Below are 112,807 nucleotides of genomic sequence, written 5' to 3'. Positions count from 1 at the left end.
CACCACCGCCGAGCAGATCGCAGGCAAGACAGACATCCACGCCCGTCGCTTCGCCGCCGCCGCCGAAGCGACCTCGGACCTCGCGGCCGCGGCCGCGACCCGCGCGCTCGACCAGGCCGGCCTCTCGGTCGACCGGATCGACTACCTCATCGTGTCGACGTCGACCGGTGACCACCCGCAACCACCGACGTCCTGCCTCGTGCAGGACCGGATCGGCGCGTACGGCGCCGGGTGCTTCGACGTCAACGCCGTCTGCGCGGGGTTCGTGCACGGGCTGGTGCTGGCGCAGACCCTGGTCGCGGCAAGGCCGGGCGCGCACGCGCTCGTCGTCGCCGCCGACCTGTACTCGCGCATCCTCGACTTCGACGACCGGCGCACCGCGGTGCTGTTCGGTGACGGCGCGGGCGCTGCGGTCGTCGGGGCGGTCGCGGCCGGGCGCGGGCTCGCCGAGTTCGACCTCGCGAGCCGGGGCGACCGGCACGACCTCATCTGGGTCGACGCGGGCGGCAGCAGACGCCCCGCGTCGGTCAAGACGCTCGCCGACGGCGGCCACTTCTTCCGGATGAAGGGCAGGGACGTCACCGAGATCGTCCTGCACGAGGTGCCGCCGTTCGTGGACAAACTGCTGGCCCGCGCCGGGGTGACCGCGGCCGACGTCGATCACGTCGTGCCCCACCAGGCCAACGGGAAACTGCTCGGGCAACTCGTCGAGCGGTGCGGGCTGACCGGTGCGACCACCCACCGCACCGTCGAGAAGTACGGCAACGTCGGCAGCGCGTCGGTACCGGTGACGCTCGACGAGGCCAACCGCGCCGGCCTGCTGGCCGACGGCGAACTCGTCCTGCTGCTGGGTTTCGGCGGCGGGATGTCCATGGGCGCGAGCCTGCTCCGCTGGGCCGCCCCCGCGAGGAAGTGATCTCACCATGAACAGGATTCGACGCGTCGGCGTCGTGGGATGCGGCGTGATGGGCGCCGGTCTCGCCGAGGTGTGCGCCCGTGCCGGGCTCGACGTGCTGGTCGCCGTGTCGCGACCGGGCCGGGAGGCCGACGGCAGGCGCAAGGTGACCGGCTCGCTCGACAACGCCCTGCGCAAGGGGAAGATCAGCGAGGCCGACCGGGACGCCGCGCTCGCGCGGATCTCGTTCACCGCCGACCTCGCCGACTTCGCCGACCGGCAGTTCGTCATCGAGGCCGGGCCCGAGCAGGAGTCGGTCAAGCTGGACGTGTTCGCCACGCTGGACAAGGTCGTCACCGACGAGGACGCCATCCTCGGCTCCAACACCTCGTCGTTCCCGATCATCCAGCTGGGACGCGTGACCGACCGGCCGGGCAAGGTGGTCGGCACGCACTTCTTCAACCCGGTCACCGTGCTGCCGCTCGTGGAGCTGGTCGGTTCGGTGCTCACCGAGGAGCACACGGTCGAGGTCGCGGAGGCGTTCGTGACCGATGTGCTCGGCAAGCAGGTGGTGCGCACCAAGGACCGGTCCGGCTTCGTGGTGAACGCGCTGCTGATCCCGTACCTGCTGTCGGCGATGCGGGTCTACGAGTCGGGCGTGGCGTCCATGGCGGACATCGACAAGGCGATGAAGCTGGGCTGCGCGCACCCGATGGGCCCGTTCGGGCTGAGTGACCTCATCGGACTGGACATCGTCCAGGCGATCAGCGAGTCGCTCTACAACGAGTACCGCGAGCCGCACTACTCACCGCCGCCGCTGCTGGCGCGCATGGTGTCGGCCGGGTTGCTGGGCAAGAAGACGGGACGCGGGTTCTACGACTACACCGCGCCCAAGGAAGTGAGGGCGGCGGCGTGAGCGGAGCTTGCGGAGCGAACCGACAAACACAGGGCGACCGCGAGCGGCGCCCCGGAGCCTGCGAGGGGGCGTCGTGAGTGTTATGGATTTCGCCGACTACCGGTTGCGGATGCGGGCCGGGGGACCACGGCTCGCACAGCGTTCGTACTACATCGTCGGCCTGACACAAGGTGTCCGGCGTGGCGTGCGAGCGGCCGCGGCCGATCCACGCAAGCGCTTGGCAGGCGCCATCCGTGCGCGCGACCCGCGTGCGGTGGTGCACGACCCGGTGGACTCGTGGCTGCGCACCGAATCGCAGGTGCCTGCCGAGTTCCACCGCCTGATCGGGCTGGCGGCCACGAGTGACGTGTGCGTCGCCTTCCTCCCGGACCGGGAGAGCGCCGCGGACGCGGTGGCCGAGATCCAGGCCGCGCACCGGGGTGGCGCCACCGTCGTCGCGATCACCGGTGAGACCGACGACTTCGTGGTGCGTGCGTTCGCGACGATCGTGGTCCCCGACCTCGACGCGTTCACGGATTGGTTGTCCGCACAGGCGGCGTGAGTGGCATAGTCAAGGTCATTTCATGGCCGGGATGAAAACCTCATAGTGCGCCACATGGATTCGTACCAAAGGGGTCACATGAACATCCGTCGGCACACGAGTGTCCATGAACTGTTCGTCGCGCGCGCGTCTGAACGCCCGGACGGCATCGCGGTCGTGTCCGGCGACCAGCGGATCACCTACGCGGAGCTGGCCGAGCGCGCCGGTCAGCTCGCACACTACCTGCGCCACAACGGAACCGGACCCGGTTCGGTCGTGATGGTCCACATGGACCGGTCGATCGACACGATTGTCGCACTGCTCGGGATCCTCGCCGCGGGCGGGGTCTACTTACCGGTCGAGCCCGGGGTGCCGGAGAGCAGGCTCCGCGGGTTCGCCGAGCAGACCGGGTGCACCACGGTCATCACGCGGGCGAAGGACGCGCCGCGCGTCGCCGCGTTCGCCGACCTCGCCGTCACCGCGGAAGCGGGCGCCGCGGGCGGGTTCCCGCCCTTCGCGCCCGACGTCGCGGTGTCCGGTTCGGACCCCGCGTACGTCATCTACACCTCCGGCTCGACCGGCACGCCCAAGGGCGTCGTGGTACACCACGACGCGCTCGCCCACGTCATCGGCGAACTCGTGACGTGGTACGGGATCACGCCGGACGACAACGTGCTGCAGTTCGGCGCGCTGTCGTTCGACACCTCGATCGAGCAGATCATGGTGACCCTGACGGCGGGCGCGACGCTCGTGCTGCCGGACATGGCGTGGGCGCCGAGCGAGCTGCCGGACCGGCTGCGCCGCCACGGCGTCACGGTCATGGACCTCACGCCGGCGTACTGGCGGCGGTTCCTCACCGAGTTCGCCGCCCGGCCCGTCGACCTCCCGCTCCGGCTGTCCATCGTGGGCGGTGAGGCGGTGCGCGCGGAGGACTGCCGCACCGCCCTGGAGCTGATGCCGGGGGTGCGGCTCGTCAACGCCTACGGCCTCACCGAGACCACGATCACCTCGTGCGTCGTGGACCTGACCGCCGACATCCTCCCCGCGCGCGGCGCGGCGCCGGTCGGCCCGCCGCTGCCCGGCACCACCGTGCACGTCCTCGACGAGGAGCTGCGGCCGGTGCCGCCGGGGGAGCGCGGCGAGATCTGCATCGGCGGCCGGGGTGTCGCGCGGTACCTGCACGCCGACGAGCGCGCCCACGCGCGGTACGTGGACGACCCGTTCACGGCCGGGGGCCGCCTGTACCGCACCGGTGACCTCGGTGCCTGGACGCCCGAGGGGAACCTTGAGGTGGTCGGCCGCATCGACCGCCAGCTGAAGATCCGCGGCTTCCGCGTCGAACCCGGCGAGGTCGAGGCGACGCTCGCCGCGCACGAACTGGTCGACGGCGTCGCGGTGACCGACTACGAGCAGAACGGCCAGCGCAGGCTCGCCGCGTACTACACGGTCCCGTCCGGCACCACGCTCGACGCGGCGGACCTGAAGGAGTTCGCGGGCCGCTTCCTGCCGGACTACATGGTGCCGTCGGCGTTCGTCGCGCTGCCCGAGCTGCCGCTGAAGTCCAACGGCAAGGTCGACCTCACCGCGCTGCCCGCGCCGGAGACGGCGGTGGCGTCCGAGGAGGACGACTCCACGGTCGTCAGCCTCTTCGAACGCGGCGTCGCGCGGCTGTGGTGCCAGGTGCTGGAACGCGACAAGGTCGGGCCGAACGACAACTTCTTCGCGCTCGGCGGCAACTCCATCCTCGCCGCGGAGCTGCTCGCGAAGGTGCGCGGCACGTTCGGCGTGATGATCACCCAGGTGCGGCCGCTCATCCGGCTGCTGCTGGAGGACGCGTCGCTGCGGTCGTTCGCCTTCGCCGTGCAGGCCGCGCGAGCGGGCACCCTGCCCGGCGACGACACCCGCAAGCGGGTCGACTTTGCCGCGGAGTCCGAACTGGACGTCCCCATCAGCGCCGAGGCGCAGGAGACCCCGGACTGGCAGGAGCCGAAGCACGTCTTCCTCACCGGCGCCACCGGCTTCCTCGGCACCTACCTGCTCCGCGAGCTGCTGACCACCACGGACGCGGTGGTGCACTGCCTGGTGCGTGCCGACGACGCGGACACCGCCATGGCCCGCCTGCAGTCCGCGGCGACGCACTACTACCACGACGACCTCGCCGCGTACCGGCTGGCGGGCCGGGTCGTCGCCGTGCCCGGTGACCTCGCCAAGCCCGGCCTCGGGCTGTCCGACGAGGACTTCGACCGGTTCGCGCGCACGGTCGACGTGATCCACCACCCCGGCGGGCTCGTCAACTTCATCTACCCGTACTCGCACATGCGCCCGGCGAACGTCGAGGGCACCCGCGAGATCATCCGGATGGCCGCGCGGTACCGCAACATCCCCGTCCACTACACGTCCACGATGGCCGTGCTCGCCGGCTTCGGCACCGGCGGTGTGCGGCACGTCGACGAGGACACCCCGCTCGCCTTCGCCGACCACCTGTCGGTCGGCTACGTGGAGAGCAAGTGGGTGGCGGAGGCGCTGCTGCTCAAGGCCGCCGAGCAGGGGCTGCCGGTGGCGATCTACCGCGCCGCCGACATCTCCGGTGACCGGGTGACCGGCGCGTGGAACACCGCGACCGAGATGTGCGCGATGAAGAAGTTCGTCGTGGACAGCGGCACCGCGCCGGTCGCGGAGCTGCCGCTGGACTACACCCCGGTGGACGTGTTCGCCGCCGCGGTCGCGCACATCGCCGCGACGAAGCTGCCGCGCGGCGACGTCTACCACCTCACCAACCCCGGCAAGGTCAACATCCGCGAGCTGGTGGCGCGGATGCGGGCGCGGGGCCACGAGATCCGCGAGGTGTCGTGGCAGGAGTGGCTCGACGAGCTGGTGAAGCTCGCGGTCGAGCACCCCGAGCACCCGATGACCCCGTTCGCGCCGCTGTTCATCGACCGCTGCGCGACCGGCGAGATGAGCGTCGCCGAGATGTACCTGGAGGACACGTTCCCGGTGTTCAGCCGCACGAACGTGGAGAACGCGCTGCGCGGCAGCGGGATCGAGATCCCGCCGGTCGACGCGGCGATGCTCGACAGCTACCTCGACTACCTGACCGACATCGACTTCCTGCGAGCCGCGTGATGGACACGAACCTCCGCACCGCGACCCCGTGGCAGGCGCTCGACCTCACCGGTGCGCCCGACGACGGGCCGGTCGCCTTCCACGACGACCTCAGCCCCGGGACCCTGCTCGAGGCGTACCGGCACGGGCTCTACCCGTTCCCCGCCGACACCGAAGAGCAGAAGATCATCAGCGAGATCAGCTACGAGGGCAAGGTGCCCGTGCTGGGGGAGAGCGCCGACCCGTACGCGGTCGCGTGGTGCTCGCCCGATCCCCGTCCGGTGATCTTCGTCGACGAGCTCCGCATGCAGCGCAGCCTGCGCAAGCAGCTGCGCAACAAGGTGGAGTGGACCACCACGCTCGACGCCTGCTTCGGCCGGGTGGTGCGGCAGTGCCGCGTCGGCCGCGAACCGAGGTGGCTCACCGACCGGCTGGTCGAGAGCCTGGAGAAGCTGCACGAGGCCGGGCACGCGCACAGCGTCGAGGTGTGGGACGGCGACGAGCTCGTCGGCGGCACGTTCGGTGTGCGCGTCGGCGGCGTGTTCTCCGCCGACTCGCAGTTCACGCTCGCGAGCGGCGCGTCGAAGGTGGCGATCGCGGCCCTGGTGCGCCGGGTCGCCGAGAGCGGCGGCGTCGCGGTCGACGTGCAACGCGACGGCGACCACGCCCGCCTGCTCGGCGCGGTGCCCGTGCCCAGGGCCGAGTACCTGGCGCTGCTGGCCGAGCACCGCAACGCGGCGACCGCCATGCCGTCGGACGCGATGGCCGCGCGGGAGCTGGCGGCATGACCACCGTCGAGACGCTGCGCGTCGTCACCCTCGCCGAACGGCCGGACCTCACCGACGCCATGCTCGGCATGGAGTCGACGTGGCCCGCGTACATCCAGCCCGACCCGATGGTGATCGGCTGGGCGTTCGACCGGCACGCCGCGCACCAGCTGGTGGTGCTGGACGGCGACGAGGTGGTCGCGCGGGCCGCGACCGTGCCGTTCCACTGGGACGGCGACCCGGCGTCGCTGCCCGACACCGGGTGGGACGAGGCGCTGCGGATGTCCATGATGGACACCTACGACGGCCGCGAGCTCAACACGTCGTGCGCGCTGGAGGTCGCGGTCGTGCCGGGGCAGCGGTCCCGGCACCTGTCCGGCCGCACGCTCGCCGCGGTGGCCGAGAACGCGCGGCGCCACGGGTTCGGTGACGTGGTGGTGCCGGTGCGGCCGAGCAGGAAACACCTGGAGCCGCACGTATCCATGGCTTCGTACGTGGCGCGCACGCGGGACGACGGGTTGCCGGAGGACCCGTGGCTGCGCGTGCACGTGCGGGAGGGTGGGCAGATCCTCGGGATCTGCCCGGTCTCGATGACGATCTCCGGCAGCCTCGCCCAGTGGCGCGGCTGGACCGGTCTTCCGTTCGACACCAGCGGCCCGGTGGCAGTGCCGGGCGCGCTGAACCCGGTCGAGGTCAGCGTGGAGCACGACCGCGCTGTCTACGTCGAGCCCAACGTGTGGGTTCGGCACCGGTTGGTTCCCTGACGATTTCCTAGTGGAAGGTGCTCCGCCATGACCAGCACGGTCCCCGTCAACTCCGCAGAGAAGATGCGCCTGCGCGCCGCGCTGATCGAGAAGATCGGCGGCTACATGCACGCGCACGCACTCGGCCTCGCCGCGGAACTCAAGCTCGCCGACCTCATCCACTCCGGGGTGAACACCAGCTCGGCGCTCGCCGAGGCGACCGGCACGCACGAGCCGTCGCTGCGCAGGCTGCTGCGCCTGCTCGCCGCGGTCGGCCTCACCACCGAGCCGGCCCCCGGCACGTTCGGCCTGACCGAGGTCGGTGACCTCCTGCGGTCCGACTCGCCGGACTCGCTGTACGCGTTCACGAGGATGTTCACCCACGAGTCGCACTTCAGCGCGTGGCAGGGTCTCGCCCACTCCGTGCGGACCGGGGAGTCCGCGTGGGACCACGTGTTCGGCAAGAACATCTACGCCTACCTCGCCGACCTGCCCGAGCTGTCGGAGCTGTTCAACGTGGCGATGAGCCAGGAGTCGCGCATCGCGGCGGGCCACATCGCGGCGGCGTACGACTTCACCGGTGTGCGCAAGGTCGTCGACATCGGCGGCGGCGACGGGACGCTCGTGTCGGCGATCCTGCGGGCCAACCCCGGCCTCGAGGGTGTCGTGTTCGACAGCCCGGCCGGTGTCGCGCAGGCGTCCGACGTGCTCGCCGCCGCGGGCCTGTCCGACCGCACCACCGTGGTGGCGGGCGACTTCTTCGAGTCCGTGCCGGACGGCGGGGACCTGTACATCATCAAGAGCGTGTTCCAGGACTGGGACGACGGGCCCGCGAAGGCGATCCTGCGCACCGTCCGGGCCCACATCCCGGCGGACGCCACGCTGCTCATCGTCGGCTCGGTGCTGCCGGAGACCGCCGCACCCGGCGAGCCGATCCCGTTCTACACGGACATGAACATGCTGGTGAACTCCGGCGGCCGGGAGCGCACGGAGAGCCACTTCCGGGCACTGCTTGCGGAGACCGGGTTCACGGTCGAGTCGGTGGCGCTCAAGGCCGCCGGCCCGCTGTCGATCATCAAGGCCAACCCGGTGTAGACCTCGGTGAAAGGCCGGCCGGTCGGGGACGTGTCCCGGCCGGCCGGTCGCCGTTGGACGGGCCTGGTCCGTTTGGTGGGGCGGGGCGGGCAGCGCGGCTGTCTCGTGTCCTGACGCGCGTTTCAGGACAAGGCCGGGACTGGCCCGTTTCGTGGGCGGGCGTGCGGCGTGCGGCTGTTTCAGGACGAGGCCGGGCCTGGCCCGCTTCGCGGGCGGGGTGCGCAGTGTGCGGCTGTTTGTGTCCTGGAAGGCGCGTTGAGGGCGGTTGGCGTGTCCTGAACGGCGAGTTCAGGTCACGGTGGGCATGCCCGCGCCGTTCAGGGCGGCAGCGGTGTCCTGAAACCGCCCGCCTTCCTGTCCTGAACGCCGTTCAGGACACCGCGTCACGCCACCCGGCGGTGCAGGTTCTCGTGCTGTGACGGGCCCGGGGCCGGGTCCGCGATCCACGGCCCCTCGATCGACGGGTCCAGGATGCCCGACTCCAGCCACGTGTACCGATCGGCGAGCACGCCCGTGCTCAGTGCCCGGTCGTGGTCGTCGGTGTTGGCCCACAGCCGGCCGAACAGCTCGGCGATGCGCTGCCGGGACTGGTGGCAGAACGCGTCCGCCAGGTCCACCGCCGTCTCCGCGCGGTGCCGTGCGTACACGCAGCTCACCGCCATCGCGTACAGCTCCGCCGTGATGTCCACCAGCCTGCCGAGGAACAGCTGCCGCTGCGGGAGGTCCTCGCCCCAGCGGGAGCGGCCGTGGGCGAAGTGCTGGGCCACGTCGCGGCACGTCCGTTCCACGAAGCGCAGGTGTCCCGACAGGACGCCGTAGTCGTCGAGCGCCGCCGGGTCGATCGTCGACGCCGGGGTGACCTCCAGTGCTTCCGCCGCGATGAAGCCACGCAGTGCCTCGGTCGAGCCGTCGAAGATGCGGCCGACACGCAGGTCGCGGAGCAGCTGTTCGACCGGGACACCGCGTTCGCCGCGGGCCGCCGCCGACGCCGCCGTCTCGAAGCCGCGGCCGCCGCGGATCTGCAGCAGCTCGTCGGCCACCTGCCACGCCTTCTCCGACGCGAACAGCTTCGCCAGCTCCGCCTCCATGTGGGTGTCGGCGCCCCGGTCGGCGTGCCTGCCCGTCACCTCGACGATCGCCTCCAGGGCGAACGCGGTCGCGGCGATGAACGAGATCTTCGCGGCCACCGCCTCGTGTTCGCCGATCGGGCGGTCCCACTGCACCCGTACCCGCGACCACTCGCGCGCGATCTTCAGGCTCCACTTGGCCGCCGCCGCGCACACCGACGGCAGGGACAGCCTGCCGGTGTCCTGCGCCGCCAGCGCCACCTCGAGGCCCTTGCCCTCCTCGCCGATCCGGTGGGTCGCGGGCACCACCACGTCGTGCAGCCGCACCACCCCGTTCTCCAGCCCGCGCAGGCCGAGGAACTCACCGCGGTGCTCGACCGTCACGCCGGGGGAGCGGGCCTCCACCACGAACGCGGTCATGCCCGCGTCCGGCACCATCGCCATGACCACGATCAGGTCGGCGAGGACACCGTTGGTGACCCACGACTTCACGCCGTTCAGCGTGTACGACCCGTCCGGACCGGGCACCGCGGTGGTGCGCATGCGGAACGGGTCGTTGCCGATGTCCGGCTCGGTCAGCGTGAACGCGGAGATCTCCCGCACGCACCTGGGCAGGAACTCCCGCTTCTGCTCGTCGGTCCCGAACAGCAGGATCGGCTGCGGCAGGCCGATCGCCTGGTGCGCGGCCAGCAGCTCGCCCAGCGCGGAGTGCGTGGTGTTCACGATCTGCAGCGCACGCAGGTAGCAGAGGCCGGACAGGCCGAGCCCGCCGTACTCCTTCGGGATCTTGATGCAGAACGCGCCGATGTCCTTCAGCCCGGCGATCACCTCGTCGGGGATCCGGCCGTCGCGTTCGATCAGCGTGCTGTCGACCTTGTCGGTGCAGAAGTCACGCAGCCGGGCGAGGAACGCCTCGCTGTCCGCGTCGAGTCCGGGGAACGGGCCGGGTACCGGGTCGAGCAGGTCCGGGCGGAACCGGCCGCCGAACAGTTCCTTGCCGAAACTCTCCACAGTAGACCTCCGCATGACGCCCGGCCGGGTGGCCCCAACGCTGGGACCACCCGGCCGGATTTCCTTACGCCGTCTCGACTTCCTTCTCGTCCGCCGGCTTCTCCTCGGCCGCCTTCTCGTCGGCCGCGGCCTGTGCGCCGGTGGGCGGCACCTGCCGCAGCCGGGCGAACGCGAGCGCCGCGCCAACGGCGGCGATGGTCGCGGCGACCAACGCGCCGAGGTTGAGCCCGCTCGTGAACGCCGCCCGCGCCGGCTCCAGCACCGTCGCGGCCACGTCCGGGGACAGCCCGCTCGCCGCGTGCACGGCGCCGTCGAGGCTGTCGCGCGCCGCCCCGGCCGCCTCCGCGGGCAGGTCGCCCGGCAGCGTGTCGGCGATCTCGCCGCGGTACACGGCGACGCCGATGCTGCCGATCAGCGCGATGCCCAGCGAGATGCCCAGGTCGTTCGCCGTCGTCGACAGGCCGGACGCCGCACCCGCCTTCTCCGGCGGCACCGCGCCGACGATCAGGTCGGTCGTGAGCGCCATCGCCGGGTTCACCGCCGGGTACAGCACGATGAAGCCCGCGATCAGCAGCGGCAGCCCGGCCGTGCTCTCGACCTGCGTCAGCATCAGGTAGCCGACCACCTGGATGGCGAGGCCGGCGCCGATGATGATGCCCGGGCTGACCCGGCGGGCGAGGATCGGCGACACCAGCGACACACCGACCAGCAGCACCGCGGCGGGCAGGATGGCCATCGCGGTCTGCAGCGGGGTCAGGGCCGCGACCAGCTGGAGGTACTGGGTGAACATCAGGTACACGCCACCCATGCCCGCCGCGGCGAGGATGAACACGCCGAGCGCGCCGGCGACCGTGCGGTTCGCGAACAGGCGCACGTCGAGCAGTGGCGCGTCGATCCGCAGCTGGCGCAGCACGAACCAGACCCCGAACGCGATGCCCGCGGCGATCGTGCCGAGCGCGATGCCGAGCGAGTCGTCCTTGGCCAGGGTCTTCACGCCGTAGATGAACGGCAGCAGCGTGGCCAGCAGCAGGCCGACCGACAGCACGTCGAGCTTCGCGCCCCAGGAGTCGGTGTGCGCGGGCAGGACCAGCGGCGCACCGATCACCACGACCGCCATGATCGGCACGGCGACCAGGAACGTCGCCCGCCAGGAGAACGCCTCGAGCAGGACGGCGGACAGGATCGGGCCGAGCGTGACACCCGCGGAGATGCTCGCGGCCCACACGCCGATCGCGACACCGCGCTGCTTGGCGTTGTGGAACATGGAGAAGATCAGGCCGAGGGTGGACGGCATCTGCGTCGCCGCCGCGACGCCGAGGATCGCGCGCCACAGGATCATCAGCGCCGGGTCGTCGGTGAACGCGGCCAGGACCGAGACGATCCCGAACACCGCGGCGCCGATGATCAGCAGGCGCCTGCGGCCGATCTTGTCGGCCAGCGTGCCCATGGCGACGAGGAAGCCGGCCATGGTGAAGCCGTAGATGTCGAGGATCCACAGCAGTTCGGTGCTGCTCGGGTTGAGGTCCCTGGCGATGTGCGGGATGGCCAGGAACAGGATCGTCAGCATCATGAACAGGAGCAGGGAGGGAAGTACCAGCAGGCCCAGTCCCAGCCATTCCCTGCGACCGGCTCGTGGCCCGGACGACGTGTTCGCAGAGGACATCGGTGTTCCCTTTCGTGGCTGATTCACGTTGGGCTGATAGTACCCCACCGGGGTATGGGTATGAAACCGGTGGCCCGGGATTCCCCCTTGACTCTGACAAGAACTCCTTGTCCTGCGCTGGTAACGCACTCGCACGCGACTTGCGTGCCTGGACGGCGCCTGATACCCGGTGCTGGTATACCCGTATGGGTGACATCGTGACGCGCGCGAAGACCGAGATCGCCAAGCAGGCGACCGGGAACCGGTTCGTCGACCTCCTCGAGGCGGGCGCGGTGCCGGAGGAGCGGCTGCGGTGGCTGGCCGCGGAGCTGACCCGGCTCGTCGCCAGCGACCAGCGCAGCCAGGCCCTGCTCGCGTCGCGGTTCCCGGCCCCGCCGGCAGGCGACCTGTTCCTGACGCTCGCCCAGGGCGAGGCGGAGGCACTGCGCCTGCTGGGCGACTTCACGTCGGCCGTCGGCATGGGACCGGCGGAGCTGGCGTCGTACGAGCCGCTGCCCCTCGCGGCGGCCTATCCCGCGTACCTGACACAGGTGGCCGTGCAGGGGTCCAGCAGCGCGATGGCGTTGGCACTCCTGGCCAATGTGGACGAGTCCGGTGGCACGTACGCCCGGGTCGCGGCCGCGTTGCGTGCGCGGTACGGCCTGTCGGAGAAGGCGGTCGGGCACTTCCTGTTCTTCGCCGAGACCCCGCGGGAGCTGCTGGACCAGGCGGGCGAAGTGCTGGCCGCGGGCCTCGCGAACGGTGACGACGCGGACGAGGCCGTGCGCACCGCCCGGATCGTCGCCGGGCTGGAGACCGCTTTTTGGGATGCTCTCGCGGAGGGGCTCGCATAGCATCGGCGGCATGTCCGTCGTCCTGTCCGTGAACATCGGTGTGCCGCGCGAGAACCCGTGGAAGACCTCGGGCGTCACCGGCATCGACAAACGCCCGGTACCGGGCCCGGTCGCGGTGCGCGCCCCCGGCCCGAAAGGCACCGGCGCCGTCGGCCTGGCGGGCGACCGCGTCTTCGACGTCGCCCACCACGGCGGTGACGACCAGGCCGTGTACGCCTACGCCCGCGAGGCACTCGACCGCTGGGCCACCCGCCTCGGGAAGCCGTTGCCGGACGGCGTCTTCGGCGAGAACCTGACCACGAAGGGCATCGACGTCGACGCGGCCCTGGTCGGCGAGCGGTGGCGCGTCGGGCGGGACCTCCTGCTGGAGGTGTCGTGCCCGCGCATCCCGTGCGGCACGTTCCAGGGCTGGATGGACGAACGGGGGTGGATGAAGACCTTCACGGCGGCGGCCGAGCCGGGCGCGTACCTGCGCGTGCTCGAGCCCGGTGAGATCAGCCCGGGGGACGCGATCGTGGTGGAGTCCCAGCCCGAGCACGACGTGTCGATCGCGCTCGCGTTCCGGGCGCTGACCACGGAGGCGGAGCTGCTGCCGCGCTTGCTGGTGGCCGACGCCTTGCCGGAGGAGGACCTGGCACGCATCCGCAAGCGAGTGGGCACGCCAACGCACTGAAGGGTTCTTCATCGACGCGGAGGCCATTGCGTTACAAGGGCGGCGAAGCCGTTCGGCGCCGAAAGGTGCTAAAGCCCGGCCGAGCGGAGGGCGGCGATGCCGTCCGGCGCCGAAGGCGCCAAAGCCCGGGCGAGCGAGAGGGGCGGCGAGGCCGTCCGGGGCCGGAGGCGCCAAGCCCCGCCCGGTGGCGAGGGCGGCGAAGCCGTCCGGGGCCGGAGGCGCCACCCCCGTCGCGAAGCTGAACCTGTGGGATACCCCGGTATTGGTTCGGTGGTGGCGGCGGGCAGAGAGGCGGGCAGGCGCCAGCCTGCCCGTTAGGGCCTGTCTTAGGGTGGCGGAGGCTCGCGGGTCAAGGGTTGCGCAGCAATCCGGCGAAGCCGGACGCCGAAGGCGCCCTTGACGCGTGAGTGCGCCGCCCGCACAATCCGCCGCCACCACCGAACACCCCGGAACGCAAACCCCGGGACCTGCCCAAGCCGCACCGCACACGCACCCCGAACCCAGGGCCCGAACCCCAAGCAGCGCCCGAACCCCAGCAGCGCAAACGCCCGCAAAACCACAGCCAGCAAGATCAACCCCGGCCTCCGGCCCCCCGAACTCCAGCCTAGAGCAGACCACCGACAACGAGGACCGCCAAGACCCGAGTTGTCCACAGGCAACGGCCTCCGGCCCCCCGAATCCCAGCGTACCGGCGACCACCGACAAAACCGGCGGAAACGACCACCGTTGTCCACACGCTAAAGACCGGCCAGCTCCGCAAGCGGCACCTCAACCCGGCGATCGATCCGGTCCTCCACCCATGTACTCGTGTCGACCAGCCACCACTGCTCCACCTCGACGACGTACAACCGGTGCGCGGCAGGGGGCACGAGCGCGGACACCGGCATGGTCCACTCAGCACGGTCCCGGGCATCCGGCAGCACAGCGTCGTAGAACGTCGCGTGGTGTTCCTCCACCTCCGGGGGTGACAGCTCCCGGCACGTGCCGGCGAACTGTGCCCCGTCGACGGCGAGCAACTCCCCGCCCGCCACGAACAGCGAGCCCGCGACCTGGGGCCGGGTCGACACGTCGGTGCTGTGCCGGGACTGGATCGCCGACCCGAACAGGAAGCGCAGCGGGTCGGCGAGCCAGGCGTACTGCAGCACCGCCGACCACGGCTGTTCCTCGGTCGACACCGTTGCCAGCGAGAGGTACTTCGCCTCCGCCAGCAACCGGCGGGTGCGTGCCAGCAGGTCCACCGGTCACGCGGCCTTCGCGGCGCGGTGGCGCAGCAGCACCGGCAGCGCGGCCACGTCGTTGGCGATGAACGAGTGCAGCGGCTGCACGTCCTCCGGCGCGACCGCGAGCGCCAGGTTCGGGAACCGGTCGAACAGCGCGGGCACGGCCACGTGGGCGGCGAGCCGCGCGAGGCGGGCGCCGGGGCAGAAGTGGGGGCCCGCGCCGAACGCGATGTGTTCCTTGTTCTCGCGGTCGATGTCGAAGACCTCGGGGTTCTCGTGCACGCGGGGGTCGCGGCCGTGGCCGAGGTAGTTGATCAGGATGGCGTCACCGCGGCGGATCACGACGCCCTCGCCGAGGTCGATGTCCTCCTTCGCCCAGCGCATGGGCAGCGACGACACCGGGCAGTGGACGCGCAGCGCCTCCTCGATCGCGTCCGTCCAGCGGGACGGGTCGGCCAGCACGGTGGCGAGCTGGTCGGGGTTGGCGAGGAGCTCACGCACGGTGTGGTCGATCAACGACACCGTGGTCTGGCTGCCGCCGCCGATCAGCAGGAGCAGCATGTCCACCAGCTCCTGCTCGGACAGCGGCGCCTCACCGTCCAGCCGTGCCTCGAGCAGGAAGCTCGTCAGGTCGTCGGCGGGCTCGCGGCGCTTCAGGTCGATGAGCGTGCGCATCGCGACGTTCATGTCGGTGAAGACCCGCGCCGACTCCTCCTCCGGCACGTTGTCGGTGTTGAGCACGACGCGCAGGATCCGCAGCACCTCCGGGCGCAGGTCGTCCGGCACGCCGTACAGGTCGCACTGCAGGCGCGTCGGCAGCTGCTGGGAGTAGGAGAGGTGCAGGTCCAGCGGCTCGTCGGCGGGCCGGGTCTCGAGGTCGTCGAGCAGGTCCTTGGCGATCGCCTCCAGGTGCGGGCGCATCGCGTCGATCCGCTTCGGCGTCAGTGCGGGCGCCACCAGCTTGCGCAGCCGCTGGTGCTCGCGGCCCTCCGCCGTGGACATCGACTCCACGTCCACCCACGGCGACAGCCACTTCACCTCACCGGGCTCGTAGCCGGGCACGTTCTTCTTCAGGTTGCGCGACACACCGGGGTGCAGCAGCAGGTGCTTCACCACCTCGCCCCGGGTGACGACCCAGGCGCGGAAGCCCTCCGGGAACTCGACGGCGACGGCCGGGCCCTGCGCCCGCAGCTCGTCGATCTGCGAGTACATGCACTGGCCGCCCCTGCTGTCGATCTGCGTGCTGGGGGTGGCGCTGAACCCGATCATGTTGCCCCTCCTGGGAAGTGAGCGCGACCACCGGCCGCCGGGATTGGGCCGAGGCGACAGGCCGAAATTAACCGCGCTCATCGCGGGGCGAAATGCTGGAATCGGGCTCGTGGCGCGGTGGTGACCGGAAACGCGCTGGCCGTGGCCGGTGCACCAGCCGCATTCATGCGTGATTCATGGGGAAATGACGGCCCGCCGAGAGTGCCGCGCGAGCGGACGGCAACCGTCACGGGTGGCGCAACAGCACCCCGACACCGTCGGTGAGCGGTAGGTCGGCGGGTGCGACCAGCACGTCGGCGCCGACCGCCAGCGCCGCCATCGGCAGTGCCTCGTCCGCGCGCTGGTGGTCCACCGGCATGCCCAGGGCACGCAGTTCGGCCTCGTCCTCGGCGACCTGGTCACGATGGGTGCCGCCCACCCACACCGCGCGATCGCTCAGCGCGCCCTCGGCCACCACGAGCGCGTCGGCGTTGCCCGCCCGCAACGCGGCGGCGCACGGCCCGACCCCCTGCACGACGGGGCCCTCCGGCCGCGCCGACTCGAACATGAACTGGTCGAACACGGTCCGGTCCCCGGGCCCGCTCACCACGTCCTCCCGCGCCCGGCCCGCGGCGACGAGCGACGCCTCCGGTGCGCGAACCTCGTGCCGGGGCACCAACGGGAGCACGTAGGGCAGATCGGACACCCGCGCCACCGCCGCGTGCGGCGTCCACGCGGGCGGGCCGTCGACGAGGACCCCCTCGCGGGTGGCGATGAGCGCGCGACCGGCGGACGTCCCGCGGTCCAGGGCCTCGTCGAGCGCCGCCAGCATCGCGGGATCCGCCTCCTGCACGGCGAGGCAGTGCCGCAGCACCGGCCACTCCACGACGTCGGACGGGAGGTACACCGACACGAACGGGCCGTGGACGGAGGCCAGCTCACGGATCGACTCACTGTTCACAGCGCCCTCCAGGACAGACGTGGTAACGCCGGTCTACCCCCCGGTCCGCGGTCCAATCCTCAGCCACCCCAACAGTTCTCCGAGGGGGCGGCGGTCACGCTGAGTAGTAGTTGTCACAGCCTGGTTTACCTCCACCCCGCACGGCAAGCCCTTCGACGTGAACCCATCAGCCGAGGTCGTGGCCGTGCTGTTCGACAGGGACGGCACGCTCGTCGAGGACGTGCCCTACAACGGGGACCCCGCCCTCGTGCGCCCTCGGCCCGGTGCGCACACCGCCGTGAAACTGTTGCGGGAAAAGGGAATCCGGCTCGGCATCGTGACGAACCAGTCCGGTGTGGCCCGCGGGTTGCTGACAGAAGACCAGGTCAGGAGGGTGCACGACCGGGTCGCCGAGCTGCTGGGCCCCTTCGACGACATCCAGTACTGCCCGCACGGCCCGGCCGACGGCTGCGACTGCCGCAAGCCCGCCCCCGGCATGGTCCACGCCGCGTGCGCGGCGCTGGGCACCCACCCCGGGGCGGCGGTGCTGATCGGCGACATCGGCGCCGACGTCGCCGCCGCCGTCGCGGCGGGCGCCACCCCCATCCTCGTGCCGACCCCCGTGACGCGGCAGGAAGAGATCGACAACGCCCCGCTGGTGGCCCCGGACCTGGTCACGGCGGCGAGCTTGGCCACCGACCTGTTGCTGGGGGTGCGGGCGTGAGCAAGGTCCTCGTGGCCCGGCTGGACAGCGATGGCGACGTCCTGTTGGCAGGCCCGGCGATCCGCGCGGTGGCCGCACGGGCGACCGAGGTGACGCTCCTGTGCGGACCGGCGGGCGCGCAGGCCGCCGCACTGCTCCCCGGCGTGGATCACACCATCGTGTGGTCGTGCCCGTGGATCGCGGCGCACCCCGACCCCGTCCGGCCGGACGAGGTCCGCGACCTCGCCGACCGCATCGCCGCCGACCGCTACGACCAGGCGCTGATCCTCACCTCGGCGCACCAGTCCGCGCTCCCGCTGGCACTGGTGCTGCGGATGGCAGGAGTCCCGCACATCGCCGCCATCTCCGCCGACTACCCGGGCACCCTGCTCGACGTCCGCCTGCGCCCGGACCAGGACTTCACCGACGACGCCCCCGAACCGGAACGCGCGCTCGCCGTCGCGAACGCGGCGGGCCACCACCTGCCCGTCGGCGACGACGGCGCGCTGCGCGTCCGCACGCCCCCGGACGTCACCCACGTGACCGGCACCGGCCCGTACCTCGTGCTGCACCCCGGCGCCACCGTGCCCGCCCGCCGCTGGCCCGCGCACCGGTGCGCCGAGGCCGTCGAAGCGCTCACCGCACGCGGCCACCGCGTGCTCGTCACCGGCGGCCCCGGCGAGAAGGACCTCACCGCCGAGGTCGCCGGGGACACCGGCGTCGACCTGGGCGGCGCGACCGGCTTCGCCGAGCTGTCCGGCGTCCTCGCGGGCGCCGAGGTCGTGATCGTCGGCAACACCGGGCCCGCACACCTCGCCGCCGCCGTAGGCACCCCCGTCGTGTCCCTGTTCGCACCGGTCGTCCCCGCCGTGCGCTGGGCGCCCTACCGGGTGCCGTCCGTGCTGCTCGGCGACCAGACCGCCGCCTGCCGGGGGACCAGGGCCCGCGAGTGCCCGTTACCCGGCCACCCCTGCCTGACCACCGTGACGGCCGAGGACGTGGTCCACGCCGTCGACGAACTACGCAAGTCAGCCCACTTGAGCAAACAGGTGCCGCGCTGAGCCATCCGTTCGATCCCGAGGGGACAGCCAGATGCGCATAGCAATGATCTCCGAACACGCCAACCCACTCGCCGCACTCGGCGAGGTCGACGCAGGTGGGCAGAACCTGCACGTCGCCGAGCTGTCCGGCGCGCTCGCCGCCGCCGGGCACCAGGTCACCGTCTACACGAGGCGGGACGACCCCGCCCAGTCCGCCGACCGGGTCACCCCGCAGGGCTACCGGGTGGTGCACGTGCCCGCCGGGCCCGCCCGCCCGCTGCCCAAGGACGAGCTGCTGCCGCACATGGGCGAGTTCACCCGGTTCGTGGAGAACGCGTGGCGCACCGACCGGCCGGACGTGGTGCACTCGCACTTCTGGATGTCCGGCCTCGTCGCGGTCGTCGCCGCACGCGCGCACGGCATCCCCGTCCTGCACACCTACCACGCACTGGGCACCGTGAAGCGCCGCCACCAGGGCAAGGCCGACACCAGCCCGGCGCAGCGGATCGGCATCGAACGGATGATCGGCCGCACCGCCGCCGGCATCATCGCGACCTGCCGTGACGAGGTGCAGGAGCTGGCCCGCATGGGCGTGCCGAGGAACAACGTCTCGATCGTGCCCTGCGGTGTGGACTGCACGCAGTTCACCGCGGAGGGCCCGGCCGAGCAGAAGCGGCTGCCGTTCCGCGTGGTCAGCGTCGGCCGGCTGGTGCCGCGCAAGGGGTTCGCCGACCTGATCGCGGCGCTGCCGGGCGTCCCGGACACCGAGCTGGTGATCGTCGGCGGCCCCGTGCACGACCGGCTCGCCGACGACCCCGAGGTGGCGCGGCTGCGTGCGCTGGCCGAGAAGGTGCGGGTGGCCGACCGGGTCCGGTTCGCCGGGCAGGTGCCGAGGGACCGGATGCCGGTGCTGCTGCGCTCCGCGGACGTGGTGGCGTGCGTGCCCTGGTACGAGCCGTTCGGCATCGTGCCGCTCGAGGCGATGGCGTGCGGCGTGCCGGTGGTCGCGAGCAGGGTCGGCGGGCTGATGGACACCGTCGTCGAGCACGTGACCGGCGAGCTGGTGCCTGCCCGCAAGCCCGCCGTGCTGGCGACCACGCTGCGGACGGTGCTGGCCGACCCGGTCCGCCGGTCGTTCCTCGGCGGCGCCGGCCGGGACCGCGCCGAGTCGCGGTACCCGTGGCGGCGGATCGCCGAGGAGTGCGCGCGGGAGTACCAGCGGTGCGCCGACCTCGCGCAGACCGGCGCGATCACCGTGGTGGGGAGTGCCGCGCGATGAGGTCCGGGACGTTCGCCGACCGCCTGGACGAGGTCGAGCGCGTCGTGGGGGTGCTGCGTGCGGAGACCTCCCGCGTCACCCGCTGGGGTGAGCTGCTCGCGGAGCGGCTGGGCGCGGGCTGCCGCCTGCTCGCCGCGGGCAACGGCGGGTCCGCCGCCGAGGCCCAGCACCTGACCGCGGAACTCGTCGGCCGGTTCGACGCGGACCGGCCGCCGTACTCGGCGATCGCGCTGCACGCGGACACCTCCAGCCTGACCGCGATCGGCAACGACTACGGGTACGCGGACGTGTTCGCCAGGCAGGTGCACGCCCACGCCCGGCCCGGCGACGTGCTCGTGCTGCTGTCCACCAGTGGCCGCAGCGAGAACCTGCTGCGTGCCGCCGAGGCCGGCCGCGAACGCGGCGCGACCGTGCTCGCGCTGACCGGGCCCGCGCCCAACCCGCTGGCCGAGCGCGCCGACGACGTGCTGGCCGTGCCCGGCTGCACCGCGACCGTGCAGGAGGCGCACCTGATGTCCGTGCACCTCGTGTGCGCCGCGTTCGAGGCCGCCGTGAGCGCAACCGTGAGGAGGGCTTCATGAGCCTCGTGATCGTCGGCGACTGCCTCCTGGACGTCGACCTGGTCGGCTCCGTGGACCGGGTCTGCCCGGACGCACCGGCGTTGGTGGTCGACGAGGACACGCGCAGACCGCGTCCCGGCGGCGCCGGGCTCGCCGCGCTGCTCGCCGCACGCGCCGGTGAGCCGGTCACGCTCGTCACCGCGCTCGCGGACGACGACGAGGCCGAGGTCCTGCGCACCCAGCTCGGCCGGGTGCCGGTGGTCGCGGGGCCCGCGAACACGCCCACGCCGGTGAAGACCCGGGTGCGTGCCGACGGGCACACGCTCGCGCGCATCGACCGCACCCGGGCGGGCAAGCCCACGGTGACCGCCGAGATGCTGGCCGCGCTGCGGTCCGCCGACGCGATCCTCGTCTCCGACTACGGCCGCGGCCTCACCGGGGACACGGCGCTGCGGGACGTGCTCACCGAGCTGGCCGGCCGCGTGCCCGTCGTGTGGGACCCGCACCCGAAGGGCGCGCCGCCGGTGCGGGGCGTCACCCTCGTCACCCCGAACCTGGACGAGGCGCGGCGCATGTCCGGCCAGTCCGGCACCGGTGTGACCGCGGCCGAGTCCGCCGCGACGGTGCTGCGTGCCCGGTGGCGGGCCGACGCGGTCGTGGTGACGCTGGGCGGGCGCGGCGCGCTCGTGGCGGGCGCGGAACGGACCAGGCTGGTCCCCGCCCCGTCCGTGGCGGTCGCGGACCCGTGCGGCGCCGGTGACCGGTTCGCCGTCGCGGTGACGGCCGCGCTGATGCGGCACGAGACCGTGCCCTCGGCGGTGGAGCAGGCCGTCGCCGCGGCGGCCAGGTTCGTCGCCGATGGCGGCGCCGCCGAGATCACCGGCGGGGCGTTCCCGGCCGAGACACCCGCGGCCGAGAACGACCTGGCCGCCGCGCAGGAGCTGGCCGAGCAGGTCCGCGCCCGCGGCGGCACGGTCGTCGCCACCGGCGGCTGCTTCGACCTGTTGCACGCCGGGCACATCCGCACGCTGTCCGCGGCCCGCGCGCTGGGCGACTGCCTGGTGGTGTGCATGAACTCCGACGACTCCGTCCGGGCGCTCAAGGGCCCCGGCAGGCCGCTCAACGGCGAGGCCGACCGGGCCGAGGTGCTGCGCGCGCTCGGCTGCGTCGACCAGGTCGTCGTGTTCACCGAGACCAGCCCCGAGCGCGTGCTCGCCGAACTGCGCCCCGACGTGTGGGTGAAGGGCGGCGACTACACCCCGGAGACCCTGCCGGAGACCGAGCTGGTGCGCGGCTGGGGTGGCGAGGTCGTCGTGGTGCCCTACCACGACGGCCGCTCGACCACCCGCCTCGCGCGCATGCTGAGCGAAACCGGCTGACCCCCAAGGAGAACACAGTGTCTACTCAGGACAAACCACCCGTGCTCGTCTCGGGCGGCGCGAGCGGCCTCGGCGCCGCCGTCGTCGCCGCGCTGCACGAGGCGGGCGCCCCCGCGCTCGTGCTGGACAAGCAGTCCCCGTCCGGGCCCGCGCTGGACTTCCGGCTCACCGACGTGTCCGACAGCGCCGCCACCGAGGAGGCCGTGCGGTCGCTCGCCGACGAGCACGGGCTGTCCGGCGTCGTCACCGCGGCGGGCATCGACAGCTGCGGGCCCATCACCGACGTGTCCACATCGGACTGGGAACGCGTGGTGCGGGTGAACCTCATGGGCACCGCCGCCGTCGTGCGTGCCGCCGTGCCGTACCTGGAACGCGCCAGGGGCCGGGTCGTGACCGTCGCGTCGACGCTCGGCCTGCGGCCCGCCGGGGACGCGACCGCCTACTGCGCCGCCAAGTTCGGCGTCGTCGGGTTCACCAGGGCGCTCGCCATGGAACTGGCCGGGCGCGTCGGCGTGACGCTGCTCGTGCCGGGCGGCATGCGCACCTCGTTCTTCGACGGCCGCGACGAGCAGTACCTGCCGCCGGACCGGGAGAAGCTCAACCCGCCGGAGCACGTGGCCGCGAACATCGTGCACGTGCTGAACCAGCCGGCCGGCTGCGAGGTGCGGGAACTGGTCGTCTGCCACGAGTCCGAACCGTCCTGGCCGTGAGGGAGGGAGCAGACGTGCTCACCGCACAGAACGACATCTCGATCACCGACCCGGCGACGGGGCGTCCCGTCGGCACCCTCCCGTCGGCGACGGAGGCCGAGATCTCCGACGCCATGGGGGTCGCCCGGCGGACCTTCCCCGTCTGGCGCCACACCCAGGCCGCGGCACGGGGCGCCGCCGTGCGCGCCGCGGCCGCCGCACTGCGGGACGGCGCCGCGGAACTCGCCGAGATCCTCGAACGCGAGACCGGCAAGCCCCGCGACGACGCGATGGGCTCCATCGAGGCCGGGGTGTCCACCTTGGAGCAGTACGCCGAGCTGGGCCCGCTGCACCGCGGGAAGACCCTGCACGGGTCGTGGTCGGCGACCGACCTGATGGTGCCCGAGCCGCGCGGGGTCGTGGTCGCGCTGACCCCGTGGAACGACCCGGTCGCGGTGGCCTGCGGGCTGATCGGCGCCGCGCTCGTGACCGGCAACTGCGTGGTGCACAAGCCGAGCGAACGCTGCCCGCACACCGGTGAGCGCCTCGGCGCGCTCCTGGGCACCGCGTTCCCCGACGGCGTGCTGCAGACGCTCACCGGCGGCGGCGCGGTCGGCGAGCTCCTCGCCGGGCGCCAGGACGTCGACGTGGTCGCGCACGTCGGCGGCGCCGCCACCGGCAGGCGCGTCGCGATGGCCTGCGCACGCACCGGCGCGAAGGCGTTGCTGGAGAACGGCGGCAACGACCCGCTGCTCGTCGACGGCGACGTCGACCCGGTGTGGGCCGCGGAGCAGGCGGCGCTCGGGTCGTTCGCGAACGCGGGCCAGATCTGCGTGTCCGTCGAACGGATCTACGTCCACCGGCGCGTCGCCGAGGACTTCCTCGACGCGCTGGCCGACCAGGCGCGCCGGTTCGACGTCCAGCCGCTCGTCGACACCGAGCACCGCGACAAGGTGCACGAGCACGTGCGCCAGGCACTCGCCAAGGGCGCGGAGGCCCTGACCGGCGGCACCATCCCGGACGGGCCCGGCGCGCACTACCCGGCGACCGTGCTCGCCCGGTGCACCCCGGACATGGCCGTGATGGCCGAGGAGACGTTCGGCCCGGTCGCGCCGGTGATGGTGGTGCCCGACTTCGCCACCGGGCTCGCCGAGGCGGCGCACGGGCGGTACGGCCTCGCCGCCACCGTCCTCACCGCCGACATGGCACACGCGCACGAGGCCTACCGCACGCTGCCCGCGGGCACCGTGAAGGTCAACGCGGTGTTCGGTGGCGCACCGGGCGGCGCGGCGGAACCCCGCGGCGTGAGCGGCACCGGGTTCGGCTACGGCCCGGAACTGCTCGACGAGATGACCGCGACCAAGCTCGTGCACATGACCGCGCCGGGCGGTACCGCGTGAAGCACCCCGCCGCCGACCTCGGCCGCCCGCCGGACTGGCAGGCGGTCGAGCGGGTGCTCGTGGTCCGCGCCGACAACCTCGGTGACGTCGTGATGACCACACCCGCCCTGCGCGCGCTGCGCCGGGCGGCGCCGCACGCGCGGATCGACCTGCTCGCGTCCCCGGCCGGTGCGCAGGCGGCGCCGCTGATCCCGGCGATCACCGACGTGCTGACCGTGTCGGCGAGCTGGCAGCAGGCGGGCGACCCGCGCGACGCGGCCGTGCTCGCGGCGGCGGAGGCGGAGCTGGTCGACCGCATCCGCGCCGGGAACTACGACGCGATGCTGGTGTTCACGTCGCACAGCCAGTCGCCGTGGCCCGCGGCGCACGTCGGCATGCTCGCCGGGATCGGCCTGCGTGCCGTGCACTCCACGGAGTTCGGCGGCGCGGTCGCGACCCACTGGGTCACCCCGCCACCGGTCGGCACGCACCAGGTCGACCGCTGCCTGCACCTGCTCGCCGCGCTCGGCGTGCCGCCGGCCGGACCCGAGCTGGAGCTGGCGATCCCGCCGACGGACCGGCAAGGCCCGTACGCGGTGCTCGCGCCGGGCGGGTCCTGCCCGAGCAAGCGGTACCCGGCCGACCGGTTCGCGGTCGTGGCGCGCCTGCTCGCCGACGCGGGCCTCGCGGTGCTCGTCACCGGCGCGCCGAAGGAGGCGCCGCTCGTCGCCTCGGTCGTCACGGGCGCGGCACACCCGCGCGTGACGCCGCTCGGCGAGGTCACCGTGCCGGAGCTGGCCGCGGTGATCGGCGGCGCGGATGTCGTGGTGTGCAACAACTCCGGCTGCCTGCACCTCGCCGACGCGGCACGGGTGCCGGTGGTCGTCACCTACGCGGGCACCGAGGCCCGCACCGAGATGCCGCCGAGGACGACACCGGTCGCCGAGGTGCTCGGCAACCCGGTGCCGTGCGCGCCGTGCAGGCAGTTCGAGTGCCCGTACCAGCAGGAATGTCTCGACCTCGACCCCGAGCACGTCGCCGCGGCCGCGTTGCGGACGACCAAGGAGGTGGCCCTGCCATGACCGATCTGACCACAGTGGACACCACGGCCGCGGACGACCACGAGCTGCCGGAACTGACCCCGGAGGTGCCCGCCCGGCTCGCGGCGCTGCGCCCGAGGGTGCTCGTCGTCGGCGACGTCATCCTCGACGAGTGGCTGACCGGCAACGCCGAACGCCTGTGCCGCGAGGCACCCGCCCCGGTCGTCGCCGTCGACACGCGGACCGCCGCGCCCGGCGGTGCCGCGAACACGGCGGTGAACCTCGCCGCTTTGGGCGCCGACGTGCGGATGGTGTCCGCGGTCGGCGCCGACGACAGCGGCACGGAGTTGCTCGCCGCGCTGGACAAGGCGGGTGTCGACACGTCGTCGATCGCGGTGGAGCACGACCGGCGCACCCCGTCGAAGCGGCGGGTGGTGGCGGGGGAGCAGGTGCTGGTGCGCCTCGACGACGGGGACCGCGAACAGGCGCCGCTGACCGACGTGCCGGGCCTGGACGAGGAGTGGGACGCGGTCGTCATCTGCGACTACGGCACCGGCCTGCTGGGCGGGCACGTGCTCGACGCCGTGCGCAGGACGCGGCCCCCGCTCGTGGTGGTCGACGCGCACGACCCGGCCCGCTGGGCGCGGCTGCGCCCCGACCTCGTCACCCCGAACGCGGAGGAGACGGCGGCGGTGCTGGGCAGGCCGGTCCCGCCGGGCGAGGCCGTCCGGTTCCTGGACGAGCACCGGGGCACGCTGTTCACCCGCACGGGCGCGCACGCGGCGGTCGTGACCTTGGACCGGGACGGCGCCGTGCTGCTGGACGGTGCGCGGCCCGTGCACCGCACGTGGGCACGCCCCGTGCCGGACAACCACACCGCGGGCGCGGGCGACACGTTCTGCGCGGCACTCACCGTGGCACGGTGCGGCGGCCTGCCGTCGGTGGTGGCGGTCGAACTGGCCCAGGCGGCCGCGGACGTGGTGGTGCACCGCCCGGAGACGGCGGTGTGCACGGTCGCCGACCTGTCCGAGCGGCTCGGCGGGCACAGCATGGTCGTGGACCACGACCGCCTGGCCGAACTCGTGGCCGAACACCGCGCCGCGGGCAGGCGGATCGTGTTCGCGAACGGCTGTTTCGACGTGCTCCACAGAGGACACGTCAACCACCTGAACGAAGCGAAACGCCTGGGCGACGTGCTCATCGTGGCGATCAACTCGGACGAGAGCGCCCGGCGGCTGAAAGGGCCGGGCCGCCCGGTGAACGGCGTGGCCGACCGCGCGGCCGTGCTCGCCGGCCTGTCCTGCGTGGACCACCTCACGGTGTTCGACGAGGACACCCCGGCGGCCCTGCTGTCCCGGCTGCGGCCCGACATCTACGCCAAGGGCGGTGACCACCGGCCGGAACTGCTGTCGGAAACGCCGACGGTGGAGGAGTACGGCGGGGAGGTGCGCATCCTGAGCTACCTCCCGGACCGTTCGACGTCGGCTGTCATCGACCGGATCCGGGGGACCCGCTGAGTCATGAAGGGGTCCTTCCTCGCGTTGGGTGTGAGGAAGGACCCCTTCACCATCGTCGGTGTATCGGGTCGGGGGCCGGGATTGCCTGCTGCTGGTGGGTCCACCTTTCGAAGGCACAGACCCGTTCCTGGGCGTTGCCGGTCCGGCGCGCGAAGCGCGCGGCCGGAATGTGCCTGCTGGCGGGGCCGCTTTCGAGCGCCCGATCCGATCCCGGGGGCCGCTACCCGGACACGCTGCGCCCGGGGGCGGCAGCGATGCCTGGTTGCCGGTGGGCAGCGCCCGCGGGCACTGCGCGCCCGGCGCACACACGCCACCGGCAGACCCACCGTCAAAACCGCAACCCCGCACTCATACCGGCGCGAGCACCCGCCGAACAGCGGCCAGCACCTCGTCAGCCGACACCTCCGAGGCCCGCAACACCACATGTTGCGACCGGTCGGCAGGCGGTCCCCACCGCTCGGGCGGGGTCGGCCCGAACAACACGACGGACCGAACCCCGTAGGCGGTAGCGAGGTGCCCGACCCCGGTGTCGTTGCACACCACCACCGCCGCGTCCGCCACCACGGCCGCCAGATCCGCCAGGTCCAGCTCCCCGGCCAGCACGGCCGCCTCCGGCAACCCCGCCTCGCCGGCCACCGCCATCGCGAGGTCTCGCTCGGGGGCACTCCCGGTGACCACCACCCGGTGATCGGCAGCCAGCGCGCGGGCCACGGCGGCGAACCCCGGCACGTCCCACCGCCGCGTCGCGACGCTGGCTCCCGGGTGCACCACGACGGCCCCCGGCGCCACGCTCGCGACATGCGGCCGCAGCAGGGAAAGGTCGCCGGGATCGGCCGGGATGCCGTACCAGTCAAGCAAACGGCACCACCGCGCCACCTCGTGCTGCTCCTCCACCCACGGCGGGCCGGGCAGGTCGGGAAACGCGGGATGGCGATGTGTCAACACCCGACCGGGTGAGGTGGCGACCAGGTCGGCGATGCTTTCGGGTCCGGCGCCGTGCAGGTTCACCGCCACGTCCGGTGCGGGCGCCCGCAGTGATCCCAAGCCGGGTGTGGGGAGCAACTCGTCGACGCAGCCGGTCAGCTCGACCAGTGGCGACAGCCACGACGGTGCGGCGAGCACGACCCGATCGGTGACCGCACGCAGACCGCGCAACGCGGGGACCGCCACCAGCAGGTCCCCGATCCCGAGTGCACGCAACACGAGCATGCCCGGCAGGTACCCGTTTTCACCGCCCGTACGCGGGAACCCGGGAAACATGAACGTCCTGCTCTGGCACGTCCACGGTTCGTGGACCGACGCCTTCGTCCGCGGTGACCACCGCTACCTCCTCCCCACGCTGCCCGAGGGCGGCCCCTGGGGTGGCGGCCGCTGCGGCCGGGACTGGCCCGCCACCGAGGAGATCGCGCCCGAGCGGCTCGCCGAGACCGACGTCGACGTGGTGGTGCTGCAGCGCACCGAGGAACTCGAGCTCGCCGAGCGGTGGCTCGGGCGCACACCCGGCAGGGACGTCCCCGCGGTCTTCGTCGAGCACAACACGCCCAAGGGGACCCCGCACCCGCTGTCCGAACGGGACGACATCCTCGTCGCCCACGTCACCCACTTCAACGAGTGGATGTGGGACAACGGCAAGGCCCCCACGACGGTGATCGAGCACGGCATCGTCGAACCCGCCGCCCGGTACTCCGGCGACCTGCCCAGGGCGGGTGTGGTGACCAACGAACCCGTGCGGCGGTGGCGGATCACCGGCACCGACCTGCTGCCGCACTTCGCGGCGGCCGCGCCGCTCGACGTGTTCGGCATGGGGCTCGACGGGCTCGGCGACGCGGTCGGGGTCGGCGCGGACCGGCTCACCTGCCACGGCGACCTGCCGCACGACCGCCTGCACCCCGAGCTGGCCCGGCGCCGCGTCTACCTGCACCTGCCGCGCTGGACGTCCCTCGGCCTGTCGCTGATCGAGGCCATGCAGATCGGCATGCCGGTGGTGTGCCTGGCCGCCACCGAGGCCGTCGAGGCCGTGCCCCGCGAGGCCGGCGTCCTGTCCACCCGGCTCGACGTGCTCGCCGCCGCCGTGCGGGAGTTCGTCGCGGAACCCGAGCTCGCCGCGCGGACCGGCAAGAACGCCCGCGAGTACGCACTGCAGCGGTTCGGGCTCGACCGGTTCCTGGCCGACTGGGACCGCGTCCTCGAACGGGTCCGTTCAGGCAAGCCTTGACCACGGCCGTGACCTGTTCGTACGTTGCTCACGGGTGATCATCCACGACGCCGTGAGCGAGGGAACCCGTGCCGCTGACCAAAGCCGTCCTTGCCCGGCTCGTGGTCGCCGTGCTCGTCCTGGTGCTGGTGCCGCCCGTCGCGGCCGCCGCGCCGGGCACGCGACCGGCCATCACCGTGCTGTCCGGCCGCCCGGACACCGTCACCGGCGGTGACGCGCTGCTGCGGGTGTCCGCGCCCGCCGCGACCCGCGTCACCCGCAACGGCGCCGACGTGACCAGCGCGTTCCGGTGGGATCCCGCCACAGGCACCCTCACCGGCCTCGTCGGCGGTCTCCGCATCGGCGGCAACACGGTCACCGCGTACGCGCCGGGCAGCACGCCCGTCACCGTGCGGCTCGTCAACCACCCGATCGAGGGACCGGTGTTCTCCGGTCCGCACCAGCACCCGTTCGTGTGCGAGACCGGCACGTTCCGGCTCCCGGTGCTCGGCGACACCCTCGGCCCGCCGCTCGACGACGACTGCTCCACCACCACCAGGGCCGACCACTTCTACCGCACCACCGCGGGCCAGTACCGCCCGTGGCCCGCCGGTGCCACCGGCTACCCCGGCGACCTCGCGACCACCACCACGGCACGCGGCGCGACCGTGCCGTTCATCGTGCGCATGGAGACCGGCACGGTGAACCGCGGCATCTACCAGACCGCGGTCCTGCACGACCCGCTCACCGAGCCCGAGCCGACGCCGTTCGACCGGCCGGCGGGCTGGAACGGCAGCGCGATCTACACCCTCGGCGGCGGCTGCACCGGCGGCTGGTACCGGCAGGGCAACGCGACAGGCGGCGTCGACGACGCGTTCATGCTGGGCCAGGGCTTCGCGGTCGTGTCGTCGTCGCTGAACGTGTTCGGCATGAACTGCTCGGACCTGACCGCCGCCGAGACGGCGATGATGGTCAAGGAGCGGCTCGTCGAACGGTTCGGCCCGCCGCGCCACACGATCGGGTACGGCTGCTCGGGCGGCTCGTACCAGGCGCACCAGATCGCCGACAACTACCCGGGGATCTTCGACGGCATCATCCCGTCGTGCTCGTTCCCCGAGGTCGGGTTCGGCACCGTCTACATGATCACCGACGCGTGGCTGCTCGACACGTGGCTCACCGGCGCCGCCGGGTGGACCGCCGAGCAGAAGCGCGCCGTCACGGGCTTCGTCACCTACGCGACCGCGCCCAACGTCGCGCAGGGCGCCCGCCGCATCGACCCGCGCGTGTTCTGCGGCGTCCTGCCCGAGGACCTGCGCTACGACCCGGCCACCAACCCGGGCGGCGCGCGCTGCGACGTCTACGACCACGCCGTGAACGTCTACGGCGCCGACCCGGCCACCGGGTTCGCGCGCAGGCCGCTGGACAACGTCGGCGTGCAGTACGGGCTGGCCGCGCTGCACGACGGGACCATCACGGCCGACCAGTTCCTCGACCTCAACGAGGGCGTCGGCGGCTTCGACGCGGACGCTAACATCGTGCCCGCCCGCACGCGGGCCGACCTGCCGGCGGTCCGCGCCGCGTACCGGACGGGCAGGCTGACCAACGGCGGCGGCGGGCTCGCGGACATCCCGATCATCGACTACCGCGCCTACGTCGACGACGCGCCCAACGGCGACATCCACGTCCGCTACCACAGCTTCTCCATGCAGGCGCGGCTCGAGAAGGCCAACGGCACGGCGGCGAACCGCGTGAGCCTCCTCGAGGACGGCCGCTACGGCTACCTCAGCACGGCGAGCCCGCTGGTGCGGCACGCGATCACGCAGATGGACCGCTGGCTGACCGCGCTCGAGCGGGACACGTCCCACGCGCCGAGGATCGACAAGATCGTGCGCGCGAAGCCCGCTTCGCTCCGGGAAGGCTGCAACACCCGCACCGCGGCCCCCGAGTTCGTGGCCCAACCGCTGGACCGCGACCCGGCGAGCACGTGCGAGCGGCTGTACCCGTCGGGGTCGTTCCCGCGCGAGGTGGCGGGCGCGGACGTCGCCGCCGACGTGATCAAGTGCAGGCTGACCGCGCCGGACCGCGCGGACTACGACCTCACCGACGCGCAATGGGCGCGGCTGCTGGCCGTGTTCCCGTCCGGCGTGTGCGACTACACCAGGCCCGGCGTCGAGCAGCAGGACCTCGCGGGGACCTGGCTGCGCTTCTGAGCCCTGGGCGGGGGAACACCGCGCCGCTCGGCGAAGTAGGGCAGCCGAACGCGGTGAGCGAGGAGTTCAGCAAGACGTGACCCGTTTGCGCAGTGGCGCAGGTGAGCCACCCGCAATCCGCTGACTCTCCGGGTTCCTCTTGGCACCATCGGTGACGCTCACGTCACCACCAGGAGGAACCCGAATGACGAGAAGGCTCGCGGCTCTGGCCACCGCGGTGGTCGCGGTGGCCGCCGCACTCACCACGTCGCAGGTCACCGCCACCGCGGCGGCCTGCCCCGGCACGGCCGTGTTCGAGACCGACGGGTACGGGGCGGGCGAGTCGCTCGTCAACTGGAACCGCTCGGGGTTCAACGCCAACCCGCCCGCGGGCTGGCAGATCGTGCAGGTCCCGTACTACGCGGGCGTCTTCCCGGTCGTCGACCGGCTGGCGCTGGACGCGTCGGTCGCCGAGGGGACCGCCAAGCTCGACCGCGCGGTGCGCGACTTCCACGCCGCGTGCCCCGGCACCCGCCTGGTGCTCGCCGGCTACTCGGAGGGCGCCGTGGTGGCCGGCGACGTGCTCGAACGGCTGGCCCGCGACACGGCCATCCCGCACGGGCTGCTCAACGGCGTCCTGTACGGCAACCCGCGCAGGCCCTTCGGCGACGGCGGCCTCGGCGGTGTCGCGGGCGGCATCGAGACCAACGTGCCGACGATCCTGCCCGGCGTCACCATGAAGGGCGGCCAGAACTACGGCGACCTCGCCGTCCGCAACGTGTGCAACGAGAACGACGGCATCTGCAACTCGACCAACATGATCACGAACTTGGCGGCGTTCGCCAACGGGCTGGTCGGGTACGCCAGCGGCGACCACGGGTACGACCTCAACCCCGCGCGTGACCTCGGGTCGGGGTTGGTGCTGCACCGGCAGCCGCAGCGCGTGGCGTACGGTCCGCCGTTGCCGATCCCGGTGGGTACGCCGTGGCAGATCCAGCAGCTGCTGGGCGGGAACGCCGGGCGGGCCGAGTTGGTGGCGGCCCGGAACGGGCTGGGCGCGTTCATCGGGCAGCCCGTTCTCGATCGGCTCGCTGCCACGTCGCCGTGGTTCAAGCTCATCCAGGCGGCTTGAGGTTTCTTTCGGACGGCGGTGGCTGGGTTCGCGCCTGGTCGCCGCCGTTCGTCGTGCCCGGGGTGCCCGGTCCGCGGAGCGGGCCGGGCGGAGAGCCCGGCGCGCAGCGCTCAACCCCGGGTAGCGGGCGGTCGATGGACGTGGTGGGGAAGCTTGGCGGCTTTGGTGCCGCGTCGTTCACGAGTTTGGAGGGCCGGACGCTGTGCGCCGCCACGGGATGTGGTGGGGAGGCTTGGCGGGTTCGTGCCCGGGGTGGTGTTGTCGGTGTCTTGAAAGGCGCGTTCAGGACAGTGGAGAGCCGGGCGCTGCGCGCCCGGCCCGCGCAGCGGGCCGCCACCGGATGCGGTGGGAAGCTCGCCGGGTTCTCGCGCCCGGGGCGTGCCCTGAAAGGCGCTTCAGGACACCGGCAAGCCAGGCCCCGCAGCACCCCACCGCGCAACAGACCAACCCCGCATCCGAACAACACCACCCGCAAGCGGCGAGTGAACGGCGACCGAACTCGGCGTAATACCCGCCACGCATCGCCGAGCGGACGCCGTCCGCCTCGATAAGGTCGGGTTCCCCGACCCGAGAGGCGTGATGTGGCCAGCCAGTTCGGCGCGTTGTTGCGGCAGCTGCGGTTGCGGGCGGGCATGACGCAGGAGGGCCTTGCCGAACGCTCCGACCTGGGCGTCCGCACCATCCGCGGCCTCGAGACCGGCGAGCGGGCCGACCCCCGCGTCGGTACGGTGCGCAGGCTTGCCGAGGCGCTCGACCTGGACGCCACGGAACGCGGGGAGCTGTTCGCCGCCGCCGGGCACGGGGAGCGGGCGCCCGAACCGAAGCCGGTGTCCACGGTGGACATCCGGCTCGCCGAGGCCGCCGGGCAGCTCGCCCACGCCGTCCGTGCGCGCTGGCAGCGGGAGGAAGAACAGCGGCAGATCCACGACCCGTTCCCGCTGCCGGTGCGGTGGCGCACGGTGGACGGGGACCTGATCGACTCCTGGGCCAACATCCGGCGCGCCCGGGCCGGCGGGCGGGCCGCGCCGCTGGACCTCTCCGGGCAGCTGGGCGACATCGTGGACGTCTACCGCAAGGTCGAGTCCGGGCGGCTCGTGGTGCTCGGGCGGGCCGGGTCGGGCAAGACGATCCTCACGTTGCGGTTCGTGCTGGCATTGCTGAAAGACCGGGCCGCCGCCGACCCGGTGCCGGTCATCTTCAGCCTCGGGTCGTGGCAGCCGACCACGACCCCGCTGCGCGACTGGCTCACCGAACAGCTCCTGCGCGACCACCCCGGGCTGAGCGCGCCCGGCCCCGACGGGTCGACGCTCGCCGCCGCGCTCGTCGCCACCGACCGGATCCTGCCCGTGCTCGACGGGTTCGACGAGATCGCGGGCGGGCTGCACCGCGCCGCCCTGGAGGCGCTCAACGGCACCACCCTGCCGCTGCTGCTGACGAGCCGCCCCGAGGAGTACGCCGCCGCCGTCGCCGGGACCGACGTGCTCACCGCCGCCGCCGGGGTCCGGCTGACCGACCTGACCGTCACCGACCTCGTCGACTACCTGCCCCGCACCACCCGCAAGCACGACGGCACGGCGTGGGCGCCGGTGCTCGCCGAGCTGCGCGACCACCCGCACAGCACCGCCAGCACGAACCTCACGCAGGTGCTGACGACACCGCTGATGGTCGGCCTCGCCCGCACCATCTACAGCGACACCCCCGACCACGACCCCGCCGTCCTGCTGGACACCACCACGTTCCCCACGCCGGAGTCGGTCGAGGAGCACCTGCTCGGCAACTTCGTCCCGACCGTCTACCGGCACCAGCCCGACGACCGGCGGTTCGACCCCGAACGCGTCGAGCACTGGTTCGGCCACCTCGCCCACCACCTGACCCGGCTCGGCACGCACGACCTCGCCTGGTGGCACTTCGGGGTGTCCCTCCACCGTCCCGTCCGCGTGCTCGTGGTCAGCCTCCTCGTCGCGCTCGGGGTCGCGGCGGCGGACATCGTCGTCGAGGCCGCGATCCTCCACGGGATCACCGGGCCGCAGGTCGTGTTCGGGGTGCTGCTCGGCGTCGTCGCCGGGCTGGCGTTCGGGCTGGCCCACGGGCTCGCGTCCCGGTACCTGCCGGTGGTGCTCCGGCCCTCCCGGGTGCGCCTGGGGTTCCGCCGCGGCGGGCACCGGCGCGGGCACTTCGGCGCCCGGTTCCGCATCGGTGCGGTGGGCGGGGCGATCCTGGGGTTCTTGCTGGGGCTCATGCGCGAGTCGGTGCGTGCCCTGTTGATGGGCACCGGGCGCGGGGTCGTCGTGGGCGTCGCCGACGCGCTGGTGTTCGCCGTCGTGTTCGCGGTCGCCGCCGGGCTCGTGTTCGGGCTCATGGCACTCGGTGAGACGCCGCTCGACATCACCTCCGCGGGCAGCCCGGCCGAGCTGCTGCGCGTCAACCGCACGACCGTGGTCGTGCAGGTGCTCCTGTTCGGGCCCGGCTTCGCGGTCGCCGTCACGGCCACCAGCTGGCTCGCGGTGACGCTGCTGAACACCCTGCCACCCGGCTACCTGTTCGGTCTGACCTTCGAGTGGAACCCGTTGTTCGGCCTCGCGTTCGGGTTGGTCGGCGGGATCGGCGGCGCGGTCGGGTTCGCGCTCGCCCTCACCGCGTGGGGGCAGTGGGTGGTGTTCGCGCGCGTGTGGCTGCCGCTGACCGGGCGGCTGCCGTTCGCCGTCCACGCGTTCCTCGACGACGCCTACCGGCGGGGTGTGCTGCGCCGCGCCGGTGCGGTCTACCAGTTCCGCCACGCCCGCCTCCAGGACCACCTCGCGAACCGGTACACGACCGGCCGCTGAGCCGTTTCCGCTGGTCCGCCGGTACCGGCCAGATATGGCCGGTGACCTGGCCTGGCTCGGCGGCGCCCCCGGCGCCGAGCATCGGCGGACCGAGCGAAGGGGGCGACGAGGTGGAATCCGCGCGGTGGCTGGCGGACTACGAGGACCTGCTGGCACGCACGGCCGCGAACGCGGCGGCGGCCGGTGCGGCACTGCGTGCGGCGGCCGGGCACGCCACGTCGCCCGGCGGCGAGGTCACCGTCACCGTCCGCGCGGGCGGCGCCTTCGACGCCGTCACCCTGACCCCGGCCGCCACCGCACTGCGCCCCGAACAGCTCGCGCGGCTCATCGTCGACACCGCGTGGCAGGCGCAGCAGGCCGCCGGCGCCCGGGTCGCCGCGATCATGGCGGACTACCTCGGCCACGGCCCCGCGCTCGACCACGTGACCCGGCACCTCCCGGCGGGCACGCCGAGGTGACCGGGCAACCGGGGGAGGCGCACGCCTGCCGCCTCGACGTCGTCGCCGACCAGCTCGTCGTCGTCGCCGGGCAGCTGCCGGACGCGCTCGGCGACCGGCCGCTCGGCGCGTTCACGCAGTTCGTCGTCGCCGGGCTGCTCGACGCCATGGCCGAGACGACCGCGGCCGTCACCGCCGCGGTGTCCGCGGCGGACGCGCTGAGCGCGGCGCTGCGCCGGGGCGACGCCGACCTCGGCGGGCGGTTCGCCGTCGTACCGCCGCGGGCCGGGCTCATCGACACCGTGCGGGTGGCGGGCACCGGTGACGGCCACCCGCCGGGCCTGCCGTTGTCCGGCATGGACGTCGCGGGGCTCGGCTGGCTGACACCGTTCGTGTCGTTCCTCGCGGAACCGCTGAACCAGTTGCGCGGCAACCCGGTCCCGGTGACCGAGGCCGCGCTGGAGTTCGAGCGCGCCGCGGCGGACGTGGCGGCGGCCGCGGCCACCTACCGCGGGGCCACGGCGGACGCGCACACCGGGTTCGCCGACGCGCTCACCGCGCTCGCCGCGAGCAGCGGCGTGATCGCGAGCGCGCTCGCCGGGGCGGCGGCCGCGGCCGCACGGGTGGTCGGCGCCGTGACGTGGCTCGTCGCCGAGGCCGTCGCGGCGATCGTCCCGGTGATGGCGGAGGCCGTCGCACAGGCGTCCGCGACGCTCGGGCAGAGCGTCGCCGAGGCGATCCCGAGGTGCGTCGCGATCGCGGCGACCGCGGGAGGTCGGGCCGCGGACCGGCTCACCGCGCTGCTCGCGAGCGGGCAGGACCTGCTCGACGCGGCCGACGCGGCGACGGCGGTCACGCGGACCGCACGGCAGATGTTCGAGGAGATCGGCAACCGGAACCCGGCAGTTGGGGAGAGGGCATGAGAAGAAACATCGGCAGGAGCGTCGCGTGCGTGCTGGCGGTGACGGCGGCGTTCGCCGCCCCGCTGCCCGCGCAGGCGGCGGCGGAACACGACCAGGTGCGGGCGCTGCTCGACCGGTACCTGGCCCACGCGGGCCCGGGCGCGGCCGTCCACGCGGGCGACGGCACCGGTTCCTGGACCGTCCACAGTGGCACCGCGAAGGTCGGCGCGGACCGCGCGATCACGCCCGGCGACCACTTCCGGATCGCCAGCCAGACCAAGACGTTCACCGCGGTCACCGTGCTGCAGCTGGTCGACGAGGGCCGGGTGGCGCTGGACGCGCCGATCGAGCGGTACCTGCCCGGCGTCGTCACCGGCAACGGCAACGACGGCAACGCCATCACCGTGCGGCAGATCCTCCAGCACACCAGCGGCATCCCGCGCGACCCGGTGAACCCGCGGCCCCAGGCCGACGGCACCTACACGCTCGCCGAGCTGGTGCGGTCCGCGCTGACCCAGCCGCCGCAGTTCCCGCCCGGCACCGCCTTCGGGTACTCCAACGCCGGCTACAACGTCCTCGGCATGCTCGTCGAACGGCTCACCGGCCAGTCGATCGGCGAGGCGATCACCACCAGGATCATCGCGCCGCTCGGGCTCACCGGGACCCGCTTCCCGGCCGGCCGGGACCGCACGCTCGCCGACCCGTACGTGCCCGGCTACGTCGGCGGCCGTCTGCCGCCGTTCTACCTGTGGTTCGACAACACCCGCAACGTCGAGCTGACCCGGTACAGCTCCGCCGGTGCGATGGAGTCCACGATGACCGACCTGGTCACGTTCGAACGCGCCCTCGCCGACGGTGAACTGGTGTCGGCCGCGACGCTCGCCGAGATGCGGGAGCTGCCCGCGCACAGCCCCGCGTACGGGCTCGGGCTCATGCACCTCGACCTGTCCTGCGGCGGCGAGGCGTGGGGGCACGCCGGTGACCTCCCGACCGGCCACAGCTCGATGACCATGGTCACCGACGATGGCCGCTACGCGGCGATCGTCACGAACACGATGGTGGCCACCGCCGCCGAACCGACGCGCGACGACGTGGTCGACGCCGCGCTCTGCGAAGGGGTGACCCGGTGAAGGTCCTGTCCAAGGTGGTGCTCGCGGGGGTCGTCGCGGCGTCCGCGTTCACCGCGCCCGCCGCGCAGGCGGCGCCCGAGCTGCCGGTGTTCGCCGACGGGTTCGGGCTGACCGTGGTGCGGCAGCCCGCGTTCGTCGAGGGGAGCGACCGCACGTTCACCTTCGCCGTCCGCTCCACCGCGGTGCCGCGGTACCAGCCGATGCGGTACCAGGTGGCGGACGAGCACGTCGTCATGGTCACGCTGCCCGCCGGGTACTCCGGCGGCGCCGAGCGGTACCCGGTGCTGTACACGTTGCACGGTCACCAGGACTACCCGAACACGCAGGCCAACCTGCGGATCGCGGAGCAGGCCACCGAGGGCGTGCCGCTGATCACCGTGCAGCCCAACGGCGGCGGGCGCGGCTGGTACTCGAACTGGGTCCGGCCCGGGTCGCTCGGACCGCAGAACTGGGAGACGTTCCACCTCGACCAGCTGATCCCGTTCGTCGACGCGAACCTGCGCACGGTCGCCGCGCGGGAGGGCAGGGCGATCTCCGGGCACTCGATGGGCGGCTTCGGGGCGTTCCACTACGCCGAGCACCGGCCGGAGCTGTTCTCCTACGTGGGCAGCTTCTCGGGTGGCCTCGACCTGCTGAACCAGGAACTGCGGGCCGCGGTGGTCGCGACGACGCAGCTGCCCGCGTCCGGGACGCCGACCGTGCCGACCGACGCGATCTTCGGGCCCGGCGTGTGGCCGTTCGACGGGGTGTGGAACGCGCAGAGCCCGGCACAGCACGTCGGCCCGCTGCGGGGGATGGGCGTCGCGATGTACGTCGGCAACGGCGGTGACCTGACCGTGAACCCGATCCAGGCGGTGGTGGAGAACCGGGCCAGGGCGACGGCACTGGTGACGGCCGACCACCTGCGCGCGGCGGGGATCCCGTTCGAGTTCGCCGACTACGGGGACGGCTCGTCGTGGGCGCCCGGCTGCACCGGCAAGCACGCGGAACTGCCCTGCCTGCAGGCCGACATGGACCACTACGTGGGCCTGATCATGGCCCGCCTGCGCCACCCCTGACGGCCGCACCGAAGGACCCCTTCGTCACGTTCGCGTGTGACGGAGGGGTCCTTCGGTGCGCTGGGGCGAGGAAGGGGCTCTTCGTCACGGCAGGGGGTTCCGCCACAGTGGCGCTGCTCCTGGCAGGAGCCGATCCCGGCACGCCGGGCGCGCAGCGCCCGGCCCCGCGAAGCGGGGAACCCTGACCTGGTTCGAGCGCTGACCGCGCGCGGAGGGGGCGTGACGCGAAACGGGACGTGGCATCCGGATGAATCTGCTGCGCCGCTCAGCCCAACTTCTTCACAGCGGGCGATCAAACGTTCACAAGAGCACGGCGCGGAAGCGTCTCACTCTCTTGTGTGACCGGGCTCCTTTGAACGAATGTGGGATGCGTTCCGCGCGAACACGCTCCATCTCCATCCACAGTCGACACCCGACGAGGGCCGGGGGTCGGCTGCCCTGCAAAGGAGAAACCACGCCATGGGAGAGTCACGCGCAAGCTCGAAGAGACGAGTTCTCGGAGCTTCGCTCGCGGCGGCCACTGCCGCGTTGATCAGCATGGGCTTCAGTACGACGGTGGCACAGGCGGCCGAGGGTGACGTCCTGTACGCCGGCGCGGCCGACGCGATCAAGGACAGCTACATCGTCGTGTTCAAGGACGCGGGCATGTCCGCGTCCAGCGTCAGCGACCAGGTGTCGAGCCTGGCCGAGAAGTACGGCAGCAAGGTCGACTACACCTACAAGTCGGCGCTGCGCGGCTTCGCGGGCACGATGAGCGAGCAGGCCGCCCGCCAGCTCGCGGCGAACCCGAACGTGGCCTACGTGCAGCAGAACCGCACCGTCCACGCCACGGTGGACCAGCTGAACCCGCCTTCGTGGGGCCTTGACCGCGTCGACCAGCGCGACCTGCCGCTCAACAGCAAGTACTCGTACTCGACCACGGCGAGCAACGTCACCGCCTACGTGATCGACACCGGTATCCGCACCACCCACAGCGACTTCGGTGGCCGTGCCGTGTGGGGCACCAACACCACCGGGGACGGCAACAACACCGACTGCAACGGCCACGGCACGCACGTCGCCGGCACCATCGGCGGTTCGAGCTACGGCCTCGCCAAGGGCGTCCGCCTGGTCGCCGTGAAGGTGCTGGACTGCAACGGCTCCGGCTCGTTCGCGGGTGTCGCCGCCGGCATCGACTGGGTGACCTCGAACCACACTTCCGGCCCGGCCGTGGCGAACATGAGCCTCGGCGCCTCGGGTTCGGACACCGCCACGGAGAACGCGGTCCGCAACTCCATCGCGGACGGTGTCACCTACGGCATCGCGTCCGGCAACTCGAACTCCAACGCCTGCAACTTCACCCCGGCCCGCGTCGCCGAGGCGATCACGGTGAACGCGTCGACCAACACCGACGCGCGTGCCTCGTTCTCGAACTACGGTTCCTGCACCGACATCTTCGCCCCGGGGCAGAACATCGTCTCCGCGTGGAACACCAGCGACTCCGCGACCAACAACATCAGCGGCACGTCGATGGCCACCCCGCACGTGGTCGGCGCAGCGGCCCTCTACCTGGCCGCCAACCCGTCCGCCTCGCCCGCGTCGGTCCAGTCGGCCATGAAGGCCAACGCCACCCCGAACAAGATCACGAGCCCGGGCACCGGTTCCCCGAACCTCCTGCTGTACACCGGTTCCGGCACCGTGACCCCGCCCGGGCCCTGCCCGGCCGCCACCAACGGCACCAACTACACGATCAACGACAACTCGACGGTGAACAGCCCGATCTCGATCTCCGGCTGCACGGGCACCGCCAGCTCGTCGTCGACCGTGGCGGTCAGCATCGTCCACACCTACATCGGTGACCTGGTCGTCGACCTCGTCGCGCCGGACGGTTCCGTGTACAACCTGCACAACCGCTCGGGCGGCAGCGCCGACAACATCAACCAGACCTACACCGTGAACCTGTCCTCCGAGACCGCCAACGGCACCTGGAACCTCCGGGTCCGCGACGCGGCGTCCCTGGACACCGGCTACATCGACACCTGGACGCTCGACCTCTGACCGTCCTGATCTGACAGTCATGTGAGGGCGGGTGGCGCCGGTCATCGACCGACGCCACCCGCTCTTCGTGCCGTGCGCACCGCTCCCTCGCGTCGAGACGGTCCCCGCCGTCACTCCCCGGTGGCGCCCGGCACGCCACGGCCACCCGCCCGACCCACCCCACGTAGTTCCGGACGAGCGGCCGTGCGCCCCTCACGAACGAGACAACGGGGCCACGCGATCGTCACGCGGGAGTCGCGAGACTCACCCGCGTGAGTTACCGCGGAGCGGGGATGAGCGCGAGGCGCGCGTGCAGACCGGTGACCGTCATGGCCCGGCGCACCGCCTTGCTGCCCGGCACGATCAGCAGCGCGCTGCCGATCGCCGCGCACCGTTCGTGGTGCTCGACCAGCACCGACAGCCCGGCCGCGCCGAGGAAGGTCACGCCGGTGAGGTCCACGACGACGGGTGCGGGCGGGGACACGACCGCCTCGGCGTCGGTGAGCGTCGCGCTCAGCGTGTCCGCCGTGATGCTGTCCAGCTCCCCGGTGACGCGCACCAGCACCGATCTGCCCTCGACGACCTGCTCGGCGCGCAACCGCGCCCTCGGCTGGACGAGACGTCGGACCTGCCTCCCGGACCGCATGCCACTCGCCATGTGATGGCCTCCCCACCAGCGCTCATGACACTCCGCACCCTTCGTGTCACCCTAAGCACGCATTCTGGGGTCCGCCAGTCGACGCAGGTCAGGGGCGGTCGAGGGCGGTGAGGCGACGTCGCAGGTGGGCCCGTTCCGGGTCGGTGCCCGCGAGGTCCAGTGCCGTCCGGTAGGCGGCCGCGGCCTCGGTCCGCCTGCCCAGCCGGTGCAGCAGGTCGGCCCGTGCCACGTGGTAGGGGCCGTAGGCACGCAGCAGCGGCTCCCCGGCCAGCTCGTCGAGCAGCGACAACCCGGCGCCCGGCCCGTCGCGCATCGCCACCGCCGCCGCCCGGTTCAGCGCGACGACGGGGGACGGGGTGAGCGCGAGCAGCACGTCGTAGAGCGCGACGATCTGCGGCCAGTCCGTGCTCGCGAGGTCCGCCGCCTCGTCGTGCAGCGCGGCGATCGCGGCCTGCACCCCGTACGGGCCGGGCGGCCCGCCGGTCAGCGCGACCGCCGCCAGGTCAGCGCCCTCGGCGATCATGGGCCGGTCCCAGCGGCCGCGGTCCTGGTCGTCGAGGAGCACCAGCGCGCCGTCCGGCCCGGTGCGCGCGGCGCGGCGGGCGTGCGTGAGCAGCATCAGCGCGAGGAGCCCGGCCACCTCCCGCTCGGCGGGGAGCAGCCGGCGCAGGATCCTGGTCAGCCGGATCGCCTCCTCGGCGACGTCGACCCGCTGCAGGTCGGGTCCCGCGCTGGCGGCGTAGCCCTCGGTGAAGATCGAGTACAGCACTCCCAGGACGCCCGGCAGGCGTTCGGGCAGCTCGTCGGCGTCCGGGGTGCGGAAGGGGATCCGCGCCTCGCGGATCTTCTTCTTGGCCCGCGTGATCCGCTTCGCCATCGTCGCCTGCGGGACGAGGAACGCGCGCGCCACCTCCGGGGTGGTCAGGCCCGCGAGGCAGCGCAGCACGAGCGCGCCCCGGTCCTCCTCGGCGAGCGCCGGGTGGCTGCACGTGAAGAACAGCTGCAGGCGCTCGTCGGGCAGGTCGGTGGTCAGTTGCGCGGGTGGCACCGGCCCCGCCCGGTCCGCCTCCACCCGCAGGACGGCGAGCCGGGCGGTCAGCGCCTGGTCCCGGCGGAGCCGGTCGACGGCCTTGCGGCGCGCGGTGGTCATCAGCCACGCGCCCGGTTTCGGCGGGACGCCGTCGACCGGCCAGTGCGCGAGCGCCGCCTCGATCGCCTCGGACGTGACCTCCTCGGCCAGGTCGAGGTCGCCGAAGCGGCGGACGAGCGCCGCCAGCAGCCTGCCGTGCTCCTCGCGGAACACGGCGGCCACCGACGCCGTCACCTCGGTCACCGGTGCTCAGACCCCGAAGTCCGCGACCGGCCGCACGACGACCGAGCCGCTGCCGCGGGAGCCGGGGCACCGCGCCGCCCAGTCCAGCGCCACGTCGAGATCCGGCACGTCGATCACGTAGAACCCGCCGAGCACCTCCCGCGTCTCGGCGAAGGGCCCGTCGGTCACGGTCCGCCTGCCCTGCTCGTCGACCCGGACCGCGGTCGCGGTCACCAGGTCGGCGAGCGACTCCGCGCACACCAGGACCCCGGCCTCCTTGACCTCCTTGTCGAAGACCATCCAGTCCTCGGGCGTGCACTCGACGTTCGCACCCGCCTCGTCGACCGCCCCGGCGTTGATCAGCAGCATGTACTTCACGATCCGACTCCCTCATCCCCAGCGGCGACCGTCGCCGCATGACACCACTACGGACGGGGTCAGGCCAAATGGACAGCCCGCCGGGGAATTTTTCGTGGCGTGGGTCGCCGTCGAGGTTCGGCTGCCGGTCCTGAGGCCAGCGGGTCCGAAACGCGCCTGTCAGGACGGCTCTCCTCGGGGTGGCGCGTTCGGTCGGGTGGTCGGGCGAGGCTCGGTGGGTTCGGTTCATGCTTGCCGTGGCGTGCGGTGTCCGGAAGGCGCGTTCAGGGCAGGGGCGGCGGGTGCTCGCCGGTGTGGTGCCCCTGGGGCCGGGTGGCGCGTGGGCCGGGTGGCCGGGTGGGCCGGTGTGGTCTGCCGAGGCTCGTTCCCGTTCGTGCTTGCCGTGATGTGTGGTGTCCTGAAAGGCGCGTTCGGGACAGCGGCGTTGTCCTCAACGCGCCTGCCAGGACAGGGGCGGCGGGTTCCCCGGTGTGGTGCCTGTGCCCAGGTGACGGCCGGGCCGGTGTGGTCCGCCGAGGCTCGTTCGGTTCGTGCTTGCCGTGGCGTGCGGCACGCGGAGGCGCTCCCACCAGGCCGACCGCACCTACCCGCTGGCGACCGCCGCGGTCGTTGCGTGTCGTGGGGCGCGGTGACGTGCGGACGGGACCACCGCCACCGGGCACCCGGCGTGGTGCAGCGACGTGTGGCTGACGGAACCGAGCAGTGCCCGGTGCAGGGCCCCGTGGTGGTGGCAGCCGACCACGAGCAGGCGTGCGCCCGCCGACCGGTCGACCAGTGCTTGCGCCGGCTTGTCGGCGAGGACGTCCGTGCGCACCGGCACCCCGGCGTACCGCTCCCGCCACGGGGCGAGCAGCCGTTCCGCGTGCACCACGCTGTCGCGCTGGTGGCTCGAGTGGATCGCGTGCAGCGGGGCGCGCAGGCGGGCCGCGACGTCGAACGCGAACCCGACCGCCGGCTCGTCCGCCGCGGTGCCCGCCAGGCCGAGCACGACCGGGGCGTCGGCGGCGGTGGTCGGTGCGTGCCGGACGGCAACGAGCGGGCGTGCCACGCGGTGCACCATGTCGGCGGCGACCGAGCCCAGCACGAAACGGGCGACCGGGCCGTGTTCCGCCGCGCCGAGCACGACCAGTGCCGCGTCGGTCTCCTCGGCCAGTTCGCCGAGCACGTCGCTGGGGTGGCCTGCCCGGATGGTGGTGGACACCGCCAGGTCCGGGTGGGCGGCCGCGCAGTCCGCGGCCAGCTCCCGCACCGCGTTGTCGCAGTGCGTGGACCTCGGCCAGCGGTCGCGCAGGCCCACCGGGGTCCACGACAGGTCGGTGATGTCGATCGGGCGCTCGTACGCGCGGGCCACCAGCAGTTCGGCGCCGCGGCGGGCGGCTTCGGCCGCGGCCCACATGACCGCGGTCCGCGCGGTCGCCGAGCCGTCGAACCCCGCGAGGACGGGGCGTTTCCGGGTGGCTGATGTCATGGGGTCGGACATGTCGCGCTCCTTCCCGGGACCACCACCCATCGTCCCACCCTCCTGTGTGGTCATCAAACGTCGCACACCGCGCGAACAGGACGGCGGTTTGCCCTGGCTCCGGGTTTCCGGCATGTTGGCACCCGGTGAGCACCGGGATCGCGATCGTCGTCTTCGTGGTGGCCTATGCCCTGATCGCCACGGAGCGGGTGCCCAAGACCGCGGCGGCGCTCGGTGGCGCCGCCGTCGTCCTCGCGCTGGGCGTGGTCGGCTCGGCGGACGCGTTCTACTCCCACGAGACGGGCGTCGACTGGGACGTCGTCTTCCTGCTGCTCGGCATGATGATCATCGTCGGGATCCTGCGGCGGACGGGCGTGTTCGAGTACGTCGCGATCTGGGCGGCCAAACGCGCCAAGGGCTCGCCGCTGCGGATCATGGTCCTGCTGGTGCTGATCACCGCGGTCGCGTCCGCGTTCCTCGACAACGTGACCACGGTGCTGCTGATCGCGCCGGTGACCCTGCTGGTGTGCGAGCGGCTCGACATCAACCCCGTCCCGTTTCTCATCGCCGAGGTGTTCGCCTCCAACATCGGCGGCGCCGCCACCCTGATCGGCGACCCGCCGAACATCATCATCGGCAGCCGCGCCGGGCTGACCTTCAACGACTTCCTCGTGCACATGACGCCGATCGTGCTGGTCGAGCTGGTCGTGTTCACGCTCGTCCTGCCGTGGCTGTTCCGCGGCTCGTTCACCGTCGACCCGGACAAGGCGGCCGGGGTCATGGAGCTGAACGAACGCGAGGCGATCCAGGACACCCGGCTGCTGGTCAAGTGCGGTGCCGTGCTCGTCGCCGTGCTCACCGCGTTCGTCGGGCACTCGGTGTTCCACGTCGAGCCGTCCGTGGTCGCGCTGCTCGGCGCGGGCGTGCTCGTGCTGGTCTCGGGGCTGCCGCCCCGCCAGTACCTGGACAGCGTCGAGTGGGAGACGCTGCTGTTCTTCGCCGGGCTGTTCATCATGATCGGCGCGCTGGTCAAGACGGGCGTGATCGGCGACCTCGCGGCGGTCGTCACCGACGCCACCGGCGGCGACGCGCTCCTCGCGGTCATGCTGATCCTGTTCGTGTCCGCGGTGCTGTCCGGGGTGATCGACAACATCCCGTACGTGGCCACCATGAGCCCGCTGGTGCTGGACCTGTCGCGGAGCATCGACAATCCGGAGCACGCGCAGGCGCTGTGGTGGTCGCTCGCGCTCGGCGCGGACTTCGGCGGCAACATGACCGCGATCGGGGCCAGCGCCAACGTCGTCGTGCTGGGCATCGCGTTGCGGGCGGGCAACCCGATCTCGTTCTGGGAGTTCACGCGCAAGGGCGTCGTCATCACCGCGATCACCGTCGTGGTCGCCGCGCCCTACCTGTGGCTGCGGTACTTCGTGCTCGGCTGAGCGGTCAGCGGTGGCCGAGCGCGACCTGCAGCAGGCGGGACGCCGTGATCACGCCGATCAGCCGCTTGTCCGCCAGCACCGCGGCGAGCGGGCACTGCAGGCGGGCCATCACCGCCGCCACCTCGACGATCGTGTCGTCGTGGTCGACGACCGCCAGCTCCGGCGGGTGCTTGTGCACGAGCGAGCGCACGGTCTTGCCCTTGAGCTTGTCCGCGACCCGGTCGGCCATCGACTCCGACAGCACACCGGCGAGCGACGGGTCGTCCTGGACGTAGCTCGGCACGAGCATCCGGACGACCTGCGACGCCGGGAGGATCGAGTGCGGGCGCCCGTCCGGCGGCTCGGTCACCACCAGGCCGGGCAGGCGGTGCTCGGCCAGCAGGGTGACCGCCTCCCACGCGTCCGAGTCCAGTCCGATGACGGGGAACTCCTCGGCCATCTCACGTGCGTGCACGGTCCCAGGCTACGGCCGGGCCCCGCCCGCCGCCGGGCCCGGCAAAACTTGCGGACGACGAAACTTTGCGGGCCCCGCAAGTTTGTGGGTATGGTGGTGGCGTGGACACCGGGGACGGCCCGCGGCCAGGGCTGCGGGAGCGCAAGAAGCAGGAGACGCGCATCGCGCTGAGCTGGGCCGCGATCCGGCTCACCGTGGAGCGGGGCTTCGACAACGTGCGCGTCGAGGACATCGCGGCCGAGGCCGGGGTGTCGCCCCGCACCTTCAACAACTACTTCGCGAGCAAGGGCGAGGCGATCGCCGCCCGGCAGCTCGAACGTGCGCGGGTGATCGCGGAGGAACTGCGGAACCGGCCCGCCGACGAGCCGCTGTGGGAGGCGATCACCAACGCCACGCTCGCGCGGTTCGCCCTCGGCGCGGCCGAGCGGGGGACCACCGACCAGCAGCAGTGGGTCGAGGGCGTGCGCCTGATGGTCAGCGAACCCGCGCTGCAGGGCGAGTTCCTGAAGGCGAGCGCGGCCATGGAGGACGAGTTCGCGTCCGTCATCGCCGAGCGCACCGGCACCGACGTCGAGACCGACATCTACCCGAAGCTGGTGGCCCGTGCGGTCACCGGCGCCATCGCGGTGTGCGTCGAACACTGGCTGCGCAACGAGCGGCCCGGTTCGGTCGCCGACCTGCTGCGTGAGGCACTGGCCCGGCTCGCCGCCGGGCTGCCAACGCCCTGACCCCATCACGCACTGCCCGTCGCCCGGCGTGCCGCCGGGTCGGTGCGGCGTGCCCGGAAAACGAGGAGCACCACCGTGGACGTGGACGTCGTCATCGCCGGAGCGGGCCCGAACGGGCTGATGCTCGCCTGCGAACTGAGCCTGGCCGGAGTCCGGTCAGTCGTACTGGAACGCCGGACCGAGCAGACCAGGGAGCACCGCGCCAACGGCCTCGTCGGGCAGGTCGTGCGCCTGCTCGACCGCAGAGGTCTGCACGAACGGCTCAGCGGGAGCCCGTCGCCGCCGATCCCGGCGCCCAGGTTCGTGTTCGGGGCGCTCCCGCTGGAACTGGCGGGGCTCGCCGACAACCCGCTGACGATCCTCCCCGTGCCGCAGCACCGGATCGAAGCGGTGCTCGCCGAGCGGGCGGCCGAACTCGGGGTCGAGATCCGCAGGGGCCACGAGGTCACCGGCTGCACGCAGGACGAGCACGGCGTGACCGTCGACGTCGGCGGCGCGTACCGAATCCGCGCCGGGTACCTGGTCGGCGCGGACGGCGGCCACAGCACGGTCCGCAAGCTCGCCGGCATCGGGTTCCCCGGCGTCACCCGGGACGACACGGTGTCGCGGACCGCGCACGCGACCGTGCCGCCGGAGCTGGTGGACCCGGTGACGGGCGCGTTGACCGTGCCGGGCTACGGGCCGATCCCGCCGCTCATGCACCACCGCACCGAACGCGGCCTGTTCGTGTACGCGCCCCTGCCCACCGGCACGACGATCTCGACGACGGAGTTCGGCGGGGCCGCCGGCGAGGAGCCGCTGACGCTCGACGAACTGCGCGCGAGCGCGCGGCGCGTGCTCGGCGTCGACGTGCCGCTCGGCCCGCCCGTGGGCGACGGCCCGCACCTGCTGCGCAAGCTGACCGGCGGCAACACCCGCATCGCGGACCGCTTCCGCGACGGCCGGGTGCTGCTGGTCGGCGACGCGGCACACGTGCACTCCGCGATCGGCGGCCCGGGGCTCAACCTGGGGTTGCAGGACGCGGTGAACCTGGGCTGGAAGCTGGCGGCGGAGGTGCGGGGCCATGCGCCTGCCGGGTTGCTGGACACGTACGAGAGCGAGCGCAGGCCCGCAAGCGAGCGGGTGGTGATGCACACGCAGGCGCAGTCGGCGCTCATCGCCCCGGGCAGCGAGGTCACGGCGCTGCGCACGTTGTTCACGGAGTTGTTGCGGGACAAGGCGAACGTCGCACACATCGCGAACATGATGGCGGGCGCCGACATCCACTACGAGGTGGGCGACACCCACCCGCTCGCCGGCCGCTGGGCACCGGACGTCGTACTGGACGGCGGTGTGCGACTGGCGGAACTCATGCGGACCGCGCGCCCCCTGCTGCTCGACCTGACGGCCGACGGCGTGCTGGGCAAGGAGATCGAGGGGTGGCACGACCGCGTGGACACCGTCACCGGCGCCGACGGCCCCGCGGCGGCGATGCTCGTGCGGCCCGACGGGTACGTGGCGTGGGCGTCCGCCGACCCGGACCCGGACGCCCTCCGCGCGGCACTGACCAGATGGTTCGGCGCGGCGGCGTAGGTGGGTCGTTGCGCCGGTGTGGTGGAGGGGTCTTCATCACTCCGGGTGTGCGGGTTCGCTTCGCGGATCCGGCTTGCCTTGTGGGGGTTTGGTTCGGGTGGGCCCGTTTCGCGGGGCTGGGCGGGTAGCGCCCGGTTGGTCGGATGGGTGCCTGGCTTGCGGGGGTTTGGGTGGGCCCGCTTCGCGGCCCGGGGCGCAGTGCCTGGCTTGGCTTGTGGGGGTTCGGTTTGGGTGGGCCCGTTTCGCGGGGCTGGGCGCGTAGCGCTGGCCGGTCGGATGGGTGCCCTGGCTTGTGGAGGTTCGGGTGGGGTCCGGTTCGCGGGCTGGGCGCGCAGTGTCCGGCTTGGCTTGCGGGGTTCGGTTCGGGTCGGCCCGTTTCGCGTGTCTGGGCGGGGAGCGCCTGGCGGGTCGGATGGGTTCCTGGCGTGCGGGAGTTCGGGTGGGGCCCGCTTCGCCGGGCCGGGCGCGCAGCGCCCGGCCCCTCATCTCCTGAAAGGCGCGTTCATGTCACGCAGCGACCTGAACGCGCCTTTCAGGACAACCGACCGCTACCGCGAAGGGCGCAACGCCCTCGGTGGCTGGCGGTCCGTGAAGGCGGGTGGCATGACCTTGTCGGTGAACGTGTACAGGTCCAGCACCGTCTGCAGTGGCGGCGTGAACGCGGCGACCCGGGCGTTCAGCGCCGACGGGCTGGTGTTCGGCCACCGGCCCGTTTCGATCCGGGTCAGGAGCGTGCCCAGCGCCACCACCTCGTCGGCCGCGCTGAACGCGCCGTGGTTGCCCCTGTCGACGTACAGCTGCCGCAGTCGGTCGGGCCTGCCGTGCAGGCGGACCTGCTCGCCGTACCAGCGGGCGTCCGACGTGATGAGGCCCTCGCCGAGGCCGTGCAGCGTGACCACCGGCACCGGGGTCGTCGCGGCGCTGACGCCGTACCGGTACGCCCACGCGACCGCCGCCGGGTCCGCCTCGATGCGTGGCGCCTCGGCCAGCTTGCGCAGGTCCGCGGCCAGGTCCGCGCCCGCCGCGCGGTAGGCCGCCCGCACGAACGGCAGGTCACCCGATCGCACGAGCTGCTGCGCGTAGTCGACGCCGACGTTCCACGACGGGTTGCCGCCCGCCCTGCGCTCGATGTCGACCCGGCCGGTCGGGCCGAGGGTGGCGACGTAGGCCGACTCGGTCCACCACGTCTGCGCCTGGATCGCCGCCGTCATGTCGGTGGGCGGCCGGTCGTGTGCGCTCGCCCACCTGGGGAGCTGGCCGATGGCGCCGATCAGTGCCAGGCGTGCCCGCCCCTCTGGCGTGGTCAGTGCCTCGTGCACACCGTCCTGCAGCACCCGCACGCTGTGCGCGGGGTCGGTCGCCTTCACCAGTTCGAGGTGCTGGTCGTCGGTCAGCAGGGTGCGGACCCCGAACGTGACGTCCAGGCCACGGTTGAGCGTCGCCGGCACGTCGTTCTGGCCGCCGATCGCCAGCACGCCGTCGAACCGGTCCGGGTGCCGCTCCGCGAGGCGGACCGCGATGCCCGCGCCCATGGAGAACCCGGTCGCGACGGTTCGCCTCGGTTCGGCCACGTTGTCCTCGAACCAGTCGAGCAGCGCGACCTGGTCGTCGAGCGCGTCGTCGATCGCCAGGCCGGTGCGGCCGCGGTAGTCGGAACCGGCCAGTGCGAAGCCGTGGTCGAGCAGCCACTGCTCGGTCTCCGCACGCAGGGTGAGCGTGACGCCCGGCGGGAACGGCACCCCCTCCGGGATGTAGCCGTGGCTGAACAGGACCAGCGTGCCGTTCCACCGCCGCGGTGTCTCGACCCGGTACTCGGCGCCGTCGACGGCCCCCGTGTAGGTGTGCCGCCCCGGCCACAACTCGGCGGCGGCCGTGCTCTGCCCGGTCAGCAGGGCGGCGATCAACGCCACCACTGTCAGCAGGATGCGCTTCATCGATGTCCTCCCGTATCGGCTGTGCCACCGATACGTCGAACCAGCACGCGCGAAATAGACACCGATGCGCACACGAGTCGGTCGCCGGGTGCGAGCCGCGGTTCAGGGGTCCGGTCGTCGAGCAGGCGGGGGTGCGGCCGTGGCCGTCAGCCAGGTCAGCTCGGCGGCGAGCTCGGGGTGCGCGCGGGCGGCGTCGGCCATGCGGTGCCACGTGCCGTCGGCGCGCCAGCGGGACCAGCGCGCGTACAAGGTCTGCCACGGGCCGAACTGGGCGGGCACCTCGCGCCACGCCACGTCCGCGCGGAGCTTGTAGGCGACGCCCTCGACCAGCCTGCGCTGGTCCCTGCTCCCGCGGGAGGGGCCGAGCAGCGACGACAGCACCGCCCACGCCGCGTCCGACACCTGGCTGCCCACCGGGACGGCCGGTGGCGGCGCCTTCGGGGCCGGCCTCATGCGGAAGCCGAGGCCGGTCAGCGCGGCCACCACCGCGTCCGGGCCCGTCGTGGCCGGGTCGAGCGTCACCTCGACCTGCCGGTCCGGCACGGTCGCGTGCGCGGCGCACACGCCGGGGAGCGCGGCCAGCGTCTCGTCGACGAGTGCCGCGCAGTCCGCGCAGTGCATGGTCACGAGGCGGAACACGTGGGTCTCCATACCTACTATCATGCATCGTAGGTAGTTACGGTCCGAGCACCGCCAGCACCGGGCCCGCGAGCACGCCGACGGCCACCGAGAGCACGGCCGCCGCGTACGCCGGTGCGGCACGGGTGACCGCGGGCGCCGCGCCCGTGCGCACCGCGGGCACGAGCCACCGCAGGTAGTAGAAGACGCTCGCGACCGTGTTCACCGCGGCGAGCACGACCAGCCAGCCCAGTCCCGCGTCCGCGGCGGCCGTGAACACGGTCAGCTTGCCGGTGAACACGCCGGTCGGCGGGGTGCCGACCAGCCCGAGCAGGCACACGCCGAGGCTCACCACCAGCCACGGCCGCGCCCGCAGGCCGGTGTAGTCGTCGACCGTGCGGGCGTGGGGGAGCGCGCACACCACGGCGAACGCGCCGAGGTTCGTCACCGCGTACGCGCCGAGGTAGAGCAGCAGGCTCGGCAGCGCGAGCGACGCGCGGCCCGCCGCCGCGACCGCCATCAACAGGTAGCCGACCTGGCTGATCGTCGAGTACGCGAGCAGTCGCCGCACGTCGGTCTGGAAGAACGCCGCCAGGTTGCCGAGCGTCATCGTCACGGCCGCCAGCACGGCGGCCAGCAGCGGCCAGTCGAGCCCGGTTGCGGCGAACGGGAACCGGACCAGCGCGACCACCGCGCCGATCTTCGGGATGGTCGTGACCAGCGCGCCGACGGCCGGGGGCGCGCCCTCGGTGACGTCCGGGACCCAGAAGTGCCCCGGCACGGCACCGGCCTTGAACAGCAGCCCGGCGAGCAGCGCCACGACGCCGACCGCGACCGCCACCCGCGGCGCGGACGGGAGCGTCTCGTGCAGCACGTGGTAGCCGCTGCCCCTGCCGACGCCCGACAGCAGCATGACGCCGAACAGCATGGTCGTGCCCAGCAGCGCGCCGAGCAGGTAGAACTTCATGCTCGCCTCGGTGCCCGGGCCGTCCTTGGCGAACGCGGTGAGCGCGTACAGCGGCACGCTCGCCAGCAGGTACGCCGCCGCCAGCAGGAGCAGGTCGCCGGCGCCGGCCATCAGCACCGCGCCGTCGGCGGCGAGCAGGAGCAGCACCACGAACTCGGTTTCCCGCGCGTGGCCGCGTGTCCCGGGCATCGCCAGCACCAGCAGCACCGACACGAGCACGGCGACGCGCACCGCGTTCGTCGCGGTGTCGACGGCGTAGCTGTCCATGAACACCGTGCCCGCGGGTTCTTGCCAGCCGACGACCGTCCACACGAGACCGGCGACGGACGCGGCCGCCGCCAGCGCCCGCACCGCCCACTGACGCGCGCGCGGCAGGAACGAACCCAGCAGCAGGCCCGCGACCGCCGCGGCGGCGAGGAACACCTCGGGCAGCAGGCGGCCGACGTCGGCGGCCATGTCGGTGTTCACCGGCCCACCAGGGTGCCGAGCACGCGAGCGGCCGGTGCCACGAGGTCGAGCAGGAACCGCGGGAACAGGCCCAGTACGACCGCGAGCACCATCAGCGGCGCGATCGACAGCGTCTCGGCGACCGTCAGGTCCGCGACACCCGCACGCGCCGGTGCGCCGAGGAACAGCCGTTGGAACGCACGCAGGAACAGCGCGGCCGTGACCAGGATGCCGAGGAACGCGAGCACGGTCGCCACCGGTGCGCCCGGCAGCGCGCCGGTGAGGATCTGGAACTCGGCGATGAACCCGGAGAACCCGGGCAGCCCGAGCGACGCGAACGCGGCCACCGCGGTCAGCCCCGCGAACCGGGGTGCGCGTGCCGCGAGCCCGCCGTACGCGTCGAGGTCGTAGGTGCCGCCCCGGTCCCACAGCACGCCCGCCAGCAGGAACAGCGCGCCGGTGATCAGTCCGTGGCTGACCATCTGGGTGACCGCGCCGGTGACCGCGAGGTCGTGCGCCTGCTCGTCCGACGTGGACAACAGCCCCGCCGCGCCGACCGCGAGCACGACGTACCCCATGTGGTTGACCGACGTGTACGCGACCATCCGCTTGAAGTCCTTCTGCGCCAACGCGACCAGCGCGCCGTAGAGCACGCTGACCACACCGACGGCGACGATCACGCCCGCCCAGTCGCGCCACGTCGCGGGCAGCAGCGGCATGGCGATCCGCACGAACCCGTACGTGCCGAGCTTCAGCAGCACCCCGGCGAGGATGGCCGACCCGGCGGCGGGCGCCTCGGTGTGCGCGGGCGGCAGCCACGTGTGGAACGGCACCGTCGGCGTCTTGATCGCGAGGCCCACGACGAGCGCCACGAGCACCAGCGTGGCCAGGGTTCCCCCGCCCGCCAGGGGGTTCTGCCCGGCGAGCGCCACGATGTCGAACGTGTGCGGGTCCGCGGCGAGGTAGAGGCCGATGAACCCGAGCAGCAGCGCGAGCGAGCCGAGGAACGTGTACAGGAAGAACTGCAACGCGGCCCTGGCGGCGTTCCGGTGCCCCCAGCCCGCGATCACGAAGTACATGCCGACGATCGACAGGTCGAAGAACACGAAGAACAGGATCAGGTCCAGCGACACGAACACGCCGAGGCAGACGGTTTCCAGGAACAGGAACAGCGCGGCGAACGAGCGGAGCCGGTCGGTCCGCCGGAACGAGTAGACCGCGCAGGCGAGGAACAGCACGGCGGTCAGCGCGACCAGCGGCAGGCTGAGCCCGTCGACCCCGATGTGGTACCCGGAGCTGACGCTGGGGATCCACCGCCGGTTCACCTCGTACGCGTAACCGGGACCGGCGTCGTACGCCACCCACAGGCCGATCACCAGCGCGAGGTCGGCGGCACTGGCGGCGAGCCACGTCCACCGCACCACCGCGTCGCTCGCCCTGGGCAGCGCCAGCAGCACGACCGCGACCGCGACCGGCAGGAAGACCACGATGCTGAGCACGTCCACCTCACGTCATCCGAGCACGAGCAGCAGGACGGCGAGCGCGGCCAGCGCGACCACCGCCTGTGCGTAGTAGTGGTGCAGCTGACCGGTCTGCGGCCGCCGCGCGAGCTTGCCCAGGGCGCGGAAGCCGCGGGCCAGGCCTCTGACGAGCCCGTCGACCGACCACTCGACGCGGGCGTCGACCAGGCGCGCGAACGTGGAACCGACCGCGGCCGTGGCGCGCACGCTCCCGGCCACGACGCGATCGTCGAACCGGGCCAGCGCGCCGGCACACGCCATCGCGGGCCGGACGACGAGCACGCGGGCCGCGGTCTCCAGCCGCAACCAGTCCAGCAGGACCGCGTTCGCGGGGACGTCCCGTCGGCGGACGACGGCCGCCGTGCCCGCCGCGGCGGCCAGCGCCAGCACGCCGGACACGACCAGCTCCCACGCCTGGACGTCGACGTCGGAGAACCACGTCCACACCGCGGGCACGGCCAGGACGCCGAGCGCTACCGCACCGACGGCGAGCGGGGGCAGCGGGGCGTGCTGCCACGCACCGACCCGGCCGCGTGGCTCCCCTCCCGGTGCCCAGACCAGCGCCAGCGCCCGTCCCGCGTACACGGCGCTGAGCACGCCGGCGGCCAGCCCGGCGAGGTGCAGCGCCGTCGGCGTCCCGGTGAGGACGTGGTCCTTGGTGGCCCACAACGACAGCGGTGGCACCCCGGCCAGTGCGAGCGCGCCCGCGGTGAAGGTGACCCCGACGAGCGGGTGGTGGCGGGCCGCGCCACGCAGCGCGGGGAGGCTCTTGGTGCCCACAGCCGTCAGCCAGGCCCCGGCGCACAGGAACAGCAGGCTCTTCACCAGCGCGTGCGCCACCAGGTGCGCACCACCCGCGGCGACCCCGCCCGTGCCCGCCGCGAGGACGATGAACCCGACCTGCGCGCACGTCGACGCGGCCAGCACCTGCTTGAGGTCGTCCTGCACGACGGCGACCGCACCCAGCAGCACGGCCGTGGCGGCGCCTGCCCACGCGACCACGAGCGCCGCCCACGGGGTCGCCGCGAGCAGCGGTGCCAGGCGCAGCAGCAGGTAGCCGCCCGCCGCGACCATCGTCGCCGAGTGCAGCAGCGCGGAGACCGGGCTGGGGCCGTCCATGGCGCGCGACAGCCAGAACGAGAACGGCAGCTGCGCCGACTTGCCCAGCGCGGCCAGCACGATCCCGGCCGCGACGGCGTCCCGCCAGCCGTCCGGCAGCCCGGCGAGCGCGTCCAGCCCGAGACCGCGCGCGCCGCCCGCGAGCGCCGCGCCCGCGGCCAGGTACAGCCCGAGGTCGGCGGCCCGCGTGGTCAGTAACGCGACCGCGCCGGAGCTCGCGCGCCGCGGCTCCCGCCACCGGAACCCGATGAGCGCGTACGACGCGGCGCCCATGACCTCCCACGCCATCAGCAGCGCGACGAGCGTGGTGGCGGTGACCGTCACGAGCATCGCGCCCGCGAACACCAGCATGAGCCCGAAGAAGCGCGCCGGTGCGTCGTGGATGTCGCCGACCGCGAACACCAGCACGGCGAGCAGCACCACGGCGACGGTGACCACCATGACCGCCGACAGGCCGTCCACGCGCAGCCCGAACGTGACCCCGTCTAGGAACGCGAGGTCGACGGCCGGCCGGGTGACGGCGGCCGTGATCGCCAGGGCCAGCGTCGCGACGGCGGCGGCGAGCGCGGTCACGCGGGCGAACCGGCCGGCCCCGGTGACGAGGAGCGCGGCGCCCGCGAGGAGCGGCACCGCGACCAGAAGCGGTGCCATGTCAGTCCTTCAGGTCCGCGGCCATGTCGGTCATGTCGGCGTCCCGCGCCCGGAACAGGGCGGTGGTGACCGCGAAACCGGCGGCCATCTCGATCGCCATGGCGGTGATCGCGACGACCACGACGACCTGCCCGTCCGGCCGGTCGGGCGCGGTGAAGTACCAGAACGCGGCGGCGCCGACGATGATCCCGTTGACCATCAGCTCGAGGCCCATCATGACCATCACGATCGACTGCTGGGACAGCGCGCCGTAGAGCCCGGTGCTGAACAGCGCGGCGGCGAGCAGCAGGTAGTCCTCGAGGTTCACAGGCCACCCCGCACCGGGTCGTCGGGGCGGCGCCGTTCGAGGCGGTCGCCGTAGCGGTCGTAGCGGCCGCGGTTCGTGGCCAGCACGACCGTGGTGATCATCGTGGCGAACAACGCGAGGCCGAGCACGATCATCGTCAGCATCTTGGGCCCCATCAGTGCCTCGCCGAGCGCCATCGTCGGGTCAGCCGGGCGTTGCGCGTCGCTCGTCGGCCAGTCGATGAGGTAGGCCCCGGCGGCGAGCACGGCGAAGGTGCCCACGGAGATGGCGAGCGCGCCCTTCTTGTTGTGCACCATGGACATCGGCATGAGACCGGCCGGGTTCATCATGTACATGACCATGAAGACGACCATGACGACCATCTCCATGACCATCATGAGCACGACCAGCACGCCGAGGTAGGTCAGCTCCACGAGCAGCACCGTGGCGGCGGCGAACAGGAACGACGCCAGCAGCGCGAACGTGGCCCGTGCCATGGAGTTCACCACGAACACGGCGATCCCGGCGGCGACCGCGCCGACCGCGCACACCCAGAACACCGGCCTCACCTCCTAGATGACCACGAAGGACACGAACAGGGCCTGCACCAGCGTGGCCGGGACGAGGACCAGCCAGGACAGCTCGGTGAACCGGTCCATGCGGATCGTCGGCAGCCGCCGCCCCGCCCACACGAGGAGCGCCAGCACGGCGGCGGTCTTCACGACCATCCACAGCCACCCCGGCAGCAGCGGTCCCGCCCCGCCGCCGAGGAACAGCGGCACGGCCATCGCCGCCCCCGACACCAGCAGCACCCACTGCCCGGCCGTGAACACCAGCCGGTCCACACCGGACAGTTCGGCCCGCGCCCCGCCCGCGAGGTCGGTGCCCACGGCGTGGTCGAACGGCCGGAAGAACGCCATCGCGGGCACCGAGACCAGGTACACGAGGAAGGCGACCGGCATCCAGACGACGAACCACACGTCCTGCTGCGCGGCCACGATGTCCCCGATCCGCAGCGACCCTGCCCCGAGCGCGGCGGTGGTGAGCACGAACATGTGGGGGAGTTCGTAGGCCAGGCCCTGCGCGACGAACCGGTACCCGCCGACGAGCCCGAACGCCGAGTTGGGGCCCCACCCGGCCAGCCAGACCGCCGCCCAGGCGACGACCTCCATGGCGTTGAACCAGACCACACCGATCGACAGGTCGGCGGTGGTCCACGAACCGAGCGGCGTGGCCAGCGACGCGAGCACCGCCGCCGCGACGAGCGCCACCCCGGCGGACCGCCAGAGCAGCGGGTCGTCGGCGACGAGCCGCCGCCGCTGCTGGACGAGCAGCCCGGCCACGGCACGCAACGGCTCGCCGGCACCCCGGCCCGCGAGCACGGCGTCGAACGCGGCCGCCCCGACGGCGAAGGTGGCGAGAACGGCGAGCAGCACGACCGCACCCCACCACGGCACGACCTCGATCACGACGGGCCTCCGAGGTGGTCGGGGGCGAGGCTCGCGACGGTGAGGTGCGCGGTGGCGAGCACGGTGAACGTGGTGACGATGGCGAGTGGCATGACCTCGATCACGACGGCCCTCCGGGGTGGTCGGGGGTGAGGCTTGCGACGGTGATGTGCGCGGTGGCGGGTTCGGTGAATGTGGTGACGATGGCGAGTGGCATGACCTCGATCACGACGGGCTCCCGGGGTGGTCGAGGTCGGGGGTGAGGCTTGCGACGGTGATGTGCGCGGTGGCGGGTTCGGTGAATGTGGTGACGATGGCGAGTGGCATGACCTCGATCACGACGGGCTCCCGGGGTGGTCGAGGTCGGGGGCGAGACTCGCGACGGTGACGCCCGAGATGGCGAGCACGGTGTCGAACGTGGCGGCTCCGGCTCCGATGGCGAACGTGGCGATGACGGCGAGGGGCATGACCTCGATCACGACGTGCCTCCGAGGTGGTCGAGGTCGGGGGCGAGGCTCGCCACGGTGAGGCGCGCGGTGGCGAGTTCGGCGCCTGCCAGGAGGGCGGGGAGGTGGTCGACCGTCCATCGGGTGGCGTCGCGGTCGGGGACGAGGTCGGTGTCGAGCAGGCGGTGGAGGCGGTCGAGGGCGTCGCCCCGGAGCGGTGCGGGCGCGTCGGGTGCCGAGCCGACGCCGGTGAGGAGCCAGCGGAGGGTGCGGGAGCGGCGGACCTTCCGCGCCCAGCGGTCGAGCGGTGCGGGTTGCCCGGCGAGGGCGCGGTCGCGCAGGGCGCGGGCTTCGGTCGCGGCGTCCGCCCACCCGGCGAGGGCGAGCAGGCAGGCGCAGGCGTCGAGCCTGCGGGCCAGGGGGCGGCCGGGCCAGAAGGGGGTGCCGGGCGGGAGGAGTTCGACCGTCGCGGACTGGATCACGTCGCCCTGCAGCCGGGTGCGGACGACGAGGCCCTCGGGCCACAGGGGGAGCGCGGGACCGAGGGGGACGGTGAGCTGGTCGAGCATCAGCCCGTCACGGTCCTCGGCGCGGTCCGCCATCGCGATCCCACCGGGCAGCTCCATCCCGGACATGTCGTGCCCGGAGTGGCCGCCATGCCCGGAGTGGCCGCTGTGCCCGGAGTGGCCCGCCTGGTCGCCATGCCCGGCATGCTTGGCGTGGCCCGCCTGGCCGCCGTGCCCGGCATGCCCGGAGTGCTCGCCGTGCTCGTGGTGCTCGTGGTGCTCGTGGTGCTCGTGGTGGTCGGCGTGCTCGCTGTGCTCGTCGTGCTCGTCGTGCTCGTCGTGCTCGTCGTGCTCGTCGTGCTCGTCGTGCTCGTCGTGGTCGGCGTGGTCGCCGTGTCCGCCATCCTCGTCCCGATGGGCGACCTGTGCGGTGTGGACAGTCGACGCCGCTTCCGCGCGTTGGCGGTGCACGTCGTGCAGCGCGGCCACCGCGGCGGCCAGCTCGCCCTGGACGTCCATGCCCACCGCGAGGTCCACCCGCACCCGGGGCGCGGGGAGTGCCGCCCACAGCCGTGTCACGTCCAGGCCCCGGCCCGCCACCACCAGCAGGTTGGCCTCCGCCGGCGCGGACGCCATCCGCCACCCGCGTTCGCGGGCCACGCGCTCGACCGCGACCCGCACGGCTGTCCCGCCGGGGGCGGTCACCAGCAGCGGCCTCGGCGGGGTGCGGCGCAGCAACCAGCCCGTCACGTCCACCGGAACGCGCCCTCCCGCCACGCGTACACCACGCCGGCGAACAGGATCCCCAGGAACACGAACATCTCCACCACCGCGGTGAGGCCCTCCTCCGCCACCACGAGGGTCCACGGGTACATGAACACCATCTCCATGTCGAACGCCAGGAAGACCATCGTCACCGTGTACCAGCGGACGTGGAAGCGGGACATGGCGTGCTCCGCCGGGGCGTGCCCGGACAGGAACGGGCGCGCGACGACCGCCCTGCCCAGCCGCACCAGCGACGCGACCCCGTAGACGGCGCCGACGGCCAGCACGAGCGCGAGCACGACCGCCATCTACCGCACCTCCCTCGACTACTATCCGCGATCGGAGATGCTAGTGCTCACCCCGGACACGCGACGACGGCGATCGCGATCAGCAGGCCCGCGCCTGCCAGGAACGGCAGCGACACCGCGGCGAGCGCCGTCAGTCCACACGAGACGAACCGCCTGCCCCGGCCGGGCACCGGCGTGTCGTGCCGGAGCCGGGCGATGCGGAGGTCGACCGCGTTCTGCGCCATGGGCAGCGCCATGCTCGGCACGCCGTGCCGGGCGACCGTCAGCAGCGCCGTCCGCACCGCCGCGCGCCCGCACGTGCGGACCGCGGCCACGTCGGCGCACAACTCGACCAGGTCCCGGATGGCGCTCGGCGCCGCGCGGAACAGCGGCACGAACGGCAGCGTGCCCCGCAACGCCTCGACGACCGCGATCAGCAGGTGGTGCCGCCCGGCGAGGTGCGCCCGCTCGTGCGCGAACACCGCGGCCACCTCGGTTTCACCCAGGTGGGTGGTGAGACCGTCGGTGGCCACGACCACGCCGGGACGGCCCGCCATGCTGAACGCCAGCGGCGTGGCGTGCGCGAGCCACAGGACGTCCGGCGGCCCGTGCTGCTCGCGGCCCGCGAGCCGCAGCACGTCGTAGCTCTCCCGCTGCTTGCGTGCCCGCAGCCGGGCGCCGCGGGCGAACACGAACAGTACGCGCACGGCCAGCGCACCCAGCAGCGCGACGCCGAGCAGCCCGGCGAGCTGCTCCACCTCGGGTGGCGACCCGTGCTGGAGCACCAGCCAGCAGTGGTGCAGCACGGCGAGGACCGGCGCGCCGTGACCGGGCAGGAGCAGCAGCACCACCCCGGTGACGGCGGCGAGCACGACGCCGGCCATCGACAGCAGCCACGCCACGACGACCAGTGCCGGGTCGCGGCGCCGCAGGTCGAGCCCGCGCAGCAGCACCGGCCCCAGCCAGCCCGCGGCGACCGCGCACGCGAGCACCGTGAGTGCCGGGATCACGTGCGCCGCACGCGCTTGCGGCGCAACGCGCTGCGCAGGATGTCGGTCTCCTCGTCGGACCCGGACGCCACGAAGTGCATCAGCACCGCGTGCGGGTCACCGGAGGCGTCCAGCACCTCGCGCAGCGCCCGGGCGGCGGCCTCCTCGCGGGTCATCGTGGGCCGGTACAGGTAGGCCTTGCCGTGCAGCTCCCGCTCCACCCACTGCTTGCGGTGCAGGTTGTCGAGCACGGTCATCACGGTCGTGTAGGCGAGCGAGCGGTCGAGCCGGTCCAGCACGTCCCGCACCTTCATCGGTTCCGCCGCGCGCCAGAGCACGTCCATGACCGCCGCTTCGAGCTCGCCGAGACCGTGCATGACACCTCCTCGTCGGGGGTCATGCTACGAGACCAGGCGCGTCAGCAGGTGTTCCCCGGGCCGCGGCAGGGAACTCCAGGGGATCCCCCGACGACACGGGAGCACGAGATGACCGACTCCGCCGAATACGAGGACCTGCCGACGGGCGCCCTGCGTGACCGCGTCGGTTCGCTCAGTGCGGGCGAGTTGCGGCACCTGATCGACGAGGAACGGCAGCACGACAACCGGGCGCCGGTGATCGAGGTGCTCGAGTCCCGCCTCGAGCAGCTGCGGGAGGGGGACGACCTGGGATAACGCCGTCACGCCCGCCACGCGGCCAGGCGCAGGCGGCTCTCGAAGCGGCGGGGTTCGCCGGTGAGCGGGTCGTCGAACGCCAGCACCTTCGCGAGCAGCTGCAGCGGGCGGGTGAAGTCGTCGAGCGGGCGGTCCTCCAGCACCGGGTAGAACGGGTCGCCGAGGATGGGGACGCCCAGGCCGCACATGTGCAGCCGCAGCTGGTGGGTGCGGCCGGTGGACGGCAGGAGCCGGTAGCGGCCCAGCCCGCCGCGGTGGTCGGTGAGCTCCACGCGTGTCTCCGCGTTCGGCTCGCCCGGCACCTCCTGCGCGGTGATGACGCCGCGTTCCTTCACGATCCGGCTGCGCACCACCGTCGGCAGCGCCAGGCCGGGCCGGTGCGGCGCGATCGCCTCGTACTCCTTGTGGACCCGGCGGTCGCGGAACAGCGTCTGGTACTTCCCGCGCAGCTCACGGCGCGCCACGAACAGCACGAGGCCCGCGGTCGGCCGGTCCAGCCGGTGCGCGGGCACGAGGTCGGGGAGGCCCAGCCGGGTGCGCAGCCGCACCAGCGCCGTCTCCGCGACGTGCTGCCCGCGCGGGATGGTCGACAGGAAGTGCGGCTTGTCGGCGACCACGATGTCGTCGTCCGCGTGCACGATGCCGACCTCGAACGGCACCGGCACCTCGTCGGGCAGGTCGCGGTGGAACCACACGAACCCGCCCGGCAGGTACGGGGTGTCGGCCGTGTAGGGCCCGTCGACGCCGACGAACCGCCGCTCGGCCAGCATGGCGTCGATCCGCGCCGGGTCGACCCGCGCCAACCGCGCGACGAGGTAGGCCCGGACCGTCGGCCACGTGCCGTCCTCCGGCAGCCGCAGACGGGCCGGGTCGAGCCCGCCACGCTGCGGCAGTGGGGAAGCGGTGGTCCGGCGCACGGCTCGTTCCTACCAGGCCCCCAGTCACCACCACGGCGGACACCCCTCCCACCTGCCCGCCGTGGTGGTCCCGCGGGAGACGTTATGCCTGGTCACCGGCGTTCGTGACGGTTGTTCGACCCACACGGTCTCGTGCGGCCCGCGGAGCGGGCCCGGCCGGGCCGCGGTTCGCCCACCGCTCGGCTCTTTGCGGGGCGACACTCTGCTCGGGGATGCCGGTGGCGAGCGCTGCGCGCCTGGGGAGCGGGCCCGGCAGGGCCTCGGCTGCTTGCCCGCCGAGCTGCTGGGCATGGGGCTTGCCCAGGCTTTGGTTCTTTGGGGGTGGCTCCGCACTCGGATGGCGCTGCGCGCCCGCGGCCCGCGGAGCGGGCCTGGCCGCCTGCGGTACGCCCGCCGAACCGCTGGTGCCCGGGCCAGGCTGCGGGCGGTGTGCCCGCCGAACCGCTTGGCCCTTTGTGGGGTCGGCATCACGCTATGGGATGCCTGTGGCGGGCGCTGCGCGCCCGCGGCCCGCGAAGCGGGCCTGGCCGCGCGTGGTGCGTCCGCCGAATCGCTGGTGCCCGGGCCAGACTGTGGGCGGTGTGTCCACCGAGTCGTTGGTCCACGGCTCTGTGCGGGGTGGCTTCGCGCTCGGGAGGGGGAGGCGGGCGCTATGCCCGCCGGACCGCTTGGCTCCATGTGGGGGCGACATCGCGTTATGGGGATGCCTGTCGTGGGCGCTGCGCGTCCGCTGAGCTGCTGGGCTTGTGGGTTTAGCCCAGGCTTGGGTTCTTTCTGGGTAGCTCCGCGCTCGGATGGAGGGCCGCAGGCGCTGCGCGCCCGCGGCCCTCACCCGGCCGCGGCCCGAGACCCTCACCCGGCCGCGGGGCGCGCACCCCGACGAGAGCTACAGCTCGTCGAGCCCGACGAGACCGTCCTGGATGGCACGTGCGACCAACGCGGCCTTCGTCGACGCGGGGCGGCCGACGTTGGCGTACCGGATGCGGACGCGGTCGATGTAGCTGCTCACGGTGCGCGCCGACAGGCCCAGTTTGCGGGCGACCATGTCCTTCGACTCGCAGGCGAACCAGTTGACCAGCACGTCGATCTCCCTCGGCGTGAGCTGGGGGCGGCCGGGGCGGGTGTCGGTGCTCATGGCGCGTGCCATGAGCGGTGGCGTGTACGGCAGGTGCCTGCCCGCCGCGTGGATGGCGCCGACCAGGTGGCCCGGGCCCTCGGTCTTCGACAGGTAGGTGGACGCGCCGATGTCGAGGCACGTGAGGATGGTGTCGCGGTCCTCCCTCATGGTGTAGACGACCACCCGCCTGCCGCTGTCGACGAGCCGCCGCAGGTCGGTGAACGCGGGCACCTGCTCGGTCAGCTGCAGGTCGAACACGACCACGTCGGCGTCGGCGCCCGGGCCGGTCCACGCCACTGCCGGGGTGGGACCGGAGTCCACGACCTCGATCGGCGGGTCGGCCGCCGCGCACCACGCCTCCAGGCCGGAGACGATCGCCGGGTGGTCGTCGACGACCACCGCCGTCGTCACGTCCGTGCTTGCCATGTGGCCTCCACCCAGACCTCCTTCCCGTCCACCAGCCTCGTCACTGTGACGTCGTCGCCGCCCGTCGGTTCCGGTTCCGGCGGCTGCGTCTCACGCGCGTCGGCGACGACGCTCACCGTGACCCCGTCCGCCGACCCGAGCACCGTGACCCGCGCCCGCGTGCCCGCGGCCGCCAGGGTGCGCAGCACCGGTTCGGTCAGCGCGCGGCGGGCCGCGAGCGGTGGTGTCGGGTGCTCTCCGCACGTGCCGAGGTAGACCGCGATCCCGTTGCGTTCCGCCAGGTCCAGGCATGCCCGCAGCTCGTGCAGCAGCGGGTCGACCACCTCGTCGTGCTCGGCGAACAACCGGCGCAGCCGCGCGGCCGCCACGGCGTAGTCCGCGCGGACCCGGTCGTCCGACAGGTCGGCCGCGCCGGTCTTCAGGTCGGTCAGCAGCGGCACGGTGGTGGTCGCGAGGTCGGCGTAGCGGGCGCGGCGGTCGGCGTGCAGCTGCTCGGCGATCGCGTCGGCGGTCCGCAGCCTCGCCGCCCGCGCCGCCGCGGCCGCCGCCCGCGCCGCGAGACCCCGCAACGCCGTGGCGGCCGCGAGGACCGGCAGCTGGCACCCGAGCACGACGGCGGTGACGACGACCAGGTCGGCGGCCTGCCCGCCCTGCCCGGCCGCGATGAGCTGGGTGAAGCTGCCTGCCGTGTGCACGCCGAGGAACACGGCGGTGGCGAGCGCGCCGCGGTCCACCAGCAGGAGCAGCCCGAACCAGCCGATCACCCCGTAGGACCACTCCGCCTCCGACATCAGCTCGGTGGCCGGGATGCCGGTGGTGGCGAGCGCCGACGCCGTGAACACGGCCGCGACCAGCACCCAGCGCGGCCGGCCGAGTGGCCGGTCCCGCAGCACCTGGACGCTCGCGACGGCGATCACGGCGGTCAGGATCCCGAACGCGAGCCACTGCCTGCCGAGGCTGTCGTAGACCTCCGGGTTGGCCAGCAGCAACGGCAACGCGAGCCCGTACAGCGTGCCCGCGGTGATGGCGAGCGTGGCGAGGCGCAGGCCGCGGAAGACGTTGTCCGCCACGACGGGTTCACTCACGCGGCCACTCCAGGCGCACCGTGGTCCCCGCGCCGGGGCTGCTGGTCACCGTCGCCCGGCCGCCGGCGCGGGTCATCCGCTCCTCGATGGACCCCGACACGCCCCGGCGGTGCGGCGGGACCCGTGCGCGGGTGAAACCCGTGCCGTGGTCGGTGATCTCGACGGTGACGGACCCGTGCCCGCGGCCGACCGTCACCGACGCGGTGCCGACGCCCGCGTGCCGTGCCACGTTCGTGAGGGCCTCCCGGGCCGCCGCGGTGATCGCGGCCGCCGCGGCGGTGGGCAGCGGGACCGGGCCGGGTGCCTGCCAGGACACGCGTACGGGGCCGTCACGCACCACGTCGTGGAGCGCGGCCACCAGGTCGACGGCCGAGGCGTCCCCGGCGCGGGTGTGCTGTGCCGCAAGGGCTTCCAGGTCACGGGCCGCCTGCCGGGACAGCCACGGTTCCGACCCGTCGACCATGCGGGCGCCGACCGCCAGCAGCGTGGCCGCGGCCGTGTCGTGCAGCACTGCCAGGTGTTCGTGTTCGTCCGCGCGGCGGGCGGCGGCGACCGCGGCCTCCCGCTGTGCCCGCTCGCTCGCCGCGACGGCCCGGTCCGCGCGCCTGGCGCCCGCCCGGACCAGCAGGAACAACACCCGTGACAGCGCCGCCTCCGCGAACGTCCACAGTCCGATGGGGACGGTGTCCGCCCAGCGCGCGGGCGCGGCGAGGAGAACGCCGAACAGGTGCGCCCCCGTGACGGCGGTCGTCAGCAGCACGGCGCCCGCCGTCGTCGTGAACCACTGGTGTGCCACGACCGTGATCGAGGCGATCGCGAGCACCCAGTTCGTGCTGTCGCTCAACGAGTCCGGCGGCACCACCCACCGCTGTGCCAGGCACAGTGCGGCGACGACCAGCGTGTCGGCCGCCAGCACCCGCGCGCGGGCGACGTGGCGGACGTAGACGGCGGTCCACAGGGCCAGCCCGGTCGTCGCCGCGGCGACCGCCGCGAGCCGGTCGTGCGGGGCCTGGAACAACGCGGCGGCACCCGCGCAGACCAGCACCGCGGTGCGGACGAGCACGGCCATGCGCCTGCCCACCCGCCGCAGTTCGCCACCGGTGACGTCGCTCGACGGTTCCATCCACAGCTCCCATGAACGCTGTGCATGCTATCCGCCGTGCGGCGTGCCGTGTCCCGGCGCGGGTGGGCGGCGCCGTGGCCGGGTCAGGCGTCCGTGCCGGGGACGGGCAGGCCGCGGGTCGCCGGGGTGTTCTGGTACGAGGCCAGTTTCCACTGGCCGTCGACGCGCACGGCGAACCAGGACGCCCGGATGGCCTGGCCGTCGGAGACCTCGGTCTCGCCGGCCGCGAGCACACCGCCCGACGACAGCAGGAGCGCCGCGTCGGGGCCGAAGAACCGCAGGCCGAGCGGCGTGCCGACGACCCGGGTGCCGCGGTACTGGTTGTCGAACGCTTCCTTGAAGTAGAGCCGGATGTCCTCGCGGCCCTTGCGGAACACGCCGGGCAGGATCAGGGTGCCGTCGTCGGTGAACAGCTCGGCGATGGCGTTCGCGTCCTCGTCCACCCATGCCGTGAGGAGCTGCTGGGGGAGTGTCGCCACGGCCGCCTGGTCGGCCACCGGTACCTCGTTCGTGGTCATTGACGCGTCCTTCCTCAGTCCGTTGTGGACAGTGACTGCTTGATCACCTGCAGGAACCGGGCCAGCAGGTCCCGGATCGTGCTCGCGTGGTACCGGTCGCTGTTGTACTGGACCTGGCCGATCATCTCGCCGTTGGCCGGGTCGAGGTCGAGTGTCCACAGTGCACCGTCGGGGATGTCGGTGCTCACCTCGGCGGGCAGCAGGCGGCGGCGGATCTCCGAGCACGTCAGGTCGCCGACCCGCTGGTCCGCCATCACGAACGGGAACTGGAACACCTGGAAGGCGATGCCCGCGGTAGTATCGCCCACCCAGGGGTCGGCGATGTGCGGCGACCCCGCCATGATCTTGGCGAACGGGATGGGGTGCGAGAACGCCTCGAGGCAGGTCCGGCGGGTCCGCTGGACGATCTCCCGGAAGTCGGCGGCCCCGGCCAGGTTCGTCCGCAGCGGGACGAGGTTGTAGAACGGGCCGATCATCTCCTCGAACTGCGCCTGCCCGCGCCCGGAGGTGATGGTGAGGACGGCGATGTCGTCGCTGCCGCTCAGCTCGCTCAGCAGCACCTTGTACGCGGCGAGCAGCACCATGAACGGCGAGCTGCGTGTCGTCCGCGCCAGTTCCAGCGTCGCGGCGGTCAGGTCCGAGTCGGCGAGGTAGCGTTCCACCGACGTGTTCCTCGGCAGCCCGGCCGACCGCGGGAAGTCCGTCGGCATCATGGGCATCCGGGCGCCGTCGAGCTTCTCGCGCCAGTACGCGGCCGACCGGGCCAGCGACTCCTCGGTCGTGTTGGCCGCCTCCCACTCGACGAGCTCGCGGTACTGCCGCGCCGGGGGCAGCGCGGGCGGCCGGTTCTCCCGCCGCGCGGTGTAGAACTCGGCGAGCTCCTTGGTGATCAGCTGCAGCGACCAGCTGTCGGTGGCCGAGTGGTGGACGATGAGCACGAGCACCCAGTCGTCCTCGGCGAACTCGGCGAGCACGGCGCGGAACACGCCCTGTTCCCGGACGCTGTACTCGGTGGCCTCGATCTCGATCAGCAGTTCCTCGGCCCGCCGGTCGCGGTCGGCGGGGTCGGTGCCGGTCAGGTCGCGGACGACCAGCTCGGCCGGGCTCGGCGGGTGGATCAGCTGGTGGCGTTCCTCCCCGCGGACCACCTCGGTCCGGAGGATCTCGTTGCGCGCCACGACGTCGTCGAGCGCGCCGCGCATCGCGTCGACGTCGACCCGGCCGCGGACCCGCAGGCCGTGGGTGAGGTGGTACCGGGGCCCGAACGGCCCCGCGCCGTCGCCCTGGTCGAACATGACCATGAAGTCCTGGTTGAACGAGAGCGGGAACCTCTCCACGCCCGGTAATTCGTTGCTCATCGCGCCACCGTCCGGTTCAGGGCTGGTACGGGCTGATCGTGACCGGCACGCCGTTGAACACCGCGTTGCCGGATGGAACGTCTACAACGGACTCGTCGGTGAGCGCGTTCGCGTTGACGCCCGCGTTCCCGGCCGCGACCCGCTGCCCGCCGCCGGTGTGCCCCCACCCGTGCGGCAGGCTCACCACGCCGGGCATGATCGCGTCGTGCGGCTCGACGTCGACGACCAGCTCGCCGGTGGCCGACCGCACGACCGCCCGCTCGCCCAGCCCGTACTTCGCCACGTCGGCGGGGTTGACGTGCAGCACGCAGCGGTTGCTGCCGCCGACCAGCGACGGGACGTTGTGCAGCCAGCTGTTGTTGGACCGCAGCTGGCGCCGCCCGATCAGCAGCAGCTCCGGAGCCGGGTCGGCGAGCCGCGCGCGCAGCCGGGCGATGTCCCCGACCACCGCCCGCGGCGCGAGCTCGACCCGCCCGGACGCCGTGCACACCAGTTCCTTCAGCCGCGGCTCCAGCGGCCCGAGGTCGATGCCGTGCGGGTTCGCCTTCAGCTTCGCCAGTGACAGGCCGTGGGGCCCGAACTTGAGCAGCGTGTCCAGGATCAGCTCGGGGCCGCTGTCGCCCTCGATCGTGGCCCGCAGCGCGGCCACCGGCATGCCCTCGACCGGCGAGCCCGGCATCTGGGTGGCCCCGGTGAGCAGCTGGTCGATGATCATCTCGTCGACCCCGGCCGGATCGGCCCCGGCGCCCGCGCCCGCCGCGATCAGCGTCAGCTTCCCCCAGATCTGGGCCTCGGAGAGCTGCCCCGGCGCCAGCGGCAGGACCGGCGGGGAGAACCGGGCGTAGTTGCGCACCGTGACGATGCTCAGCAGGAAGTCGTAGTGCGGTGTCTGCAGTATCCGCGGCGGCGGCAGGATGACGTGGGCGTGCCTGGTCGTCTCGTTGAGGTACGGGTCGACGGCGACCATGAAGTCCAGCCCGGCGAACGCGCGGCCGAGCCGGGGACCGTTCGGTGCGGAGAGGACCTGGTTGGCCGCGATCGAGATCAGCGCCCGGACCTGGCCGTCGCCCGGGGTCTCGATCTCCTCCGCCAGGGTCGCCGTGGGCAGCTCGGCGAGCGTCTCGGGCAGCCCGCGCACCCGGCTGTGCCACTGCCCGGTGACGAACGGCTGACCGGTGCGGAAGATCTCCAGCGTGCCGGGGCGGGCGAACATGACCCCGCCCGCCCGGTCGAGGTTGCCGGTCAGGATGTTGATCACCTGGACCAGCCACTGCGCCAGCGTGCCGAACTCCACGGTGGACGCGCCCATCCGGGCGTAGACCGCGGCGGTCGGCGCCGCGGCCAGCTCACGGGCCAGCCGGACGATGTCGGCGGCGGGCACGCCGCAGGCCCGCTCGGCGACCGCAGGCGGGAACTCCGCGGCGATCTCCCGCAGCTCGTCGAGGCCGTCGACGTCGACCGTGACCGTGGCGAGGTCCTCGGCGAGGAGCGTGTGCACGATGCCGAACAGCAGGAACACGTCGGTGCCCGGCCGGATGAACCGGTGCTCGTCGGCGAACTCGGCGGTCCGGGTCCGGCGCGGGTCGACCACGACCACCTTGCCGCCGCGTGCCCGCACCGCCTTGAGCCGGCCGGGCATGTTGGGGCCCGCCCAGATCGACCCGTTGGACTCGAACGGGTTCGCCCCGATCAGCAGCAGGTAGTCGGTGCGGTCCACGTCGGGCACCGCGACGGCGAACGGGTCGCCGTACATGCTGCCGCACGCGATGTGCAGCGGCATGTGGTCGATGGTGCCCGACGAGTAGACGTTGCGCGTGCCCAGCGACTGGACCAGCGGCATCCGGTACAGGAACCCGGCCATCGAGTGCCACGTCGGGTTGCCGAAGTAGACGGCGACCGCGTCCTTGCCGTACGCCTCGGTGACGCGGCCGAGACCCTCTGCCACGGCCTGGAAAGCCTCGTCCCAGGTCGCTTCCCGCCATTCGTCGCCGGTGCGGATCATCGGCGTCCGCAACCGGTCGGGGTCCTCGTCGATGCGGCCGAGGCTCGCTCCCTTCGGGCAGATGTAGCCCTGCGAGAACGGGTCCTCCTGGTCGCCCTGCACACCGGTGACGTGCCCGGTGTCGTCGAGCGTGATCCGCAGGCCGCACACGGCCTGGCAGACGGGACATGTTCGGTGCGCGGTCGTCATCGGCACTCCCATGGGCGGTCAGTCGGCCTTGCGCGCGACCGCGATCAGGTAACCCAGCTCCGGCCGCCGCCTCGCCGGGTCCCGCACGGCGCCCAGGATCGGGAGGATGCGCTCGGAGTAGCGCTCGACGAACTCGTCGTGCCGCGCCTCGACGGCCTCGAGCATCCGGAACGCACTGCGGCGGGTCTCCGCGCTGATGTCCTTGAGCTCCTGCAGTTCCAGCCCCGACCGGGCCACCACCTCGCGGTACTCGTGCTCGAGCAGCCGCGGGCTCATCGCCGTCTTCGCCTCGTGGTCGCGCAGCTCGGCGAGCTCCTCCGGCGACGGCTCGGCGTTGAGGAACATGTCGGTGATGACGACCCGGCCGCCCGGCTTCACCACGCGCTTGAACTCACGCAGCGCCGCCAGCCGGTCGAGGTGCGGGAGCGTCTCCACCACCCACACCACGTCGAACGAGCCGTCCGCGTAGGGCAGGTCGTGGGCGTCGACGCAGTCGAAGGTGACGCGGTCGGCGAGGCCGAGGTCGGCCGAACGCCGGTTGGCGCCCTCGACCTGGCTGCGGTTGTTGGAGATGCCGACCACCCGCACCGACGACGACCTGCCGGCCAACCGGAACGCGGGCAGCCCGAACCCGCAGCCGACGTCGAGCACCCTGGCGCCGGTCACGTCCCCGGACCGCTCGATGACCAGGTCGGTCAGCTTGTCGGCGGCCTCCCGGTTGGAGCTCTGGTCCTCGTCGGAGTCCCAGTAGCCCTGGTGGAAGTTCGCGTCCCACACCTCGGCGACGAACTGGTTGACGACGTCGTAGTAGTTCGAGGTCTCGTCGTCGTTGCTCATGCTGGCTCCTGACCTGGGTCGAGTTCGGGGTGTCGGTCACGCCGCACGGGGGAGGTCCTTCTTGTCGGACGGCGCACCCGGCTCCTCGGTCCACGGCTCGACACCCGCCGGGGCCTGGTAGACGTACGGCTCCCGGCTCTCCTTCGACGGCCCGAACAGGGACTTCCACAGCACCTTGAGGAAGAAGCCGGGGCGCTGCAGCGCCGACGGCGGGTCGATCAGGCCCGCGGCCCGGAAGTACTGCTCGGTGATGTTGCCGTCGCGGGTGGCGGCGACCTGGACCTTCTTCAGGAACCAGTTGCCGAAGCGCACCTTGAAGGGCCGGTCGCCCTCGACGCCGGGGAAGCTCAGGTCCACCGTGGTGGTCATCTCCCACGGCGCGTCGATGGCGTACTTCGCGATGTCCCGGAAGTAGTCCTGCGGCACCGGCGCGGCACCGCTGTGCAGGTGCGACCGCATGGTGATGGCGCACAGCGCCGCCACGCTCATGCCGCCCGCGTACACCGGGTTGAAGCAGGTCACCGCGTCCCCGGTGACCAGGAGGCCCTCGGGGAAACGGGTCAGCTTCTGGTAGTGGCGGCGCAGGGTCGTCGGGAAGCGGAAGGCGACCGCCTTGTCGACCGGGTCGGCGTAGCGCAGCGTGTTGTAGACGTCCCTGGCGGCGAACGACTTGAGCCACTTCCACACACCGGGCTGGTCGGTGGGCGGGTGGTCGCCGAGCATGCCGTAGGTGGTCATCTCCAGCAGGTCCTGGTCGGTCTTGAAGAAGACGTGCCCGCGCGGCTGCGCGGGGAACGGGATCTGGTTGATGGCCGCGTCGTTCACGAACGGGTCGGCGCCGGGGCGCAGCTTGAAGTGCTGCGTGATGTACACCAGGTCGACCTTCTTGCGCTCCTCCTCCGGCTTGTCGTAGCCGAGCTGCTCCAGCCAGACCGGGGTCCGCGAGCCACGCCCGGTCGCGTCGACCACGAGGTCCGCCTCGATGACCGTGTCGTCCTTCGCGCCGTGTGCCTGGATCCGCGCGCCGGTGACCCGGCTCTTGTCCGCGGTCGTGGTGAGGCCGAGGATGTCGTGCTCCTCGACGAACACCACGTTGGGCAGCTGCTGCACCCGTTCGCGGATGTGGAACTCCAGCGTCGGCCGGAGCACGCCGAGGGTCCGCAGCCCCCCGTGCTGCTGCTTGAGCCGGTTGCCCTGCGCGTACCAGCGGCAGGTGCCGGACAGGTCACCGGGGAAGGCGCCGTCCGCGACCAGCTCGTCGACGATCCCGGGGAACAGCTCTTCCATGATCTGCACACCGCGGGCGAGGATCCCGTTGGCCTGCCGGGTCTGCGGGCAGTGCTTGCGCGGCGTCTTCACCCCGACGAGCACGTCGCGGTCCACGATCCGCACCTCGTCGTAGGCTTCCGAGAGCACCCTGGCCGCGAACAGTCCGGCGATGCTTCCGCCGAGCACCACCGCACGGGTCCCAGTCTCGTTGCTCATTCGCGGTCAACTCCTTGAAATCCGGGTGGCTTGCACGCCCTGTTGGAACGGTCGATCGGCTCTCCGCCGGTGGCATCGGAACGGAGCCCACCCCCCGCCGTCCACACCGAGGTCCTGGTCAGCCTCACATCCCGGGTCCGCACGCCGCATCTCCCGCGTTGCGCCCTGCCGACCGTCCACACGAGAGCGACGAGGAGTGCGCTGCCACCGGGATGTCTCGCACTCTCAAAGATGCCGCCCCACCACGGCTCGCATACCTTCTATGTGATCTTGCCGCCACTCAGCCCCGTGCATTGGCCCGGGCCGGAGGGAGTCACGCCGTGACGCAGAATTTGGAAAGGGCCGGCCCGGAGCAGGTCGGCAGGCCGAGGCTCAGCGTCGAGGTGAGCTGGGGCGGCGAGCAGGAACGCCGCCGGTCGTGGTGGCGGCGGCCGTGGCTGCTGCCGCTCGGCGTCGTCATCGTGTGGTTCCTGTTCTACGTGTGGCCGCCGTACCTGAACCTGGACCCGGCCAAGTCGCTCATCCCGATCCGGCCGGGCTCCGCCGTGCACTTCCCGATGCTCGTCGCGCACATCGTGTTCGGCACCATCGCGATGGTGACAGTCTTCCTGCAGGTGTGGCCGTGGCTGCGCAAGCGCTACCCGGCGGTGCACCGCACGGTCGGCCGGGTGTACGTGTTCGGCGGCGCGCTGCCCGCGGTGATCCTCGCCTTCCTGATCACCCCGCTGTCGCCGTTCCCGACGATCGGCACCACCCTGGGCGGGATCTTCTGGTTCATCACCACGGTGATGGGCTACGTCCGCGGCCGTCAGCGCCGGTGGGACGAGCACCGCCGGTGGATGCTGTACAGCTTCGCGATGACGTTGAACGTCATCTGGGGCCGGATCCTGATGGTGGTGCTGCCGCTCACCCCGATCGACGCGGAGATCCAGGGCCACGCCTTCGCGGCGACGCCGTGGCTCGGCTGGGTCATCAACCTCATCGCCGTCCAGTGGTGGCTGAACCGCACCGCTGACCGGCCCATCGCACAACCCGTCTGACCGCGTCGCAAAGGTGTCTACCATGGACTTGTCCACTACCGACGGGAGCCGCGCGGCGACGCGGCCGTCCCGGCTGCCAACACTGACCGGCATGCGGTTCATCGCCGCCGCGATGGTGTTCTTCTTCCACGCCAACCAGGAAGCCCTGTTCTCCTCGCCGGACGCGGGCGGCGTCTTCAACGCGCTCGCGAGCCAGGGCGGCTGGACCGGGGTGGGCTTCTTCTTCATCCTCAGCGGGTTCGTGCTCACGTGGTCGGCCCGGTCCGGTGACTCCGCGCCGCGCTTCTGGCGGCGCCGGTTCTTCAAGATCTACCCGAACCACTTCGTCACGTTCATCGCGGCCTTCCTGCTGCTGACGGTCGTGGCGCAGGAGACGATCGAGAACTGGCGGGCGATCCTCAACCTGTTCCTGCTGCAGTCCTGGTTCCCGGCGATGGAGACCAGCCTGACCCTCAACACGGTGTCGTGGTCGCTGTCGGTCGAGCTGCTGTTCTACCTGTCCTTCCCGCTGCTGCTGCGCGTGATCAGCCGGATCCGCCCGGAACGGCTGTGGTACTGGGCGGGTGGCGTCGTCGCGGTGATCCTGGTCGTCCCGGTCGTCGCCAGTGCGATGCCGCCGAGCGAGCCGTTCCTGCCGTGGGCGAACGCCACGCCGACGGAGTTCTGGTTCGTCTACCTGCTGCCGCCGGTGCGCATGCTGGAGTTCGTGTTCGGGATGATCCTGGCGCGCATCGTCCTCACCGGGCGGAAGATCCCGCTCGGTCTCGGCGGCGCCGTCGCGCTGACCGTCCTCGCGTACTTCCTGGCGCCGATGTTCCCCGGCACCTACCCGATCGTGGGCGTCATGGTGCTCCCGCTGGGCCTGCTGATCGCCGCGGGCGCGGTCGCCGACGTGCAGGGGCACCGGACGGTGCTGTCCACCCGCACCCTGGTGTGGCTCGGCGAGGTGTCGTTCGCGTTCTACCTGTGGCACCGGCTGGTCCTCGTCTACGGCCACCAGTGGATCGCGGGCGTCGACGACCCGACGTCCTACCCGGTGGCGAACGCCGGTTACAGCACGCCGGTCGGGCTCGCCTTGCTGGTGTTGCTGTTCGGCGTGAACCTGCTGCTCGCGTGGGCGACGTTCGCGCTGGTGGAGAAACCGGTCATGCGTCGCTTCGCCCGTTCGCGGCGCAGGCCGCACCCGGTGGCGGAGACGCCCGTGGCCGAGGCGCCCCGACGGGTGCCGTCGGCCGAGGAACCGGTCGCATAACACGACAGGACGGAAACCGCACTGCGCCACCGGCGCCAGTGCGGTTTCCGTCCTGTGTGGAGATAAGGAAAGCGGCTACTGCTTCCGCACGCCGTAGATCGTGTGGATCACTTCCGGCGCCTCGATGACCCGCTTCAGCTCGAACTTGAGGGGCAGCTCCCCGACGTTGTCGAACAGCCGGATGCCGTCGCCCAGCACGACCGGGACGTGGGTCAGGTGCAGCTCGTCGACCAGGCCGGCCTCGAAGGCCTGCTGGAACGTGGTCGCGCCGCCGACGATGGCGACGAGGCCGTCACCGGCCTCGGCCTGGGCCTGCTCGACCGCGCTCACCACGCCGTCGGTGACGAACCTGAGGTTCCCCGCCGCGGTGGCGGCCCGCTCCGGCACGCTGTGCGCGGGCACGAACATCGGCACCTTGAACGGAGGGTGGTCGTACCACCCGTTCTGCTCCTGCCCGAGGTCGAAGGTGCGCCACCCCATCACCACCGCCGAGGCGGCGAACAGCTCCTGGATGACGGTCATGCTGGCGTCGGACACGGTGCCGGAGCGCGGGTAGCTCCACTGGTGCAACAGCTCCAGGTCGTCGTCCGGGCCGGTGGCGTAACCGTCCAGCGACAGACTCATGTGGAGGATCGTGGTGGACATGACGGTGCGGTTCTCCTTGTCGTAGCTTCAATCATCAGAAACGCGACATTCCCCGAAGTCCACACCACGGGACCTCGGGGAATGTCGGGGACCTACGCGACCGTCGGCGATTCCTCGGCGGTCACCGGGGCCTGCTCGGTCTCCGTGGCTTCGGCGGGAGCCTCTTCCTGGCCGAGACGCGGCACGTGCCGCAGCATCGTGGAGACGAGCACGATACCACCGGCCAGCAGGAACGCGGCGATCCACGCGATGACGTGCAGACCGCTGGTGAACGCTTCCCTGGCCGAGGTGACCAGCGCGTCGCCCGCGTCGGCGGGCAGCGACCGCGCGGCGCCGACGGCCCCGGCCAGCGTGTCCCGGCTGGCGTCCGCCTCCGCCGGCGACAGCCCGGGGGGCAGGCTGCCGAGCTTGCTGCTGTAGACGACGGCGCCGATGCTGCCGAACACGGCGATGCCGAGCGCGTAGCCGAACTCGTTGCTGGTCTCCGACAGCGCCGCGGCCGATCCGGCGCCCTCCGGCGGCGCCAGCCCCATGATCAGGCCGGTGCCGAGCGCGACCAGCGGGCCGGCGCCGAGGTTGTTCAGGCAGTACCCGACGATGACCGCCGCGACGCCACCCGTGCCCGAGGCGGGGACCTGTGTCACCACCAGCAGACCGGCGATCGAGAGGATCAACCCGCCGCCGATGGCGTACGCCGGGCGGATGTGGCGGCCCAGCACGGGTGCCAGCATCACGCCGGTGATCGACGCGGCCACCGCGGGCAGCATCCACAGCGCCGTCTGCAGCGGCGAGAGCCCGCCGACCAGCTGCAGGTACTGGGTGATGAACATCATCACCGTGCCGAGCAGCGTGACGCCGAGCAGCATGCCGATCAGCGCCGCCGAGAACGCCTTGTCGCGGAACAGTTTCAGGTCGAGCAGCGGGCTGTCGTGCCTGCTCTGCCTGCGCACGAACAGCACACCGAACACGATGCCGACCACGAGCGCGGTCGTCGGCAGGAACTCCCAGCCGTTCTTCGCGAGCTCCTTGAGGCCCCAGATGCCCGGCAGCAGGGTCGCCACCGACAGCGCGACGCTGACCGGGTCCAGCCTGCCCGCCTCGGGGTTGCTGTACTCCGGGAGGAAGAACGGGCCCAGGACCAGCAGCAGGACCATCACCGGGACGCCCAGCAGGAACACCGAGCCCCACCAGAAGTACTCCAGCATCACGCCGCCGACCATCGGGCCGATCGCCGCGCCGGACAGCAGGCACGTCATCCAGACACTGATGGCGAACGCCATCTGCTTGGGGTCCTTGAACATGTTCCTGATCAGCGCGAGCGTCGCGGGCATCACCGTGGCGCCGGCGAGACCCAGCAGCGCGCGGGCCGCGATCAGCATGCCCGGGCTCGCCGAGTACGCCGCGATGAGCGACGCGACGGCGAACGCCGTGGCACCGATCAGCATCAGCTTGCGCCTGCCGATCCGGTCGCCCAGCGTGCCCATCGTGACGAGGAACCCGGCGAGGACGAACCCGTAGGTGTCGGTGATCCACAGCTGCTCGATGCTGCCGGCCCCGAGGTCCTCGGTCAGATGCGGGAGCGCCAGCAGGAGCACGAAGAAGTCGATCGAGAGCAGCAGTGTCGGCAGTGCCAGCACCGCCAATCCGATCCACTCCCGCCGTCCTGCCCGTGGCGGTACATCCACGACAGTCATGAACTCAACCCTCCTCTTCGATGCAGCCATGCTCACCAATGCCGGTCACGCATGAGATAGCGCATCAGTGCGAAACCCACCTGGGCGACTGCCTGACGGTGACCACCGGCTCGACGGTCTGTTACCTCTCGGAACAAAGAGTAAGGCCTCGTGGCCGCTCGCACCTCTGCTGCCGGGATATTGAGCAATCTGGAAGAATTCACCTGGCCCGCCCGGTTGCGATCATGGCGATGGTGCCATGTCCCGAACAAGGCCGCATAGCACGGAATCCGTTCACCACCGCGACCGGGCGCGAAAAAGGGCCGGCTGTCCCCGAGGACAGCCGGCCCTTTTCCGTGCCGCTCCGGTGACGGCACCGGAACGAAATCAGGGGACGATTTCCATCTGCGCCATCATGCCCACCGACGAGTGGTCGAGGAAATGGCAGTGGTACACGTATTTCCCGACGTAGTCGGTGAACGTGGTCTGAATGCGGACCGCCGTGTCCGGCGGGATGGCGACGGTGTCCTTGCGCCCGGCGTCGCTCGGCCGCGACGGCGCGCCTTCCCGGCCGAGCACCCGGAACTGCTCGAGGTGGAGGTGGAAGTTGTGGTCGGCGTTGAACTGCCCGTCCCCGTTGTAGATCCGCCAGATCTCGGTGCTGCCGCGCTTGACCTGGAAGTCCACCCGGTTCGGGTCGTACGGCTTGCCGTTCACCAGGCCCGTCGGCACTCCGGACACGTCGAAGCTCAACGTGATGTCGCGCTCGACGGTCGCGGCCGCCAGCGCGGGCAGCGGGCGCAGCTCGTCGGGCAGCCTGCTGTAGTCCGTCGCCTGGCGCACGACGTCGAACCGCAGCAGCGGTCCGGTCGTGTCGGCGAGCACCAGCTGGGTGCCCACCGGGTAGCGCGAGAAGTCGATCACCAGGTCGGCGCGCTCCGCCGAGCTGAGCGGCAGCTCGGTGTGCAGGATGGGCGCGGGGAGCAGGCCGCCGTCCGTGCCGATCTGCGTCATCACCTCGCCGCCCAGGTTCAGCCGGAAGATCCGCTCGGTCGCGCCGTTGAGCAGGCGGAAGCGGTACTTGCGCGCGGCGACCGGGAAGTACGGCTGCTGTTTTCCGTTGGCCAGCAACGTGGTGCGGGTGTCGGGGGTGTCGTAGATCAGCGTGCCGTCCTCGGCGATGAACGCGTCGCCGAGCACGATCGGCACGTCGTAGGCCCCGGTGGGCAGCCCGAGGGTCGCCTCCGACGGGTCGTCGATCAGGTAGAAGCCCTGCAGGCCGCGGTAGACGTGCTGCGCCTCGGTGTGGTGGCTGTGGTCGTGGTACCACAACGTCGCGCCCTGCTGGCGGTTCGCGTAGTCGTAGAACCGGCTGCCGCCCGGGGCGATCACGTCCATCGGGTGCCCGTCGTGCTCCGGCGCGGTGTGGCCGCCGTGCAGGTGCACGTTCGCCGCCTCGCCGAGCCGGTTGTCGAAGGTGATCGCGACGCGCCGCCCGGTCCTGGCCCGGATGGTCGGACCGGGGAACTGGCCGCCGAACGTGAGCACCTCGGTGCGCAGCCCGGGAATGATCTCGACGGTCGCCGGCCGCATGTCGAGCCGGTAGACGTCGGTGGTGGTGGTGCTGGCCACCGGGCGGAGCACCGACGGCACCGGCATCCGGGTGGAGAACGGCGCGGCTGTCCGCGCGGCACCGGCCGGCCGGACGCGGGCACGGTGCGGGTGCACGTGCCGCGCGGCTCCGTCCGCCGCGGGTTGCGGCTGGTTCGGGAGCAACAGCGCGAGACCGGCGACACCCGCCGCGCCGCCGCCTAACGCGAGTAGTCGCCGTCTGTTGAGCATGTGGGATCCCCTGTCCGTCGACGAGCGGGAGAGCGAGTGGGTGGCGGGTGCGCACGTGCTCCGGTGGATCACCGCGCCCGCCGAGTGGATCGTCGCACCGGTGCCGGGGGCTGTCGTCTTCCATCGTGCTGACCGGTTTTCCCCGGTCCGCAACCGCGGAGATGCCGCGCGGACCCGGCGGATGACAGGGTCGACTGGCGCGGCTGCGCGCCCCAGGTCCGTTGTCGTGGCTCATGTGCCGTTGTCGTGAGGAGTCTGTTGTGACGGAGATTGACAGGTCGCCGGACAGGTCGGACCTGGTCGGCCGGGCGGCCGAACTGGTGCCGCTGATCGCGCGCAACGCGGGGAAGGCGGAGGAGAACCGCAGGCTCGCGGACGAGACGATCGACGCGCTCGCCGACGCGGGCCTGCTGCGCATGCGCGTGCCGAACCGTTACGGCGGTTACGAGTCCGACATGACCACCGTGGTGGACGTGCTCGCCGAACTGGCCAGGGGCGACGGTTCGACCTCGTGGGTCGCGTCGGTGTACGCCATCTCCAGCTGGATGGTCGGCCTGTTCCCGGACCACGTGCAGGACGAGGTGTTCGCGGACCCGAACGTCCGCGTCTCCGGCATCCTCTCGCCGACTGCGGTGGCGGTGCCTGCCGACGGCGGCGTGATCCTCAACGGGAAGTGGTCGTTCAACACCGGTTCCCTGCACTCGCAGTGGAACGCCAACGCCGCCGTGCTCGCGGGCCCGGACGGCGAGTTCCAGCCGATCATGACGTTGATCCCGATGGACGACCTGCAGATCATCGACGACTGGCACACCGCGGGGTTGCGCGGCTCCGGCAGCGTCAGCACGGTCGCGGAGGACGTGTTCCTCCCGCACGACCGGGTGCTGCAGATGGGCCCCGTGCTCGGTGGCGTGCACCAGTCCCAGAGCAACGCCGACGCGCCGATCTGGAAGGCGCCGTTCATGCCGACGGCGTGCGCCACCGTCACCGCGACCGCGCTCGGCCTCGCCAAGGCGGCCAAGGAGGTGTTCTTCGAGCGGCTGCCCGGCCGCAAGATCACCTACACCAGCTACGAGAGCCAGCGCGAGGCGCCGGTCACGCATCTCGAGGTCGCGGAGGCCACCCAGTACATCGACGAGGCCGACTTCCACGCCCACCGCGCGGCGAGCCTGGTCGACACCAAGGGCCCCACCGGCGAGCCGTGGACGATCGAGGAGCGCGCCCGCGTGCGCCTCGACCTCGGCGCCGTGTGCCGGCGCGCCAAGGACGCCGTGGACATCCTCAACGGCGCGAGCGGCGGCTCGTCCATCTACCACGACGTGCCCATGCAGCGCATCGAGCGCGACATCCAGACGCTCAACCTGCACGCCGTCCTGCACCCCACGACCAACCTGGAGCTGTACGGGCGGGTGCTCTGCGGCCTGGAGCCCAACACGCACTACGTGTAGCGGCCGTGGTGGTGTCCGGAAAGGACAGCGAAACGAACGGGCCAGGAACACGGGGAACCGTGTTCCTGGCCCGTTCCCTGTCGTGGCCCCGCGGCGTGCGGTCAGGCGCGTCAGCGGCGTTGAGCGCCGGTGACACGCCTTTCGCGGCGCCTACGCGTCGGCGGGCGGGATGTTGCTGTTCACGCGGAACAGGTTCGCGGGGTCGTACACGCGCTTGGCCGCGCGCAGCCGTGCCCACGTGGCGGGCGGGTACGCCTCCCGCACGCGGGCCTCGCTGTCCTCCTCGAGGAAGTTGACGTACACGCCGGGCACGCCCTGCTGCAGCGCCACCATGAGGTCGGTGACCCAGCGGCGGTGCTCGTCCGCGTTGCCGAGGTCGGAGTGGAGCGCCGCCAGGTTCACCATGAAGTCACGGCCGCGGTGGGCGTAGGCGGTGGCGTCGTCGGGCACCCGGGCCGCCGCCCCGCCCAGCGGGCGGATCTGCACCACGGCGATGTCGGCGGCCGACTCCCCGAGCTGGTCGAGCACCAGCTTCGCGTCGGCGACGGTGACCTGGTCCACGAAAAGGCTGCGGCCGGTCGCGATGTGGCCGCCGTACTCCTCCTCGTCCTCGTACATGTCCGGGTACGGGATGTGCGCGACCGTGTCGGCGATCGGCGTCGCGAGGCCGCGGAACGGTGCCACGGCCCGCTCGGCGGCCTCGCCGCCGCCCGCGTGGACCACCATCACGTGGAGCACCGGGGTGCCGACCTTGTCCTCGGGGATGAACGGCAGCGGCGGCGCCACGTACACGTTGCCGATGGTGGTCAGCTCCTCCGGCGCGGCCAGCGCGAGCTCGGCGTACTCCGCGACGACCTCGGGCGTGGCCGGCAGGACCAGCAAGCCGCCGTAGACCGTGCTCAGCTCGTGCAGCCGGAACCGGAAGCGGGTCACCACGCCGAAGTTCGCGCCCGCGCCCCGGACCGCCCAGAACAGCTCCGGCTCGTGGTCGGCGTCGACCTGGCGGATCCGGCCGTCGGCCGTGACGATCTCGACGGCGAGCAGGTTGTCGATGGTGAGCCCCTGCTTGCGGGTCAGGAAGCCGACGCCGCCGCCGAGCGTGATGCCGCCGACACCGACCGTGCCCGCGTCCCCGAAGCCGAGGGCGAGGCCGTGTTCGTGGGCGGCCTTGGTGAACTCGCCCGCGGTCAGGCCGGGGCCCGCCCACGCGGTGCGGGACTCGACGTCGATCTCGAGCGCGCGCAGCGACGCGAGGTGGACGAGGACGCCGCCCTCGGCGAGGGCGAACGGGCTGTGCCCGCCGCTCTTGACCGCCAGGGGCACGCCGCTGTCGCGCGCCGCCACGACGGCCGCCGCCACGTCCGCGGCACCTGCCGGCTGCACGACGACCGCGGGTCGCTGGTCCATCCCGGCCAGGAAGACCGCGCACGCCTCCTCGAAGCCGTCGTCACCCGGCTCGAGCACCCGGCCGTCGACCGCCGCCCGCAACCGCCCGGCCAGCGCCGGGTTGGATGTCCCGCTCATGACACGTCTCCTCACGTCCGGCGGTGGGAGACCGCGAGTCCCCCGGGCGGTGCGCACCGCCCGGGGGACTCGCGGTCCGGTCAGTACCTGACGACGGCGCGGAAGCGCACCTCGCCCTTGTCGACCTTCTCGACCACGTCGGCGATGTCCGCGCTGTCGAAGACCTCGGTCACCGGCGTGACCTTGCCCGCCGCCACCAGGTCGAGCGCCTCGGCGAGCACGGGCAGCCCGTCGTGGGACGCGCCGACGACCCGCTGGCCCATCGCGAAGAACTGCCGGGACGGGTCGATCGTGAAGGCACCCATCGGGTCGATGGTCGCCAGCACGATGCGGCCGTTCACCCGCAGGCCGGCCAGCGCGTCTTCGGCCGCCGGGTACGACGTGCCGGTCACCAGGACGACGTCCGCGCCGCCCGCGTCCCGCAGCTCCTGCCCGTTGGCGACGACGATGTCGGCGCCGAGGGCGCGGGCCTGCTCGTGCTTGTCCGGCGTCCTGGTGATGGCCACCGTCTCGAACCCGAACGCCCGCGAGTACTGCAGCGCCAGGTGGCCGAGGCCGCCGACGCCGAGCACGGCGATGCGCTCGCCGGGCTGTGCCTGCCCGGCCCGCAGTGCGCTCAGCGCGGTGTACCCCGCGCACAGGACCGGTGCGGCCTCCTCGAAGCTGACGGCGTCCGGCAGCAGCACGGTGCTCTCGGCCGCGACCGCGATGTACTCGGCGTGCCCGCCGGGTGCGGTCATCCCGGTCATCACCGGTGCGGGGCAGTTCATCGCGGACTGGCCGGTGACCGGGAGGTTGCGCCTGCAGTAGTCGCAGCGCCCGCAGGTGCCCTGCACCCAGGTGGAGCCGACCCGGTCGCCGACCTGGCGGGACCGGACACCGGGACCCACCTCGACGACCTCACCGGCCGCCTCGTGGCCGACGACCACCGGGTCGAGCGGCGGGAACGGGTAGACGCCGTTGGTGAGCCAGACGTCGTTGTGGCAGACCCCGCAGGCCCGCACCCTGATCAGCACCTGCCCCGGACCCGCGTGCGGGGTGGGCACGTCGCGGATTTCCCACCGAGCACCGGGCTCGGCGACGACCGCTGCCTTCATGGACGGACCACCTCTCGTTCAGGAACCGGCCGGGCCGGACGACTTCAGGTACACGGGCAGGGTCGCGACGCTGTTCATGATGAACGTGCCGTACGGCTGGATCTCCGACGGCGGGACGGCGAGGGTCAGGTCGGGGAAGCGCTCGAACAGCGCGCGCACCGCGATCCTGGCCTCCAGCAGCGCGAGGGGTTTGCCGATGCAGCGGTAGATGCCTGCGCCGAAGGACAGGTGTTCCTTGTTCTCCCTGGTGATGTCGAACTCCGCCGTGCTCTCGCCGTGCACGTCCGCGTCCCTGCCGATCGCGGCGTAGTGCATCAGGACCGGGTCGCCCTTGCGGATCGTGACACCGCCGAGCTCGATGTCCTCGACGGCGAACCGGAACGGCAGCTGCGCGACGGGCGCCTGCACCCGCAGCGTCTCCTCGATCGCGTCCTCCCACGTCGCCTGCCCGGACCTGATCAGCTCGAGCTGCTCGGGGTGGGTCAGCAGTGCGTGGACCGTGTTGGTGACGAGGTTCTTCACCGGTTCGGTGCCGGTGGCGAGCATGATGTGCAGCGTGCCGACCATCTCGTCGTCGGTCAGGCGCCCGCCGTCGTCCTGCGCCGCGATCAGGTCGGTGGTCAGGTCGTCGCCGGGCGCCGTGCGCTTCGCGGCGACGAAGTCGAGCATCAGCTGGTGCCAGCGGGCGACGTTCGCCGCGGACTCCTCCGGGCTGATCGTGGTGTCGATGTTGACCTCGTGGCCGCGCAGCATCTCGGCCCTGGACTCCTCGGGCACCCCGAACAGGTCGCAGATCACCTGCGCGGGCAGCGAATGCGCGAACCGGGCCTTGAGGTCCACCGCCTCGCCCGGCGGCACCGTGCCCAGCTCGTCGAGCAGGTCGGCGGCGACCTTCTCCACACTCGGCCGCAGCGCGTCGACCCGGCGCGGGGTGAACGCGTTGGCGCACGGTTTGCGTAACCGGGTGTGGTCCGCGCCGTAGGCGGTGGTCAGGTTCTCCATGAGCACCCAGCCGATCAGCGGGAAGTCCGCGCCGACCTTGCCGTCGAGGTAGTCGACCCAGTGCTTGCGCGGGTCCTTGGAGAGCCGGTTGTCCGCCAGCGCCTGCTGCGCCACCTCGTGGCCGGTGATCGACCACGCGAGCACACCGCCGGGCAGTTCGATTCTGGCGACCGGGCCCTGCGCCCGGATGCGCGCGCCCTCACCGTGGATGTCCGTTCCGGTGGGATCGATGACGACGGGCTGGTCTTCCACAGGAACCTCCATGCTGAGAATGGGGACAGCGCACGGGCACCGCTCGACGTAATTCTGTCCCGGCGTCCCGCCACCCCGCTTCTCGCGTGTTGCGGGACCCCCATACCGCAAAAGAACGGAAACCGTGTGACCGCCGGGAAAACAGCGGCAGCACGGTTCCCGTCCTGTGTGGACCGGACTAGGCGTCGTTCACCACGCGGTAGGTCACGTGGGTGACGTCCGGCGTGTCGACGACCTCGCCGATCTCCAGCTTGACCGGCACGGCGGCGAGGCTGTCGAACAGGCGGATGCCCGTGCCGAGCACCACCGGCGCGATGTGCAGGTGCAGCTCGTCGACCAGGCGTGCCTCGAGGGCCTGCTGGAACACGTTGGCGCCGCCGACGATGGTCACGAAGCCGTCGCCCGCCGCCTCCTTCGCCAGCTTGACGGCGCTCGCGACGCCCTCGGTGACGAACGTGATGTTGCCGGCCTGGACGTCGTCCGGGGCGTTGTGCGTCGGCACGAAGATCGGCACCGGGTACGGCGGGTTCTCCGCCCAGCCGCTCTGCTCCGCGCCCAGGTCGAACATGCGACGGCCCATCACCACGGCGGCCGTGGTGAACCAGCCTTCCACGATCGCCTGGTTGACGTCCGACATCGCCCCGGACGGCGGGTCGAGCCACACGTCGAGCACCGGTCCGATGTCGTCGCCGGGGGCGGCGACGATGCCGTCGAGCGACATGCTCATTTCGAGGACCACAGTGGACATGACGTTGTGTTCTCCTTGTCATCGGGTTGCGCTCGAGTCATATCGCAGAGTAGGGCCTCATGGCGGCAGAGCACGCCGCCGACGGCGTTCTGAGCAATCTGGAAGAAGCGACGGTAACTCGTTCGTGTTGAGGTGATCAGAAAACCTTGACATGACGGGGGTCGGGCGTGGGGTTGCCGAGGTAGGTCGTGGCGTAGTCGTCGAGCAGCGCCTGCGCGTCCGAGGTGGCCCTGGTCAGCCTGCTGACCGGGTCGGCGCCGGACACCAGCACGTCGATCATCGCCTCGTCCAGCACGTGCTGGATGCCCGCGAAGTCGCCCAGCAGCGCGCCGCGCGACGCCGGCGTGCCGGTCGTCGCGTACAGCTGGTTGGTGGCCGCGCGCATGTGCGGGTTCTCGGCGAACCAGCCCTCCTCGTCCAGCACGCGGACCGCCGACTCGGTGATGGGGATCCAGTTGGCGGCCTTGTGGTAGCTCGCCGCGTGCGCCGGGCTGATCAGGTACTGCAGGAACGCCAGTGCCCCGTCCTCCGTGGCCTTGTCCAGGCCCGCGGCCAGGAACGCCGCGTCACCGCCGATGATGGCGCCCGCGTCGGGCACGCGGCCGTTGTGCGGCAGCGAGCCCGCCCGCACGTGGAAGCCGCCCGCCCTGCCCGCCCGCACCATCGCGGCGGCCTCGTGCGACGAGGCGAACGTGAACGCCACCTCGCCGCTCGCGAAGGCCTTGGCCGCGCCGAGCCAGTCCGCCTCCTTGCCGGTGTAGGTGTAGAGGCCCTTCTCGTGCAGCCGCTGCCACCAGGACACGTAGGCCATCATCTCGTCGGACGCCAGGTCGACCTTCTCCGCCCGCCCCGACCGGCCGTTGTCGTGGTCGGCGAGCAGGCCGCCCTGCTGGGCGACGGCCTGCTGGAAGAGCCAGCCGTGCACCGGCCAGGTGCTGGGCACGGGCGAACCGGGGAGCGCGGCGACCGCCGCGCACGCGGCCTCGAACTCCTCCCAGGTCGCGGGCAGCCCGGTCACCCCGGCCGCGTCGAGCAGGGTCGTGTTGGCGAACATCAGCGCGGTGGAGGTGTTGCGCGGCATGGCGAACAGCGTGCCGTCGTAGGAGTAGTACTCCCGGGCCGCCGCCACGATGTCGTCGATCACGACCGGGACGCCGAGGATCTCGGTGCGCCCGCCGATCGCCTCGCCCACCGAGGTGAACAGCGGTGTGCCGTCCTCCGCGGTGGCGTCCCGAGCCTGCTGGGCGTTCGTGTAGTAGTACTCCGCGATGGTCGGCGGGTTGCCCTCCTCGACCGCCTTGGCGACCTTGGCGGGCAACGTCCAGTAGTTGACGAACCGGATGTTCACCTCGTACCCGGGGTGGGCCGCGGTGAACTCGTCCGCCCGCTCCTGGATGCCGTCCTCGTGACCGGGGAACGGGTAGTAGGCGAGCCAGACGTCGATGGTGACCGCGTCGCCGCTCATGCGTGGTCCTCCTGCGGCAGCTCGATCGACAGCGCGTGCCGGAAGACGTCGCCCGGGTCGTACTCCCGCTTGACCGCCTGCAGCCGCGGGTAGTTGTCCTTGTAGTACAGGGTGTGCCACGGCACGCCGGAGGTGTTCCACTCCGGATCCGCCAGGTCGACGTCGGGGTAGCTGATGTACGCGCCGTCGGTGATCTCGTCCGGCACCGGGACGCCGCCGGTCTCCGCGTGGATCTCGCGGTAGTACTCGCGCACCCAGGCGAGCTGGTTGTCGTCCTCGTCCGGCGTCAGCCAGAACCCGGTGCTGTACATGGCTTTGAGGATCGAGTCGCGCTGGGGGATCGCCGTCGCGTCCGGCGCGACGGTGTTGACCTTCCCGCCGAACGCGGTGAGCAGCAGGCAGCCCATCGGGATGACGACGTCCGACGCCTCGCCGCTGAGGTACCGCCAGAGCACCGAGAGCTGGCGGTCGGTCAGCCCCTTCCGCAGGTAGGCCGACTTGTTCTTGTAGCGGCCGTTGGGGTCGTTCGGGAAGGTGTAGGACGGCATCCACTTGCTCCACCAGGGGATGACCTCGTGGGTGTCCACCGCCGGTTCGAGGCCCGTGCCCGCGCTGATCGCGTCGACGTGCGCGGCCAGCAGCCGCTCCGCGTCCGGCACCGCGTCGTCGATCACCGTGGTCAGCCCGAACATCCCCGACGCGCGGTGCACGACGATGAAGTTGGTCCACAGGCTCGCGTACGGCGAGTCCGCCGCGCTGTTGTTCTCGAACCAGGTGAAGTAGTTGCGCAGGAGCGTGGTGAAGGCCGCCTCGGTCATCCCCTCCCACGACCACATGACCTCCCGCTTGCGCATGGTGGCCGGTGCCGTGGGGAGCAGGTCGGCGGGGTCGGTGGACACCACGCCGGGGGAGCGCAGCCAGAACCGCGTCACCACCCCGAAGTTGCCGCCGCCACCACCCGTGTGCGCCCACCACAGCTCCCGGTGCGGGTCGTCCGGCTCGCGGGTGGCCACCACCACCGACACCGCGCCGGACGCGTCGACGACCACGACCTCCACCGCGTACAGGTGGTCGACGATCAGCCCGTCGCGCCGGGACAGCGGGCCGTAGCCCCCGCCGCTGATGTGCCCGCCGACGCCGACGTCGAAACAGGTGCCCGCCGGGATGGTGACGCCCCAGCCCTCGTACAGGGTCCGGTACACCTGACCGAGCTTCGCGCCGCCCTCGACCGCGAACGCGCCACGTTCCTCGTCGAAGTAGACACCGTCCATGTGCGACAGGTCGAGGAGCACCTGGACGTCCGGCGAGGAGGTGAAGTCCTCGAAGCAGTGCCCGCCGCTGCGCACGGCGATCCGTTTCCCCTCGGTCACCGCCTCGGCCACCGCCGCGACGACCTGCTCGGTCGTGCTGACCATCCGGATGTAGTCCGGCTTGCCGACGAACCGGTGGTTGTAGCCCTCCACCAGGTTCTCGTAGCGCGGGTCGGCTGCGGTGACGGTGACCGGCCCGAACACGGAGCTGGTCTTGTCGGTCATCGTGACCTCCAGTGACGTGCGGATCCGGGTCGACACTCACATGCCGGCGCGGGACACCGCATCTCTCGGGTTGCCGGTGTCAGGCCGCGGGCGTGGCCGCCGGTTCCTGCTCCGCCGTCTCCTCGGGCGCGGTCTCCGCGCCGGTGGGCGGGACGTGCCGGAGCAGGGTGGCGGTGAGCACGGCCACCACCGCCAGCAGGCCGGCGCTGATGGCGGCCACGAGGTGCAGCCCGCTCGTGAAGGACTCGCGTGCCGTGGCGAGCACCGTGGCGCCGAGGCCGTCCGGCAGCTGCGCCGCCACGTTCGTGGCGTCGGCGAGGCTCTTGGTCGCCGTCGCGGTGTCCGCCGCCGACACCCCGGCGGGGAAGCTCACCTGGTTGGCGTAGACCGCGGCGCCGACGCTGCCGAGCGCGGCGATGCCGAACGCGTACCCGAACTCGTTGCTGGTCTCCGAGAGCGCCGCCGCCGAGCCTGCCCTCTCCTCCGGCGCGGACGCCATGACCAGGTTGACCCCCAGTGTCACCAGCGGGCCCGCGCCCAGGAAGATGACGGCGAACCCGACCGCCAGGGTGAGCGGCCCGGAGACCGTGTCGACCTGGGTGAGGATCAGCAGGCCCGCCACCGAGATCGCCAGCCCGCCACCGATCAGGTACGCGGGCCGGACGCGCCGGGCGAGGATCGGCGACACCAGGAAGCTCGCCGTGTTCGCGATGATCGCGGGCAGCATCCACAGCCCAGCCTGCAACGGCGACAGCCCCTCGACCAGCTGCAGGTCCTGCGTGATGAACAGCATGATGGACCCCATCAGCATGGTGCCGAACAACATGCCGCCCAGTGCCGCGCTGAAGGCCCGGTTGCCGAACAACTTCAGGTCGATCAGCGGGTTCGCCAGCCTGCGCTGCCGGAGCGCGAACACGACGCAGAAGGCAAGGCCGAAGAGCAGGCTCGCCGCCGGGCCGGCCGCCCAGCCGTCGGCGGCCAGCTCCTTGAGACCGTAGATGACCGGGAGCACGGCGACGAACGACAGCGCCACGCTGGTCAGGTCCAGCCGTCCCGCGGCGGGGTCGCGGTACTCCGGCAGCAGCGCGGGACCGAGCACGAGCAGCAGCGCCATGGGCGGCACGCCGAGCAGGAACACCGACCCCCACCAGAAGTGCTCCAGCATCACCCCCCCCACGAGGGGCCCGACGAGCCCGCCGACCGAGAAGCACATCGCCCAGATGCCGATGGCGAGGCCCATCTGCTTCGGGTCCGGGAACAGCGTGCGGATCAGCGACATGGTGGACGGTGCCAGCGTCGCGCCCGCGATGCCGAGCAGCGCGCGGGCCGCGATCAGCATCTCGGGACTGGTCGAGTAGGCGGCGACCACGGAAGCGACGGCGAACGCGCTGGCACCGGCGAACAGCAGCTTGCGGCGGCCGATCCGGTCGCCGAGGGTGCCCATGGTGACCAGCAGCCCGGCGAGCACGAACCCGTAGATGTCCGTGATCCACAGCTGCTCGGTGTTGCTGGCGCCCAGGTCCGCGCTCAGGTGCGGCAGGGCCAGCAGCATGACGTAGACGTCGATGGTGACGACGAGGGTGGCCAGTGCCAGCACGGCCAGCGCCAGCCACTCCCGTTTGCCCGCCCGCAGGTCGTCGGCGCCCGCCAGGGTCGTGTCGTGCATTCCGGATCCTTCCTCGGCCGCCAGTCTGTTCCGGCGTCCTCCGTGGGGCCCGCTCGCGGACGGGGTCGAGCGCGCCGGTCAGTGGTGGTACTGGCCCGCGTTGACGTCCAGCGACTGCCCGGTGATCGCCCGTGCCAGGTCGGAGGCGAGGAACAGCGCCGCGTTCGCGACCTCGGCGGGCTCGGGCAGCCTGCGCAGGTCCATGTCGGCGGCGATCTCGTCGTAGACCTCCCGCAGGGGGACGCCCCGCTCGTCGGCCTGGAACTGGAAGGCCTCCTTCATCGCGTCCGTCCAGATGAACCCGGGCACGACGGAGTTGACCCGGATGCCCTGCGGGCCGAGCTCGGACGCGAGCGTCTGCGCGAGGGACAGCAGGGCGGTCTTGCCCATCTTGTACGGACCGAACTGCGGCTTCGACTCGCGCACCACGATCGAGTTGACCATCACGACCGAGCCCTCGGTCTCCTTCAGCGCGGGCGCGAACAGCCGGGTCAGCCGCAGCGCGGCGAACACGGTGGTCTCGAAGCTGGACCGGATGTCGTCCAGGTCGACGTTGACGAAGTCGTCGAACGGCGGTTCCGCGTACGCGTTGTGGACGAGGGCGTCCACGCGGCCGAAGGTCTCGATCGCGATCTTCGCGAGGGTCTGCGCCGACTCCTCGTCGGTGATGTCGGTCGGCACGGCCACGGCGCGCCTGCCCGCCGCCTCGACCTCCTTGGCGACGTCGAGGAGGCGGGACTCCGTGCGCGCGGCGAGCACGACGTCGGCACCGGACAGTGCGGACCGCACGGCGAGCTCGCGGCCGAGCCCCGGCCCGATCCCGGAAACCACGACGACCTTGTCCTGCAACACTATGGTCTCCTTCGCGTCGGTTTCGTGTCTCGTTGGTTTGCCGGCGGTGCCGGCGTTCGTCCGACCCGGCGCAGGTCGCGTTTGCCACAGCGTCGCACTCCGCGACCGGGGGAAGCCTCTCCGAGCGTGCCGTGTCCTGGCAGGCGTTCCCTTGTTTCGCAACACATGAGACGCGACGTGTCCGGGCCGTGGGGGACGATGATCCGGCGTGCCGAATCGCCGCGCGCGACGTTGCGCCAAGGAATACCAACCGATGGAGAGAAAAGGTGGCTGGTCATGACTGGTCTCACCCGGGTCACGCCGGACGCTGATCTCGACAGCGTCGTCGAGATCCTCGAACGCGACGGCGGTGTGATCGTCGAGGACTTCGTCGATCAGGAAACCCTCGGCGCGCTGTGGGAGGATCTCAACCCGGCGCTGGCGGCCCAGGCCTACGGTGAGGGCGGCTACGTCGGCACCCGCACCCGCCGGGTGTCGTCGTTGTTCGCCAGGACCACCAGGCTGACGCCGGTGGTGACTCAACCGCTCTTCCTCGGCTCGGCGCGCCGGATCATGCAGCAGCCGGTGCCGATCTGGATCGGCAGGAACCGGCTGGAGATGACGCCGACGATCCAGATCGGCGTGACGCAGGCGATCCAGCTCCACAAAGGACAGGGCAAGCAGCCGCTGCACCGCGACGACGCCCTGCACCTGCGCCGCCACCCCGGGCCGACCAGCCGGGTGCAGCTGATGCTCGCGATGAGTGCGTTCACCGCGGAGAACGGCGGCACGCTGGTGATCCCGGGCAGCCACCACTGGGACGACGAGCGGGCGCCCCGCTACGCCGAGGCGATCCCCACCGTGATGCCGCCGGGTTCCGGTCTGATCTGGCTGGGCGGCGTGTACCACGGCGGCGGCGCCAACACCACCGACGAGCCGCGCACCGGTCTCACCATCGGGCTGGACCTCGGCAACCTGCGGCAGGAGGAGAACCAGTTCCTCGCCGTGCCGAGGGAGTCCGTGCAGGCCTACCCCGACGAGGTGCGGCGGCTGCTGGGCTACGAACAGTGCCCGCCCGGCATCGGCTGGTGGGAGATGCAGGACCCGCTGGTGCTGCTCGAGGACGAGGACGTCAGGAAGTCCGCGTGACGCGTGCCGCGCGCACGTGACGACGGCGAAAAGCGAATCGGCCGGCTTTCAAAGCCGGCCGATTCGCTTTTTCCGTGCCCGGTTACCGGACCGGTTTCCGCGCGGCCACGATGACGTAGCCGATCTGGTCCTTCTTCGGTGCGAAGAACCCCTGGTGCAGGCGGGAGAACTCGCCGACGGCGGCCTCGCCGAACTTGCCCGTGATGTCGTCGCGGAGGCGCATCGCCTCCTCCAGGTACTTGCTCTTCATCCCGAACACCCTCGGCCCGCACTGGGTGTGTTCCTCGACCTCGAAGCCGGCGCCGCGCACCAGCGCCAGCCACTCGGGCAGCGTCGGCAGCACACCGAGCTTGAGGGTGCGCATGAACGTGGCGACCCGCTTGTCGTGCACCGGCGACTCCAGGCTGAAGTCGGAGAACGTCACCCGCCCACCGGGCCGCAGCACCCGGTGGAACTCGCTGAGCACCTGGCGCAGGTCTGGTGCGTTCTGCAGGGACTCGAGCGCGAGCACGGCGTCGAACGAGTTGTCCGGATAGGACAGTGCCATGAAGTCGCCGTAGCGGAAGCGCGCGCGGTCGGCGACACCGGCGGCCGCCGCCCTGCGGTTCCCCTGCTCGATCTCGTAGTCGCTCACCGTGATCCCGGTGACGTCCACACCGAACGTCGTCGCCAGGTACACCGCGGTCTCCCCGGGCCCGCAGCCCGCGTCGAGCACCCGCTCGCCCGCGCGCAGCCCGAGGGTGTCGGTCACCTTGCGGCTGATCCGGTGCACCGCGTCCGGGAGCGGGGCGTCGTCCGCCCGGTCGTACCAGTACCACATGTGGATCTGGCCGTTGCGCAGCTCGTCCCCGATGGGCGAGCGCTCGTCGTAGTGCCTGCCGATCGCGGACGGATCGAAAACCGGCTCACCCATCGAGCATCACGCCGAACGGCGCTCGTCGTACCGCGCGATGTCCACTTTGGCCACGACATCGCGGACGAACGTCGCGAGGTCGGGGTCCTCGAAGAGGTCGCCGATGTCGACCTGGACACCGATCTCGTCCTCCACCCTGGCCGCGATCCGGACGGCGGAGATCGACTGGCCCTCCAGCTCGAAGAAGGTCGCGTCCTCCTGACCCTCCGCCACGTCCAGCACTTCCCGCCAGATCTGCTCGACCTTCTGACTGATGGCCCGGAGGCGGTCGCTGGTCATTCGTGTGTCCTCCTGCGTGTCCGGGGTCGACCTCGGGGAAAACGGATTTGTCTCCGCGGTCCATGATTGGGCCCCGGGAGATGCGGAAACATCTCTGAGGCTGCGGTTGTCGCCGGTGCGCGGCGGGCGCGGGAACGGCGCACGAGCAGAGAAGACACCCCCGGACGGGGAAGACCATTCTGTAGGTGGCGGCCGGGGCCTGACGGCACCCGGGACGACTCGTCGGGCAGGGTGTAGATGTCATCTCTCCACGAAGCACTGACAGCCATCGCGGCAGGTGGGATGGTCGTCGTCGCCGACGAGCACGACCGCGAGGACGAGGCCGACCTGATCATGCCGGCGGCCACCACGACCGACCGGGACATGGCGTTCTTCCTGCGTCACGGCAGCGGAATCGTGTGCACGCCGATGAACGCCACGCGCGCCGAGGTGCTCGACCTGCCGCTGATGGTCGAGCACAACACCGAGAGCCACGGCACGGCGTTCACCGTGAGCGTGGACCACGTGTCGGTCGGCACGGGCATCTCCCCGGCGGACCGGGCGGCGACGGTGCGCGCGCTGGGCGCCCGCGAGACCCGTCCCAGTGACCTGCGCAGGCCGGGACACGTGTTCCCGTTGCTGTCCCGCGCGGGCGGCGTGCTGAAGCGCGCGGGCCACACCGAGGCGGCGACGGACCTGCTGGAGCTGGCGAACGCGGGCGAGGTCGCGGTGATCACCGAACTGACCACTCCGGACGGTGTCCCGCTGACCGGCGCCGGCTCCCGCGAGTTCGCCGCGGCACACGGTTTGCCGTTCCTGCCGATGGCCGACCTCGTCCGCGCCCGCAGGCAGACCGGCGAACTCGTGGTGCGCACCGGCTCGGCACACCTCCCGACGGACGTGGCGCCGTTCCGCGCCCAGTCGTACCGTTCCGTGCTGGACGGCGTGGAACACCTCGCGTTCACCCTGGGCGACCTGGTCGCGGCGGACCGGTCCGCCGACGGCGTGCTCGTCCGGGTGCACAGCGAGTGCCTGACCGGCGACGTGTTCGGCTCCAACCGCTGCGACTGCGGGCACCAGCTCCACCAGGGCCTCCAGCTGATCGCCGACGAGGGCGCCGGCGTGCTCGTGTACCTGCGCGGCCACGAGGGCAGGGGCATCGGCCTCGGCCACAAGATGCGTGCCTACGAGATCCAGGAACGCGGCCACGACACGGTCGACGCCAACCTCGCGCTGGGACTGCCCGTGGACTCCCGCGAGTACGGCGTCGGCGCGGCCATCCTGGCCGACCTCGGCGTGCACCGCCTGCGGCTCATCACGAACAACCCGCACAAGATCAGCGGACTCGCCGGCCACGACCTCACTGTCGTCGGCAGGGTGCCCACCAGGACGCGCGTCACCGCCGACAACCTCCGCTACCTCCGTACGAAGCGCGACCGCATGGGGCACGATTTGGATCTGCCCCGGGAGTGGCCTGCTTGAGGGTTCGTGTCCTGGGGTGGTGGGGTTCCGGGTTGTACCCCCTTCGAGGGTGCGTCCCGTTTGGTGGGGCTGGCGTTCTGTGCTCGCTGAGTGGGGTCGGTGGGCTGTGCCGGTCGTGTGGGCTGCGCCCGCTATGCGGGTTCGACGGGCTGCGCCTGTCGTGCGGGTTGCGCTCGCTTTGCTGGGCTGGGGGTTGCGCCCCGCGAAGCGGGGCAGGTTGGTTGCGCAGCGGGCGTAGCCCGCTGCGCGGGTTCGGGGGACTGTGCCCGCCGTGTGGGCCGCGCCCGCTTCGCGGGCGTGGCGGGTCGAGTCGTGTTTGGTGGGGCTGGCGGGCTGTGCCCGCTGAGTGGGTTGCGTCCGCTTTGCGGGCGTGGCGGGTTGAGTCCTGTTTTGGTGGGGCTGGTGTGCCCGCTGAGTGGGGTCGGCGGGCTGTGCCGGTCGTGTGGGTTGCGTCCGCTTTGCGGGCGTGGCTGGTTGAGCCCCGTTTGGCGGAGCTGGCGGGCTTCGCCGCTTGGTGGGCTGCGCCTGCTTCGCGGGTCTGGCGGGCTGCGGTCGCTGCGCGGGTTCGACGGCTTCGCCGCGCTTTTCGAGGTTTGGCGGGTGCGCCCCGCCTGGCAGGACTGGCGGGCCGTGTCCGCTTCGCGGCTCGGCGGGCTTCGCCCGCTTCGCGGGATTGGCGGGTTCGAGGAGGGTTGGTGGGTTGCGGCCGCTTCGTGGGCTTGGAGAGGTGCGCCCTGCATGGCGGGCTTCGCCCGCTGGGATGGTGTGGCGGGTTGCGCCCGCTGTGGCGGTTCCGCGGCTGTGTCCGCTTGGCGGTTCCGCGGGCTGCGCCCGCTGCGCGAGCCGCGGCTGCTTCGCGGGTTCGGTGGGCTGCGCCCGCTTCGCGGGCCGCGCCCACCTCGCGGGGTTCGGTGGGCTGCGCACGCTCCGCGGGCCGCGCCCACCTCGCGGGCCTGGCGGGTCAAGCGGGCTGCGGCCGCTGTGCCGGTTCAGTGACGTCGCCGCGGCGCGGGCTGGTTCGAGGGGTCCGGCGGGTTGCGACCGCTTGATGGGGTGCGCCCCGCTTAGCGGGACTGGCGGGCAGCGTCCGCTTTGCGGCCCTTGCGCGCCCCGAAGCGGCCGCCAACCGCCACCCCCGCCCACAAACAAGACTCACCCGGTGCGGGGGAACCGCCGTCGGCCGGGTTGTCTCCCCACGTAGACAGTGAGATCGGCGACCGCCCGGGCGAGCTGCTCGAGGTCCTCGTGGACGAGTGCCTGCGCACCGTCGCACAGTGCGAGCGCCGGCTGGGGGTGCACGTCGACGATGACCCCGTCGGCGCCCGCGACGATCCCGGCCTTGCTCAGGGGCAGCACCAGATCCCGCCGGCCGCCGGAGTGGGACGGGTCGACGATCACGGGGAGGTGCGACAACCGCTGGACGACGGGCACGGCGGAGACGTCGAGGGTGTTGCGGGTGGCGGTCTCGAAGGTGCGGATGCCCCGCTCGCACAGGACGATCTCGAGGTTGCCGCGTTGTGCGATGTACTCCGCGGCCATGAGCCACTCCTGGATGGTGGCGTTCATCCCGCGTTTGAGCATCACCGGCCTGCCTGCCTGGCCGATCGTCTGCAGCAGCGCGAAGTTCTGCATGTTCCTGGTGCCGATCTGCAGCATGTCAGCGTATTCGGCGACCATGTCGACGTCGTGGGCGCTCACCACCTCGGTGACCACCGGCAAGCCCGTCTCCTCGCGCACGTCGGCGAGGATGCGCAGGCCGCGTTCGCCGAGTCCCTGGAAGGCGTAGGGCGACGTCCGGGGTTTGAACGCGCCGCCGCGCAGCATGGTCGCGCCCGCTGCCTGTGCCATGCGCGCCGCCGCGAGTGTCTGCTCGGGGGTCTCCACGGCACACGGTCCGGCGATCAACGTGACCGTGTCCGGGCCGATCGGCACGCCGCGCACGTGCACGACGGAACGATCCGGGTGCTGCTCCCTGCTCACCAGCTTGTACTCGGTGGACACCCGGCTCACCTGCGCGACCCCGGGCATCCCGGCCAGGTGCAGCGCCGCGAACGTCTCCACGTCGCCGACCAGGCCGATGATGACCCGGCTGACGCCGCGGCTCACGAAAGCGCGGCCGCCGACGGCCTCTACGCGCGCGACGACGGCGTCGACCAGCTCCTGTCCCGCGCCCGGGTGCATGACGATGACCACGGCAGTTCCTTCCTCATGCTGCGAGGTCCGGGCGCAACCGGGCGGCGCCACGCAGGTACACGTGGCGGATCGCGGTGCGGGGACGATCGCTCTCGACGTGGGCGAGCAGCCGGACCACCCTGGGCAGCGCCCCGGGCACGGCGACCTCGGTCGCGCACAGCAGTGGCACGTCGACGAGCCCGAGGTCGCGCGCGGCGGCGGCGGGGAAGCAGCTCGTCAGGTCGGGGGTCAGGGTGAACACGATGCTGATCAGGTCGACGCTGCTCATCCCGTTGCGGTCGACGACCGCCGTGATCAGCTCACGGGTACCGGCGAGGATGTCCGCCGGATCGTCCCTGTCGACCTGGATCGCGCCGCGGACGGCCAGGATCACGGGTCAGGCCTTGAACTGGCCCGGCCGCCTGCCCTCACCGGCGGGACCGCGGTAGGCCTGTGCGATGTCCAGCCACGCGTCGGCGTCGGCGCCGGTCGCGGTGAGGGCGAGGTCGTCGCGGTGGCGACGGCGGGTGGCCAGCAGGCAGAGGTCCGCAGCGGGGCCGGTGATCTTCTGTGCGGCGTCGGCCGGGCCGAACTCCCACGTGGCGCCCGACGGGGCGGTCAACTCGAACCGGAACGGCGCGGCGGGCGGGGTCAGCCCGCGTGCCTGGTAGCCGAAATCCCACGTGAGGGTGACGAACAAGGCGATCCACCACAGGCGGTCGTCGCGCTCGCGGACCACGCCGAGCGCGTCCGCGATGTCCTGGCCGTGGGCGAAGAGCTCCATCATGCCCGCGGAGGCGAGCACCGCCGGGGGCAGCGGCCGCACGAGCCACGGCACCACCTGGTCGGCGGGCACCGCCGCGAGCGCCTTGATCGCGCTGTCGCGCTCGGCCCGCCAGCGCGACAGCAGCACCTCCGACGGGTCGCCGAGGTAGTCGGCGAGCGCCGCGTTGACCGCGCCCTCGAAGTTCGCGGCCGCCTTCGCCGCCATGGCGCCGAAGAGCTCCGCGTCCGAGGCGGCGGTGCCCGCCAGCCGGAAGATGAAGGCGAGGTGCGCGACCTGGTGCGCGACGGTCCACCCGGGCGCGGGGGTCGGCCGCTGCCAGTCCCCCTCGGCGATGTCCGCGACGAGCCCTTCGAACTCCTCGGCTTCCGCGGTCAGATCGGCGATCACGTCTCGCTGTGTCACGCGCCTTGTCCTCTCGCCCGTCACGTCCTTCCATTCCAGGATGACCGCGCGGGGGCGAGCTGTCTTATCCACGCATGCCGTGTGGTTCCGGCGGCGTGCGGTGCCGTGCTCAGCGCCTGCCGTGGCGCGCGGCGGCAGGCGGCGGTCCGATGTGGACGATGCCGAACGAGTCGAAGCAGTTGATCCGGATCTTCAGCACGAGGTCGTCGCGGACGAACACGAACAGCTCGGCGGGCCGCTGGAAGTCGTCGACGACCCGGTAGGTGCGGAAGAGAGTGCCGTCCACCATCGCGAACAGCGCCTGGTACACCGCGTTCCTCTGGTGCGGGCTGGTGGTCTCGGCCCAGGTGTCGAGGACGTCGTGCCCGGTCTCCAGGCGGAAGCGCACACGGGGGGTGACGCTGCCCTGCTCCACGGATTCGTTCATGGTCTGCACCTGTCTCGAGTGGCGCTCGGGGAAGCGAGTCGTAACACTGTTATGCATTGAAGATAGCGGCATTATGTAACATTGTCAACGTGAGTCCACGACCGCGTGACCCGGCAACCCGGACCGAGATGATCGAGATCGCCGCCCGCCTGCTCGCGCAGGAGGGACCGGAAGCGATGTCCAGCCGTCGCATCGCGAAGGAGCTGGGTACCTCGACGATGGCCGTCTACACGCACTTCGGCAGCATGAGCGGTCTCGTCCGCGAGATGGTATACGAAGGATTCGGCCGGCTGGCCAAGGAGTTCGACCGCATCGAGTGGTCCGACGACCCGGTGTGCGACATGGCGCTGATCGGCCGCGTCTACCGCCGCACGGCGAACGAGAACGCGCACCTCTACTCGGTGATGTTCGGCGACCGCACGCTGGGCGGGTTCGAGCTCAGCGAGGAGGACCGCCAGTACGGCCGGTTCAACCTCGTGCGCGTCGTCGAGTGCGCGGCGCGCTGCATCGAGAGCGGCCGGTTCCGGGCCGAGGACGCGGAACTGGTGGCACACCACATGTGGCTCGCCATGCACGGCCTGGTGACGCTGGAACTCGGCGGCTACCTCATCGAGCCGTGCGACGCCGACCGGTGCTTCGAAAGCCAGACCGTCATGCTGATGGTGGGCGCAGGCGACACGGTCGAGGCGGCGACGGCGTCCGTGCGCGCGTCCGTGGACGTGTTCGACCGCGTCTTCGGACCGGTCGCCTCCGCCGTGCCCGACTGGCGAACAAGCCGCTGAAGCCACGAAAGACGCCTCCGGGACGTGGCGTGTCCCGAAGGCGTCTTCCGTGGCAATGCGTGGCCGGTCGCCGTCAGCCTCCCGCTGCGGGTTCGACGGCGGTGGCGGGTGGGGTGAACGGACCCCACGTGAACGCCGGTAACCACCGGTGCGAGTCACGGTCCCAGTCCAGTGCCGTGATCTGGCGGTGGCTGCGGCGGCCGGCCAGCGACCGGTAGATGTCGTACCTGTCCGCGGTCAGGGTCGCGGCGGGCGACCCCGTCCCGACCGTCCATTGTGTACTTCCGGTGGACAGTCGGAGCGCGGGCAGCTGGTGGTCGTCCACCGCGGCGGCGAAGCCGTTGGCGAGCACCTCGAACGCGCCCGCGAACGCGGGGTGCTCGCCGGGTGGCTCGGCGCCGATCGCGTAGCGGATGTCCAGCTCGTGGGTGAACGCGTCCATGAGGAGGATGTTGCCGCACCGGTCGCCGCGCTCCGCGAGCAGCAGGTCCGCCTCGGCGCCCAGTTCCTGCCACACCGTCAGCAGCTCCGGCAGGTCCATCGTCGCGGACGAGGACCGCGGGAACGACGGCCAGCCCGACAGCCTGCCGATCGCCGTCGCCGCGACCCCGGCCAGGTGGGCCACCAGGTCCCGCACCGTCCACTCCGGACAGCTCGGGACCGCCGCCGATCCGGCCGGATCCGCCGAGCCGAGCAGCTCGATCACGTTGTCCCGCACCTGCCGGTAACACTCGTGGTTGGGCGGACGGTCACCGCGCAACGTCGGCGTGCCTGCTTCGCCCAGGTTCGTGGTCATCGGTCAACCCCCAAGAATGGGACGGTGTGCGGGGTGCGCCGCTCAGGCGGACTTCGCGGCCGGCGGGTCGTAGTGGTGGAAGCCGCCGTCGAGGAACAGCAGCGCCTGCCCGGTGCCGCGGCTCGCGCTGCGCACCAGACCGAGGAAGATCGAGTGGTCGCCGCCCTCGTACACCTCGGCGAGGTCGCACTCGAGCCACGCGAGCGAGCCGCCGAGCAGCGGGACGCCGGTGTGGCGGCCGGGGAACCAGTCCACCTGGTCGAACTGCGCCATGCCCGCGGGCCGCTCGCGGCTCGCGAAGTACCGCGCGACCTGTTCCTGCTCGCTGCTGAGCACCGAGACGCCGAAGTGGTCGGCGTCGATGATCGCCTCGTGGATGCGCGCGGTGCGGGCCACGCAGCACAGCACCATCGGCGGGTCGAGCGAGACGGACGTGAACGCGTTGGCCGTCATGCCGTGCGCGATGCCGCCGCGCGCGGTCAGGACCGTGATCCCGGTGGCGAACTGCGCCATCACCTCACGCAGCGCGCGCTGCGTCAGCTCCTGCTCCTGCCCGCTGCGCAGGACCGTGACCGGCTCGCCGGCCTGCTGCGGCTCCTGCCGCCCCGGGTTCACCGCGCCTCCCTGGCGTGCGCGCCCGAACGCCGTCCCACGACGTCGGGCGTCATCGCGTACGGCTCGAGCGCCTCGCGCAGTGCCGCGGGCACCCGTGCGGGCACCGTGTTGTTGTTCGGTCCACGCATGCAGGCGATCCGCTGTCGTCCTCGGGCCACGAGGCTCTCCTGTTCGTCGGCCAGTCGCACGTAGTCGAAGCTGAACTGGATCTGCGTCTGCGTCAGGTCCTCGAGCCGCATCCGCACGCTCAGCTGGTCGAAGGCCGTGATCTCGGCGAAGAAGTCGCACTCGGCCTTCAGCGTGAACAGCTTCAGGTCGTCGCCCACCACCTCGGCCAGCACCTCGGGCGCCTTCTCCGTGAGGAAGCGCTCACGGCAGTGTCCCTGCCAGCGCAGGTAGTTCACGAAGTAGACGTTGCCGGCGACGTTGGTGTCCTCGAACCCAACGGTGTGGCGGATCTCGAAGTACGCCGACATGTCAGCACTCCCTTTCCGTCAGGAGCCGGGGCCCGGAGTCGTCGGCCCGCCTCGTCGATCGTGTGCACCGACTGGCGGCCGGGCAGAAACTTGGCGGGGACGCCACTGTGGTGTGTCCCGGCCGACTGACGGTTTCCAGCTTGCAGCGCGGCGTGGCCGCGGAGCTACTCTCCCTGTGCGGTGGGTGATCCGCACCCGGCACGACTCCGAAACTGCGGTCAGGCCGCGAAACCGCGTGCCACCTGGCATCAGCCGCATTTCAGGATATCCGCGCCCGCCCCCGGTGGGCTTACGCTGCGATCTGGCGCACCGGTGAAATGAGCAGATCATGCGAGCTGAAATCAACGTACTGGGGCCATTCGAAGCCACCATCGACGGGGTTTCCATCGTGCCGACGGCGAGCAAACCACGCCACCTCCTGGCGATGCTCTCGCTCAACGTCGGCAGGTTGGTCACCGCGTCGGCGCTCATCGAGGAGCTGTGGTGCGACAAGGCACCACGCACCGCCCACAGCACCCTGCACACCTACGTGATGCAGTTGCGGAAGTGCATCAGGGGCGCGTTGCCCGGGGCACCGGGCGGCGACGCGCGGAAGATCCTCGAGACCAGGCACACGGGCTACTTGTTGCGGCTGGACGAGGACGCGCTCGACGTCCACTGGTACTCGCGGCGGGCCGCCGCCGGGCGGGCGGCAGGCGCGGCCGGTGACTACGTCGCGGCCGAGCGGCTCCTGCGGGAAGCGTTGTCGGCGTGGCGCGGTCCGTTGCTCGTGGACGTCGCGGCCGGCCCGCAGCTGGAGATCGAGTCGACGCGGCTGTCGGAGAGCAGGCTGACCGACCTCACGCTGCGCATCGACGCCGAGCTGTGCCTCGGCCGCCACCACCAGCTGCTCGGCGAGCTCGCCGCGCTGTGCGTGCGGCACCCGCACATGGAGAACTTCCACGCGCAGCACATGCTCGCGCTGTACCGCTGCGGGCGGCCGGGGCAGGCGCTCGAGGTCTACCACACCGTGTGGACGACGCTGCGCGAACAGTTCGGGGTCGCGCCGTCGCCGCGGCTGCGGATGTTGCACCAGGCGATGCTCACCGGCGACACGAGCATCGACGAACCGGGTTTCGTGATGAACAAGTGGGTGCCCCACGCCGTCGCGCGGTGAGGGTGGAGACGGAGGACCGAGATGCCCGCGATCCTGGGTACGCTGCGCAGGCTGGTGCTGACGCCGAAGCTGCGCGCGGTGACGTTCGCCGAACGCGGCTTCCCCGCCGCGGGCACACCGGCGGCGGAACACCTCGAGTCGATCCCGCAGTCGGTGATCTGCGGCTTCGAGTGGGGGATCGAGCACGGCACGCTCTGGGACGTCGAGCGCAGGCTGGCGACCGTCGCGCCGGAACTGCGCGGGTTCGCCTACGAGGGCGCGGCGATGGCGTTCGCGGTGCGGGACACGATGGCGGGCGGGCGCGGCACCAGGACCAAGGAACTGCTGGAAGGTCCCGGGCTGCCGCACATCTTCCTCACCTACATCGGCATCGGGTTCGCGATGGCGCGCCTGCCGAGGGTGTTGTGGCGCAACATCATGCCCGACCTCGACGGTGTGCCGTTCTTCCCGACGATGAGCTGGCTCGCCGTCGACGGCTACGGCTTCGACCGCGCCTACTTCCACACCGCGAAGGTGGTCGACCAGCAGCGGCCGTTCAAGCCCTACCCGTGGGCGGGCCGCGCCGACTACTTCCCCCGCGCGGCGGACCAGGGGCTCGGGCGCGCGCTGTGGTTCATCCACGGGGCGCGGCCGGACCGCGTCGCCGCCGCGGTGACCGCCTTCCCGGCGGGCAGGCGCGCCGACCTGTGGAGCGGGGTCGGGCTGGCCGCGACGTTCGCGGGCGGCTGTTCGGCGGAAGGGCTCGCCGGCCTGTCCGCCGCGGCGGGCACGCACGCCGACGAGGTCGCGCTCGGTGCGGTGTTCGCGGGCACCGCGCGCCTCGCGGCCGGGCACGTGCCGGAGCACAGCAGGCTCGCCGTCGAGGTGCTCACGTCGCGTTCGATCGACGACGCGGTCATGCTCGCGGCGACCGCCGCGGCCGAGCCGGAGGGCAGCGCGCGGCCGTCGGACCCGCCCGCCTACGAGCTGTGGCGGGAGCGGATCAGGCAGCAGCTCCGCGGCGGGGCGGCCGCCGCCGAGGCGGCGTAGCCCACCAGTCCGACGGGAAAAGCAAAAGCTCCGTCCGGCCTCCTCGCCGGGCGGAGCTTCTCCGTTCCCCCTGTCTGTCTCGTGTGGTCAGGCTCCCGGCAGGGCGGCTTCCTCAGCCCCGCCAGGAGCCCTTGTCCGTGCGGTCCACATCGTCTCGTCGAACTGGGCGAGCAACGTGGGCGGGTCGAAGATCTGCCGCGGCCGCAGCCACAGGTCGAGCCTGCGGACGGGTTTGCCGTCGGACACCGTGATCGGGCCGAGCGCCGCCACGTGCACCTCGTCCCGGGCGCCCTGCTCGCCGAGGCCGGCCGACACGGACTGCGCCAGCACGTACCAGGCGCCGTCCGGCACCTCGGGCAGGACGAACTCGCCCGCCGACGTGAGGGTCGTGTGCCGGACCGGCATGCCCTGGGCGATCCGGTCGGCGAACAACCCGACCACGATGTCGCCGGACGGCGGCTGCTGGTGCACCTGGCCCCGCAGCTCCGTGCCGTCACCGCGCCGGGGGCGGACCGGGGACGCCATGTCCGCCAACGGGGGCACGTAGCCCTCGAACTGCCGGTAGGCGGTCGGGGAGACCCCGACGCTCATGCGGAACCGGGAGCTGAACGTGCCGATGCTGTTGTAGCCGACCAGGTGGCTGATGTCGGCGACGGTCAGCGAGCTGGCGAGCAGCAGCCGTTTGGCCTCCTGCAGGCGCAGCGCGGACAGGAACCGGCCCGGCGAGATCCCGGTGACCCGCTGGAACATGCGGGAGAAATGGAACTTGCTGAACATGGCGGTGCGCGCCATGTCGTCGATGGTGATCGGTTCTCCTAGATTGTTCTGCATCGCGCGGATCACGCGCTCGACCGCTTTCAGGATGAAATCGTCCATTAGCTGGCACCGATCGGTAATAGTACTGTCGCGTCGTCGTATGAATTGACGGTATGGTGGTGGAAATTTGCTGGCAACCGTGTTCCTTTCTGGCTCGACGTCCGGACTACCCGCGACTCGGCGGCGCACGACGATCGCTCAAGGGAGCCTTGATGTCGCAGGTCGGCACGGCCCGCGCGGGCCGCTGCGCACGGAGGAAGATGTGTCGGCCGAGCGCGATCGCGCAGAATCGGAGAGCAGCCGGAACGTTTCCTCAAATAACCGTTAATCCGGCTCGCGGCATCGGCAGGAGGAGTCGTGGGAGCAGGCGCCGAATTCGACGACCACGTCGAGACAAGCACCTTGGAGGCATTCGCGGACACGATCCTGCCCGGTGTCAAACGCCACCCGGACGATCGTGCGATCGCCGGTGTGTGCGACGACCCCGGCGCGGTCGAGGCGGGTGCCCTCGAGTTGCTCAGGGACCCGGCGACCGGCGTCACGGCCGGGCTCGGCCCGCTGGCGCAGGCGCTCAACGGGCACGCGCTGGCCTACGCCGAGGCGCACGGCCGCGCACTGGACGACGACGTGCCGCCGTTCGTCGCGCTGGACTACGACGACCGGGTGGCGCTGATCGCGGAGCTGACCGCGCCCGGCCACCCGGAGCAGAGCGGCTGGGTGCTGCTCGCCATGTTCAGCAACATGGCGTTCGACAGCGCGGCGCACCGCAGCACCGCCGAGGCGCTCGCCGACGGCCACCCCGGTCTGATCCAGATGGGGTTCGCCAAGCCGGACAGCGACGGGCTGTGGCGGTTCCCCGACTTCAGCTATGGCCAGGAGCTGGCCAAGCGCCACCCCAACACGACGGAATCCGGGAGCCCGGCATGAGTGCGACCGAGACCACCGACGTCCTGGTCGTCGGCAGCGGCTTCGGCGGTTCCATCGCGGCCTACCACCTCGCCGCGGGCGGGGCGAAGGTCGTCGTGCTGGAACGCGGCCCGTGGCTGGAGGGCAAGGACTTCGACCACGACTACCTCCTCGGCAAGTCCTACACGCGGGTGTTCGACTTCGTCGCCGGCGACGGGATGAGCGTCCTCGGCGGGAACTGCGTAGGCGGCGGCAGCGTGGTGTACTTCGCCGCGCTGCCCCGCGCCCCGCGCTACGTCTTCGAGAAGCAGGGTTCGATCGGCCGCCGCATCTGGCCGGCCTCGATCACCCGCGAGTCCCTCGACCCGTGGTACGACCGGGTGTCCGAGGTGCTGCCGGTCAGCCAGCAGGACTGGAACGACATCAGCTACGCGGGCGGGCTGTGGGCCGCCGCGTGCCACCACTCGGGCCACACCGCGAACCCCGTTCCGGTCGGCATCGACACCGCCAAATGCACCAACTGCAACTGGATGATGGCCGGCTGCCGCTTCGACGCGAAGCGGTCGATGCTGCTGAACTACCTGCCCGCCGCGTTGTCGCACGGCACGGAGATCCGGCCGCTGCACGAGGTCCAGAAGATCACGCGCACCGAGGACGGGAACTACCGCGTCCACTACAACAACATCGACGACGTCGACTACCGGGTCACCACCGGCAGCGGCGTGATCGAGGCGAAGATCGTCGTCCTCGCGGCGGGCTCGGCGGCCACCCCGGTGATCCTCCAGCGCTCCGAGGGTGATCTCGGGACGATGCCGCACGGCGTCGGCCGGTACTTCTCCGGCAACGGCGAGCGCCTCAACACCGCGATCATCAACGAGGAGCGCGTCGGCGAGGTGCTCGGCCTGCGCAGGCCCAACGGCGCGGTCTACGAGGCCAACCAGATCGGCAAGGGCCCGGTCGTCGCCTGCTGGGACAACGTCGACGGCGACAAGCCCGAGTACTCCCGCTTCTCGATGGAGCAGCTCTACTTCCCGCCGGGGCTCGGCACCATCCTCGCCCAGGTGCCCGGCAAGACCAGCGCCACCTGGTTCGGCAAGGAGAAGAAGGAGATGCTCAAGAAGTGGAAGTCGTGGCTCACGATCTTCCTCATGACCGAGGACGACAACGAGGGCGTCTTCGGCCCGCCGCCGCCGACCGGCAACGCCTACCGCATCTCCCAGCAGATGCTCGGCAAGGGGCCGCTCCGCTACGACCCGACGCCGAACACGTTGCGTGGCTGGGCGGAGGCCGACGCCGCCGCGAAGGAGATCCTCGAGAAGGACGGTCTCGCGACGCTGGCGCCGTGGACGAACGACCTGGTCGGCGCGTACACGGTGCACCCGTTGTCGTCGTGCCGGATCGGTGACGACCCGGCCACCTCGGCACTGGACGACCGGCACGAGCTGCGCGGCCACCCCGGCATCTTCGTCACGGACGGTTCCGCGGTCCCCAGTGCGCTGACCGTCAACCCCGCGCTCACGATCGCGGCGCTCGCCGAGCGGGCGATCCCGGGCATCGTGCGCGCGGCCAGGGACCGGGGCGTCGAGGTCACCTACGGCGCGCCGCTGCCCACCGCGGCGAACACCAGGCCGGTGACGGGCGCCGCGTGACCGCGCTTCGGTCCTTTGTAGACAGATCGGAGTATTGAGTGGTCCGGGACGGTGTGTCACGCTGGTTGTGCGGAACGCGTCCGCCGGGGTCACATCCCGACAGGTGTCTGGGAGGTCTGAGTTCATGTCGCTCGAGGTTCCAGGTTTAGACGTGTCCGGGCGGGTGCGCGCCAGGGACATCCAGATGGCGGGTGTCGCCGACGTGCGCCGCCGGGTGCTGATGGTCTCCGGGGCCATCGACGCCGTCGACTACGACGTGTCGGTGTCGATCAACCTGCCGGAACCCGGCCGGTGGCAGATCATCAAGTCGGAGACGAACCTGACCGACCAGACCTGGGTCGCCATGCAGGTCACCACCGACGAGGACACGCACTTCGTCGAGGGCGGCGACGCGATGGTGATGTCCCGCCAGTTCGCCAAGTCCTTCCTCACCCCCGACATGCGCAGGCTGACGTTCTTCGACGGCGAGGTCCGGCCGGGTGAGGCCGTGCTCAAGGTGTTCGAGATCGAGACCGACGTGCGCAGACCCGCGTACGCGCACGCCAGGTACAGCCCCGTCTCCTCGGACAGCGCGGAGCGGTCCGAGGAACTGCTGCAGCAGATGGTCACCGATGGCATGCCGGATCGGCCGACCATCGAGGTGATCGTGCCCGTCACGGTCATCGGGTGACCAGGTTCCTGCCGCACCCCCGTCTGCTCGAGTCGCCGCGCCACCGGGACTGGCCCGCCCGTCCCGGTGGCGCTCGGCCGCCCGCCGGCCCGCCGCCCGGCACCGCCGACGTGGTCGTCGTCGGCGCCGGGCCCGCGGGACTGGCGGTGGCGGCCGCGCTGTGGCACCTCGGGGTGCACGACGTCGTCATCGTCGACCGGAACGGCAGGCCCGCGGGCCGGTTCCTCGACCGGATCGACCGGATCGGGCAGCGGGTCCTGCGGTCGCCGTACGAACACCACCCCGGGGTCGAGGGGTACCGCGACTGCGAGCTGCGCGACTTCGCGCGGATGCACTGGGGATTGCTCACCCCGGTGGAACGCCGTGAGGTCCGGATGTCGCAGGCGGGCCACCGTTCGGTGGTGCCCGTGGACGTGTTCGAGGCCTACTGCGCGCACACCGCGCACATCCACGGCGTGCCGGACCGCCTGTGGCGCGGCGAGGTCCGCGAGCTCGACCTCGGTGGTGCGCGGGTGGCCGTGCGCGGCGACGGGTTCGCCGTCGACGCCAGGTACGTCGTGCTGTGCCAGGGCGAGGAACGCCGGGACGCGCCTGCCGGGTGGTGGTCCGGCGAACGCCCGGCCGCGGTCGGGTACTGGGACGAGCCGCCGCCGACCGGCGCGGGCCACGAGATCGTCGTCGGCGCCGGGCTGACGTCGGCGCACCTGATCCACAACGCGCTCGGGCGCGGCGCCCGGGTGTCCTGGGTGCTGCGCGAGACGGCCGAGCGCTACCAGTGCTCCGACGTCAACGCGTCGTTCTTCCGCGCGGAGGGCCGGGCACGCTTCGACCGCGTGCCGTGGACCGACCGCATGGCGCTGATGCGCCGCGAACGGCGTGCCTCGGTCATGTTCGAGTTCCGCCCGCTGTTGCGGGCGGCCGAGGCCGACGGGCGGCTGTCGGTGCACCGCGGCGCCGAGGTGGCCGCGGTCGGCGACGGGGAGGTGCTGCTTCGCGACGGCACCCGGGTGACCGGGGACCACGTGTGGCTCGCGCTGGGCACGGTCCCGTCCACCGGCGCCGGGTTGCTGCCCGGCGAGGCGGTCGGCGAGCGGGACGGCTGGCCCGACCTCGACGAGCGCACGCTCGCGTACCGCGCCGAGTCCAGGGTGTTCGTGGCGGGCGCACCGACGTGCATGGTGCTCGGCCCCGCCGGGCGCAACATCGACGGCCACCGGGTGGCCACCGCCCGCATCGCCACGAGCATCGCAGCGGGACTGCGGGAGCAGACGGTGGCACATGTCTGAGTACGACACCGAGTTCGCCCTCCCTGCCGTCGACGAGGAGCCCGGCACCGAGCTCGGCGTGCTGTTGATGGGTCTCGGCCCGGAGCGGTTGCTCGCCGGGCTCGGCGTGGCCGTGGGCGAGGCGCCGGAGGACCCGGTCACCGCCACCCTGGTCGTGGACCAGTTGCGCCACGGCGCCCGGCCGGACCGGACGTTCGCGGCGGCGCTCGCCGCGGGCGCGGCGCGCTGGCGGGCGGTCCGGCCGAGACTGGCCGAGACGGCCCCCGCCACCGCGTACCGGTCCGCCGCGCTGCGCAGGCAGTGGACGGCCGCCGCGGACGTCGTGACCGCGGCGGCCGTGACGGACGGCGCCGCCCAGCGGGTGTACCTCGCGGCCTGCTGGCTGCGCCGCACCGACATCGACCGCCTCGCCGACCAGAACCCCTGACCGGAACCGTGGAGGACCACACATGCCGCACTTCCCGTCCCTGCCCGACGACGCCGTGCTGATGGACGTCTTCCGCGCCTACCCGGAGACGTCCCGGCCGCTGCTCGACTACCACGAGGTCGTGATGCGGGGCCCGTCCCCGTTCACCGCGGGGGAGCGCGAGCTGATCGCCGCGTACGTCTCCGGCGTCAACTCCTGCGGCTACTGCCACGGCGTGCACACGGTCACCGCGGAGGCCTGCGGGATCGCGGCGGGCGCGGCCCCGGCCGCGGTCGCCGACGTGGACACCGCGCCGGTGGACGACCGCATGCGGCCCGTGCTGCGCTTCGTCCGGAAGCTCACCACCGCGCCGGCGTCGGTGACCCGCGCCGATGCCGACGAGGTGCTCGGCGCGGGCTGGGACGAGCGCGCCCTGCACCACGCGATCATGATCTGCGCCCTGTTCAACTTCATGAACCGCATGGTGGAGGGACACGGCATCCGCGCGGGCGCGGACTACTTCGCGACCTCCGGGAAGCGACTGGAGGAGGTCGGGTACGCGGGCCTGAGCAAGCTCATCGGGTGACCGGGGCGGCCGCCGTCAGGCGTTGAACACCACGTTCGGGTCCTCGACCCCGAGCTGCCCGGTGAGGATCGCGTGGTGCAGCTGCCGCACCCGGGGGGACGGCTCGACGCCCAGCTGGTCCACCATCGCCGCCCGGAGCCGGTGGTAGGCCGCCAGCGCCTGGCTCTGCCTGCCGCTGCGGTACAGCGCGATCATGTGCTGCACGCAGAAGTTCTCCAGCATCGGGTGCCGCACGCACAGGGTCGCCAGCTCGCCGAGCAGCTGGTGGTGGCGGCCGAGGCGGAGGTCCGCGTCGATGCGCAGGTGCAGGTCGCCGAGCCGGTTCTCGTCGAGACGCATCGCCTCGATCGCCAGCTGCGGCCCGGTCGGCAGGTCGGCGAGCGCGGGCCCACGCCACAACCGCAGCGCCTCGGCCAGCGCACGTGACGCGGTCTCGTGGTCGCCTTCGTTGACCGCCTGGCGGCCCGCGGAGGAGAGCTGTTCGTAGCGGATGGCGTCGACCGCGGTCGGCTCGACGCTGAGCAGGTAACCCGCCCGCCGGGTGACCAGGATGTCCTTGGCGGTCAGGCCGCCGTTGCCCAGCGCCGTGTCGAGGTTCCTGCGCAGTTTCAGGATGTAGGTGTGTAATGTCGTGACGCCGGTGCGGGGAGGATGACTCGCCCAGATCTCCTCGGTGAGCGAACTCGCCGTCACGACCCGGCCCGCGTTCAGCGCCAGAATCGCCAGCAGCTGGCTCGGTTTGCTCGCCGTGGGGACGATGGACAGGCCGTTGACGGAGACTTCGAGCGGACCGAGAACATTGATTTCTACGCGCATGACATATCTCTTTTCTCGATGCCGCCCGGATCGAGCCAGAAACACGAACGCCCATTCACCGACGTCGGTGAATGGGCATTCAAAAAATAGGCACAGCTCCGCTGCGAAAAAAGCGTGACAGAACGTCGGGACGTTGTCAAGCGGGACTCGAGCGCACGGTGGGACCGGCTCGTGGTAGTGGCGTTGGGCAGGAGTGCGACGGACACTGGCGGCTCCGGTGCCCATTCGACGAACAATTCCCCGTGACGCCCCATCGCCATCGCCCACCTTCTTTTTGTCTCGTGGTGCCTAGGTCACCCTGGTGCCCTCGCGCCCGGCGACCAGGACGTACAGTTCCGCCAGGTCGTATTCGGCCCGGCCGGGTGTGCCGTAGCGGGTGAGCTTGCCGCGGCTCGCCCACTTGCGGATCGTGGCCTCCGGCACGCCGGCGGCCAGTGCCGCCAGCTCCGTCGGCACCGTGGTGCGGCTGATGTTCCGCGTCATTCCCCACCCTCCCGGGACGAATCCAACCGATGTTCGTTGCGCAGCAGCAGCCACTGGTCCGGTGGCCACTCGTGGCCGGCGTCGCAGCGGATCCGCGTCGGTGGGTGGCCCTCGGCACGCACCGTCCACCCGCAACCCGGGCGGGTGCACGGACCCAGCGACATCTCGGTGCGGGGCTCCGGCTTCAGCACCTCGCGGGCGCGGTCGGCGAGCACGGCCAGTTCGTCGGTGAAGTCCGCGCCCGCCGGGTGCGCGGTGAGCCAGTTGAAGTGGATCAGCACGAACGTCGAGAGGCGCGGGATGCTCAGCTCGTCGGGACCCGGGACGCCGCGTTCGCTCGTCACCAGCCCGCACCACGACGCGAGCACGCCGAGGATGTCGGACCGGATGCTCACCACGGCGTCGCGCAGCACGATGCCGCCCGGCCTGCGGCCGCTGACCCGTTCCTGCGGCTGCGAGTGGCGCACGTCGAGCACGTAGGCGCACATCTCGTACAGGGCGGGCAGTTCGAGCAGGCTCTCCTCCGCGTCCTTGCGGCACTCGGCGCAGACCACGAGACCGGGCACCGTGCGGGACGGGATGCCGGCGTGGCGCTGGCTCTGGCAGAACGCACCGTCGTCGTTGTCGCGCACCCCTTCGACCATGGTGGTCACTCTCCGTCCCGCGTGGGAGTCATGGTGGGCGGTGGTGGTCATACCGTCACCCGCAGACCGAGGCCGCTGCGCAACGCGGACTCGGCGATCGTGTTGGCGAGGTGGATGTCCGGGGTCTGCGCGCTCAGCAGCTCGACCACGACGACGTCGTCCTGCCGCTCGCGTCCCGGCCGCGCGCCCGCGAGCAGCTGGCCGAGGTCGGCGGCGATCGCGGGCGGGTGGAGGTCGTCCCGGCTGCGCTCGGGCCCGGTCGTCCGGTGGGCCAGGTGCCGCGCCACGACGTGGCGGTCGGCGTGCCTCGGCAGCAGGGCGAGGTCGTCGACGTAGATCTGGTCGACGTGGTCGAGCAGGTCGGCGGGCAGGTCGTGGCCGGACGTGTTCACCAGCAGGGTGCCCCGGACGAGGTCGTGGATCGAGGCCTGCTCGATGCCCTCGCTCAGCGCGCCGTCGCTCGCCGCGACGACCAGGTTGGCGCCGAAGAGCGAGTCGGCCAGCTCCGCCACCACGGCGAACCCGATGCCCGCGAGGTCGAGCTGGTCGACGAGGCGCGGTTCGAGCGTGTCGCAGTCCGGCTTGTCGGTGAAGCGCACGGCGACGTGCACGATGTCGGGCACGTGCCGGGCGAGCACGGTGAGCTGCGCCTGCGTCGCGAAGCGGGCGCCGAGGATCGCGACGGTGACGCCGCCGGGATCCAGCAGCTCCCTGGCGGCGAGCGCCGCCAGCGCGGCGGAGTGGATCATGCGCAGGACGGCGGCCGGCATCGCGCACCCCAGCCCGGGCCCGAGGTCGTCGGACAGGACGTACTCGGTCTCGGTCGCGGCGCCGGTCCACGGGACGAGCGTGCTCGTGCACTCCTTGCCAGGGTCACCGATGGTGCGCCGGATCAGCTCCTCGGCGAGCAGTTCGACCGGGTCGACCGCCTCCAGCGTGCGCAGCACGTCCTCCGTGTCGAGCCGCAGGACGGTCCTGGCCATCGCACTCGCCTCCATCACGCGGATCCGATGAGGCAAATCTTCCCGAGTGGCCTACTCCCATCCCATCGAACCGCTATCGCCGGTCGATAGCGGGCAGTTAAGCAGCGAAATGTCAACGCAAAGCGACTGGCCGTTGACTCGGACTCGAGCAGGATCCACTGCCGTCCGGGAACCACGATGGGCCGAGGAGAACAAGCATGTTCACACTCCGGAAGACTGTTGCCGCCACGCTCGTCACGCTCGCCGGTGCCGCGGGTTTGCTGGTCGCAGGCATCTCGGCGAGCGCGTTAGCCCAGGGCGACACGGTGCACCGCGAGGTGTCCGTGCTCGCGGATTCGCCCTGGGGCAGCCCCCGGCCGTGAGGCTGCTCGGCACCGGGCGACGCCGTACCCGCGCGGGCACGGCGTCGCCCCGCACGCCGTCCGGCGCCGGCGGCCGCGGCCCCGCCTCAGCCCATGCTGTTCACGATGTCGATGTCGACGTCGGGCCAGAGCGTCGCCTTGACGGCGGCCAGTTCCGAGGACAGCCGCTCCGCCTCCTTCGAGTCGGCCATCGCGAGCAGTTCCTCGGCCTGGAGGAGCTCCCGCTTGGCGAGCTCGAGGTTGCCCGCCCCCTGGTGCACGTCGGAGAGGAGGATCAGCGTCTTGGCGTGCCACACCGTCGACCCGAACTCGCCGAACAGCTGTTTCGCCTCGTTGAGGTGCACCAGCCCGGCCCCGCTGTTGCCCCTGGCGAGCGCGATCTCGCCCAGCGCGTACAGCGACTGGGCCTCGATGAGGCGTTCGCCGACCTGCCGCGCGAGTGAGTGCGCGTGCTGCAGGGTCGCCTTCGCGTTGTCCAGCCTGCCCGCGCGCTGGCGCACCACGCCCACCCCGTACAGCGCGTGGGCCTCGCCGATGCGGTCGCCGATGTTGCGCACGATCAGGAGCACCCGGTTGAACGCGCGGTGGGCCTCGTTCACCTGGTTCTCGCCGAGGTGCAGCTCGGCGAACCGGATGACCACCTGCGCCTCGCCGCGCAGGTATCCCGCCCGGCGGGCGCACGCCAGCGCCTTGTCGAGCAGCTCCCGCGCGCGCCCGGTGTCGCCCTCGTCGATCCGCAGCTTCGCGAGGCTCGCGAGGATGCCCGCCTCGCCGACCGGGTCGTCGACCTGGTGCATCAACCGCAGCGCGTCGTGGTACTTGGCGAGCATCGCCGTCGAGCGGCCGCGCAGCCGGTCGACCACGGC

At 72.1% G+C, this 112,807-nt stretch carries 105 protein-coding genes (2 of these 105 running past the window's edge); 46 read left to right on the top strand and 59 right to left on the bottom strand.

What is annotated here, in order from left to right:
* The 7 genes from ACYQ77_RS18100 to ACYQ77_RS18070 all read left to right on the top strand — a co-directional run.
* Positions 1-916, top strand: partial view of a ketoacyl-ACP synthase III gene (locus tag ACYQ77_RS18100; protein ID WP_459712746.1) — the 3' portion only. 83 nt of this gene lie to the left of the window's left edge; only the last 916 of its 999 coding nucleotides appear in the window; its start codon lies off the left edge, out of view; the stop codon is at positions 914-916.
* Between the two features lie 7 nt (positions 917-923).
* Positions 924-1,811 (top strand): 3-hydroxybutyryl-CoA dehydrogenase, encoded by an 888-nt coding sequence (locus ACYQ77_RS18095; RefSeq protein WP_459712744.1) that lies wholly within the window; start codon positions 924-926, stop codon positions 1,809-1,811.
* A 73-nt stretch (positions 1,812-1,884) separates the two neighbouring features.
* Complete coding sequence (locus ACYQ77_RS18090) at positions 1,885-2,352, top strand: hypothetical protein (RefSeq protein WP_459712742.1); 468 nt, start codon at positions 1,885-1,887, stop codon at positions 2,350-2,352.
* Positions 2,353-2,430: 78 nt separating this feature from the next.
* Positions 2,431-5,454, top strand: coding sequence for a non-ribosomal peptide synthetase (locus ACYQ77_RS18085; protein ID WP_459712740.1), 3,024 nt, complete (start codon positions 2,431-2,433; stop codon positions 5,452-5,454).
* Positions 5,454-6,221 carry a leucyl/phenylalanyl-tRNA--protein transferase gene (locus tag ACYQ77_RS18080; protein ID WP_459712739.1) on the top strand — a complete coding sequence of 256 codons (768 nt, stop codon included), beginning with the start codon at positions 5,454-5,456 and terminating at the stop codon, positions 6,219-6,221. Before ACYQ77_RS18085 ends, ACYQ77_RS18080 begins: the two co-directional genes overlap by 1 nt.
* Positions 6,218-6,964 carry an N-acetyltransferase gene (locus ACYQ77_RS18075; RefSeq protein WP_459712737.1) on the top strand — a complete coding sequence of 249 codons (747 nt, stop codon included), beginning with the start codon at positions 6,218-6,220 and terminating at the stop codon, positions 6,962-6,964. Before ACYQ77_RS18080 ends, ACYQ77_RS18075 begins: the two co-directional genes overlap by 4 nt.
* Before the next feature lie 27 nt (positions 6,965-6,991).
* Positions 6,992-8,038 carry a methyltransferase gene (locus ACYQ77_RS18070; protein WP_459712734.1) on the top strand — a complete coding sequence of 349 codons (1,047 nt, stop codon included), beginning with the start codon at positions 6,992-6,994 and terminating at the stop codon, positions 8,036-8,038.
* Positions 8,039-8,421: 383 nt separating this feature from the next.
* Here the strand turns inward: ACYQ77_RS18070 and ACYQ77_RS18065 are convergent, their stop codons facing one another.
* Positions 8,422-10,116: an acyl-CoA dehydrogenase family protein gene (locus ACYQ77_RS18065; protein ID WP_459712732.1), complete on the bottom strand. Its 1,695-nt coding sequence runs from the start codon at positions 10,114-10,116 to the stop codon at positions 8,422-8,424.
* 64 nt (positions 10,117-10,180) lie between these two features.
* A complete protein-coding gene (locus ACYQ77_RS18060; RefSeq protein ID WP_459712731.1) occupies positions 10,181-11,779 on the bottom strand; it encodes an MFS transporter in 1,599 nt (532 codons plus the stop codon).
* 185 nt (positions 11,780-11,964) lie between these two features.
* Between ACYQ77_RS18060 and ACYQ77_RS18055 the strand changes: the two genes are divergently transcribed.
* Positions 11,965-12,612 carry a thiaminase II/PqqC family protein gene (locus tag ACYQ77_RS18055; protein ID WP_459712729.1) on the top strand — a complete coding sequence of 216 codons (648 nt, stop codon included), beginning with the start codon at positions 11,965-11,967 and terminating at the stop codon, positions 12,610-12,612.
* 10 nt (positions 12,613-12,622) lie between these two features.
* Positions 12,623-13,285 carry an MOSC domain-containing protein gene (locus ACYQ77_RS18050; protein ID WP_459712727.1) on the top strand — a complete coding sequence of 221 codons (663 nt, stop codon included), beginning with the start codon at positions 12,623-12,625 and terminating at the stop codon, positions 13,283-13,285.
* Positions 13,286-14,022: 737 nt separating this feature from the next.
* Here ACYQ77_RS18050 and ACYQ77_RS18045 read toward each other — a convergent pair.
* The 3 genes from ACYQ77_RS18045 to ACYQ77_RS18035 all read right to left on the bottom strand — a co-directional run bounded on the left by ACYQ77_RS18045 (position 14,023) and on the right by ACYQ77_RS18035 (position 16,714).
* Positions 14,023-14,523: a pyridoxamine 5'-phosphate oxidase family protein gene (locus ACYQ77_RS18045; RefSeq protein ID WP_459712725.1), complete on the bottom strand. Its 501-nt coding sequence runs from the start codon at positions 14,521-14,523 to the stop codon at positions 14,023-14,025.
* A 3-nt stretch (positions 14,524-14,526) separates the two neighbouring features.
* The gene (locus ACYQ77_RS18040; RefSeq protein WP_459712723.1) at positions 14,527-15,774 is read right to left on the bottom strand and encodes a cytochrome P450 family protein; all 1,248 of its coding nucleotides are present in this window, start codon (positions 15,772-15,774) and stop codon (positions 14,527-14,529) included.
* 226 nt (positions 15,775-16,000) lie between these two features.
* Positions 16,001-16,714, bottom strand: coding sequence for a hypothetical protein (locus ACYQ77_RS18035; RefSeq protein ID WP_459712721.1), 714 nt, complete (start codon positions 16,712-16,714; stop codon positions 16,001-16,003).
* 157 nt (positions 16,715-16,871) lie between these two features.
* On the opposite strand from ACYQ77_RS18035, the gene ACYQ77_RS18030 reads away from it, so the two are divergent.
* The 9 genes from ACYQ77_RS18030 to rfaE2 (ACYQ77_RS17990) are packed head-to-tail and all read left to right on the top strand — an operon-like array spanning position 16,872 to position 26,279.
* Positions 16,872-17,417 carry a D-glycero-alpha-D-manno-heptose-1,7-bisphosphate 7-phosphatase gene (locus tag ACYQ77_RS18030; protein ID WP_459712719.1) on the top strand — a complete coding sequence of 182 codons (546 nt, stop codon included), beginning with the start codon at positions 16,872-16,874 and terminating at the stop codon, positions 17,415-17,417.
* Positions 17,414-18,457, top strand: coding sequence for a glycosyltransferase family 9 protein (locus tag ACYQ77_RS18025; protein ID WP_459712717.1), 1,044 nt, complete (start codon positions 17,414-17,416; stop codon positions 18,455-18,457). The genes ACYQ77_RS18030 and ACYQ77_RS18025 overlap by 4 nt, the downstream gene beginning before the upstream one ends.
* A gap of 31 nt (positions 18,458-18,488) precedes the next feature.
* Complete coding sequence (locus ACYQ77_RS18020; RefSeq protein WP_459712715.1) at positions 18,489-19,715, top strand: glycosyltransferase; 1,227 nt, start codon at positions 18,489-18,491, stop codon at positions 19,713-19,715.
* Positions 19,712-20,296: a D-sedoheptulose-7-phosphate isomerase gene (locus tag ACYQ77_RS18015; protein ID WP_459712712.1), complete on the top strand. Its 585-nt coding sequence runs from the start codon at positions 19,712-19,714 to the stop codon at positions 20,294-20,296. The genes ACYQ77_RS18020 and ACYQ77_RS18015 overlap by 4 nt, the downstream gene beginning before the upstream one ends.
* A complete protein-coding gene (rfaE2, locus tag ACYQ77_RS18010; protein ID WP_459712710.1) occupies positions 20,293-21,654 on the top strand; it encodes a D-glycero-beta-D-manno-heptose 1-phosphate adenylyltransferase in 1,362 nt (453 codons plus the stop codon). The genes ACYQ77_RS18015 and rfaE2 (ACYQ77_RS18010) overlap by 4 nt, the downstream gene beginning before the upstream one ends.
* Before the next feature lie 17 nt (positions 21,655-21,671).
* The gene (locus ACYQ77_RS18005) at positions 21,672-22,364 is read left to right on the top strand and encodes an SDR family oxidoreductase (protein WP_459712708.1); all 693 of its coding nucleotides are present in this window, start codon (positions 21,672-21,674) and stop codon (positions 22,362-22,364) included.
* Between the two features lie 14 nt (positions 22,365-22,378).
* Positions 22,379-23,743 (top strand): aldehyde dehydrogenase family protein, encoded by a 1,365-nt coding sequence (locus ACYQ77_RS18000; protein ID WP_459712705.1) that lies wholly within the window; start codon positions 22,379-22,381, stop codon positions 23,741-23,743.
* Positions 23,740-24,804 (top strand): glycosyltransferase family 9 protein, encoded by a 1,065-nt coding sequence (locus tag ACYQ77_RS17995; protein ID WP_459712703.1) that lies wholly within the window; start codon positions 23,740-23,742, stop codon positions 24,802-24,804. Before ACYQ77_RS18000 ends, ACYQ77_RS17995 begins: the two co-directional genes overlap by 4 nt.
* Positions 24,801-26,279, top strand: coding sequence for a D-glycero-beta-D-manno-heptose 1-phosphate adenylyltransferase (rfaE2, locus tag ACYQ77_RS17990; RefSeq protein ID WP_459712701.1), 1,479 nt, complete (start codon positions 24,801-24,803; stop codon positions 26,277-26,279). Before ACYQ77_RS17995 ends, rfaE2 (ACYQ77_RS17990) begins: the two co-directional genes overlap by 4 nt.
* Before the next feature lie 348 nt (positions 26,280-26,627).
* Here the strand turns inward: rfaE2 (ACYQ77_RS17990) and ACYQ77_RS17985 are convergent, their stop codons facing one another.
* The gene (locus ACYQ77_RS17985; RefSeq protein WP_459712699.1) at positions 26,628-27,488 is read right to left on the bottom strand and encodes a glycosyltransferase family 9 protein; all 861 of its coding nucleotides are present in this window, start codon (positions 27,486-27,488) and stop codon (positions 26,628-26,630) included.
* A 49-nt stretch (positions 27,489-27,537) separates the two neighbouring features.
* Between ACYQ77_RS17985 and ACYQ77_RS17980 the strand changes: the two genes are divergently transcribed.
* The 9 genes from ACYQ77_RS17980 to ACYQ77_RS17940 all read left to right on the top strand — a co-directional run bounded on the left by ACYQ77_RS17980 (position 27,538) and on the right by ACYQ77_RS17940 (position 40,183).
* Positions 27,538-28,494, top strand: coding sequence for a glycosyltransferase (locus ACYQ77_RS17980; protein ID WP_459712697.1), 957 nt, complete (start codon positions 27,538-27,540; stop codon positions 28,492-28,494).
* Between the two features lie 68 nt (positions 28,495-28,562).
* Entirely contained in the window at positions 28,563-30,683 is a 2,121-nt protein-coding gene (locus ACYQ77_RS17975) for a DUF6351 family protein (protein WP_459712695.1), read from the top strand.
* A gap of 184 nt (positions 30,684-30,867) precedes the next feature.
* Positions 30,868-31,794 carry a cutinase family protein gene (locus ACYQ77_RS17970; protein WP_459712694.1) on the top strand — a complete coding sequence of 309 codons (927 nt, stop codon included), beginning with the start codon at positions 30,868-30,870 and terminating at the stop codon, positions 31,792-31,794.
* A gap of 581 nt (positions 31,795-32,375) precedes the next feature.
* The gene (locus ACYQ77_RS17965) at positions 32,376-34,619 is read left to right on the top strand and encodes a helix-turn-helix domain-containing protein (protein ID WP_459712692.1); all 2,244 of its coding nucleotides are present in this window, start codon (positions 32,376-32,378) and stop codon (positions 34,617-34,619) included.
* 41 nt (positions 34,620-34,660) lie between these two features.
* Complete coding sequence (locus tag ACYQ77_RS17960) at positions 34,661-35,077, top strand: YbaB/EbfC family nucleoid-associated protein (protein ID WP_459712690.1); 417 nt, start codon at positions 34,661-34,663, stop codon at positions 35,075-35,077.
* The gene (locus tag ACYQ77_RS17955) at positions 35,074-35,979 is read left to right on the top strand and encodes a hypothetical protein (protein WP_459712688.1); all 906 of its coding nucleotides are present in this window, start codon (positions 35,074-35,076) and stop codon (positions 35,977-35,979) included. The genes ACYQ77_RS17960 and ACYQ77_RS17955 overlap by 4 nt, the downstream gene beginning before the upstream one ends.
* The gene (locus ACYQ77_RS17950; protein ID WP_459712686.1) at positions 35,976-37,088 is read left to right on the top strand and encodes a serine hydrolase domain-containing protein; all 1,113 of its coding nucleotides are present in this window, start codon (positions 35,976-35,978) and stop codon (positions 37,086-37,088) included. Before ACYQ77_RS17955 ends, ACYQ77_RS17950 begins: the two co-directional genes overlap by 4 nt.
* Positions 37,085-38,146 carry an alpha/beta hydrolase gene (locus tag ACYQ77_RS17945; protein ID WP_459712684.1) on the top strand — a complete coding sequence of 354 codons (1,062 nt, stop codon included), beginning with the start codon at positions 37,085-37,087 and terminating at the stop codon, positions 38,144-38,146. The genes ACYQ77_RS17950 and ACYQ77_RS17945 overlap by 4 nt, the downstream gene beginning before the upstream one ends.
* Before the next feature lie 459 nt (positions 38,147-38,605).
* Positions 38,606-40,183 carry a S8 family peptidase gene (locus tag ACYQ77_RS17940; RefSeq protein ID WP_459712682.1) on the top strand — a complete coding sequence of 526 codons (1,578 nt, stop codon included), beginning with the start codon at positions 38,606-38,608 and terminating at the stop codon, positions 40,181-40,183.
* A 256-nt stretch (positions 40,184-40,439) separates the two neighbouring features.
* On the opposite strand, the gene ACYQ77_RS17935 is transcribed toward ACYQ77_RS17940, so the two are convergent.
* The 4 genes from ACYQ77_RS17935 to ACYQ77_RS17920 all read right to left on the bottom strand — a co-directional run bounded on the left by ACYQ77_RS17935 (position 40,440) and on the right by ACYQ77_RS17920 (position 43,990).
* Complete coding sequence (locus ACYQ77_RS17935; RefSeq protein WP_459712681.1) at positions 40,440-40,820, bottom strand: STAS domain-containing protein; 381 nt, start codon at positions 40,818-40,820, stop codon at positions 40,440-40,442.
* 88 nt (positions 40,821-40,908) lie between these two features.
* Positions 40,909-42,153, bottom strand: coding sequence for an RNA polymerase sigma factor (locus ACYQ77_RS17930; protein WP_459712680.1), 1,245 nt, complete (start codon positions 42,151-42,153; stop codon positions 40,909-40,911).
* A gap of 6 nt (positions 42,154-42,159) precedes the next feature.
* A complete protein-coding gene (locus tag ACYQ77_RS17925; protein ID WP_459712678.1) occupies positions 42,160-42,510 on the bottom strand; it encodes a YciI family protein in 351 nt (116 codons plus the stop codon).
* Positions 42,511-43,093: 583 nt separating this feature from the next.
* Positions 43,094-43,990, bottom strand: coding sequence for a universal stress protein (locus tag ACYQ77_RS17920; RefSeq protein WP_459712675.1), 897 nt, complete (start codon positions 43,988-43,990; stop codon positions 43,094-43,096).
* Between the two features lie 125 nt (positions 43,991-44,115).
* Between ACYQ77_RS17920 and ACYQ77_RS17915 the strand changes: the two genes are divergently transcribed.
* The gene (locus ACYQ77_RS17915; RefSeq protein WP_459712672.1) at positions 44,116-45,408 is read left to right on the top strand and encodes an ArsB/NhaD family transporter; all 1,293 of its coding nucleotides are present in this window, start codon (positions 44,116-44,118) and stop codon (positions 45,406-45,408) included.
* Positions 45,409-45,412: 4 nt separating this feature from the next.
* Here the strand turns inward: ACYQ77_RS17915 and ACYQ77_RS17910 are convergent, their stop codons facing one another.
* Complete coding sequence (locus tag ACYQ77_RS17910; protein WP_459712670.1) at positions 45,413-45,862, bottom strand: CBS domain-containing protein; 450 nt, start codon at positions 45,860-45,862, stop codon at positions 45,413-45,415.
* A gap of 101 nt (positions 45,863-45,963) precedes the next feature.
* Here ACYQ77_RS17910 and ACYQ77_RS17905 point away from each other — a divergent pair, with 101 nt between their 5' ends.
* Both ACYQ77_RS17905 and ACYQ77_RS17900 read left to right on the top strand, forming a co-directional pair.
* Positions 45,964-46,590: an acyl-CoA-like ligand-binding transcription factor gene (locus ACYQ77_RS17905; protein WP_459712669.1), complete on the top strand. Its 627-nt coding sequence runs from the start codon at positions 45,964-45,966 to the stop codon at positions 46,588-46,590.
* 75 nt (positions 46,591-46,665) lie between these two features.
* Positions 46,666-48,162 carry an FAD-dependent monooxygenase gene (locus ACYQ77_RS17900; protein WP_459712667.1) on the top strand — a complete coding sequence of 499 codons (1,497 nt, stop codon included), beginning with the start codon at positions 46,666-46,668 and terminating at the stop codon, positions 48,160-48,162.
* A 548-nt stretch (positions 48,163-48,710) separates the two neighbouring features.
* Here the strand turns inward: ACYQ77_RS17900 and ACYQ77_RS17895 are convergent.
* From ACYQ77_RS17895 to ACYQ77_RS17835, 13 genes are all read right to left on the bottom strand, one after another.
* Positions 48,711-50,096, bottom strand: a complete 1,386-nt coding sequence (locus ACYQ77_RS17895; protein ID WP_459712665.1) for an alpha/beta hydrolase family protein — start codon at positions 50,094-50,096, stop codon at positions 48,711-48,713.
* Positions 50,097-50,198: 102 nt separating this feature from the next.
* Positions 50,199-50,747 carry a transposase gene (locus tag ACYQ77_RS17890; RefSeq protein ID WP_459712663.1) on the bottom strand — a complete coding sequence of 183 codons (549 nt, stop codon included), beginning with the start codon at positions 50,745-50,747 and terminating at the stop codon, positions 50,199-50,201.
* A gap of 25 nt (positions 50,748-50,772) precedes the next feature.
* Positions 50,773-52,149 (bottom strand): NADH-quinone oxidoreductase subunit N, encoded by a 1,377-nt coding sequence (locus ACYQ77_RS17885; protein ID WP_459712661.1) that lies wholly within the window; start codon positions 52,147-52,149, stop codon positions 50,773-50,775.
* Positions 52,146-53,627, bottom strand: coding sequence for a complex I subunit 4 family protein (locus ACYQ77_RS17880; protein ID WP_459712970.1), 1,482 nt, complete (start codon positions 53,625-53,627; stop codon positions 52,146-52,148). The genes ACYQ77_RS17885 and ACYQ77_RS17880 overlap by 4 nt, the downstream gene beginning before the upstream one ends.
* Positions 53,628-53,639: 12 nt before the next feature.
* Positions 53,640-55,418 carry a proton-conducting transporter transmembrane domain-containing protein gene (locus tag ACYQ77_RS17875; RefSeq protein WP_459712660.1) on the bottom strand — a complete coding sequence of 593 codons (1,779 nt, stop codon included), beginning with the start codon at positions 55,416-55,418 and terminating at the stop codon, positions 53,640-53,642.
* 1 nt (position 55,419) lies between these two features.
* Positions 55,420-55,725 carry an NADH-quinone oxidoreductase subunit NuoK gene (nuoK, locus tag ACYQ77_RS17870; RefSeq protein ID WP_459712658.1) on the bottom strand — a complete coding sequence of 102 codons (306 nt, stop codon included), beginning with the start codon at positions 55,723-55,725 and terminating at the stop codon, positions 55,420-55,422.
* On the bottom strand, positions 55,722-56,273 hold the full coding sequence (locus tag ACYQ77_RS17865) for an NADH-quinone oxidoreductase subunit J (protein ID WP_459712656.1): 552 nt from the start codon (positions 56,271-56,273) through the stop codon (positions 55,722-55,724). Before ACYQ77_RS17865 ends, nuoK begins: the two co-directional genes overlap by 4 nt.
* A 3-nt stretch (positions 56,274-56,276) precedes the next feature.
* Complete coding sequence (locus ACYQ77_RS17860) at positions 56,277-57,173, bottom strand: NADH-quinone oxidoreductase subunit H (RefSeq protein ID WP_459712654.1); 897 nt, start codon at positions 57,171-57,173, stop codon at positions 56,277-56,279.
* A 314-nt stretch (positions 57,174-57,487) separates the two neighbouring features.
* Complete coding sequence (locus ACYQ77_RS17855) at positions 57,488-57,631, bottom strand: hypothetical protein (RefSeq protein WP_459712652.1); 144 nt, start codon at positions 57,629-57,631, stop codon at positions 57,488-57,490.
* The gene (locus tag ACYQ77_RS17850; RefSeq protein ID WP_459712649.1) at positions 57,628-58,881 is read right to left on the bottom strand and encodes a hypothetical protein; all 1,254 of its coding nucleotides are present in this window, start codon (positions 58,879-58,881) and stop codon (positions 57,628-57,630) included. Before ACYQ77_RS17850 ends, ACYQ77_RS17855 begins: the two co-directional genes overlap by 4 nt.
* Entirely contained in the window at positions 58,851-59,177 is a 327-nt protein-coding gene (locus tag ACYQ77_RS17845) for an NADH-quinone oxidoreductase subunit A (protein WP_459712647.1), read from the bottom strand. The genes ACYQ77_RS17850 and ACYQ77_RS17845 overlap by 31 nt, the downstream gene beginning before the upstream one ends.
* A 47-nt stretch (positions 59,178-59,224) precedes the next feature.
* Entirely contained in the window at positions 59,225-60,166 is a 942-nt protein-coding gene (locus ACYQ77_RS17840; protein ID WP_459712645.1) for a M56 family metallopeptidase, read from the bottom strand.
* A complete protein-coding gene (locus ACYQ77_RS17835) occupies positions 60,163-60,522 on the bottom strand; it encodes a BlaI/MecI/CopY family transcriptional regulator (protein WP_459712643.1) in 360 nt (119 codons plus the stop codon). The genes ACYQ77_RS17840 and ACYQ77_RS17835 overlap by 4 nt, the downstream gene beginning before the upstream one ends.
* Positions 60,523-60,630: 108 nt before the next feature.
* On the opposite strand from ACYQ77_RS17835, the gene ACYQ77_RS17830 reads away from it, so the two are divergent.
* Positions 60,631-60,816, top strand: coding sequence for a hypothetical protein (locus tag ACYQ77_RS17830; RefSeq protein ID WP_459712641.1), 186 nt, complete (start codon positions 60,631-60,633; stop codon positions 60,814-60,816).
* A gap of 5 nt (positions 60,817-60,821) precedes the next feature.
* Here the strand turns inward: ACYQ77_RS17830 and ACYQ77_RS17825 are convergent, their stop codons facing one another.
* The 9 genes from ACYQ77_RS17825 to ACYQ77_RS17785 form a co-directional block, all read right to left on the bottom strand.
* Positions 60,822-61,733, bottom strand: coding sequence for an RluA family pseudouridine synthase (locus ACYQ77_RS17825; protein ID WP_459712639.1), 912 nt, complete (start codon positions 61,731-61,733; stop codon positions 60,822-60,824).
* Between the two features lie 886 nt (positions 61,734-62,619).
* Entirely contained in the window at positions 62,620-63,276 is a 657-nt protein-coding gene (locus ACYQ77_RS17820; protein WP_459712637.1) for a response regulator, read from the bottom strand.
* On the bottom strand, positions 63,258-64,361 hold the full coding sequence (locus tag ACYQ77_RS17815) for a hypothetical protein (RefSeq protein WP_459712635.1): 1,104 nt from the start codon (positions 64,359-64,361) through the stop codon (positions 63,258-63,260). The genes ACYQ77_RS17820 and ACYQ77_RS17815 overlap by 19 nt, the downstream gene beginning before the upstream one ends.
* Complete coding sequence (locus ACYQ77_RS17810; RefSeq protein ID WP_459712633.1) at positions 64,354-65,484, bottom strand: sensor histidine kinase; 1,131 nt, start codon at positions 65,482-65,484, stop codon at positions 64,354-64,356. Before ACYQ77_RS17810 ends, ACYQ77_RS17815 begins: the two co-directional genes overlap by 8 nt.
* An 83-nt stretch (positions 65,485-65,567) precedes the next feature.
* Positions 65,568-66,002 carry an SgcJ/EcaC family oxidoreductase gene (locus tag ACYQ77_RS17805; protein WP_459712631.1) on the bottom strand — a complete coding sequence of 145 codons (435 nt, stop codon included), beginning with the start codon at positions 66,000-66,002 and terminating at the stop codon, positions 65,568-65,570.
* Positions 66,003-66,016: 14 nt separating this feature from the next.
* Positions 66,017-67,360: a condensation domain-containing protein gene (locus ACYQ77_RS17800; RefSeq protein WP_459712629.1), complete on the bottom strand. Its 1,344-nt coding sequence runs from the start codon at positions 67,358-67,360 to the stop codon at positions 66,017-66,019.
* 16 nt (positions 67,361-67,376) lie between these two features.
* Complete coding sequence (locus tag ACYQ77_RS17795; RefSeq protein WP_459712628.1) at positions 67,377-69,551, bottom strand: molybdopterin-dependent oxidoreductase; 2,175 nt, start codon at positions 69,549-69,551, stop codon at positions 67,377-67,379.
* Positions 69,552-69,569: 18 nt separating this feature from the next.
* Positions 69,570-70,388, bottom strand: coding sequence for an SAM-dependent methyltransferase (locus ACYQ77_RS17790; RefSeq protein WP_459712626.1), 819 nt, complete (start codon positions 70,386-70,388; stop codon positions 69,570-69,572).
* Positions 70,389-70,424: 36 nt separating this feature from the next.
* Positions 70,425-71,873, bottom strand: coding sequence for an FAD-dependent oxidoreductase (locus tag ACYQ77_RS17785; RefSeq protein ID WP_459712624.1), 1,449 nt, complete (start codon positions 71,871-71,873; stop codon positions 70,425-70,427).
* Between the two features lie 320 nt (positions 71,874-72,193).
* Here ACYQ77_RS17785 and ACYQ77_RS17780 point away from each other — a divergent pair, with 320 nt between their 5' ends.
* The gene (locus ACYQ77_RS17780; RefSeq protein WP_459712622.1) at positions 72,194-72,913 is read left to right on the top strand and encodes a DUF2306 domain-containing protein; all 720 of its coding nucleotides are present in this window, start codon (positions 72,194-72,196) and stop codon (positions 72,911-72,913) included.
* Positions 72,914-72,935: 22 nt separating this feature from the next.
* Positions 72,936-74,165, top strand: coding sequence for an acyltransferase family protein (locus tag ACYQ77_RS17775; RefSeq protein ID WP_459712620.1), 1,230 nt, complete (start codon positions 72,936-72,938; stop codon positions 74,163-74,165).
* A 75-nt stretch (positions 74,166-74,240) separates the two neighbouring features.
* Here the strand turns inward: ACYQ77_RS17775 and ACYQ77_RS17770 are convergent, their stop codons facing one another.
* The 3 genes from ACYQ77_RS17770 to ACYQ77_RS17760 form a co-directional block, all read right to left on the bottom strand.
* The gene (locus ACYQ77_RS17770) at positions 74,241-74,810 is read right to left on the bottom strand and encodes a dihydrofolate reductase family protein (RefSeq protein ID WP_459712618.1); all 570 of its coding nucleotides are present in this window, start codon (positions 74,808-74,810) and stop codon (positions 74,241-74,243) included.
* Positions 74,811-74,902: 92 nt separating this feature from the next.
* Positions 74,903-76,504: an MFS transporter gene (locus tag ACYQ77_RS17765; protein WP_459712616.1), complete on the bottom strand. Its 1,602-nt coding sequence runs from the start codon at positions 76,502-76,504 to the stop codon at positions 74,903-74,905.
* 366 nt (positions 76,505-76,870) lie between these two features.
* Positions 76,871-78,325 carry a multicopper oxidase family protein gene (locus ACYQ77_RS17760; RefSeq protein WP_459712614.1) on the bottom strand — a complete coding sequence of 485 codons (1,455 nt, stop codon included), beginning with the start codon at positions 78,323-78,325 and terminating at the stop codon, positions 76,871-76,873.
* Positions 78,326-78,585: 260 nt separating this feature from the next.
* Between ACYQ77_RS17760 and ACYQ77_RS17755 the strand changes: the two genes are divergently transcribed.
* Positions 78,586-79,770 (top strand): acyl-CoA dehydrogenase family protein, encoded by a 1,185-nt coding sequence (locus ACYQ77_RS17755; RefSeq protein WP_459712612.1) that lies wholly within the window; start codon positions 78,586-78,588, stop codon positions 79,768-79,770.
* A 150-nt stretch (positions 79,771-79,920) separates the two neighbouring features.
* Here the strand turns inward: ACYQ77_RS17755 and ACYQ77_RS17750 are convergent, their stop codons facing one another.
* The 8 genes from ACYQ77_RS17750 to ACYQ77_RS17715 all read right to left on the bottom strand — a co-directional run bounded on the left by ACYQ77_RS17750 (position 79,921) and on the right by ACYQ77_RS17715 (position 89,914).
* Positions 79,921-81,294 carry an FAD-binding oxidoreductase gene (locus tag ACYQ77_RS17750; RefSeq protein ID WP_459712609.1) on the bottom strand — a complete coding sequence of 458 codons (1,374 nt, stop codon included), beginning with the start codon at positions 81,292-81,294 and terminating at the stop codon, positions 79,921-79,923.
* Positions 81,295-81,374: 80 nt separating this feature from the next.
* Positions 81,375-82,391 (bottom strand): alcohol dehydrogenase catalytic domain-containing protein, encoded by a 1,017-nt coding sequence (locus tag ACYQ77_RS17745; protein WP_459712607.1) that lies wholly within the window; start codon positions 82,389-82,391, stop codon positions 81,375-81,377.
* An 18-nt stretch (positions 82,392-82,409) separates the two neighbouring features.
* Positions 82,410-83,645, bottom strand: coding sequence for a cytochrome P450 family protein (locus ACYQ77_RS17740; RefSeq protein WP_459712604.1), 1,236 nt, complete (start codon positions 83,643-83,645; stop codon positions 82,410-82,412).
* Positions 83,646-83,823: 178 nt separating this feature from the next.
* Positions 83,824-84,393 carry a dihydrofolate reductase family protein gene (locus tag ACYQ77_RS17735; RefSeq protein WP_459712602.1) on the bottom strand — a complete coding sequence of 190 codons (570 nt, stop codon included), beginning with the start codon at positions 84,391-84,393 and terminating at the stop codon, positions 83,824-83,826.
* 136 nt (positions 84,394-84,529) lie between these two features.
* The gene (locus ACYQ77_RS17730; protein ID WP_459712600.1) at positions 84,530-85,858 is read right to left on the bottom strand and encodes an extracellular solute-binding protein; all 1,329 of its coding nucleotides are present in this window, start codon (positions 85,856-85,858) and stop codon (positions 84,530-84,532) included.
* Complete coding sequence (locus ACYQ77_RS17725; protein ID WP_459712599.1) at positions 85,855-87,393, bottom strand: FAD-binding oxidoreductase; 1,539 nt, start codon at positions 87,391-87,393, stop codon at positions 85,855-85,857. The genes ACYQ77_RS17730 and ACYQ77_RS17725 overlap by 4 nt, the downstream gene beginning before the upstream one ends.
* A gap of 79 nt (positions 87,394-87,472) precedes the next feature.
* Positions 87,473-89,059, bottom strand: a complete 1,587-nt coding sequence (locus ACYQ77_RS17720) for an MFS transporter (RefSeq protein ID WP_459712597.1) — start codon at positions 89,057-89,059, stop codon at positions 87,473-87,475.
* A gap of 78 nt (positions 89,060-89,137) precedes the next feature.
* Positions 89,138-89,914: an SDR family oxidoreductase gene (locus ACYQ77_RS17715; RefSeq protein WP_459712968.1), complete on the bottom strand. Its 777-nt coding sequence runs from the start codon at positions 89,912-89,914 to the stop codon at positions 89,138-89,140.
* Positions 89,915-90,187: 273 nt separating this feature from the next.
* Here ACYQ77_RS17715 and ACYQ77_RS17710 point away from each other — a divergent pair, with 273 nt between their 5' ends.
* A complete protein-coding gene (locus tag ACYQ77_RS17710) occupies positions 90,188-91,039 on the top strand; it encodes a phytanoyl-CoA dioxygenase family protein (RefSeq protein ID WP_459712595.1) in 852 nt (283 codons plus the stop codon).
* An 82-nt stretch (positions 91,040-91,121) separates the two neighbouring features.
* Here the strand turns inward: ACYQ77_RS17710 and ACYQ77_RS17705 are convergent, their stop codons facing one another.
* Together ACYQ77_RS17705 and ACYQ77_RS17700 are read right to left on the bottom strand one after the other, a co-directional pair.
* On the bottom strand, positions 91,122-91,952 hold the full coding sequence (locus ACYQ77_RS17705) for a class I SAM-dependent methyltransferase (RefSeq protein ID WP_459712593.1): 831 nt from the start codon (positions 91,950-91,952) through the stop codon (positions 91,122-91,124).
* A gap of 6 nt (positions 91,953-91,958) precedes the next feature.
* Positions 91,959-92,231, bottom strand: coding sequence for a phosphopantetheine-binding protein (locus ACYQ77_RS17700; protein WP_459712591.1), 273 nt, complete (start codon positions 92,229-92,231; stop codon positions 91,959-91,961).
* A 237-nt stretch (positions 92,232-92,468) separates the two neighbouring features.
* On the opposite strand from ACYQ77_RS17700, the gene ribA reads away from it, so the two are divergent.
* A complete protein-coding gene (ribA, locus tag ACYQ77_RS17695) occupies positions 92,469-93,692 on the top strand; it encodes a GTP cyclohydrolase II (RefSeq protein WP_459712590.1) in 1,224 nt (407 codons plus the stop codon).
* Between the two features lie 1,152 nt (positions 93,693-94,844).
* Here the strand turns inward: ribA and aroF are convergent.
* The 4 genes from aroF to ACYQ77_RS17675 form a co-directional block, all read right to left on the bottom strand.
* Positions 94,845-95,885 (bottom strand): 3-deoxy-7-phosphoheptulonate synthase, encoded by a 1,041-nt coding sequence (aroF, locus tag ACYQ77_RS17690; protein ID WP_459712588.1) that lies wholly within the window; start codon positions 95,883-95,885, stop codon positions 94,845-94,847.
* 13 nt (positions 95,886-95,898) lie between these two features.
* Positions 95,899-96,258: a chorismate mutase gene (gene aroH, locus ACYQ77_RS17685; RefSeq protein WP_459712586.1), complete on the bottom strand. Its 360-nt coding sequence runs from the start codon at positions 96,256-96,258 to the stop codon at positions 95,899-95,901.
* Positions 96,259-96,261: 3 nt separating this feature from the next.
* Positions 96,262-97,053, bottom strand: coding sequence for a TIGR03084 family metal-binding protein (locus tag ACYQ77_RS17680; protein ID WP_459712584.1), 792 nt, complete (start codon positions 97,051-97,053; stop codon positions 96,262-96,264).
* A 109-nt stretch (positions 97,054-97,162) separates the two neighbouring features.
* Positions 97,163-97,480: a DUF6235 family protein gene (locus ACYQ77_RS17675; protein ID WP_459712582.1), complete on the bottom strand. Its 318-nt coding sequence runs from the start codon at positions 97,478-97,480 to the stop codon at positions 97,163-97,165.
* An 89-nt stretch (positions 97,481-97,569) separates the two neighbouring features.
* Here ACYQ77_RS17675 and ACYQ77_RS17670 point away from each other — a divergent pair, with 89 nt between their 5' ends.
* Positions 97,570-98,262 (top strand): TetR/AcrR family transcriptional regulator, encoded by a 693-nt coding sequence (locus ACYQ77_RS17670; RefSeq protein ID WP_459712580.1) that lies wholly within the window; start codon positions 97,570-97,572, stop codon positions 98,260-98,262.
* A gap of 73 nt (positions 98,263-98,335) precedes the next feature.
* Here ACYQ77_RS17670 and ACYQ77_RS17665 read toward each other — a convergent pair whose 3' ends face one another.
* From ACYQ77_RS17665 to ACYQ77_RS17655, 3 genes are all read right to left on the bottom strand, one after another.
* A complete protein-coding gene (locus ACYQ77_RS17665; RefSeq protein ID WP_459712578.1) occupies positions 98,336-99,058 on the bottom strand; it encodes a maleylpyruvate isomerase family mycothiol-dependent enzyme in 723 nt (240 codons plus the stop codon).
* A 42-nt stretch (positions 99,059-99,100) separates the two neighbouring features.
* On the bottom strand, positions 99,101-99,571 hold the full coding sequence (locus ACYQ77_RS17660) for a flavin reductase family protein (RefSeq protein ID WP_459712967.1): 471 nt from the start codon (positions 99,569-99,571) through the stop codon (positions 99,101-99,103).
* A 98-nt stretch (positions 99,572-99,669) separates the two neighbouring features.
* Complete coding sequence (locus ACYQ77_RS17655; RefSeq protein WP_459712576.1) at positions 99,670-100,149, bottom strand: acyl-CoA thioesterase; 480 nt, start codon at positions 100,147-100,149, stop codon at positions 99,670-99,672.
* Positions 100,150-100,477: 328 nt separating this feature from the next.
* Here ACYQ77_RS17655 and ACYQ77_RS17650 point away from each other — a divergent pair, with 328 nt between their 5' ends.
* Together ACYQ77_RS17650 and ACYQ77_RS17645 are read left to right on the top strand one after the other, a co-directional pair.
* Positions 100,478-101,305, top strand: coding sequence for an AfsR/SARP family transcriptional regulator (locus tag ACYQ77_RS17650; protein WP_459712573.1), 828 nt, complete (start codon positions 100,478-100,480; stop codon positions 101,303-101,305).
* A 21-nt stretch (positions 101,306-101,326) separates the two neighbouring features.
* Positions 101,327-102,334 carry a DUF1702 family protein gene (locus ACYQ77_RS17645; RefSeq protein ID WP_459712571.1) on the top strand — a complete coding sequence of 336 codons (1,008 nt, stop codon included), beginning with the start codon at positions 101,327-101,329 and terminating at the stop codon, positions 102,332-102,334.
* Positions 102,335-102,421: 87 nt separating this feature from the next.
* Here the strand turns inward: ACYQ77_RS17645 and ACYQ77_RS17640 are convergent, their stop codons facing one another.
* Positions 102,422-103,210, bottom strand: a complete 789-nt coding sequence (locus tag ACYQ77_RS17640; protein WP_459712569.1) for a helix-turn-helix domain-containing protein — start codon at positions 103,208-103,210, stop codon at positions 102,422-102,424.
* Positions 103,211-103,507: 297 nt separating this feature from the next.
* Between ACYQ77_RS17640 and ACYQ77_RS17635 the strand changes: the two genes are divergently transcribed.
* The 6 genes from ACYQ77_RS17635 (at position 103,508) to ACYQ77_RS17610 (ending at position 108,653) form a co-directional block, all read left to right on the top strand.
* Positions 103,508-104,077 (top strand): DUF5987 family protein, encoded by a 570-nt coding sequence (locus tag ACYQ77_RS17635; RefSeq protein WP_459712567.1) that lies wholly within the window; start codon positions 103,508-103,510, stop codon positions 104,075-104,077.
* A complete protein-coding gene (locus ACYQ77_RS17630) occupies positions 104,074-105,705 on the top strand; it encodes a GMC family oxidoreductase N-terminal domain-containing protein (protein ID WP_459712565.1) in 1,632 nt (543 codons plus the stop codon). Before ACYQ77_RS17635 ends, ACYQ77_RS17630 begins: the two co-directional genes overlap by 4 nt.
* A gap of 184 nt (positions 105,706-105,889) precedes the next feature.
* Entirely contained in the window at positions 105,890-106,375 is a 486-nt protein-coding gene (locus ACYQ77_RS17625) for a DUF6423 family protein (protein ID WP_459712965.1), read from the top strand.
* Positions 106,372-107,661, top strand: a complete 1,290-nt coding sequence (locus ACYQ77_RS17620; protein WP_459712563.1) for an NAD(P)-binding protein — start codon at positions 106,372-106,374, stop codon at positions 107,659-107,661. The genes ACYQ77_RS17625 and ACYQ77_RS17620 overlap by 4 nt, the downstream gene beginning before the upstream one ends.
* Complete coding sequence (locus ACYQ77_RS17615; RefSeq protein ID WP_459712561.1) at positions 107,654-108,088, top strand: DUF6187 family protein; 435 nt, start codon at positions 107,654-107,656, stop codon at positions 108,086-108,088. Before ACYQ77_RS17620 ends, ACYQ77_RS17615 begins: the two co-directional genes overlap by 8 nt.
* Positions 108,089-108,110: 22 nt before the next feature.
* A complete protein-coding gene (locus tag ACYQ77_RS17610) occupies positions 108,111-108,653 on the top strand; it encodes a carboxymuconolactone decarboxylase family protein (protein ID WP_459712559.1) in 543 nt (180 codons plus the stop codon).
* A 15-nt stretch (positions 108,654-108,668) separates the two neighbouring features.
* Here ACYQ77_RS17610 and ACYQ77_RS17605 read toward each other — a convergent pair whose 3' ends face one another.
* From ACYQ77_RS17605 to ACYQ77_RS17590, 4 genes are all read right to left on the bottom strand, one after another.
* Positions 108,669-109,469: an AfsR/SARP family transcriptional regulator gene (locus ACYQ77_RS17605; protein WP_459712557.1), complete on the bottom strand. Its 801-nt coding sequence runs from the start codon at positions 109,467-109,469 to the stop codon at positions 108,669-108,671.
* Between the two features lie 288 nt (positions 109,470-109,757).
* Positions 109,758-109,952 carry a hypothetical protein gene (locus ACYQ77_RS17600; RefSeq protein WP_459712555.1) on the bottom strand — a complete coding sequence of 65 codons (195 nt, stop codon included), beginning with the start codon at positions 109,950-109,952 and terminating at the stop codon, positions 109,758-109,760.
* Positions 109,949-110,596, bottom strand: coding sequence for a hypothetical protein (locus ACYQ77_RS17595; RefSeq protein WP_459712554.1), 648 nt, complete (start codon positions 110,594-110,596; stop codon positions 109,949-109,951). Before ACYQ77_RS17595 ends, ACYQ77_RS17600 begins: the two co-directional genes overlap by 4 nt.
* Positions 110,597-110,643: 47 nt before the next feature.
* Positions 110,644-111,579, bottom strand: a complete 936-nt coding sequence (locus ACYQ77_RS17590) for a hypothetical protein (protein ID WP_459712552.1) — start codon at positions 111,577-111,579, stop codon at positions 110,644-110,646.
* A gap of 197 nt (positions 111,580-111,776) precedes the next feature.
* Between ACYQ77_RS17590 and ACYQ77_RS17585 the strand changes: the two genes are divergently transcribed.
* The gene (locus tag ACYQ77_RS17585; RefSeq protein ID WP_459712550.1) at positions 111,777-111,941 is read left to right on the top strand and encodes a hypothetical protein; all 165 of its coding nucleotides are present in this window, start codon (positions 111,777-111,779) and stop codon (positions 111,939-111,941) included.
* Positions 111,942-112,027: 86 nt separating this feature from the next.
* Here the strand turns inward: ACYQ77_RS17585 and ACYQ77_RS17580 are convergent, their stop codons facing one another.
* On the bottom strand, positions 112,028-112,807 hold the 3' end of the coding sequence (locus ACYQ77_RS17580; protein ID WP_459712548.1) for an AfsR/SARP family transcriptional regulator. Its footprint extends 2,334 nt past the window's final position; only the last 780 of its 3,114 coding nucleotides appear in the window; the start codon falls outside the window, past its right edge; its stop codon occupies positions 112,028-112,030.

The sequence above is a fragment of the Actinophytocola sp. KF-1 genome, assembly GCF_054661535.1.
Note: the sequence above shows the minus strand (reverse complement) of the source record. Positions and strands in the feature narration are given on the sequence as shown.

What these genes read in the sequence shown, in the direction of transcription:
- ACYQ77_RS17775 (WP_459712620.1), top strand. Translation starts at nt 72,936, where the DNA reads ATGGACTTGTCCACTACCGACGGGAGCCGCGCGGCGACGCGGCCGTCC.
- ACYQ77_RS18050 (WP_459712727.1), top strand. Translation starts at nt 12,623, where the DNA reads ATGTCCGTCGTCCTGTCCGTGAACATCGGTGTGCCGCGCGAGAACCCG.
- ACYQ77_RS17890 (WP_459712663.1), bottom strand. Translation starts at nt 50,747, where the DNA reads ATGGAGACCCACGTGTTCCGCCTCGTGACCATGCACTGCGCGGACTGC.
- ACYQ77_RS18015 (WP_459712712.1), top strand. Translation starts at nt 19,712, where the DNA reads ATGAGGTCCGGGACGTTCGCCGACCGCCTGGACGAGGTCGAGCGCGTC.
- ACYQ77_RS17745 (WP_459712607.1), bottom strand. Translation starts at nt 82,391, where the DNA reads ATGAAGGCAGCGGTCGTCGCCGAGCCCGGTGCTCGGTGGGAAATCCGC.
- ACYQ77_RS17640 (WP_459712569.1), bottom strand. Translation starts at nt 103,210, where the DNA reads ATGGACGATTTCATCCTGAAAGCGGTCGAGCGCGTGATCCGCGCGATG.
- ACYQ77_RS17710 (WP_459712595.1), top strand. Translation starts at nt 90,188, where the DNA reads ATGACTGGTCTCACCCGGGTCACGCCGGACGCTGATCTCGACAGCGTC.
- ACYQ77_RS17790 (WP_459712626.1), bottom strand. Translation starts at nt 70,388, where the DNA reads ATGAGCAACGACGACGAGACCTCGAACTACTACGACGTCGTCAACCAG.
- rfaE2 (WP_459712710.1), top strand. Translation starts at nt 20,293, where the DNA reads ATGAGCCTCGTGATCGTCGGCGACTGCCTCCTGGACGTCGACCTGGTC.
- ACYQ77_RS17810 (WP_459712633.1), bottom strand. Translation starts at nt 65,484, where the DNA reads ATGGAACCGTCGAGCGACGTCACCGGTGGCGAACTGCGGCGGGTGGGC.
- ACYQ77_RS17980 (WP_459712697.1), top strand. Translation starts at nt 27,538, where the DNA reads ATGAACGTCCTGCTCTGGCACGTCCACGGTTCGTGGACCGACGCCTTC.
- ACYQ77_RS17600 (WP_459712555.1), bottom strand. Translation starts at nt 109,952, where the DNA reads ATGACGCGGAACATCAGCCGCACCACGGTGCCGACGGAGCTGGCGGCA.
- rfaE2 (WP_459712701.1), top strand. Translation starts at nt 24,801, where the DNA reads ATGACCGATCTGACCACAGTGGACACCACGGCCGCGGACGACCACGAG.
- ACYQ77_RS17595 (WP_459712554.1), bottom strand. Translation starts at nt 110,596, where the DNA reads ATGGTCGAAGGGGTGCGCGACAACGACGACGGTGCGTTCTGCCAGAGC.
- ACYQ77_RS17615 (WP_459712561.1), top strand. Translation starts at nt 107,654, where the DNA reads ATGTCTGAGTACGACACCGAGTTCGCCCTCCCTGCCGTCGACGAGGAG.
- ACYQ77_RS17940 (WP_459712682.1), top strand. Translation starts at nt 38,606, where the DNA reads ATGGGAGAGTCACGCGCAAGCTCGAAGAGACGAGTTCTCGGAGCTTCG.
- ACYQ77_RS17895 (WP_459712665.1), bottom strand. Translation starts at nt 50,096, where the DNA reads ATGAAGCGCATCCTGCTGACAGTGGTGGCGTTGATCGCCGCCCTGCTG.
- ACYQ77_RS17675 (WP_459712582.1), bottom strand. Translation starts at nt 97,480, where the DNA reads ATGAACGAATCCGTGGAGCAGGGCAGCGTCACCCCCCGTGTGCGCTTC.
- ACYQ77_RS18060 (WP_459712731.1), bottom strand. Translation starts at nt 11,779, where the DNA reads ATGTCCTCTGCGAACACGTCGTCCGGGCCACGAGCCGGTCGCAGGGAA.
- ACYQ77_RS17655 (WP_459712576.1), bottom strand. Translation starts at nt 100,149, where the DNA reads ATGTCGGCGTACTTCGAGATCCGCCACACCGTTGGGTTCGAGGACACC.
- ACYQ77_RS17705 (WP_459712593.1), bottom strand. Translation starts at nt 91,952, where the DNA reads ATGGGTGAGCCGGTTTTCGATCCGTCCGCGATCGGCAGGCACTACGAC.
- ACYQ77_RS17950 (WP_459712686.1), top strand. Translation starts at nt 35,976, where the DNA reads ATGAGAAGAAACATCGGCAGGAGCGTCGCGTGCGTGCTGGCGGTGACG.
- ACYQ77_RS17625 (WP_459712965.1), top strand. Translation starts at nt 105,890, where the DNA reads ATGGCGGGTGTCGCCGACGTGCGCCGCCGGGTGCTGATGGTCTCCGGG.
- ACYQ77_RS17920 (WP_459712675.1), bottom strand. Translation starts at nt 43,990, where the DNA reads ATGTCCGACCCCATGACATCAGCCACCCGGAAACGCCCCGTCCTCGCG.
- ACYQ77_RS17700 (WP_459712591.1), bottom strand. Translation starts at nt 92,231, where the DNA reads ATGACCAGCGACCGCCTCCGGGCCATCAGTCAGAAGGTCGAGCAGATC.
- ACYQ77_RS18085 (WP_459712740.1), top strand. Translation starts at nt 2,431, where the DNA reads ATGAACATCCGTCGGCACACGAGTGTCCATGAACTGTTCGTCGCGCGC.
- ACYQ77_RS17835 (WP_459712643.1), bottom strand. Translation starts at nt 60,522, where the DNA reads ATGCACGGTCTCGGCGAGCTCGAAGCGGCGGTCATGGACGTGCTCTGG.
- ACYQ77_RS17735 (WP_459712602.1), bottom strand. Translation starts at nt 84,393, where the DNA reads ATGTCCACTGTGGTCCTCGAAATGAGCATGTCGCTCGACGGCATCGTC.
- ACYQ77_RS18040 (WP_459712723.1), bottom strand. Translation starts at nt 15,774, where the DNA reads ATGATCGGGTTCAGCGCCACCCCCAGCACGCAGATCGACAGCAGGGGC.
- ACYQ77_RS18095 (WP_459712744.1), top strand. Translation starts at nt 924, where the DNA reads ATGAACAGGATTCGACGCGTCGGCGTCGTGGGATGCGGCGTGATGGGC.
- ACYQ77_RS17820 (WP_459712637.1), bottom strand. Translation starts at nt 63,276, where the DNA reads ATGGCAAGCACGGACGTGACGACGGCGGTGGTCGTCGACGACCACCCG.
- ACYQ77_RS17585 (WP_459712550.1), top strand. Translation starts at nt 111,777, where the DNA reads ATGTTCACACTCCGGAAGACTGTTGCCGCCACGCTCGTCACGCTCGCC.
- ACYQ77_RS17760 (WP_459712614.1), bottom strand. Translation starts at nt 78,325, where the DNA reads ATGCTCAACAGACGGCGACTACTCGCGTTAGGCGGCGGCGCGGCGGGT.
- ACYQ77_RS17630 (WP_459712565.1), top strand. Translation starts at nt 104,074, where the DNA reads ATGAGTGCGACCGAGACCACCGACGTCCTGGTCGTCGGCAGCGGCTTC.
- ACYQ77_RS17590 (WP_459712552.1), bottom strand. Translation starts at nt 111,579, where the DNA reads ATGGCCAGGACCGTCCTGCGGCTCGACACGGAGGACGTGCTGCGCACG.
- ACYQ77_RS17750 (WP_459712609.1), bottom strand. Translation starts at nt 81,294, where the DNA reads ATGAGCGGGACATCCAACCCGGCGCTGGCCGGGCGGTTGCGGGCGGCG.
- ACYQ77_RS17645 (WP_459712571.1), top strand. Translation starts at nt 101,327, where the DNA reads ATGCCCGCGATCCTGGGTACGCTGCGCAGGCTGGTGCTGACGCCGAAG.
- ACYQ77_RS17605 (WP_459712557.1), bottom strand. Translation starts at nt 109,469, where the DNA reads ATGCGCGTAGAAATCAATGTTCTCGGTCCGCTCGAAGTCTCCGTCAAC.
- ACYQ77_RS18020 (WP_459712715.1), top strand. Translation starts at nt 18,489, where the DNA reads ATGCGCATAGCAATGATCTCCGAACACGCCAACCCACTCGCCGCACTC.
- ACYQ77_RS18055 (WP_459712729.1), top strand. Translation starts at nt 11,965, where the DNA reads ATGGGTGACATCGTGACGCGCGCGAAGACCGAGATCGCCAAGCAGGCG.
- ribA (WP_459712590.1), top strand. Translation starts at nt 92,469, where the DNA reads ATGTCATCTCTCCACGAAGCACTGACAGCCATCGCGGCAGGTGGGATG.
- ACYQ77_RS17845 (WP_459712647.1), bottom strand. Translation starts at nt 59,177, where the DNA reads ATGGCGGTCGTGCTCGCGCTCGTGCTGGCCGTCGGCGCCGTCTACGGG.
- ACYQ77_RS18075 (WP_459712737.1), top strand. Translation starts at nt 6,218, where the DNA reads ATGACCACCGTCGAGACGCTGCGCGTCGTCACCCTCGCCGAACGGCCG.
- ACYQ77_RS17785 (WP_459712624.1), bottom strand. Translation starts at nt 71,873, where the DNA reads ATGAGCAACGAGACTGGGACCCGTGCGGTGGTGCTCGGCGGAAGCATC.
- ACYQ77_RS17830 (WP_459712641.1), top strand. Translation starts at nt 60,631, where the DNA reads ATGACCGACTCCGCCGAATACGAGGACCTGCCGACGGGCGCCCTGCGT.
- ACYQ77_RS17610 (WP_459712559.1), top strand. Translation starts at nt 108,111, where the DNA reads ATGCCGCACTTCCCGTCCCTGCCCGACGACGCCGTGCTGATGGACGTC.
- ACYQ77_RS17730 (WP_459712600.1), bottom strand. Translation starts at nt 85,858, where the DNA reads ATGAGCGGCGACGCGGTCACCATCGACGTCTGGCTCGCCTACTACCCG.
- ACYQ77_RS17935 (WP_459712681.1), bottom strand. Translation starts at nt 40,820, where the DNA reads ATGGCGAGTGGCATGCGGTCCGGGAGGCAGGTCCGACGTCTCGTCCAG.
- ACYQ77_RS18080 (WP_459712739.1), top strand. Translation starts at nt 5,454, where the DNA reads ATGGACACGAACCTCCGCACCGCGACCCCGTGGCAGGCGCTCGACCTC.
- ACYQ77_RS17970 (WP_459712694.1), top strand. Translation starts at nt 30,868, where the DNA reads ATGACGAGAAGGCTCGCGGCTCTGGCCACCGCGGTGGTCGCGGTGGCC.
- ACYQ77_RS17770 (WP_459712618.1), bottom strand. Translation starts at nt 74,810, where the DNA reads ATGTCCACCACGATCCTCCACATGAGTCTGTCGCTGGACGGTTACGCC.
- ACYQ77_RS17805 (WP_459712631.1), bottom strand. Translation starts at nt 66,002, where the DNA reads ATGACCACGAACGAGGTACCGGTGGCCGACCAGGCGGCCGTGGCGACA.
- ACYQ77_RS17765 (WP_459712616.1), bottom strand. Translation starts at nt 76,504, where the DNA reads ATGACTGTCGTGGATGTACCGCCACGGGCAGGACGGCGGGAGTGGATC.
- ACYQ77_RS17650 (WP_459712573.1), top strand. Translation starts at nt 100,478, where the DNA reads ATGCGAGCTGAAATCAACGTACTGGGGCCATTCGAAGCCACCATCGAC.
- ACYQ77_RS18070 (WP_459712734.1), top strand. Translation starts at nt 6,992, where the DNA reads ATGACCAGCACGGTCCCCGTCAACTCCGCAGAGAAGATGCGCCTGCGC.
- ACYQ77_RS17720 (WP_459712597.1), bottom strand. Translation starts at nt 89,059, where the DNA reads ATGCACGACACGACCCTGGCGGGCGCCGACGACCTGCGGGCGGGCAAA.
- ACYQ77_RS17795 (WP_459712628.1), bottom strand. Translation starts at nt 69,551, where the DNA reads ATGACGACCGCGCACCGAACATGTCCCGTCTGCCAGGCCGTGTGCGGC.
- ACYQ77_RS17660 (WP_459712967.1), bottom strand. Translation starts at nt 99,571, where the DNA reads ATGGCGCAGTTCGCCACCGGGATCACGGTCCTGACCGCGCGCGGCGGC.
- ACYQ77_RS17725 (WP_459712599.1), bottom strand. Translation starts at nt 87,393, where the DNA reads ATGACCGACAAGACCAGCTCCGTGTTCGGGCCGGTCACCGTCACCGCA.
- ACYQ77_RS17875 (WP_459712660.1), bottom strand. Translation starts at nt 55,418, where the DNA reads ATGGCACCGCTTCTGGTCGCGGTGCCGCTCCTCGCGGGCGCCGCGCTC.
- ACYQ77_RS17665 (WP_459712578.1), bottom strand. Translation starts at nt 99,058, where the DNA reads ATGACCACGAACCTGGGCGAAGCAGGCACGCCGACGTTGCGCGGTGAC.
- ACYQ77_RS17800 (WP_459712629.1), bottom strand. Translation starts at nt 67,360, where the DNA reads ATGAGCAACGAATTACCGGGCGTGGAGAGGTTCCCGCTCTCGTTCAAC.
- ACYQ77_RS17985 (WP_459712699.1), bottom strand. Translation starts at nt 27,488, where the DNA reads ATGCTCGTGTTGCGTGCACTCGGGATCGGGGACCTGCTGGTGGCGGTC.